At 44.9% G+C, this 115,343-nt stretch carries 106 protein-coding genes, 6 tRNA genes and 3 rRNA genes (2 of these 115 only partly in view); 92 read left to right on the top strand and 23 right to left on the bottom strand.

The window, feature by feature from the left end; genetic code table 11:
* The 28 genes from OV592_RS18885 to oxyR all read left to right on the top strand — a co-directional run.
* Positions 1-1,813, top strand: the 3' portion of a protein-coding gene (locus OV592_RS18885) for a polysaccharide biosynthesis tyrosine autokinase (RefSeq protein WP_016403504.1). 392 nt of this gene lie to the left of the window's left edge; 1,813 of the gene's 2,205 nt are visible here — the last part of the coding sequence; its start codon lies beyond the left edge, outside the window; its stop codon occupies positions 1,811-1,813.
* Between the two features lie 69 nt (positions 1,814-1,882).
* Positions 1,883-2,836 carry a type I pantothenate kinase gene (coaA, locus tag OV592_RS18880; protein ID WP_406609648.1) on the top strand — a complete coding sequence of 318 codons (954 nt, stop codon included), beginning with the start codon at positions 1,883-1,885 and terminating at the stop codon, positions 2,834-2,836.
* Entirely contained in the window at positions 2,833-3,900 is a 1,068-nt protein-coding gene (gene murB, locus OV592_RS18875) for a UDP-N-acetylmuramate dehydrogenase (protein WP_406609647.1), read from the top strand. The genes coaA and murB overlap by 4 nt, the downstream gene beginning before the upstream one ends.
* Positions 3,887-4,849 carry a bifunctional biotin--[acetyl-CoA-carboxylase] ligase/biotin operon repressor BirA gene (gene birA, locus OV592_RS18870; protein ID WP_406609646.1) on the top strand — a complete coding sequence of 321 codons (963 nt, stop codon included), beginning with the start codon at positions 3,887-3,889 and terminating at the stop codon, positions 4,847-4,849. The genes murB and birA overlap by 14 nt, the downstream gene beginning before the upstream one ends.
* A 111-nt stretch (positions 4,850-4,960) precedes the next feature.
* Positions 4,961-5,036: transfer RNA gene (locus OV592_RS18865), tRNA-Thr, on the top strand.
* A gap of 43 nt (positions 5,037-5,079) precedes the next feature.
* Positions 5,080-5,163, top strand: a tRNA-Tyr gene (locus tag OV592_RS18860).
* Between the two features lie 37 nt (positions 5,164-5,200).
* Positions 5,201-5,275, top strand: a tRNA-Gly gene (locus OV592_RS18855).
* A gap of 4 nt (positions 5,276-5,279) precedes the next feature.
* Positions 5,280-5,355, top strand: a tRNA-Thr gene (locus OV592_RS18850).
* A 94-nt stretch (positions 5,356-5,449) separates the two neighbouring features.
* Positions 5,450-6,634, top strand: a complete 1,185-nt coding sequence (gene tuf / locus OV592_RS18845; protein ID WP_152783434.1) for an elongation factor Tu — start codon at positions 5,450-5,452, stop codon at positions 6,632-6,634.
* A 186-nt stretch (positions 6,635-6,820) separates the two neighbouring features.
* A tRNA-Trp gene (locus OV592_RS18840) sits at positions 6,821-6,896 on the top strand.
* Positions 6,897-6,950: 54 nt separating this feature from the next.
* Entirely contained in the window at positions 6,951-7,328 is a 378-nt protein-coding gene (gene secE / locus OV592_RS18835; RefSeq protein WP_016404044.1) for a preprotein translocase subunit SecE, read from the top strand.
* Positions 7,328-7,873, top strand: a complete 546-nt coding sequence (nusG, locus tag OV592_RS18830; protein ID WP_016404043.1) for a transcription termination/antitermination protein NusG — start codon at positions 7,328-7,330, stop codon at positions 7,871-7,873. The genes secE and nusG overlap by 1 nt, the downstream gene beginning before the upstream one ends.
* Positions 7,874-7,997: 124 nt before the next feature.
* A complete protein-coding gene (gene rplK / locus OV592_RS18825) occupies positions 7,998-8,426 on the top strand; it encodes a 50S ribosomal protein L11 (RefSeq protein ID WP_016404042.1) in 429 nt (142 codons plus the stop codon).
* A gap of 4 nt (positions 8,427-8,430) precedes the next feature.
* Positions 8,431-9,132, top strand: coding sequence for a 50S ribosomal protein L1 (gene rplA / locus OV592_RS18820; protein WP_016404041.1), 702 nt, complete (start codon positions 8,431-8,433; stop codon positions 9,130-9,132).
* 242 nt (positions 9,133-9,374) lie between these two features.
* The gene (gene rplJ / locus OV592_RS18815) at positions 9,375-9,869 is read left to right on the top strand and encodes a 50S ribosomal protein L10 (RefSeq protein WP_016404040.1); all 495 of its coding nucleotides are present in this window, start codon (positions 9,375-9,377) and stop codon (positions 9,867-9,869) included.
* Between the two features lie 54 nt (positions 9,870-9,923).
* Entirely contained in the window at positions 9,924-10,289 is a 366-nt protein-coding gene (gene rplL / locus OV592_RS18810) for a 50S ribosomal protein L7/L12 (protein ID WP_016404039.1), read from the top strand.
* A 225-nt stretch (positions 10,290-10,514) separates the two neighbouring features.
* Entirely contained in the window at positions 10,515-14,549 is a 4,035-nt protein-coding gene (gene rpoB, locus OV592_RS18805) for a DNA-directed RNA polymerase subunit beta (protein WP_016404038.1), read from the top strand.
* An 82-nt stretch (positions 14,550-14,631) separates the two neighbouring features.
* Positions 14,632-18,837 carry a DNA-directed RNA polymerase subunit beta' gene (gene rpoC / locus OV592_RS18800; protein WP_221077416.1) on the top strand — a complete coding sequence of 1,402 codons (4,206 nt, stop codon included), beginning with the start codon at positions 14,632-14,634 and terminating at the stop codon, positions 18,835-18,837.
* 145 nt (positions 18,838-18,982) lie between these two features.
* Positions 18,983-19,366: a RidA family protein gene (locus tag OV592_RS18795; RefSeq protein WP_016404069.1), complete on the top strand. Its 384-nt coding sequence runs from the start codon at positions 18,983-18,985 to the stop codon at positions 19,364-19,366.
* Positions 19,367-19,369: 3 nt separating this feature from the next.
* Entirely contained in the window at positions 19,370-19,759 is a 390-nt protein-coding gene (gene tusD, locus OV592_RS18790) for a sulfurtransferase complex subunit TusD (protein WP_406609645.1), read from the top strand.
* Positions 19,756-20,115, top strand: a complete 360-nt coding sequence (gene tusC, locus OV592_RS18785; RefSeq protein ID WP_406609644.1) for a sulfurtransferase complex subunit TusC — start codon at positions 19,756-19,758, stop codon at positions 20,113-20,115. The genes tusD and tusC overlap by 4 nt, the downstream gene beginning before the upstream one ends.
* Position 20,116: 1 nt before the next feature.
* Positions 20,117-20,392: a sulfurtransferase complex subunit TusB gene (gene tusB / locus OV592_RS18780; protein ID WP_406609643.1), complete on the top strand. Its 276-nt coding sequence runs from the start codon at positions 20,117-20,119 to the stop codon at positions 20,390-20,392.
* 143 nt (positions 20,393-20,535) lie between these two features.
* Positions 20,536-20,910, top strand: coding sequence for a 30S ribosomal protein S12 (rpsL, locus tag OV592_RS18775; protein ID WP_016404065.1), 375 nt, complete (start codon positions 20,536-20,538; stop codon positions 20,908-20,910).
* A gap of 94 nt (positions 20,911-21,004) precedes the next feature.
* Positions 21,005-21,475 carry a 30S ribosomal protein S7 gene (gene rpsG / locus OV592_RS18770; protein WP_016404064.1) on the top strand — a complete coding sequence of 157 codons (471 nt, stop codon included), beginning with the start codon at positions 21,005-21,007 and terminating at the stop codon, positions 21,473-21,475.
* Between the two features lie 76 nt (positions 21,476-21,551).
* Positions 21,552-23,645, top strand: a complete 2,094-nt coding sequence (gene fusA, locus OV592_RS18765; protein ID WP_016404063.1) for an elongation factor G — start codon at positions 21,552-21,554, stop codon at positions 23,643-23,645.
* 66 nt (positions 23,646-23,711) lie between these two features.
* Positions 23,712-24,896: an elongation factor Tu gene (gene tuf, locus OV592_RS18760; RefSeq protein ID WP_152783434.1), complete on the top strand. Its 1,185-nt coding sequence runs from the start codon at positions 23,712-23,714 to the stop codon at positions 24,894-24,896.
* A gap of 245 nt (positions 24,897-25,141) precedes the next feature.
* Positions 25,142-25,990 (top strand): hypothetical protein, encoded by an 849-nt coding sequence (locus tag OV592_RS18755; RefSeq protein ID WP_406609642.1) that lies wholly within the window; start codon positions 25,142-25,144, stop codon positions 25,988-25,990.
* Between the two features lie 184 nt (positions 25,991-26,174).
* The gene (gene oxyR / locus OV592_RS18750) at positions 26,175-27,065 is read left to right on the top strand and encodes a DNA-binding transcriptional regulator OxyR (protein ID WP_406609641.1); all 891 of its coding nucleotides are present in this window, start codon (positions 26,175-26,177) and stop codon (positions 27,063-27,065) included.
* On the opposite strand, the gene OV592_RS18745 is transcribed toward oxyR, so the two are convergent.
* Positions 27,062-29,638 (bottom strand): penicillin-binding protein 1A, encoded by a 2,577-nt coding sequence (locus tag OV592_RS18745; protein ID WP_406609640.1) that lies wholly within the window; start codon positions 29,636-29,638, stop codon positions 27,062-27,064. The genes oxyR and OV592_RS18745 overlap by 4 nt on opposite strands.
* Positions 29,639-29,797: 159 nt before the next feature.
* Between OV592_RS18745 and pilM the strand changes: the two genes are divergently transcribed.
* From pilM to OV592_RS18700, 9 genes are all read left to right on the top strand, one after another.
* Positions 29,798-30,874 carry a type IV pilus assembly protein PilM gene (gene pilM, locus OV592_RS18740; RefSeq protein ID WP_406609639.1) on the top strand — a complete coding sequence of 359 codons (1,077 nt, stop codon included), beginning with the start codon at positions 29,798-29,800 and terminating at the stop codon, positions 30,872-30,874.
* Positions 30,867-31,442, top strand: a complete 576-nt coding sequence (locus tag OV592_RS18735) for a PilN domain-containing protein (protein ID WP_338622328.1) — start codon at positions 30,867-30,869, stop codon at positions 31,440-31,442. Before pilM ends, OV592_RS18735 begins: the two co-directional genes overlap by 8 nt.
* Positions 31,442-32,038 (top strand): type 4a pilus biogenesis protein PilO, encoded by a 597-nt coding sequence (locus tag OV592_RS18730; protein ID WP_016403787.1) that lies wholly within the window; start codon positions 31,442-31,444, stop codon positions 32,036-32,038. Before OV592_RS18735 ends, OV592_RS18730 begins: the two co-directional genes overlap by 1 nt.
* Positions 32,035-32,562, top strand: a complete 528-nt coding sequence (locus OV592_RS18725) for a pilus assembly protein PilP (RefSeq protein ID WP_406609638.1) — start codon at positions 32,035-32,037, stop codon at positions 32,560-32,562. Before OV592_RS18730 ends, OV592_RS18725 begins: the two co-directional genes overlap by 4 nt.
* Positions 32,563-32,572: 10 nt before the next feature.
* Positions 32,573-34,645, top strand: a complete 2,073-nt coding sequence (gene pilQ / locus OV592_RS18720) for a type IV pilus secretin PilQ (RefSeq protein ID WP_406609637.1) — start codon at positions 32,573-32,575, stop codon at positions 34,643-34,645.
* Between the two features lie 170 nt (positions 34,646-34,815).
* The gene (gene aroK, locus OV592_RS18715) at positions 34,816-35,331 is read left to right on the top strand and encodes a shikimate kinase AroK (protein WP_040307650.1); all 516 of its coding nucleotides are present in this window, start codon (positions 34,816-34,818) and stop codon (positions 35,329-35,331) included.
* A gap of 7 nt (positions 35,332-35,338) precedes the next feature.
* Positions 35,339-36,415 carry a 3-dehydroquinate synthase gene (gene aroB, locus OV592_RS18710; RefSeq protein WP_406609636.1) on the top strand — a complete coding sequence of 359 codons (1,077 nt, stop codon included), beginning with the start codon at positions 35,339-35,341 and terminating at the stop codon, positions 36,413-36,415.
* 11 nt (positions 36,416-36,426) lie between these two features.
* Complete coding sequence (locus OV592_RS18705) at positions 36,427-37,905, top strand: AAA family ATPase (RefSeq protein WP_406609635.1); 1,479 nt, start codon at positions 36,427-36,429, stop codon at positions 37,903-37,905.
* 2 nt (positions 37,906-37,907) lie between these two features.
* Positions 37,908-38,723, top strand: coding sequence for a Dam family site-specific DNA-(adenine-N6)-methyltransferase (locus OV592_RS18700; protein WP_016403781.1), 816 nt, complete (start codon positions 37,908-37,910; stop codon positions 38,721-38,723).
* 6 nt (positions 38,724-38,729) lie between these two features.
* On the opposite strand, the gene OV592_RS18695 is transcribed toward OV592_RS18700, so the two are convergent.
* Positions 38,730-38,897 (bottom strand): DUF2970 domain-containing protein, encoded by a 168-nt coding sequence (locus OV592_RS18695; RefSeq protein ID WP_221074942.1) that lies wholly within the window; start codon positions 38,895-38,897, stop codon positions 38,730-38,732.
* 132 nt (positions 38,898-39,029) lie between these two features.
* Between OV592_RS18695 and rpe the strand changes: the two genes are divergently transcribed.
* From rpe to OV592_RS18650, 9 genes are all read left to right on the top strand, one after another.
* Entirely contained in the window at positions 39,030-39,707 is a 678-nt protein-coding gene (gene rpe, locus OV592_RS18690) for a ribulose-phosphate 3-epimerase (protein WP_406609634.1), read from the top strand.
* 10 nt (positions 39,708-39,717) lie between these two features.
* Positions 39,718-40,413 (top strand): phosphoglycolate phosphatase, encoded by a 696-nt coding sequence (locus OV592_RS18685; RefSeq protein WP_406609633.1) that lies wholly within the window; start codon positions 39,718-39,720, stop codon positions 40,411-40,413.
* Between the two features lie 30 nt (positions 40,414-40,443).
* A complete protein-coding gene (trpS, locus tag OV592_RS18680) occupies positions 40,444-41,448 on the top strand; it encodes a tryptophan--tRNA ligase (RefSeq protein WP_152783472.1) in 1,005 nt (334 codons plus the stop codon).
* Between the two features lie 135 nt (positions 41,449-41,583).
* Entirely contained in the window at positions 41,584-42,492 is a 909-nt protein-coding gene (locus OV592_RS18675) for a cation transporter (protein WP_406609632.1), read from the top strand.
* A gap of 101 nt (positions 42,493-42,593) precedes the next feature.
* Entirely contained in the window at positions 42,594-43,178 is a 585-nt protein-coding gene (locus OV592_RS18670; protein WP_406611445.1) for an anthranilate synthase component II, read from the top strand.
* Between the two features lie 290 nt (positions 43,179-43,468).
* Positions 43,469-44,680 (top strand): aspartate aminotransferase family protein, encoded by a 1,212-nt coding sequence (locus OV592_RS18665; RefSeq protein ID WP_040307652.1) that lies wholly within the window; start codon positions 43,469-43,471, stop codon positions 44,678-44,680.
* Between the two features lie 115 nt (positions 44,681-44,795).
* Entirely contained in the window at positions 44,796-45,827 is a 1,032-nt protein-coding gene (gene astA, locus OV592_RS18660; protein WP_406609631.1) for an arginine N-succinyltransferase, read from the top strand.
* Between the two features lie 39 nt (positions 45,828-45,866).
* Positions 45,867-47,336: a succinylglutamate-semialdehyde dehydrogenase gene (gene astD / locus OV592_RS18655; protein WP_406609630.1), complete on the top strand. Its 1,470-nt coding sequence runs from the start codon at positions 45,867-45,869 to the stop codon at positions 47,334-47,336.
* 10 nt (positions 47,337-47,346) lie between these two features.
* On the top strand, positions 47,347-48,141 hold the full coding sequence (locus tag OV592_RS18650; RefSeq protein ID WP_406609629.1) for a DUF1338 domain-containing protein: 795 nt from the start codon (positions 47,347-47,349) through the stop codon (positions 48,139-48,141).
* A 52-nt stretch (positions 48,142-48,193) separates the two neighbouring features.
* Here the strand turns inward: OV592_RS18650 and crp are convergent, their stop codons facing one another.
* A complete protein-coding gene (gene crp / locus OV592_RS18645) occupies positions 48,194-48,832 on the bottom strand; it encodes a cAMP-activated global transcriptional regulator CRP (protein WP_016403770.1) in 639 nt (212 codons plus the stop codon).
* Between the two features lie 211 nt (positions 48,833-49,043).
* Here crp and OV592_RS18640 point away from each other — a divergent pair, with 211 nt between their 5' ends.
* Complete coding sequence (locus tag OV592_RS18640) at positions 49,044-49,448, top strand: OsmC family protein (RefSeq protein WP_016403769.1); 405 nt, start codon at positions 49,044-49,046, stop codon at positions 49,446-49,448.
* Position 49,449: 1 nt separating this feature from the next.
* Here OV592_RS18640 and OV592_RS18635 read toward each other — a convergent pair whose 3' ends face one another.
* Genes OV592_RS18635 through OV592_RS18625 form a run of 3 tightly spaced genes read right to left on the bottom strand, consistent with a single transcriptional unit; the run spans position 49,450 to position 51,585 of the window.
* Complete coding sequence (locus OV592_RS18635; protein ID WP_016403768.1) at positions 49,450-50,319, bottom strand: phosphoribulokinase; 870 nt, start codon at positions 50,317-50,319, stop codon at positions 49,450-49,452.
* A gap of 37 nt (positions 50,320-50,356) precedes the next feature.
* On the bottom strand, positions 50,357-50,605 hold the full coding sequence (locus OV592_RS18630) for a YheU family protein (protein WP_016403767.1): 249 nt from the start codon (positions 50,603-50,605) through the stop codon (positions 50,357-50,359).
* Positions 50,602-51,585 carry a hydrolase gene (locus OV592_RS18625; RefSeq protein WP_406611444.1) on the bottom strand — a complete coding sequence of 328 codons (984 nt, stop codon included), beginning with the start codon at positions 51,583-51,585 and terminating at the stop codon, positions 50,602-50,604. The genes OV592_RS18630 and OV592_RS18625 overlap by 4 nt, the downstream gene beginning before the upstream one ends.
* 137 nt (positions 51,586-51,722) lie before the next feature.
* On the opposite strand from OV592_RS18625, the gene OV592_RS18620 reads away from it, so the two are divergent.
* Both OV592_RS18620 and OV592_RS18615 read left to right on the top strand, forming a co-directional pair.
* Positions 51,723-53,117 (top strand): coniferyl aldehyde dehydrogenase, encoded by a 1,395-nt coding sequence (locus tag OV592_RS18620; RefSeq protein ID WP_406609628.1) that lies wholly within the window; start codon positions 51,723-51,725, stop codon positions 53,115-53,117.
* A gap of 32 nt (positions 53,118-53,149) precedes the next feature.
* On the top strand, positions 53,150-53,395 hold the full coding sequence (locus OV592_RS18615; protein WP_406609627.1) for a DUF3624 family protein: 246 nt from the start codon (positions 53,150-53,152) through the stop codon (positions 53,393-53,395).
* 5 nt (positions 53,396-53,400) lie between these two features.
* Here OV592_RS18615 and miaA read toward each other — a convergent pair whose 3' ends face one another.
* Together miaA and OV592_RS18605 are read right to left on the bottom strand one after the other, a co-directional pair.
* Positions 53,401-54,339, bottom strand: a complete 939-nt coding sequence (miaA, locus tag OV592_RS18610; protein ID WP_406609626.1) for a tRNA (adenosine(37)-N6)-dimethylallyltransferase MiaA — start codon at positions 54,337-54,339, stop codon at positions 53,401-53,403.
* Between the two features lie 125 nt (positions 54,340-54,464).
* Entirely contained in the window at positions 54,465-54,674 is a 210-nt protein-coding gene (locus OV592_RS18605) for a DUF1127 domain-containing protein (RefSeq protein ID WP_016403762.1), read from the bottom strand.
* Positions 54,675-55,437: 763 nt separating this feature from the next.
* Here OV592_RS18605 and OV592_RS18600 point away from each other — a divergent pair.
* From OV592_RS18600 to OV592_RS18560, 9 genes are all read left to right on the top strand, one after another.
* Positions 55,438-56,562, top strand: a complete 1,125-nt coding sequence (locus tag OV592_RS18600) for a pyridoxal-phosphate-dependent aminotransferase family protein (RefSeq protein ID WP_406609625.1) — start codon at positions 55,438-55,440, stop codon at positions 56,560-56,562.
* 87 nt (positions 56,563-56,649) lie between these two features.
* A complete protein-coding gene (locus OV592_RS18595) occupies positions 56,650-57,264 on the top strand; it encodes a flavin reductase family protein (RefSeq protein WP_406609624.1) in 615 nt (204 codons plus the stop codon).
* Between the two features lie 14 nt (positions 57,265-57,278).
* Positions 57,279-57,764 (top strand): C40 family peptidase, encoded by a 486-nt coding sequence (locus OV592_RS18590; RefSeq protein ID WP_406609623.1) that lies wholly within the window; start codon positions 57,279-57,281, stop codon positions 57,762-57,764.
* A 429-nt stretch (positions 57,765-58,193) separates the two neighbouring features.
* Positions 58,194-59,736: ribosomal RNA gene (locus OV592_RS18585) — 16S ribosomal RNA — on the top strand.
* A 105-nt stretch (positions 59,737-59,841) separates the two neighbouring features.
* A tRNA-Glu gene (locus OV592_RS18580) sits at positions 59,842-59,917 on the top strand.
* Positions 59,918-60,158: 241 nt separating this feature from the next.
* A 23S ribosomal RNA gene (locus OV592_RS18575) occupies positions 60,159-63,046 on the top strand.
* Between the two features lie 111 nt (positions 63,047-63,157).
* Positions 63,158-63,273, top strand: a 5S ribosomal RNA gene (gene rrf / locus OV592_RS18570).
* Together the 16S, 23S and 5S rRNA genes with 1 tRNA gene alongside form the textbook arrangement of a ribosomal RNA operon.
* Before the next feature lie 259 nt (positions 63,274-63,532).
* The gene (locus OV592_RS18565; RefSeq protein ID WP_338622310.1) at positions 63,533-64,918 is read left to right on the top strand and encodes a PhoH family protein; all 1,386 of its coding nucleotides are present in this window, start codon (positions 63,533-63,535) and stop codon (positions 64,916-64,918) included.
* Between the two features lie 10 nt (positions 64,919-64,928).
* On the top strand, positions 64,929-65,207 hold the full coding sequence (locus tag OV592_RS18560) for a PilZ domain-containing protein (RefSeq protein WP_152780694.1): 279 nt from the start codon (positions 64,929-64,931) through the stop codon (positions 65,205-65,207).
* Here the strand turns inward: OV592_RS18560 and OV592_RS18555 are convergent.
* Positions 65,191-66,153: a hypothetical protein gene (locus OV592_RS18555; RefSeq protein ID WP_406609622.1), complete on the bottom strand. Its 963-nt coding sequence runs from the start codon at positions 66,151-66,153 to the stop codon at positions 65,191-65,193. The two genes, OV592_RS18560 and OV592_RS18555, sit on opposite strands and share 17 nt — an antisense overlap.
* Before the next feature lie 22 nt (positions 66,154-66,175).
* On the bottom strand, positions 66,176-67,750 hold the full coding sequence (gene leuA / locus OV592_RS18550; protein WP_152780690.1) for a 2-isopropylmalate synthase: 1,575 nt from the start codon (positions 67,748-67,750) through the stop codon (positions 66,176-66,178).
* A 177-nt stretch (positions 67,751-67,927) separates the two neighbouring features.
* On the opposite strand from leuA, the gene OV592_RS18545 reads away from it, so the two are divergent.
* The 32 genes from OV592_RS18545 to tldD all read left to right on the top strand — a co-directional run bounded on the left by OV592_RS18545 (position 67,928) and on the right by tldD (position 103,233).
* Positions 67,928-68,584, top strand: a complete 657-nt coding sequence (locus OV592_RS18545; protein WP_406609621.1) for an NAD(P)H-binding protein — start codon at positions 67,928-67,930, stop codon at positions 68,582-68,584.
* A 188-nt stretch (positions 68,585-68,772) separates the two neighbouring features.
* The gene (locus OV592_RS18540) at positions 68,773-69,261 is read left to right on the top strand and encodes a phosphatase PAP2 family protein (RefSeq protein WP_016400705.1); all 489 of its coding nucleotides are present in this window, start codon (positions 68,773-68,775) and stop codon (positions 69,259-69,261) included.
* A 12-nt stretch (positions 69,262-69,273) separates the two neighbouring features.
* Entirely contained in the window at positions 69,274-70,380 is a 1,107-nt protein-coding gene (locus OV592_RS18535) for an MJ1255/VC2487 family glycosyltransferase (protein WP_406609620.1), read from the top strand.
* A 16-nt stretch (positions 70,381-70,396) separates the two neighbouring features.
* Complete coding sequence (locus OV592_RS18530; RefSeq protein WP_194164074.1) at positions 70,397-70,552, top strand: hypothetical protein; 156 nt, start codon at positions 70,397-70,399, stop codon at positions 70,550-70,552.
* A 283-nt stretch (positions 70,553-70,835) separates the two neighbouring features.
* Positions 70,836-72,554, top strand: a complete 1,719-nt coding sequence (locus OV592_RS18525) for an acetolactate synthase 3 large subunit (RefSeq protein ID WP_152780684.1) — start codon at positions 70,836-70,838, stop codon at positions 72,552-72,554.
* Positions 72,554-73,048: an acetolactate synthase small subunit gene (ilvN, locus tag OV592_RS18520; protein ID WP_016400709.1), complete on the top strand. Its 495-nt coding sequence runs from the start codon at positions 72,554-72,556 to the stop codon at positions 73,046-73,048. Before OV592_RS18525 ends, ilvN begins: the two co-directional genes overlap by 1 nt.
* A 147-nt stretch (positions 73,049-73,195) precedes the next feature.
* The gene (locus tag OV592_RS18515) at positions 73,196-75,088 is read left to right on the top strand and encodes an EAL domain-containing protein (protein WP_040306923.1); all 1,893 of its coding nucleotides are present in this window, start codon (positions 73,196-73,198) and stop codon (positions 75,086-75,088) included.
* Positions 75,089-75,279: 191 nt separating this feature from the next.
* Complete coding sequence (locus OV592_RS18510) at positions 75,280-76,161, top strand: MSHA biogenesis protein MshI (protein ID WP_152780680.1); 882 nt, start codon at positions 75,280-75,282, stop codon at positions 76,159-76,161.
* Positions 76,158-76,769 carry a PilN domain-containing protein gene (locus tag OV592_RS18505; protein ID WP_040306924.1) on the top strand — a complete coding sequence of 204 codons (612 nt, stop codon included), beginning with the start codon at positions 76,158-76,160 and terminating at the stop codon, positions 76,767-76,769. The genes OV592_RS18510 and OV592_RS18505 overlap by 4 nt, the downstream gene beginning before the upstream one ends.
* A complete protein-coding gene (gene gspM, locus OV592_RS18500; RefSeq protein WP_406609619.1) occupies positions 76,762-77,415 on the top strand; it encodes a type II secretion system protein GspM in 654 nt (217 codons plus the stop codon). Before OV592_RS18505 ends, gspM begins: the two co-directional genes overlap by 8 nt.
* Positions 77,408-77,746 carry a hypothetical protein gene (locus OV592_RS18495; RefSeq protein WP_406609618.1) on the top strand — a complete coding sequence of 113 codons (339 nt, stop codon included), beginning with the start codon at positions 77,408-77,410 and terminating at the stop codon, positions 77,744-77,746. Before gspM ends, OV592_RS18495 begins: the two co-directional genes overlap by 8 nt.
* 3 nt (positions 77,747-77,749) lie before the next feature.
* A complete protein-coding gene (mshL, locus tag OV592_RS18490; protein WP_040306926.1) occupies positions 77,750-79,465 on the top strand; it encodes a pilus (MSHA type) biogenesis protein MshL in 1,716 nt (571 codons plus the stop codon).
* 10 nt (positions 79,466-79,475) lie between these two features.
* Positions 79,476-80,381 carry an ExeA family protein gene (locus OV592_RS18485; RefSeq protein ID WP_406609617.1) on the top strand — a complete coding sequence of 302 codons (906 nt, stop codon included), beginning with the start codon at positions 79,476-79,478 and terminating at the stop codon, positions 80,379-80,381.
* Positions 80,378-81,622: a tetratricopeptide repeat protein gene (locus tag OV592_RS18480; RefSeq protein WP_406609616.1), complete on the top strand. Its 1,245-nt coding sequence runs from the start codon at positions 80,378-80,380 to the stop codon at positions 81,620-81,622. Before OV592_RS18485 ends, OV592_RS18480 begins: the two co-directional genes overlap by 4 nt.
* Before the next feature lie 3 nt (positions 81,623-81,625).
* Entirely contained in the window at positions 81,626-83,374 is a 1,749-nt protein-coding gene (locus OV592_RS18475) for a GspE/PulE family protein (RefSeq protein ID WP_406609615.1), read from the top strand.
* Positions 83,374-84,603: a type II secretion system F family protein gene (locus OV592_RS18470; RefSeq protein WP_406609614.1), complete on the top strand. Its 1,230-nt coding sequence runs from the start codon at positions 83,374-83,376 to the stop codon at positions 84,601-84,603. Before OV592_RS18475 ends, OV592_RS18470 begins: the two co-directional genes overlap by 1 nt.
* Positions 84,604-85,095 carry a hypothetical protein gene (locus OV592_RS18465; protein WP_406609613.1) on the top strand — a complete coding sequence of 164 codons (492 nt, stop codon included), beginning with the start codon at positions 84,604-84,606 and terminating at the stop codon, positions 85,093-85,095.
* A 58-nt stretch (positions 85,096-85,153) separates the two neighbouring features.
* Positions 85,154-85,771 (top strand): Tfp pilus assembly protein FimT/FimU, encoded by a 618-nt coding sequence (locus OV592_RS18460; protein ID WP_016400721.1) that lies wholly within the window; start codon positions 85,154-85,156, stop codon positions 85,769-85,771.
* Between the two features lie 36 nt (positions 85,772-85,807).
* A complete protein-coding gene (locus OV592_RS18455; protein WP_406609612.1) occupies positions 85,808-86,275 on the top strand; it encodes a prepilin-type N-terminal cleavage/methylation domain-containing protein in 468 nt (155 codons plus the stop codon).
* Positions 86,276-86,324: 49 nt separating this feature from the next.
* On the top strand, positions 86,325-86,801 hold the full coding sequence (locus tag OV592_RS18450; protein ID WP_406609611.1) for a type II secretion system protein: 477 nt from the start codon (positions 86,325-86,327) through the stop codon (positions 86,799-86,801).
* Positions 86,788-87,315, top strand: coding sequence for a prepilin-type N-terminal cleavage/methylation domain-containing protein (locus OV592_RS18445; RefSeq protein ID WP_406609610.1), 528 nt, complete (start codon positions 86,788-86,790; stop codon positions 87,313-87,315). The genes OV592_RS18450 and OV592_RS18445 overlap by 14 nt, the downstream gene beginning before the upstream one ends.
* On the top strand, positions 87,315-88,127 hold the full coding sequence (locus OV592_RS18440; protein WP_406609609.1) for a PilW family protein: 813 nt from the start codon (positions 87,315-87,317) through the stop codon (positions 88,125-88,127). The genes OV592_RS18445 and OV592_RS18440 overlap by 1 nt, the downstream gene beginning before the upstream one ends.
* Positions 88,099-88,563, top strand: a complete 465-nt coding sequence (locus tag OV592_RS18435) for a hypothetical protein (protein WP_406609608.1) — start codon at positions 88,099-88,101, stop codon at positions 88,561-88,563. The genes OV592_RS18440 and OV592_RS18435 overlap by 29 nt, the downstream gene beginning before the upstream one ends.
* Positions 88,560-92,423: a DUF6701 domain-containing protein gene (locus tag OV592_RS18430; RefSeq protein ID WP_406609607.1), complete on the top strand. Its 3,864-nt coding sequence runs from the start codon at positions 88,560-88,562 to the stop codon at positions 92,421-92,423. The genes OV592_RS18435 and OV592_RS18430 overlap by 4 nt, the downstream gene beginning before the upstream one ends.
* A gap of 178 nt (positions 92,424-92,601) precedes the next feature.
* Positions 92,602-93,645 carry a rod shape-determining protein gene (locus OV592_RS18425; protein ID WP_016400728.1) on the top strand — a complete coding sequence of 348 codons (1,044 nt, stop codon included), beginning with the start codon at positions 92,602-92,604 and terminating at the stop codon, positions 93,643-93,645.
* 83 nt (positions 93,646-93,728) lie between these two features.
* Positions 93,729-94,544, top strand: a complete 816-nt coding sequence (gene mreC / locus OV592_RS18420) for a rod shape-determining protein MreC (protein ID WP_163134705.1) — start codon at positions 93,729-93,731, stop codon at positions 94,542-94,544.
* Positions 94,545-94,568: 24 nt separating this feature from the next.
* A complete protein-coding gene (gene mreD / locus OV592_RS18415; RefSeq protein WP_016400730.1) occupies positions 94,569-95,054 on the top strand; it encodes a rod shape-determining protein MreD in 486 nt (161 codons plus the stop codon).
* The gene (locus OV592_RS18410; RefSeq protein WP_406609604.1) at positions 95,051-95,629 is read left to right on the top strand and encodes a Maf family protein; all 579 of its coding nucleotides are present in this window, start codon (positions 95,051-95,053) and stop codon (positions 95,627-95,629) included. Before mreD ends, OV592_RS18410 begins: the two co-directional genes overlap by 4 nt.
* Positions 95,630-95,635: 6 nt before the next feature.
* The gene (rng, locus tag OV592_RS18405) at positions 95,636-97,105 is read left to right on the top strand and encodes a ribonuclease G (RefSeq protein ID WP_016400732.1); all 1,470 of its coding nucleotides are present in this window, start codon (positions 95,636-95,638) and stop codon (positions 97,103-97,105) included.
* A gap of 4 nt (positions 97,106-97,109) precedes the next feature.
* Complete coding sequence (locus OV592_RS18400) at positions 97,110-100,961, top strand: YhdP family protein (RefSeq protein WP_406609602.1); 3,852 nt, start codon at positions 97,110-97,112, stop codon at positions 100,959-100,961.
* The gene (locus OV592_RS18395) at positions 100,958-101,782 is read left to right on the top strand and encodes a carbon-nitrogen hydrolase family protein (RefSeq protein ID WP_406609600.1); all 825 of its coding nucleotides are present in this window, start codon (positions 100,958-100,960) and stop codon (positions 101,780-101,782) included. The genes OV592_RS18400 and OV592_RS18395 overlap by 4 nt, the downstream gene beginning before the upstream one ends.
* Positions 101,783-101,787: 5 nt before the next feature.
* Positions 101,788-103,233 carry a metalloprotease TldD gene (gene tldD / locus OV592_RS18390; RefSeq protein WP_406609598.1) on the top strand — a complete coding sequence of 482 codons (1,446 nt, stop codon included), beginning with the start codon at positions 101,788-101,790 and terminating at the stop codon, positions 103,231-103,233.
* A 50-nt stretch (positions 103,234-103,283) separates the two neighbouring features.
* Here tldD and yjgA read toward each other — a convergent pair whose 3' ends face one another.
* A complete protein-coding gene (gene yjgA / locus OV592_RS18385; RefSeq protein ID WP_016400736.1) occupies positions 103,284-103,790 on the bottom strand; it encodes a ribosome biogenesis factor YjgA in 507 nt (168 codons plus the stop codon).
* Between the two features lie 104 nt (positions 103,791-103,894).
* Here yjgA and pmbA point away from each other — a divergent pair, with 104 nt between their 5' ends.
* Entirely contained in the window at positions 103,895-105,232 is a 1,338-nt protein-coding gene (gene pmbA / locus OV592_RS18380) for a metalloprotease PmbA (protein WP_406609596.1), read from the top strand.
* 70 nt (positions 105,233-105,302) lie between these two features.
* Here pmbA and mgtE read toward each other — a convergent pair whose 3' ends face one another.
* The 12 genes from mgtE to OV592_RS18320 all read right to left on the bottom strand — a co-directional run bounded on the left by mgtE (position 105,303) and on the right by OV592_RS18320 (position 114,501).
* On the bottom strand, positions 105,303-106,664 hold the full coding sequence (gene mgtE, locus OV592_RS18375) for a magnesium transporter (RefSeq protein WP_338622286.1): 1,362 nt from the start codon (positions 106,662-106,664) through the stop codon (positions 105,303-105,305).
* A 69-nt stretch (positions 106,665-106,733) separates the two neighbouring features.
* Positions 106,734-107,003: an HPr family phosphocarrier protein gene (locus tag OV592_RS18370; protein WP_016400739.1), complete on the bottom strand. Its 270-nt coding sequence runs from the start codon at positions 107,001-107,003 to the stop codon at positions 106,734-106,736.
* Positions 106,990-107,847, bottom strand: coding sequence for an RNase adapter RapZ (gene rapZ / locus OV592_RS18365; protein ID WP_406609593.1), 858 nt, complete (start codon positions 107,845-107,847; stop codon positions 106,990-106,992). Before rapZ ends, OV592_RS18370 begins: the two co-directional genes overlap by 14 nt.
* A 26-nt stretch (positions 107,848-107,873) precedes the next feature.
* Entirely contained in the window at positions 107,874-108,317 is a 444-nt protein-coding gene (ptsN, locus tag OV592_RS18360; RefSeq protein WP_016400741.1) for a PTS IIA-like nitrogen regulatory protein PtsN, read from the bottom strand.
* A gap of 8 nt (positions 108,318-108,325) precedes the next feature.
* Positions 108,326-108,613, bottom strand: coding sequence for a ribosome hibernation promoting factor (gene hpf, locus OV592_RS18355; protein WP_016400742.1), 288 nt, complete (start codon positions 108,611-108,613; stop codon positions 108,326-108,328).
* A gap of 24 nt (positions 108,614-108,637) precedes the next feature.
* Complete coding sequence (locus tag OV592_RS18350; protein ID WP_016400743.1) at positions 108,638-110,140, bottom strand: RNA polymerase factor sigma-54; 1,503 nt, start codon at positions 110,138-110,140, stop codon at positions 108,638-108,640.
* Between the two features lie 52 nt (positions 110,141-110,192).
* Positions 110,193-110,918, bottom strand: a complete 726-nt coding sequence (gene lptB, locus OV592_RS18345) for an LPS export ABC transporter ATP-binding protein (RefSeq protein ID WP_016400744.1) — start codon at positions 110,916-110,918, stop codon at positions 110,193-110,195.
* Positions 110,918-111,397, bottom strand: coding sequence for a lipopolysaccharide transport periplasmic protein LptA (lptA, locus tag OV592_RS18340; RefSeq protein WP_016400745.1), 480 nt, complete (start codon positions 111,395-111,397; stop codon positions 110,918-110,920). The genes lptB and lptA overlap by 1 nt, the downstream gene beginning before the upstream one ends.
* 25 nt (positions 111,398-111,422) lie before the next feature.
* Positions 111,423-111,980, bottom strand: coding sequence for an LPS export ABC transporter periplasmic protein LptC (gene lptC, locus OV592_RS18335; RefSeq protein ID WP_152780635.1), 558 nt, complete (start codon positions 111,978-111,980; stop codon positions 111,423-111,425).
* Positions 111,977-112,528 (bottom strand): 3-deoxy-manno-octulosonate-8-phosphatase KdsC, encoded by a 552-nt coding sequence (gene kdsC / locus OV592_RS18330; protein ID WP_406609590.1) that lies wholly within the window; start codon positions 112,526-112,528, stop codon positions 111,977-111,979. Before kdsC ends, lptC begins: the two co-directional genes overlap by 4 nt.
* Complete coding sequence (locus OV592_RS18325; RefSeq protein ID WP_249483538.1) at positions 112,528-113,493, bottom strand: KpsF/GutQ family sugar-phosphate isomerase; 966 nt, start codon at positions 113,491-113,493, stop codon at positions 112,528-112,530. Before OV592_RS18325 ends, kdsC begins: the two co-directional genes overlap by 1 nt.
* 39 nt (positions 113,494-113,532) lie before the next feature.
* The gene (locus OV592_RS18320; RefSeq protein ID WP_406609588.1) at positions 113,533-114,501 is read right to left on the bottom strand and encodes a calcium/sodium antiporter; all 969 of its coding nucleotides are present in this window, start codon (positions 114,499-114,501) and stop codon (positions 113,533-113,535) included.
* A gap of 147 nt (positions 114,502-114,648) precedes the next feature.
* Here OV592_RS18320 and OV592_RS18315 point away from each other — a divergent pair, with 147 nt between their 5' ends.
* Positions 114,649-115,343 carry the 5' portion of an ATP-binding cassette domain-containing protein gene (locus OV592_RS18315; RefSeq protein WP_040306929.1) on the top strand. Its footprint extends 106 nt past the window's final position, so 695 of the gene's 801 nt are visible here — the first part of the coding sequence; its start codon is at positions 114,649-114,651; the stop codon falls past the right edge of the window.

The following is a 115,343-nucleotide window of genomic DNA, read 5'->3' as shown; positions in this document are numbered from 1 at the left end:
GTGGCAGGTCATTACCCTTGGCTATAGTTCTCAATTTAGTAGCACTAACTCACCAAGTGAAGCTCAGATATTAAGGGTATTTAAAAGTCGATTATCGGTAACGCCGTTACCTAAAAGTCGTTTAGTCGAAATCAAATTTAGAAGCTGGGACAAGTTACTGGCTCAGCAAGTCTCTATTGCAGTAGCAGAAGCTTATATTGAGTATCACAGAAGCTCTAGCGAAGCGGCCACTGATCAAACTATTGGCTGGTTATTGCAAGAGCTGAATCGCTTAAAGTCAGCCCTGCAGAGCTCAGAAGTTGAACTGCAGCTGTATCGCGAGCAAGAAAACCTGGTTGATCAGGAAGGTATCTTAGGGCTTATCGGTAAAGAGCTGCAGCAACTGACAACTCAGCAACTAGAAGCTCAGCGGATTAAAAGTGAGGCCAGTGCGCTATGGAATCTTGTAAGACGCACCGCCACTGGCGATTTAAATAAACTCACCTCCCTAAGTGAGATTCAACGTGATCCTATGGTGCAAAATATTAAGCGCCGACGGATTGAGTTGGAATTAGAACAAGCCGACTTAGCTAAGCGTTATGGACCTAAACACCCTAAGCGTGTGTCCTTGACGGGAGAGATCTCAAGGGTTGAATTAGAGCTACGCAGCCAAACCGATTTTATTATCTCAGGTATCGAGAAAAGCTATCAGTCTGCTGTTGCGCGCGAAGCCGCTTTATCAGAATCTTTACGATTAGCTAAGGTGAGATATCAAGACCTTAGCCGCAAGACAACGCGTTTTAACCAACTGACTCGCGAGATAGAAAGTAATACCCGACTTTACAACACTTTCCTTGAGAAGTTTAAGGAAGCCGAAGCAGCAGAAGGATTCAACCGGGGTTATGCTCAGTTGGTTGATAGCGCACGGATCCCAGAGTCTCCAATTAAACCAAAGAAAGCAATCATCGTGATACTAGCCGGCATGCTTGCCGGTATTTTGAGTGTGGTGTTTGTATTACTTAGACAGGCTATGTCACGTACGTTCTCAACGGTTGATGAGCTGGAAAACGCTTTAAGTGTTGAAGTGATAGCTGAAGTTCCAAAAGTGAAGGTGCGCAGTAATAAATGGCTCAGACAAGGTGTTCACCCTTGGTTGGGAGAGCCACTGCGCTCGTTGCGAGCCCGTCTACAAATGCGACCAAACCGTGGCCAAGTTGTGTTGTTTACCTCTGCTTTAGAAGGTGAGGGCAAAACCAGCTTAACCATTCAAACTGCGTCGGCCTGTAGTGACGTAGAAAAGGTATTATTGATTGACGCTGATTTACGTCGCGCTTCGGTTTCTACCTACTTAAACTACTCATTGTCACAACCGGGTTTAACCCACTTACTGGCGCGCACTCATTCTGTATCGCAATGTATTCACCGTGATAACCAGTTAGGTTTTGATGTACTAACCGCAGGTTTGATTGACCGACACTCTACCTCTTTATTAGCCTCTAAAAAGTTCAAGCTGTTGCTCAAGGGCTTGCGTCAGCACTACGATCGCATTGTTATTGAAACCGGCCCATTAATGCAGGTTAGTGATGCGGTTATGGTTGCACCTTCGGTTGACGCCACGTTGTTGGTTGTACAGGCGGAACGAACCGATGGTAAATCAATCGAAAATGCATTGAATAAGTTGGCGCGGATGGATTTAGAAATATCCGGTGTTGTATTTAATAAAGTCGCCCGCAACAAACGTGCTTACGATTACGACCTACCTTCTGTTCATTTGGTTGAGCGCAGTCCTAAAGTGGTTCCTTTACGCGAAGACAAATTCCGCAAACAGGGTTAAATCCTGCCTTAAGCTGGAGAGTTATTTAGTTTTGGTATATGGTTGTGCCGCACTATATAGGAAGGGCCCATGCCAGCAACTTACACCACCGCGCCGCATGCGTTTAGTTATTTAGATTTTGAACGCGAAGCTTGGTCAACACTCCGTCAATCAGTACCTCTTACTCTTACCGAAGATGATCTTGAAAGCATTCGTGGTATTAACGAAGCGCTGTCCCTGCCTCAGGTTGTAGATATTTACCTGCCGTTATCTCGCTTGCTCAACTTATACGTTAAAGCGCGCCAAGACCGCCGAGAAGTATTAGCTAATTTTTTAGGTAGTGGAAAACATGTCCCGTATATCATAGGTGTTTCTGGTAGTGTAGCCGGCGGTAAAAGTACCACGTCACGGATCTTGGAGGCGCTGCTGCAACGTTGGCCGGAGCATCCTAAGGTTGATATTGTAACCACCGACGGTTTCTTATTGCCTAACGAAGAGCTTGAAGCGCGTGGCTTGATGCAGCGTAAAGGTTTCCCAGAAAGTTATGATCAAAAAGCCTTGGTCGATTTTGTGGCAGCGCTTAAATCTGGAGAGGAAAGTGTCTCGGCGCCAGTATACTCCCACCTTTCTTATAACATCGTAAAAGATAAGCAGATTAAAGTAGAGCAGCCGGATATTGTTATTCTTGAAGGCTTAAACGTGCTGCAATCGGCCCGCGATTATCCCAATCAACCTCGGCAGGTATTTGTTTCCGATTATTTGGACTTTTCGATATTTGTTGATGCCGAACCAGAGCTTCTTGAAACTTGGTATATCGAACGCTTTCAAAAGTTACGGGCTAGCGCTTTCACTCATCCTAATAACTACTTCCATCATTACGCTCGACTTGATGAAAAAGAAGCCGCGAAGATTGCTAAGCAAATCTGGTCTTCAATTAATCACGTAAATTTAATTGAGAATATTCTTCCCACCCGAGAGCGCGCTGATTTGATCTTAGAAAAAAGTGCTAACCATGAAGTAAGTCGGGTTCGTTTAAGAAAATGAGTGTAGTTTCCTCGATACAAAGTGATGTTGATTTAAGCACCTACAATACCTTTGCTTTAGCGGCCAAAGCTAAGCATTTTGTTGAATTAAAACATGCTGAAGACATCAACGAGCTCATTGCGTGGGCTGGCTCCAAGCAACTACCGTGGATTGTGATTGGTGGAGGCTCTAACTTACTGCTGCTAGAAGACTTTCGCGGGCTGGTTATAGTAAATAAGTTACGCGGCATTGATGTTAGTGATGACGCAGACTGCTACACCATTGAAGCAGCAGCGGGAGAAGATTGGCACCAGTTTGTGCAGTGGACTGTTAAACAAGGAATGCCGGGCTTAGAGAATTTAGCCCTGATCCCCGGAACAGTGGGTGCGTCTCCAGTACAAAACATTGGCGCTTATGGCATTGAGCTAGCCGATGTATGCAGTGAGGTTGAATTTTACTCCTTGCTGACAAACAGCATGCAAACTCTCAGCAGTAAACAGTGCAAATTTGCTTATCGAGACAGCATTTTCAAAGCTCAGCTAAAAGACCAAGTTATTATCAGCAAGGTTACCTTTAAGCTTAGTAAGTCATGGTTAGCAAAGCGTGACTATGGTGGATTGCAGAAGCTAGCTGAAGATGTGTCTGCGCAGACAGTGTTTGAAGAGGTGTGCAGAATGCGCATCAGCAAACTTCCTGATCCTAAGGTACTAGGCAATGCTGGCAGCTTTTTTAAAAACCCTCTGATTAGCCAAGAGCATCTTTCAAGCTTGCTATCTCGTTACCCTGAGATGCCAAATTATCCAGCAAGCAAGGGACAAGCTAAGCTAGCCGCGGGCTGGCTAATAGATAAACTTGGCCTAAAAGGTTATTCAATAGGTGGTGCAGCAGTGCATCAAGATCAAGCTTTGGTATTGGTTAACAAAGCCAATGCAAAAGCTAGCGACTTACTCGCACTATGTTGCCACATTCGCCAGCAAGTATGGCAATCCTTTAATGTGTTACTGCAACCAGAAGTTCGTTTTATTACCCACTCTGGTGAGATTGAGCCAAGCACAGTATTAGGCAGGCCCGATGCAACAGAGTAAACCTTATCAGCTGATAAGCGCTCTCTCATTAGGTGAATTTTGCTCTGGCGAAAGCTTAGCTAAGCAACTTGATGTTTCTCGAACCACAATTGCTAGTTATATCAAGCAGTACTCGGTTTTGGGTTTGGATATCTACAGTGTGAAAGGCAAAGGTTACCGCTTGGCCCAGCCGCTCTCTCTGCTAGATTCTAAAGTTTTAGAACAGGCTCTACCCAATAATATGCCCTTGGTATTCGACCAGGTTGATTCAACCAATGCTTGGTTGATGAGCAATATAGACAGCGTGGAACATGGCCAAGTGGTTCTCGCCGAATACCAAAGTGCTGGTCGTGGCAGGAGAGGGCGAGCATGGCAAACGCCTTATGCGGGTCAACTTTGTATGTCTTTGTTGTGGCGCCTGCAAGATGGCATTGAGGCCGCCATGGGCTTAAGCTTAGCTGTTGGGCTAGCGATTGTAGAAGCATTAGAAAAGGCCGGTTTTAAGGATTTAGGCTTAAAGTGGCCAAATGATATTTATCTTGGTGGTAAAAAGCTTGGTGGAGTACTAATTGAGCTTCAAGGTCACGCTAATAGCGAAGTTAGTTTGGTGGTTGGCTTAGGAGTGAATGTTAGAGTGGCTAGCCTTCAGGCAGAGCAAATTGACCAAGCTTTCGCTCAGTTAGAAACGAATGCTAAGTCCCCTTTAAACAGAACCGACCTCGCTATAGCTATAGTTGAGTCTTTGAATCAGATGTTCGAGGTATTTCGGTTGCAGGGCTTCGCTGCTCTACAGCAGCGTTGGAATCGCTACGATATTTTTGCAGAACAAGCGGTAAGCTTGCGCTTCTCCGAGGAGCGACAGTTAAAAGGCACGGCAAAAGGCGTAGATAAGCAAGGCCAATTACTGCTTGAAATAAACGGTCAACAACAAGCCTTTATGGCCGGTGAAGTATCGCTACGCGGCCAATAATTGAGCCTGCTGGCTGATTTTTGCGCGTTCACATCAATCCTTAGTTTTTTTTTCCATTTGGTTGTTGCATTTAATAAATGCATTACATAGAATGCGCAGCACTTAAGCGATGCCGATTTAGCTCAGTTGGTAGAGCAACTGACTTGTAATCAGTAGGTCGCCAGTTCGACTCCGGCAATCGGCACCATCTCTTAAGTGTAAGGCTTCACCTTGTTACAAGGTGACAGTGTGGGGGGGTTCCCGAGTGGCCAAAGGGAGCAGATTGTAAATCTGCCGCGAAAGCTTCGATGGTTCGAATCCGTCCCCCCCCACCATTTATTTTGGTAGTAGGTCGTCTTCCAAAGGTTTGATGCGGGCATCGTATAATGGCTATTACCTCAGCCTTCCAAGCTGATGATGCGGGTTCGATTCCCGCTGCCCGCTCCACAGTGCTGATATAGCTCAGTTGGTAGAGCGCACCCTTGGTAAGGGTGAGGTCGGCAGTTCGAATCTGCCTATCAGCACCACATTCCTTTTTTAGTCTCCCTATTACTTTTTACCGGTCGGTAAGCGTAAACCAATGGTGCTTTGTACCAATGACCTTTATCCAGAGGGACTATTATGTCTAAAGAAAAATTTGAACGTTCAAAACCGCACGTAAACGTTGGTACAATTGGCCACGTTGACCACGGTAAAACAACTCTAACAGCAGCTATTACTAACGTACTTGCAAAAGTATACGGTGGTGAAGCTAAAGATTTCGCAGCAATCGATAACGCTCCAGAAGAGCGCGAGCGCGGTATCACCATTTCTACTTCACACGTAGAGTACGACACTCCAACTCGTCACTACGCACACGTAGACTGTCCTGGACACGCCGATTACGTTAAAAACATGATCACCGGTGCAGCACAGATGGACGGCGCTATCCTAGTAGTAGCTTCTACAGATGGTCCAATGCCACAAACACGTGAGCACATCCTACTTTCTCGTCAGGTTGGTGTACCTTACATCATCGTATTCATGAACAAATGTGACATGGTAGACGACGAAGAGCTTCTAGAATTAGTAGAAATGGAAGTACGTGAACTTCTATCTGAATATGAATTCCCAGGTGATGACATTCCAGTAATTCAAGGTTCAGCGCTTAAAGCCCTAGAAGGCGAAGAGCAATGGGAAGCTAAAATTGTAGAACTAGCAGAAGCGCTAGATACTTACATCCCAGAGCCAGAGCGTGACATCGACAAGCCATTCCTACTACCAATTGAAGATGTATTCTCAATTTCAGGTCGTGGTACGGTAGTAACAGGTCGTGTAGAGCGCGGTATCATCAAGGTTTCAGAAGAAATTGAAATCGTAGGTGTTAAAGAGACTACTAAGACAACTTGTACTGGTGTAGAAATGTTCCGCAAGCTTCTAGACGAAGGTCGTGCTGGTGAGAACTGTGGTATTCTTCTACGTGGTACTAAGCGTGACGAAGTACAGCGTGGTCAAGTATTGGCAGCACCTGGTTCAATCACTCCACACACCAAGTTCGAAGCTGAAGTATACGTACTAAGCAAAGATGAAGGTGGCCGTCACACGCCATTCTTCAAAGGCTACCGTCCACAGTTCTACTTCCGTACAACTGACGTAACTGGTTCTGTAGAGTTACCAGAAGGCGTAGAAATGGTAATGCCAGGCGACAACTTGAAATTTGTTGTAGAGCTAATTTGCCCAATCGCGATGGACGAAGGTTTACGCTTCGCAATCCGTGAAGGTGGCCGTACAGTAGGTGCGGGTGTTGTAGCTAAAATCTTCGAATAAGAAGAGCAGCACAGCAAGAAAAAGGTCGCGTAAGCGGCCTTTTTTGTTTTTAAAGGCAAGATCTTTAAGTTCTGCTCTGGTGTTATAAATACCCGGGCAATTTATTGTTTGCCCAGTCGCGTTTTTTCGACATTCAAGGGTTACAATCTTGAAACAAAGTGCCTATAATGTCGGGCTTCGTGCTATAGGGGTGTAGTTCCAATGGCAGAACGTCGGATTCCAAATCCGAATGTTGGGAGTTCGAATCTCTCCACCCCTGCCACTATCCCTATATGAAGGGATTTATGATTTTGTGGGATTATTTGTAGGTTGTTTGATGAGTACCAGTACTGAAAACCAAAGTGGGTCGTTAGATGGCCTAAAATGGGCATTAGCTGCTCTAATTTTAATCGCCGCTGTTGTAGGTAACTACCTATATACAGATATGTCGATCTTGGTGCGTGTAATCGGTGTTGTGATTGCCGTTATTGCTGCTTTAGGCATTGCATCGCAAACCAATAAAGGCAAGCAAGCCTTCGAATTTGCTAAAGAGTCGCGTATGGAAGTGCGTAAGGTTATCTGGCCTACTCGTCAAGAAGCCATTCAAACTACCATGATTGTATTAGCTGCTACTGCATTCATGTCACTAATTTTGTGGGGCCTAGATGCGATATTGGTTCGCCTAGTTGCCTTTGTAACAGGGGTAGGTATCTAATGACTGAAGAGCGCAAATTGCGTTGGTACGTGGTTCAGGCTTTTTCTGGCTATGAAGCTCGCGTATCTAAATCATTAAAAGAGTACATCCAAATCCATTCTATGGAAGATTCTTTTGGTGAGATTCTAGTACCGACTGAAGAAGTAGTTGAAATGCGCGCTGGTCAAAAGCGTAAGAGTGAGCGCAAGTTCTTCCCTGGTTACGTTTTGGTTCAAATGGATCTAAACGATGAAAGCTGGCACTTAGTGAAAAGTGTACCGCGGGTACTAGGCTTTATTGGTGGAACGGCAGAGCGCCCAGCGCCAATTTCTGACAAAGAAGCGAAAGCTATCTTGGATCGCTTGGATGAAACCAGTGACAAGCCAAGACCAAAAACTCTATTCGAACCAGGCGAAGTGGTTCGTGTTACCGATGGCCCATTCGCCGACTTCAACGGTACTATCGAAGAAGTGGATTACGAAAAGAGCCGCGTAAAAGTATCAGTATTGATTTTCGGCCGAGCTACTCCAGTAGAGCTAGAATTCGGACAAATCGAGAAAGGCTGATAAAAAATAAACAATCAGTTGTTTTTAGGGCAGGGGATCGACTATAATCCGCTGCCCTTTGTTCTATCGGGAAGCTAATCGCATGTGCGAAAGGCGTTTGAACCCAAAATAAGGTAAATTTAAAATGGCTAAAAAAGTCCAAGCTTATATTAAGCTTCAAGTTGCTGCGGGTGCCGCAAACCCGTCACCACCAGTTGGTCCTGCTCTAGGTCAACATGGTGTAAACATCATGGAATTCTGTAAAGCATTCAACGCGAAAACAGATTCAATTGAAAAAGGCGCGCCAGTACCAGTAGTAATTACTGTTTATTCTGACCGTTCTTTCACTTTTGAAACCAAAACTCCACCTGCTTCTTACTTATTGAAGAAAGCGGCTGGCATCAAGTCTGGTTCTGGTGTTCCAAACAAAGAAAAAGTTGGCAAAGTAACACGCGCTCAACTAGAAGAGATTGTTAATACTAAAGCAGTAGATATGACTGGTGCTGATGTAGACGCAATGGTTCGTTCAATTGAAGGTTCTGCCCGTTCTATGGGCTTGGTTGTAGAGGGCTAATACGATGGCAAAACTTTCTAAGCGCATGCGTGCGATCAACGAAAAAGTTGATTCAACAAAAGAATACTCAGTAAACGAAGCTGTTGCTCTTCTTAAAGAATTAGCGTCAGCTAAGTTCCTAGAAAGCGTAGATGCAGCGGTTAACCTTGGTGTTGACCCACGTAAATCTGACCAAAACGTTCGTGGTGCTACTGTACTACCACACGGTACTGGTCGTAACGTTCGTGTTGCTGTATTTACTCAAGGTGCTAACGCCGAAGCCGCTACTGAAGCTGGTGCTGACGTAGTTGGTATGGACGACTTGGCTGCTCAAGTTAAAGCAGGTGAGATGGACTTTGACGTAGTAATTGCTTCTCCAGATGCAATGCGCGTTGTTGGTCAACTAGGTCAAATCCTAGGTCCACGTGGTTTAATGCCTAACCCTAAAGTGGGTACAGTTACTCCTAACGTAGCTGATGCAGTTAAACTAGCTAAAGCGGGTCAGATTCGTTACCGCAACGACAAAAACGGTATTATCCATACTACTATTGGTAAAGCCGATTTTGATGCTGACAAGCTTAAAGAGAACCTTGAAGCATTGGTTGTTGCTCTTAAAAAAGCAAAACCTGCTCAATCTAAAGGTCAGTTCATCAAGAAAGTTAGCCTATCAACCACTATGGGTGCTGGTCTAACTGTTGATGTAGCTACTTTAGATACTCAAGCTTAATCATTTACAAAGCGCAAAATTTATACTATCATTTTGCGCTTTGTATTTATGGGTCAGGGCTTATGCCCTCATCCAAGACCGTAGGTGCTAGTTTCTAGCTTAATCTCCTACGTAGATGGTGAGGAAACCCAAGAATAAATTTTTTATTCTGGACAACCAAACCGTAAAGGCCTCTAAATCTAATGACTTAGAGGGAAGTAAACACCAGATTTATCTGGTATTGGAATCCAGGAGTAAAGCCAATGGCCTTAAGACTCGAAGACAAGAAGCAAATTGTTGCTGGCGTCAACGAAGCTGCCAAAGGTGCACTTTCTGCAGTAGTTGCTGATTCACGTGGCGTAACTGTAGATGCGATGACTTCACTTCGTGCTAAAGCACGTGAAGCTGGCGTATCTATGCAAGTGGTACGTAATACCCTTGCTCGCCGTGCAGTAGCTGGCACAGACCTAGAATGTCTTACTGAGTCATTCACTGGTCCTACTTTGATTGCCTTCTCTAATGAGCACCCAGGTGCTGCAGCGCGTCTATTTACAGACTTCGCTAAAGAGCAAGACAACTTTGAAGTACGTGCAGCAGCATTTGAAGGTGCATTAGCAGACGTAAACGTTCTTGCAAAACTACCAACTTACGAAGAAGCAATTGCCAAGTTAATGGCAACTATGAAAGAAGCTTCTGCAGGCAAGCTGGTTCGCACTCTGGCCGCACTACGCGACCAAAAAGAGTCAGAAGCAGCATAATTTGCTTGTTGCTACATTATTTTATAAATTTAATTGAATTTAGGAATTTGAGTCATGTCTATCACTAAAGACCAAATTATCGAAGCTGTTGCTGAAATGTCAGTAATGGACGTTGTTGAACTAATCGAAGCTATGGAAGAGAAGTTCGGCGTATCTGCTGCTGCAGCTGTTGCTGTTGCTGGTGACGCTGGTGCTGCTGCTGAAGAGCAATCAGAATTCGACGTAATTCTTACTGCTGCTGGCGCTAACAAAGTTGCTGCTATTAAAGCGGTACGTGGCGCTACAGGTCTAGGCCTGAAAGAAGCTAAAGGTCTTGTTGATTCAGCTCCTGCTGCAATCAAAGAAGGCGTTGAGAAAGAAGAAGCTGAAGCTCTTAAAGCTGCTCTTGAAGAAGCTGGTGCTTCTGTTGAGCTTAAGTAATCTACCTATAAGTAGATTGCAGCCTTTATAGGCTATGGCTGGTGGTTATTTAACCACCGGCCTTTTTGCGCTGTAGGACGCCGTCTTTTTTATCACCGTTTTAGATGGTGCGTCTAGCAAAAAACTTAGAGAAGGAATTCTCTTCGACAATGACAAACGGTATGTAAGAACTGTCCCAGATTTTGCGGACAGAGTGGGTCACTTATCAGCGAGCTGAGGAACCATATGGTTTACTCTTATACAGAGAAAAAACGCATTCGTAAGGACTTTGGAAAACGTCCTCAAGTAGTGGACACGCCTTACCTGCTTTCAATACAGCTTGACTCTTTTGAGAAATTCATAGAGATCGATCCTGAAGGCGAGTATGGGCTGGAAGCTGCATTCCGCAGTGTATTCCCGATTGCCAGTTATTCAGGATATTCAGAGCTACAATATGTTAGCTATCGTCTTGGCGAGCCGGTTTTTGACGTTAAAGAATGTCAAATTCGTGGAGTCACCTACTCTGCTCCCTTGCGCGTTAAATTGCGTTTAGTGTTGTTTGATCGTGAGGCTCCGGCTGGCACGGTTAAAGACATCAAAGAGCAAGAAGTATACATGGGTGAAATCCCATTGATGACAGGTAATGGTACCTTTGTGATTAATGGTACAGAGCGTGTTATCGTATCTCAGTTGCACCGTAGTCCTGGTGTATTCTACGATCATGACCGTGGTAAAACACACTCATCAGGTAAAGTGTTATATAACGCGCGCGTTATTCCTTACCGTGGTTCATGGTTAGACTTCGAATTCGATCCTAAAGACAACTTGTTTGTTCGTATCGACCGTCGTCGTAAGCTTCCAGCATCTATTATTTTGCGCGCGTTAGAAATGACCACGCAAGAGATTCTAGAAACCTTCTTTGACTCTACTGCTTTCGAATTGAAAGACGGTAAAGTGATGATGGAGCTAGTACCAGCTCGTTTACGTGGTGACACTGTTTCTTTCGACGTTATGCTAAACGGCGAAGTATTGATTGAAGCAGGCCGTCGTGTAACAGCGCGCCATATTCGTCAACTGGAAAAATCAGGCGTTGAGCAAATCGAAGTGCCGGTTGAGTACCTTGCTGATAAAGTATTGGCTGAAGAGTACGTTGACGAAAGCACTGGTGAAGTTATTGCCGAGGCTAACAGCGAATTAAACCTAGAGTTAATTGCTGCGCTTTCGCAAGCTGGTCACTCGGTGATAAAAACGATTTATACCAACGACCTAGATCATGGTTCATTTATCTCTGATACTTTGCGTGTTGATTCTTCAACAAACCGCCTAGAAGCGTTAGTTGAAATTTACCGTATGATGCGTCCTGGTGAGCCACCAACAAAAGACGCAGCAGAAGCATTGTTCGAGAACTTGTTCTTTAACGGCGACCGTTACGACTTATCAACAGTTGGCCGTATGAAGTTCAACAGCCGTGTTGGCCGTGAAGACGGTTCAGTGGCTGGTGTGCTTGATAAAGAAGACATCGTTAAGGTTATGCAAACGCTAATCGAAATTCGTAACGGCCGTGGTGAAGTTGATGATATCGACCACCTTGGTAACCGTCGTATTCGTAGCGTAGGCGAAATGGCTGAAAACCAATTCCGCGTTGGTTTAGTACGTGTAGAGCGTGCTGTTAAAGAGCGCCTAAGCTTAGGTGACCTTGATGCATTGATGCCACAAGACTTAATTAACGCTAAGCCAATCTCGGCTGCGGTTAAAGAGTTCTTTGGTTCAAGCCAATTGTCTCAGTTCATGGATCAAAACAACCCGCTTTCTGAAGTAACACACAAACGTCGTGTTTCTGCATTAGGCCCAGGTGGTTTAACTCGTGAACGTGCTGGCTTTGAAGTGCGAGATGTACACCCAACGCACTACGGTCGTCTATGTCCGATTGAAACGCCGGAAGGTCCAAACATTGGTTTGATTAACTCGTTGGCGGTTTATTCTCGCACTAATGAGTTTGGTTTCTTAGAAACCCCTTACCGCAAAGTAATTGAAGGCCAAATCACTGATGAAGTAGATTACTTATCAGCGATTGATGAAGGCACTTATGTGATCGCTCAGGCAAACGCTGAAGCTGACGCAAACGGTAAATTACTTGAAACAGATTTAGTACCTTGTCGCCACAAGGGTGAATCAACCTACATGCCTACTGACCAAATTCAGTACATGGACGTAAGTCCTCAGCAGATTATTTCTGTAGCGGCATCGTTGATTCCGTTCCTAGAACACGATGATGCAAACCGTGCATTGATGGGTTCTAACATGCAACGTCAAGCTGTACCAACTCTACGCGCTGACAAGCCGTTAGTAGGTACTGGTATTGAGCGTGCAGTAGCGGTTGACTCTGGTGTAACTGTTGTATCGAAACGTGGTGGTACGGTTGACTACGCAGATGCAAGCCGCATCGTAGTTAAAGTAAATGAAGACGAGATGCTTCCAGGTGAAGCAGGTATCGACATTTACACGCTAACTAAGTACACCCGTTCTAACCAAAACACCTGTATCAACCAACGTCCGGTAGTTAAATCAGGCGAATTGGTAGCTAAAGGCGACGTACTAGCAGATGGTCCTTCAACTGACCTAGGTGAGTTGGCATTGGGTCAAAACATGCGCGTAGCGTTCATGCCTTGGAATGGTTACAACTTTGAGGATTCGATCGGTATTTCTGAGAACGTAGTTAAAGAAGATCGCTTTACTACTATTCACATTCAAGAGTTAAGCTGTATCGCTCGTGATACTAAGCTTGGCAGTGAAGAAATCTCAGCCGATATTCCAAACGTTGGTGAATCAGCGCTAAGCAAACTTGACGAGTCAGGTATTGTATACGTAGGTGCTGAAGTTAAGCCCGGTGACATCTTAGTGGGTAAAGTAACCCCTAAAGGTGAAACACAATTAACACCTGAAGAGAAGCTATTGCGTGCCATCTTCGGTGAGAAAGCGTCTGATGTTAAAGATACATCACTACGTGTACCTAACTCTGTATTTGGTACCGTAATCGACGTTCAAGTCTTTACTCGCGATGGCGTAGAAAAAGACAAGCGTGCTCAAGAAATTGAGTCTATGCAGCTTAAAGAAGCGAAAAAAGATTTAACCGAAGAATTCAAGATCCTTGAAGACGGTATCTTTGCTCGTGCTAAATCTGTATTGATTGCAGCCGGCAAGTCAGAAGCTGACTTAGACCGCCAGCAACCTGCAGAGTGGCTAGAAGCGGCATTAAGCGATGAAGACGCGCAAACGCAGCTAGAGCAAATTGCTGCGCAATATGACGAAATCAAAGCTGAATTCGACAAACAGTTCGACATTAAGCGCCGCAAGATCACCCAAGGTGATGACTTAGCGCCTGGCGTACTGAAGATTGTTAAAGTTTACTTAGCAGTTAAACGTCGTATTCAACCTGGTGACAAGATGGCGGGTCGTCACGGTAACAAAGGTGTAATTTCCACCATTGTTCCTCGTGAAGATATGCCTTATGACGAAACTGGTCGCCCAGTAGACATCTGCTTGAACCCACTAGGTGTACCATCGCGGATGAACATCGGTCAGATCCTTGAAACCCACTTAGGCCTAGCAGCTAAAGGTGTTGGTGAAAAAATTGATGAAATGCTGAAAGTTCAGCGTGAAATCGAAATGGATAAACTGCGTGACTTCATCCAGAAAGTGTACAACGTAGGTGATGATGCGCTTAAAGTTGACGTTGCTAGCTTCACTGATGAAGAAGTAATGACTTTGGCCAAGAACTTACGTGGCGGTGTGCCAATGGCTACCCCTGCATTTGATGGTGCTAAAGAAGCTGAAATTAAAGAGCTATTACGTTTAGCCGACTTACCTGATTCAGGTCAAATCGTGTTACGTGACGGCCGTACCGGTCAAGAATTTGAGCGCCCTGTAACTGTTGGTTACATGTACATGTTGAAACTTAACCACTTGGTTGATGACAAGATGCACGCTCGTTCTACTGGTTCTTACAGCTTGGTTACTCAGCAACCTCTAGGTGGTAAAGCACAGTTTGGTGGTCAGCGCTTCGGTGAGATGGAAGTATGGGCACTGGAAGCATATGGTGCTGCTTACACTCTACAGGAAATGCTAACGGTTAAATCTGATGACGTTAACGGTCGTACTAAGATGTACAAGAACATCGTTGATGGTAATCACCAGATGGAGCCAGGCATGCCTGAGTCGTTCAACGTGTTGCTCAAAGAGATTCGCTCTCTTGGTATCAACATTGAGTTGGATGAGCTGTAAGCACAGGACTTCACCTGAATTAAAAGCAAGGCGGGCGTTTCATTAGAAACGCCCCAGGTTTAACTCCAACCTGGAGAGAAACGTGAAAGATTTACTTAAGTTTCTTAAGCAACAAAGCAAGACCGAAGAGTTTGAAGGCATTAAAATTGGCCTAGCTTCACCAGACCAGATCCGCAGTTGGTCGTTTGGTGAGGTGAAGAAACCAGAGACGATTAACTATCGTACTTTTAAGCCTGAGCGTGACGGTTTATTCTGTGCCCGTATTTTTGGCCCAGTTAAAGATTACGAATGTTTGTGTGGTAAATACAAACGTTTGAAGCACCGTGGTGTTATTTGTGAGAAGTGTGGCGTAGAAGTTACCCAATCTAAAGTTCGTCGTGATCGTATGGGTCACATCGAATTAGCTTCTCCTGTAGCGCACATCTGGTTCTTAAAATCACTACCATCGCGTATTGGTTTATTACTAGATATGACTTTACGTGATATTGAACGAGTTCTTTACTTCGAATCATTTGTTGTGACTGAGCCTGGCATGACCAGCTTAGAGCGCGGTCAAATGCTTACCGAAGAAACTTACTTGGATTCACTTGAAGAGTACGGTGACGAGTTTGAAGCTAAAATGGGCGCTGAAGCTGTATTAGCTTTATTGCGTCATTTAGAGCTTGACCAAGAAATCGAAGTAATGCGCGAAGAGTTACAAACTACTAACTCTGAAACTAAGCGTAAGAAGACCACTAAGCGTCTTAAGCTTATGGAAGCGTTCCGCGATTCAGGTAACAAACCTGAGTGGATGATTATGACCGTATTACCGGTTCTTCCACCAGATTTACGTCCACTAGTACCACTAGATGGCGGCCGTTTTGCTACGTCTGATTTGAACGATTTATACCGTCGTGTAATCAACCGTAACAACCGTTTGAAGCGTCTATTAGACCTAGCTGCTCCAGACATCATTGTGCGTAACGAAAAGCGTATGCTGCAAGAAGCAGTGGATGCCTTGTTAGACAATGGTCGTCGTGGTCGTGCTATTACTGGTTCTAACAAGCGTCCGCTTAAATCTTTGGCTGATATGATCAAAGGTAAGCAAGGTCGTTTCCGTCAGAACTTGCTAGGTAAGCGTGTAGATTACTCAGGTCGTTCGGTAATTACCGTTGGTCCAACACTGCGTCTACACCAGTGTGGTCTTCCTAAGAAAATGGCACTTGAGCTATTCAAACCATTCATCTATGGCAAGCTAGAGCTGCGTGGTCTTGCGACTACAATTAAAGCTGCTAAGAAAATGGTTGAGCGCGAAGGCGGTGAAGTGTGGGATATTCTTGAAGAAGTTATCCGCGAACACCCTGTATTACTTAACCGTGCACCAACCTTGCACCGTTTGGGTATTCAAGCCTTTGAGCCTGTGCTAATTGAAGGTAAAGCAATTCAATTACACCCGCTAGTGTGTGCGGCTTATAACGCCGACTTCGATGGTGACCAAATGGCGGTACACGTACCGTTGACCCTAGAAGCACAGTTAGAAGCACGTTCGTTGATGATGTCGACCAACAACGTACTATCACCAGCTAACGGTGAGCCTATTATTGTTCCTTCGCAAGACGTTGTATTGGGTCTGTACTACATGACTCGTGAACGTGTTAACGCTGAAGGTGAAGGTATGTACCTTTCTGGCCCTAAAGAGGCAGAAAAGTTATACCGTGCTAAACAAGCCAGTATTCACGCACGTGTAAACGTACGTATTACTGAGGTTGTTGTAGCTGAAGACGGCTCTAAAATCGAAAAAACTGAGATTAAGCAAACTACCATTGGTCGTGCCATTTTATGGTTAATTGTACCTAAAGGTTTGCCATTTGATTTAGTTAACCAGTCAATGGGTAAGAAGCAAATCTCAGGATTGCTAAACACCTGTTACCGTAAACTAGGTCTTAAGCACTCAGTTATTTTTGCTGACCAATTAATGTACACCGGTTTCCATTACGCAACTTTGTCTGGTGCCTCTGTAGGTATTAACGACATGGTTATCCCTGATGCTAAGAAAGACATCGTGGAAGAAGCCAGTGATGAAGTAAGCGAAATTCAAGAGCAGTTCCTAGCTGGTTTGGTAACCGCAGGCGAGCGTTACAACAAAGTAATCGATATTTGGGCTTCGGCTAACGAAAAAGTATCGAAAGCGATGATGGACAACTTGTCTACTGAAACAGTTATCAACAAAGATGGCGAAGAAGAGAGTCAAGACTCGTTCAACAGCATCTTTATGATGGCCGACTCTGGCGCACGTGGTAGTGCTGCGCAGATTCGTCAGCTAGCTGGTATGCGTGGCTTGATGGCTAAACCGGATGGTTCGATTATCGAAACGCCGATTGTGGCTAACTTCCGTGAAGGTTTGAACGTACTTCAGTACTTCATCTCAACCCACGGTGCGCGTAAAGGTTTGGCCGATACCGCATTGAAGACTGCTAACTCTGGTTACTTAACACGTCGTCTAGTAGATGTTGCACAGGATTTGGTTGTTACCGAAACTGACTGTGGTACAGAAGACGGTATTATCATGACGCCTCATATCGAGGGTGGTGATGTTGTTGAGCCATTACGTGAGCGTGTTCTTGGTCGTGTTCTAGTAGGCGATGTAATTAAGCCTGGTACTGAGAACGAAGTACTGCTTAAAGACAAAACACTACTTGACGAGAAACTGTGTGACCTTCTTGAAGAGAACTCAGTAGATACCGTTAAAGTACGCTCAGTAATTAGCTGTGCTAACGACTTTGGTGTTTGTGCTCTTTGTTATGGTCGTGACCTAGCTCGTGGCCACTTGGTTGGTCGCGGTGAAGCGGTTGGTGTAGTTGCTGCTCAATCAATTGGTGAGCCTGGTACGCAGCTTACCATGCGTACCTTCCACATTGGTGGTGCGGCATCCCGTGCGGCTGCAGAAAACAGCATTCAAGTTAAGAACGCAGGTACTATTAAGCTGCACAACGCTAAAGTAGTAACTAACAGCGAAGGCAAGTTAGTTGTAACCTCTCGTTCTACTGAATTGACCATTATTGATGAAATGGGTCAAACCAAAGAAAGCCACAAGCTTCAATACGGTGCAATACTTGAAGTAGTAGACGGTGGTGCGGTTACCTCTGGTGACACAGTTGCTAACTGGGACCCACATACACACCCAATTATTACTGAAGTACCGGGGCGCGTTAAGTTTATCGACATGGTTGAAGGCGTAACTGTTAGCCGTCAAACTGATGAACTAACTGGTCTTTCTAGTATTCACGTTATGGATCCTAACGAGCGCCCCGGCGCTGGTAAAGAAATGCGTCCAATGGTGAAATTGGTAGACGGTTCTGGTAACGACGTACTTATTGCCGGTACTGATATTCCAGCTCAGTACTTCTTGTCTGCAAAAGCGATTGTAAACTTAGAAGATAATGCTGAAGTGGGTGTTGGTGATGCAATTGCTCGTATCCCACAAGAATCAAGCGGTACTAAAGATATTACCGGTGGTCTACCTCGCGTAGCCGACTTGTTCGAAGCTCGTCAGCCTAAAGAGCCAGCTATTTTGGCAGAAATTACCGGTACTATTAGTTTCGGTAAAGAAACCAAAGGTAAGCGCCGCTTGGTGATTACCCCTGCTGAAGGCGATGCTTACGAAGAAATGATTCCTAAGTGGCGTAACCTAAACGTGTTTGAAGGTGAGAAAGTGGCTAAAGGTGAAGTAATTGCCGATGGTCCAGAATCACCACATGACATTTTACGTTTACGTGGCATTAGCCCTGTTTCTAACTACATCGTAAACGAAGTTCAAGACGTATACCGTTTACAAGGTGTGAAGATTAACGATAAACACATTGAAACTATCGTGCGTCAAATGCTTCGTAAGTGTTTGATTCTAGATGCTGGTGATTCTAGCTTCTTGCTAGGTGAGCAAGCTGAAGTTGCCCGTGTGAATATTGAGAATCGTCAATTAGAAGCTGAAGGCAAACGCCCTGCTGTATACCGTCGTGAGTTACTAGGTATTACTAAAGCGTCACTATCTACAGAGTCGTTTATTTCTGCGGCTTCGTTCCAAGAAACTACTCGCGTGCTTACCGAAGCAGCAGTGGGTGGTAAACAGGACGAACTACGCGGTCTTAAAGAGAACGTTATTGTTGGTCGTTTGATTCCTGCTGGTACTGGTTATGCCTACCACGAGAATCGTCGCAACCAAACTGAAGCGCCAGCTCCAATAACTGCAGATGAAGCAGCTGATAACTTAGCAGCTCTACTAAATGCAGCCCCTGGCGGCGAAACAGAGTAGTAACTGACTATACTAAGATAAAAAGGCAGCCATTGGCTGCCTTTTTTAATGTCTGCGGTTTAATTATCTCTCTGCAAAATATTTGACAAGTGCTGGCGTTCGTCACAGACTCCATTTTTAAAAACAACAAAATCCAGAGCATTTTATGAGCAAACAAATTGTATCTACAGAGGCGGCTCCAGCTGCAATCGGCCCATATTCTCAAGCAACTAAAATTGACGAATTGGTCTTTACTTCAGGCCAAATCCCATTAGACCCAGAGTCGATGGAGATCGTGGAAGGCGGAATAAGCGAGCAAACAAAACAAGTAATGGAAAATCTAATGGCGGTATTAGCTGCTGCTGGTGCAGATGCTTCAACAGTGTTTAAAACTACCTGCTTTCTAAGTGATATGGCTAATTTTGTTGCCTTTAATGATGTTTACGCGAGTTACTTCCCAGAAAGTGCACCTGCGCGCTCATGTGTAGAAGTAGCGCGTTTACCTAAAGATGTGTTGGTAGAAGTAGAAGCTATTGCGCATATTAAATAGTTTATGAGCCTTACTTATACCTTAGTTGTTACTAGCCCCTTGTATGGCAAACAAGGAAGTGCTTCGGCGCTTAACTTTGCCAATGCTTTGATTGAAGCTGGCCATCAGATAAAAACGGTATTCTTTTATCTAGATGGGGTGAGTAATGGCCTGTCTACTTCGCTACCAGCAAGTGATGAAGTAAATATTCATCAGCACTGGCTCGATATAAAAAAAGCATCTGAGTGTTCGCTTCTTGTATGCAGTGCAGCAGCCTATCGCAGAGGAATTATTGGTCAGGAAGAAGCTGCAGCACATCAATTGCCAGCGAATATGCACAAAGAGTTTAATATGTCTGGATTAGCCGAAATGGCTACTGCGATGTTAAGTAGCGATAGAGTGGTGCATCTATGAGCAAATCATTAGTGTTTGTATTTAGTCGTGCACCACACGGCAACTCTTTAGCACGAGAAGCTCTGGATGCTGCACTTGCTGCCTCTGCCGTATCGGAAGATATTGTCGCCTATTTTGAGGGCGATGGGGTTTATCAGTTATTGAGGGGGCAAAACCCCACTAACATTAAGCAACGAGACGTGCTTCCTACCTATGGTTTGTTGGATCTTTACGATGTTGAAGAGATCTACGTTGATCAACAATCATTAAAAGAATGTGGCCTTTCTTTAGAACAACTTGCTATTAGCGTTAGAGTTAAACAAGCAAAACAGTTCTATTCAGAATGCTGTCATGCTCATGCAATATTGAGATTTTAGCATGCTACATATTATGCGACATCCTTATGCAAGTGACCCCTACGAACGCTGCCTTGCTCAGCTCGAAACCGGTGGACATCTAGTACTTATCGAAGATGCCGTGTACTCATGGCTGCGTAATGACACGCGTTTAAAGGTACTTGCACAAAGCGCTAGAGTCTCGGTGTTAAGTGCCGATGTGAGTGCTCGGGGTATCGAAGTCTGCGATAGCGTACTGATCGATTACCAAGGTTTGGTAACATTAACGGAACAACACACGCCCTCTATGACTTGGTAACTCAGCTCCCATTCATCAAAAATATCAAGCTTGTGATCATCGCAAGCCTTGACTCTTTACCTGCAAGCGCATAAAATTTCGCCTCCCCAAAATTGGGGTAGATTTTTTCACATGTTTAAATGTAATTTCAGGAGCTATTTCGAATGGCAACGATTAACCAGTTGGTTCGCAAGCCACGTGCAAGTAAGGTTGCTAAAAGCAACGTACCAGCACTAGCTGCGTGTCCACAACGTCGTGGTGTATGTACTCGTGTATATACCACCACACCAAAGAAACCAAACTCAGCACTACGTAAAGTAGCTCGTGTTCGTTTAACTAACGGATTCGAAGTGACTTCTTACATCGGTGGTGAAGGTCACAACCTACAAGAGCACAGCGTAATTTTGATTCGCGGTGGTCGTGTTAAAGATTTACCAGGTGTGCGTTATCACACCGTACGCGGCGCGTTAGACTGTGCTGGCGTAAGTGATCGTCGTCAAGGACGTTCAAAGTACGGCGCTAAACGTCCTAAGTCATAACGGCTCTCCGTTAAGTAAGGCCAAACATTTAGTTATAGCGAAATTTTTTTAAAATTCGTTTTGGGGAAACCTGAAGCAAACCGGAGATATTAAAATGCCAAGACGTCGAGTGATCGGTCAACGCAAAATCTTGCCAGATCCTAAGTTCGGATCAGAACTACTGGCTAAGTTCATCAACGTAGTAATGGTTGATGGTAAAAAATCAATTTCAGAAAAGATTGTATATGGTGCATTAGACGCTGCTGCTGATAAATCAGGCAAGTCTCACCAAGAAATTTTTGAAGTTGCTCTTGAAAACGTGCGCCCATCGGTAGAGGTTAAATCTCGCCGTGTAGGTGGTTCTACTTACCAAGTACCTGTTGAAGTACGTCCAGTACGTCGTAACACTCTAGGTATGCGTTGGATGGTAGATGCAGCACGTAAACGTGGTGAAAAATCTATGGCTTTACGTCTAGCGGGTGAAATCCTAGACGCAGCTGAAAACAAAGGTTCTGCGGTTAAGAAACGTGAAGACGTTCACCGTATGGCCGACGCAAACAAAGCGTTTGCACATTACCGCTGGTAATTGGTTGCGCAGCTGCTTAGCAGCTGCGCTACTTTCTATGTGAGACTAAGGATTACTCCTTAGCAAGAGGATAACAATGGCTCGTACAACTCCAATTGAGCGCTACCGTAACATTGGTATTGTTGCTCATGTTGACGCTGGCAAAACAACAACTACAGAACGTGTCCTTTTCTACACCGGTCTATCTCACAAAATAGGTGAGGTGCATGATGGCGCAGCCACCATGGACTGGATGGAGCAAGAACAAGAACGCGGTATTACCATCACCTCTGCGGCTACTACCACCTTTTGGCGTGGTATGAACGCCCAGTACGACGAACACCGTATTAATATCATCGATACCCCTGGACACGTTGACTTTACTATTGAAGTTGAACGTTCATTGCGTGTATTAGATGGTGCAGTTGTTGTATTTTGTGGTTCATCTGGTGTTGAACCTCAATCAGAAACAGTGTGGCGCCAAGCTGACAAATATTCTGTTCCGCGAATGGTATTCGTGAACAAAATGGATAGAGCTGGTGCAGACTTTGAACGAGTAATTGATCAAATCCGTGATCGTTTAGGTGCCAACTGTGTACCTATTCAGTTGAACATAGGCGCTGAGGACGAATTTGTTGGTGTTATTGACCTGATCAAAATGAAGGCCATTAACTGGAACGAAGCAGACCAAGGTACCACCTTCAATTACGAAGATATTCCTGCTCATTTGGTAGAGCGTGCAGAGGCTTTACACGAAGAACTCGTTGAAGCTGCTGCAGAAGCTACCGATGAATTAATGGATAAATATCTTGAAGAAGGCGAGTTGACTGAAGCCGAGATTAAGTTTGGTTTGCGTAAGCGCACCCTAAACAATGAGATCGTGCTAGCGACTTGTGGTAGTGCATTTAAAAACAAAGGTGTTCAAGCAGTGCTTGACGCGGTTGTAGAATACTTGCCTGCTCCAAACCACGTTGAAGCAATTAAAGGTACAGACGAAAAGGACAATGAAGTTGCTTGTCCGGCAGATGACGACGCGCCGTTTGCGGCACTTGCGTTTAAAATTGCCACCGACCCATTTGTGGGTACACTTACCTTTATGCGTGTTTATTCGGGGACGGTTGAAACCGGCACTGCGGTGTATAACTCGGTTAAACAAAAACGTGAACGTTTAGGTCGTATGGTGCAAATGCACTCAAATGACCGTAAAGAGATCAAAGAAGTTCGTGCTGGTGATATCGCCGCGGCGATTGGTCTCAAAGACGTAACCACGGGTGACACTTTATGTGATATGAACCGTAAAGTGATTCTTGAGCGTATGGAATTCCCTGAGCCGGTAATTCAGATTGCCGTAGAGCCTCGAACCAAAGCTGACCAAGAAAAAATGGGCGTAGCTTTAGGTAAGTTGGCTGCTGAGGACCCATCGTTCCGCGTAGAAACTAACGAAGAATCTGGACAAACCCTTATCTCTGGTATGGGTGAGTTACACTTAGATATCATCGTAGATCGCATGAAGCGCGAATTTAGCGTTGATTGTAATGTAGGTAAACCTCAAGTTGCTTATCGCGAAGCAATTCGCAAGCAAGTTGAAGTGGAAGGAAAGTTTGTACGTCAATCGGGTGGTCGTGGTCAATACGGTCATGTTTGGTTGCGTATGGAACCTCTAGAGCCAGGTGCTGGTTACGAATTTGTCAACGAAATCGTTGGTGGTGTTGTTCCAAAAGAATACATCCCAGCTGTTGATAAAGGCTGTAAAGAGCAGATGGATCAGGGTGTATTGGCTGGCTATCCGCTACTTGATGTTAAGGTCACCTTATTCGATGGATCATTCCACGATGTTGACTCTAACGAAATGGCGTTTAAAATTGCCGGTGCAATGGGCTTTAAGAAAGGTGCATTGGACGCTGATCCAGTACTGCTCGAGCCGATGATGAAAGTAGAAGTTACAACCCCTGAAGATTGGATGGGTGATGTAGTGGGTGACTTGAATCGTCGTCGTGGCATAATTGAAGGCATGGACGATGGGGCTGCGGGCTTAAAGATTGTTAAGTCTAAAGTGCCGCTGTCTGCAATGTTCGGCTATGCTACAGATCTACGTTCGGCAACTCAGGGGCGAGCCTCTTACTCTATGGAATTCCTAGAGTACAACGAAGCGCCGAAAAATGTTGCTGATGCTATTGTTGAAGCAAAGTAAACTAATTCAACTATGATTGGTCTGTCTCGGGTGAGGCAGATTGGAATGGAAAAGAAGGTACATATCGTGTCTAAAGAAAAATTTGAACGTTCAAAACCGCACGTAAACGTTGGTACAATTGGCCACGTTGACCACGGTAAAACAACTCTAACAGCAGCTATTACCAACGTACTTGCAAAAGTATACGGTGGTGAAGCTAAAGATTTCGCAGCAATCGATAACGCTCCAGAAGAGCGCGAGCGCGGTATCACCATTTCTACTTCACACGTAGAGTACGACACTCCAACTCGTCACTACGCACACGTAGACTGTCCTGGACACGCCGATTACGTTAAAAACATGATCACCGGTGCAGCACAGATGGACGGCGCTATCCTAGTAGTAGCTTCTACAGATGGTCCAATGCCACAAACACGTGAGCACATCCTACTTTCTCGTCAGGTTGGTGTACCTTACATCATCGTATTCATGAACAAATGTGACATGGTAGACGACGAAGAGCTTCTAGAATTAGTAGAAATGGAAGTACGTGAACTTCTATCTGAATATGAATTCCCAGGTGATGACATTCCAGTAATTCAAGGTTCAGCGCTTAAAGCCCTAGAAGGCGAAGAGCAATGGGAAGCTAAAATTGTAGAACTAGCAGAAGCGCTAGATACTTACATCCCAGAGCCAGAGCGTGACATCGACAAGCCATTCCTACTACCAATTGAAGATGTATTCTCAATTTCAGGTCGTGGTACGGTAGTAACAGGTCGTGTAGAGCGCGGTATCATCAAGGTTTCAGAAGAAATTGAAATCGTAGGTGTTAAAGAGACTACTAAGACAACTTGTACTGGTGTAGAAATGTTCCGCAAGCTTCTAGACGAAGGTCGTGCTGGTGAGAACTGTGGTATTCTTCTACGTGGTACTAAGCGTGACGAAGTACAGCGTGGTCAAGTATTGGCAGCACCTGGTTCAATCACTCCACACACCAAGTTCGAAGCTGAAGTATACGTACTAAGCAAAGATGAAGGTGGCCGTCACACGCCATTCTTCAAAGGCTACCGTCCACAGTTCTACTTCCGTACAACTGACGTAACTGGTTCTGTAGAGTTACCAGAAGGCGTAGAAATGGTAATGCCAGGCGACAACTTGAAATTTGTTGTAGAGCTAATTTGCCCAATCGCGATGGACGAAGGTTTACGCTTCGCAATCCGTGAAGGTGGCCGTACAGTAGGTGCGGGTGTTGTAGCTAAAATCTTCGAATAAGAAGAGCAGCACAGCAAGAAAAAGGTCGCGTAAGCGGCCTTTTTTGTTTTAGTGCACCAAGCCTTACCGTTGACTCCGCGTATATTAGCGATTCAAGCTAGAAAAATTGACCACCTTCAACATTAACAAAAATAATCTCTCTATAACTAATGACTTTCTACTTAAAAGTATTAAGGTCACTTAATTAAATGATATTATTGGCGAATATGTCATTTTTATTGAATTTTTGCTGACAAGGAAGCGGTATGTTTAAAGGACGTAAGATAAAACTTGCTATGGCATTTTTAGTGTCATTTAGTTTATTTGGGTGTGGAGGTGATGGTAGCGTTGCTTTAGATGGAAGTAATTCAACAGCTGATGAAAACAATACATCGACGATACCTACAAGTGCGGCATTTCTGAATCTATACATTAACCCTTATGATGCAGAGTACTCTCTTCCTCTTGACCTTTATTATAGTTACGTTAACACCCCCAGTAGTTTAATTGGTGAAGGCGTTGCCTACGCAAATCATAATGGTGAGTTTGTTAATTTTGATAGCTGGGAAGAAGATATATCCTCTAAAAGTGTTGTGTTTACCGCTTATGACTCAAACGCCGGAACGATTGTTGGTCAAGCTGGTTCAACTTTTACGATTAGCTCAAATAGTCGAAACTGGATATACGCATACGGTTATATAGGTAGTAATAAAGGTCTCCGTTTAGCGAAGGTACCTTTTCAAGACTCTAGACCTTCTAACGTGAGCGTTAATGTACGTCTACTTAACGTTTATAGTTATGCTGATTATGAAGGCCCTCTCGACTTCTATATGACCAAAGAAGATGGTGGGGAACTGGTTTTGGTAGCTAGCAGTGTGGCTGTTGGGGAGTATAGTAGTGCTATCAATGTACCTGCTCACCCTTATAGCAACCAATTTGCTGTAGTGCCAGCAGGAGACAGCTTACCAGCAGACCCAGAAACAGCTTTATTTTATACAGACTTTAATGATGGTGTTGGCTTAAATGGTGGCAATAACTACATAATGCTGCCAGTGTTGCAGCCAACAGGTAAGCAACTGCTTCCTCAATTAGAGTTTGTTATCGAAAAAACCTAAGTTTTATTTCTCTAAAGCTCTAAAGCTCTAAAGCTCTCGGGCATTAGAGCTTTCTATTTTTCTCCTGAAGCTGTCCTCGACATTTCCACGTTTAATTAATCTCTTTTCAATAATTGTTACACTAGTGAAGTTATTGATTTAGGATCTATAAATAGAGAGTTTAATAAAACCCTGGGGATATCTTTTGAATTTAAGAGATTTGGAGTATTTAGTCGCTTTGCAAGAGCAGAAGCATTTTCGCAAAGCGGCTGAAAAGTGTTTTGTTAGTCAACCTACCTTGAGTGGGCAAATAGCTAAGTTAGAAGAAGAGCTTGGTTTATTGCTTATTGAGCGTACCTCGCGCAAAGTGATATTCACTCATGCTGGTGATGAGCTTGCAGCGAAAGCTAGAGTCATCTTGCTCGAAGTAAAGGGCCTTAAAGACATGGCTAAGAGCTTCCAGGCTCCGATGGCTGGGCCACTTCATGTTGGCCTAATTCCTACCGTAGCTCCTTATCTGTTACCCAAGATTGTTCCGTATATTCGTTCAGAGTTTAGCGAAATGGAACTTTTTCTTTATGAAGAACAGACCAATGTATTGTTGCAGAGGTTAGAAGAAGGAGAGCTAGACTGCCTGCTGCTTGCTTATCTTCCAGAAATGGATCGCTTTGGAGCCATCGATCTGTTTGATGAGCCGCTAATGCTTGCTATGCCCTCAAACCATAAGTGGCAGCAGCAAAAAGAGGTGGAGCTTTCAGAGCTCAGTGGTGAGCAGGTACTAATGCTAGAGGATGGTCACTGTTTACGCGACCAAGCAATGGGCTACTGTTTTGCTGCTGGCGCAAAAGAAGATACTAGCTTTAAGGCGACGAGTTTGGAGACTTTGCGTCATATGGTGGCTGCGGGTATGGGAATTACCTTGCTACCGCAGTTAGCTATTCCTGATACTGAAGAACAAAGTGGTATCTGCTATCGAAGATTTAGTTCGCCTGAACCGAGCCGCCGAATAAGTTTGCTATATCGCAATAACTCTGTTCGGCGTCCCTGCTTTAACCAGTTGGCTAAATTGATTCAACAGCATTCTGCGCTGTCTTAAAATAGCTCTTCTTCACTATCGAACACTGAGTTAACAGATTGTTTTACATATTCAGTTGGCTCGGTGCCTTCCTCAAAAAATTCAAAGCGGGTGGTATGGTCACTAGATTTAGTGAGTAAGCCCGTTGTGCGATCAATACGAACTGTTGATACATTTCGGGGGGCTTGCCAAGTTTGTTCTGGCACCCCTGCTAAACCTACTTCCATAAAATCTATCCAAGCAGGTAGAGCTGTTCGTGCGCCAAATTCCTTTCCAGTAACTTGGTTTTTGTCTAAATTGGCATTATAAGCTGCTTCACCAAGCTCACGGTTAAAGTCATCAAAGCCTATCCAAGACGTAACCACCAAGTCGGGACCAAAGCCAGAGAACCAAGCATCCTTAGCATCGTTGGTGGTACCGGTTTTGCCGGCAATATCTCGGCGTTTTAAAGCTCTAGCAGCACGCCAACCGGTGCCGTTCCAACCGGTTTTATGTGCCCAGCTCCCGCCACCCCAAACAGCGCTGTTCATCGCTTGAGAAACTAAGAAGGCGTTTTCGGCACTGATGATTCTTGGTGCTAAGTCGCTTTCATCGGCAAAAGAGATATCACATTGCTTCAACGGATCGCCAGATTGGTTTAACAGGTCTTCAAGTTTTGGCGCTTTATCAATGATCTCAAAACAGCTATCACAGGCTACCTTAGGTACCTGTTGAAATATTATGTTGCCTTCACCGTCTTCGATTCGGTCAATAAAGTAAGGGCTTACTAGGTAGCCCCCATTAGCAAATGAACCATAAGCGCTAGCCACTTGCATCGGAGTTAGCGATGCTGAACCTAGCGACAGAGATTCGTTTCGTGGTAATTCGCTTTTAGGAAACCCAAACTTTGCCAAGTGATCAATAATAGTATCTACGCCTAGGTCTCGCATTAAACGCACCGATACCACGTTTTTAGATTGGGCCAATGCAACTCGTAGACGAATCGGTCCATCGTATACAGGCGGCGAGTTTTTGGGTCTCCACGCTACCCCCATTGCCTTATCCCAGCGGTTAATTGGTGCATCATTCTCTAAGCTTGCTAAGGTCATGCCTTGCTCAAATGCTGCAGAATAAAGAAAAGGCTTTATATTTGAGCCTACTTGGCGGCTAGCTTGAGTTACCCGGTTAAACTTACTTTGGTTAAAGCTAAAGCCACCCACTAATGCTTCAATCGCACCATCTAATGGCGATATGGCAACTAATGCTGCGCCAGCGTCGGGCAATTGAGAGAGTGAGTAGTTACTAACGCTTTGTTGTTCTGCGTCGTCACTCAAGGCTACATCGCTTACTTCAACAGTACTATTTACTTGAGTTGCTAGTGGCTCAACCCAAATCACATCACCTACATTAAGAATATCTTGAGCAGACTTTGGTGCTGGACCTTGGCGAGTATCAGTTATAAAACGCCGAGCCCATTTCATATCATCCCAAGCAATTACGCCAAAAGAACCACCTTTTACAATCACCTTTGCCTGTTTATCTTCAATGCTGGTCACGGCCGCAGCCCGTAGCTCTCCATAGTTAGGTAGAGAGCTAAGTTGCTTAACTATCTCGTCAGCGCTTAATTGGGCTTGTTCAGCCGTCCATAACTGTTTAACCGCTCCACGAAACCCGTGGCGTTGGTCATAACTTTTTAAGTTAGTTCTTAGTGCTAGAGTCGCTGCATTTTGGCGTTTGGCACTGATTGTGGTGTAAACATCCATTCCGGTGGTATAAGCGTCTTCGCCAAACTGCTGCAATATTTGCTGACGCACCATTTCCGCCAGGTATGGCGCCGCTAAAGTAATCTCAGCCCCATGGTAAGTCGCTGTCATTGGCGCTTGGCTGGCTTCATCAAACGTTGCCTGATCAATATAGCCTGTCTCTAACATGCGCCCTAACACCACGCGGCGGCGGTCTTTGGCCCTTTCTGGCGAGCGAATAGGATTTAATGCTGAAGGGGCTTTAGGTAAGCCTGCAATTACCGCAATTTGTGGCAGGGTAAGCTGGTCTACGGTTTTTCCATAGTAAACCTGTGCTGCTGCGCCAACACCAAAAGAGCGATAACCCAAGGGGATCTTGTTCAGATATAGCGCCAAGATTTCATCTTTAGATAGCTCTTGTTCGATTTTTATTGCTAGAAAGATCTCTTTGATCTTTCGGATGTAGGTTTTTTCTCGGGTTAAAAAGAAATTTCGCGCGACCTGTTGAGTAATGGTACTGGCGCCTTGGCTTTTTTCTCCCGTAGCAATTAAGTTAACCGCTGCGCGAGTAATACCGATCGGGTCGATACCTGGATGAGAATAGAATCGAGCATCTTCGGTAGCGAGGAATGCTTGTAACATTTGTTCAGGCACTTCTTCAATTTGTAGAGGGATCCGTCTTTTTTCACCAAATTGGGAAATCAATTCTCCGTCTGCGCTAAACACTCGCATTGGAGTTTGCAATTGCACATCGCGTAAGGTTGAGACGTCTGGTAGTTGTGGCGCAAAATAAAAATATAGTGCGGTGATGGCTGCTAAGCCTAAGCTTGTTCCCAGGAAAACTAAAAATAACAGTCTTTTAAGCCATTTCATTCCGAATTTTGCACTCTGTATCTAAAGAATCGCCGATTATATCGTCAAATTGTGACCTGTTTCGACAACTTTCTTAATAACTATTAGCACCTAAATCAATAACCCGTTATTCTGCAACAACAGGTAACTGTTTAAATTTAAAAAGATAGTTGGCGAGTCATGGTACTAGGGATAGGTAAAAAAACATCGACTGCTCTACTAGGGATCGACTTTGGTTCTTCCACCATTAAAGGACTTTTACTTTCTAAATCCTCAAAAGGTTTAAAAGTTGAGTCTGTGGCCGAAGTCGAAACACCGGTAGGCGCATTAGTTGATAACCAAGTTGTTTCTCCGGAAGAGATTACTGAATCTTTGCGTGAATTAAGGCGAAAGCTCCCTTCACGCAACCGTCAGGTTGCGACCGCAGTCGCAGGTAGTCATGTAATTACTAAAGTAATTTACATGGACAGTAGTTTGTCTGAATTAGAGTTAGAGACTCAAGTTGAACTTGAAGCTGAAAACTCAATTCCATTTCCTATTGATGAAATTAGTCTTGATTTTGAAGTGTTAGGTATTAACGAAAGTGAGCCTAACCGTAATAATGTATTGCTTAGTGCTGCGCGCACTGAGGCGGTAAGCATTCGTGCCGAAGTATTGGCAAATGCAGATTTTGACGCAAAAATTGTCGACGTAGAGTCGCATGCTCTAGGGCGAGCTTGGAATTTTGTATTAAACCAACAAGACGAAGAACTCGAAGAAAACAAAATCATTGGTCTGGTTGACATTGGTGAAACCACACTAAACTTCGCTATTTTAGATAAGGGTGAGGTGGTATATAACCGAGCGCAAAACTTTGGTGGGGCGCAATATACCCAACAAATTGCTAGCTTCTATAGTTTGAGTATAGAAGAAGCCAAAGAAATGAAGGTGAGTGGCCGTTTACCTGAAAACTATGAGATAGATGTTTTCGCTCAGTTTGTTAGCGGTGTCATTCAGAATGTACGCCGTCAGGTGTCATTGTTTTTAAGTTCAAGTGGTTATAAGTCGCTGGATGCGATTGCGGTTAGTGGCGGTAGTGCCTTATCGGATGAGCTAGTGTTTCAAATGCAGACTGACTTAGAAATGCCGGTCATAAAGGCGCAGCCATTTAACGATTGCTTATTTGATCGTTCTGTTGATCGAGAACGGCTTCGCCAGGAAGGCGGAAAGTATATGGTCGCTCTAGGCTTAGCGTTAAGGAGTTTTGATAATGTCTAACATTAACTTACTGCCTTGGCGTGAAGAGGTTAAAAGCAAACAAAAACGCGATTTTTGGGTAGCTCTAGCTTCATCTGCTGGTATCACTGTGTTAGCACTGTTGTTGGTGCAAAACTATTACACAGGCTTACAAGATAAACAAAGTGCTCGAAATCAGTTCTTAGAAAAAGAAATCGCCATTCTGGATCATCAGATTGGCGAAATTCGTAAAATTAAAGAACAGAAAAAGAGCCTTAAAGAACGTATCGCTCTTATTCAAACGCTTCAAGAAAGTCGAAATATTCCAACTAAGATTTTCAATAACCTGCCCTTGATTGCACCCACTGGCGTATATCTAGATAGTTTAGCCTTTAAGGACTCTGCAATTAATTTAGATGGTAAAAGTGAAGCGAATTACCGCGTAGCAAGCCTAATGCGTAATATTGAACAGCGTGTGTGGTTAGGAACGCCAAGTATTCGTTCTATTGTTGCTTTACCGGGTAAACAAGCGGATATGGAACTCAGTAAGTTCCAACTAAACTTTGCGGTTAATCTCGGCCTTCCTAATGATAAAAAGGAGGCTAAGTAATGGATTTACAAGAGCTTAACGAACTCGACTTAGAAAGCATTGGCACTTGGCCTAAGCTCGCTAAAATCGTTTTTGTTGTCGTAGTCTGTGGTTTAATCACCGCTGGGTACTATTACTATCAAATCGCCGATGAAAAAACCAAACTGGTTCAGCTTGAGGCGAAAGAGCAAGAGTTGCGACAAAAATTTGAAGTTAAAGCAGCTTTAGCGGGTAACCTACCTGAGTACCAGAAGCAAGTAGAGGAAATGAAAAAGGCTTTTGCTTCTTTGCTTAAACAGCTTCCAGAAAAGCACGAAATCCCAGGTTTGTTAGACGAGCTTAGCTTTATTGGCATCGATAATGGTCTAGAGTTCCGCCGGATTAACTGGGAGCCAGAAGTTGAGCATGAGTTTTCCACAGAACTACCAATCAAATTGGAAGTGAGTGGTAGCTATCACCAGCTTGGCGCCTTTGTTAGCGCAGTTGCAGCATTACCACGGATCGTGATTTTGGATAACATCACCATGAAAAAACAAGGTGATGGCGGGACATTAAGTATGGCCATGTTAGCCAAAACCTACCGCTATAAAGAAAAACCGGCGGCGAAGGGGAAATGATGAGAGCACTAGCAATTGGATTAACCATGCTTGCATTGTTTGGCTGTGAAGGTTCGAAAGACGATCTACAGCAATACGTAATGGAAGTGAAGGCGCGTAAAGTTCCGGTCAAAGAAGATGTACCTGAAATTAAACCTTTTGAGCATCTTGCTTATCAGGCGAGTGAACGGAGAAATCCATTTACTAGCCCTGCTCCTGAAGCGGCTAATACCGCTTTAAGCACTGAGAAAGAATGTTCCTTAGCGCCAAACGCCGAGCGCACTAAGCAAGCTTTAGAACAGTTTTCGCTGTCTAGTTTGACCATGCGAGGCATATTAGGTGATGGGCCCAGTCTTTGGGCGCTTGTTGAAGCGCCAGGTGGCGAGCTGTATCGCGTGAAGGAAGGCTACTACTTAGGGTTACATCATGGCGTAATCACTAAAGTAAGTGACTTAGGTTTAGATATTCAAGAAGTTGTTTCAGATGGCGAAGGCTGCTGGAACGAAAGAACTACTCAGCTTTCGCTCTCGAAAGCTGATCAATAGGGAAATAGGCATGAAGGGAAAGATGCTGCAAGGAGTATACAAAAGCGGCTTGGTGTTGGCTGGTGTGTTTTGTTGCATAACGCAGGCTTGGGCAAATGCTCAACTTATTCAATTAAATACCAACCCGATGGTTAAGGGGGCGGTGGAAATCGAACTGTTGTTTGATGGACCCGTGGAAAATGTCAGTGACCATCTCGAGTACTCTCCAAATCAACTTGTGATAGATGTCGCCAACGCAAGCTCGGCACTAAAAATTAACCCGTTACCAATTGATGGCGGCGGCGTTAAGCAAGTTCAGAGTTTACAAACTGAATCTGGCTTACAATTGGTATTGGCACTAGAGCGCTTGGTTCCGTACCAAGTAAGCAAAGAGTCACAGCGCATTTTAGTTAAGCTTGGTGCTTTGCCTGTGGCCGCGGCTGCAGCACAAAGCACAGTTGATGATGCTTTCGAAAATGCTAGTCGTGTAGAGCATGCGACTATCAATACCGTGCAAGGCATAGACTTTAGACGCGGTAAAGGCGGCTCTGGTCAGATTATGGTGGATCTCAACAACAGCTCTATAGCGGCTGATATTAAACGCCGGGATAATAGCTTAATTGTTGATTTTTATAATACTGATATCGCAGAAGAAAACGTTTATGTCATGGACGTAAATGACTTTGCTACTCCAGTAGAGAGTGTTGAAGTATTTAAGCATGATGCGAAGGTTCAGCTTAAAATTGCTATCGACGGCGAATTTGATTATCGCTATGACCAATCGGGCGAATTGTTCCTAGTTGAAGTTAAAAAGCTTGAAGCAGAAGAAGGCAGCATAGTTGAGTATCAAGGAAAACCTATTTCCCTGAACTTCCAAGATATTCCAGTGCGTACGGTATTGCAGTTAATCGCCGACTTTAACCAACTGAACTTGGTTACTACCGATTCTGTGCGCGGCAACATTACCCTACGTATGGATGATGTGCCTTGGGAGCAAGCGCTTGATATTATCCTTAAAGTCAAAGGCCTAGATAAACGCTTAGATAACAACGTATTGCTAATTGCCCCTGCTGCGGAGCTAGCAGAGCAAGAGCGACAGCAACTAGAAAGTGCCCAGCAAGTGGCTGACTTAGCGCCACTCTACTCTGAATACATTGAGGTAAATTATGCTAAAGCATCAGACTTGTCTGCACTGCTTAAGAGTGAGCAAACCTCTATGTTGTCTGAGAGAGGCTCTGTAGCGGTTGATGAGCGTACCAATACCTTGCTTATTAAAGACACTGAAGAGTCACTGGCCAACATTAAAACCATGGTTAAGAAACTCGATATTGCGGTTAAGCAAGTTGTTATCGAAGCGCGTATGGTTACCGTAACCGATGATGTAAGTGAAGAACTAGGTATTCGTTGGGGTGTAACCAACTCAGGTTCAGTGGGCAGTAGCACTGGTATTACTTCGGGTACACTTGAGGGCGCTGATGATGTGCTAGCAGGCAATATCCCAGATTTAGATGACCGCTTAAACGTTAACTTACCAGTGGCTGACCCAGCCGGTTCGATCGCGTTCCAAGTTGCTAAACTAGCCAATGGTCAGATTCTGGACTTAGAGCTTTCAGCACTAGAGCAAGAGAACAAAGGTGAAGTGATCGCCAGTCCGCGTATCACAACGGCCAACCAAAAAGCAGCATACATTGAGCAAGGTCGTGAGATCCCTTATGTAGAAAACGCTTCAAGTGGTGCTACGTCGGTTACCTTTAAGAAAGCGGTGCTAAGTTTAAGGGTGACACCGCAAATTACCCCCGACGGGAATGTGATTCTTGATTTAGTTATTACCCAAGATTCTGAAGGTGAAGCGGTACTTACACCAACAGGCCCTGCGGTTGCGATTAACAAGCAAGAAATTGGTACTCAGGTATTAGTTAAGAACGGTGAAACCATTGTGCTTGGTGGTATTTACCAACAGCAAAATGTTGACCGTGTGAAGAAAGTGCCAATTTTAGGTGACGTACCTGGCTTGGGTTACTTCTTTAGAACAACCTCAGAAAGCGTTAAAAAGAACGAGTTGTTAATCTTTGTAACGCCTCGAATCTTACTCGACGCACTATAAACACCCACCTCTTATCACTCCTATACCGAGTCATTCGGTATAGGAGTGATTTTGCTGTTGCCAAACTCCCGCTCAAACGAGATAATCGCGCCCTGATCTTTTTACTAAGGTTGGTACATCAGGTGCCCGCATTGCGGGGAGAAAATAGACAAAGACAAATTTGAAGAAGCATGGCTGAGAAACGAAATATCTTCCTTGTAGGACCAATGGGTGCTGGGAAAAGCACAATTGGTCGTCATTTAGCACAGCAATTACATTTGCAATTTTACGATACCGATCAAGAGATTGAACGCCGCACTGGTGCCGATATCGCTTGGGTATTTGACGTAGAAGGTGAAGCCGGATTTAGGGTTCGTGAAGAAGGTGTTATTGATGACCTTTCACAACTTCAGGGCATTGTATTAGCAACAGGTGGTGGCTCTGTAATTAGTAAAGAGAACCGCAATCATCTTTCTGCTCGTGGTATTGTTGTGTACCTTGAAACCACAATCGACAAACAGTTTGCTCGCACGCAACGTGATAAGCGTCGCCCACTGCTACAAACCGATGAGCCTCGCGAAGTATTAGAGAACTTGGCAGAAGAACGTAATCCAATGTACTCAGATGTCGCTGACTACACAGTGAAAACTGATGACCAAAGCGCAAAAGCAGTGGCAAACCAAATCATCGAATTATTAGGATTCTAAAATAACAATGGAATGTTTGACCGTTGCTCTAGGCGAGCGCAGCTACCCAATTAGTATTGGCCAAGGGTTACTAAACCAAGTTGACTTATTTAGTTCTGCGATTACCAGTAAAAAGGTAATGGTGGTTACAAATACTAAGGTTGCGCCGTTATATTTGGAGCAATTGTTGGCATGTTTAAGTCAGTATCAAGTGGATGTAGTAACCTTACCTGATGGTGAGCAATACAAAAACTTAGATACCTTAAACCAAATATTTTCTGAGTTATTAGCCCAGCAACATAGCCGTGATACCACCATTGTTGCGTTGGGCGGTGGCGTTATTGGTGACATGGCTGGCTTTGCAGCTGCTTGTTATCAACGCGCAGTGCCGTTTGTGCAAGTGCCTACTACTTTGTTATCGCAGGTTGATTCATCCGTGGGCGGTAAAACAGCAGTTAATCATCCTTTAGGTAAAAACATGATAGGCGCGTTCTATCAGCCTAAAGCAGTGGTGATAGACATAAATTGTTTAGCTACATTGGACAAGCGAGAACTTGCTGCAGGCATGGCAGAAGTGATCAAGTATGGCATTATCTACGATGCAGATTTTTTTGCATGGTTAGAGACTCATCTTGATCAACTTATGGCGCTCGACCCAGAGTTAATGACCCGCGCAATTGCGCGCTGTTGTGAAATTAAGGCTGAAGTGGTAGCGAAAGACGAAACCGAGCAAGGTATTCGTGCTTTACTAAACCTTGGTCATACTTTTGGCCACGCTATTGAAGCTGAGCAAGGTTATGGCGTTTGGTTACATGGTGAAGCCGTTGGCGCGGGTATGGTTATGGCCGCCGAAACAGCTGAGCTAGCGGGTATGATTGGTCAAAGTGAAGTAACGCGTATGCGGACGTTGATTGAACGTGCTGGGCTACCCATTGTTCCACCAAAAGGTATGGGCTTAGCTGAGTTCATTCCGCATATGATGCGTGATAAGAAAGTATTGGATGGAAAACTCCGTTTAGTTCTACCTAGCTCTATTGGTACAGCAGAAGTAGTTGATACAATTACTGAAAGTGATATAAAAACAGTTATCAATCGATTTCAATAAGGCAAATTTGAATGGTGGGAGTGCGGCGTGATGCCGAGTTTGCACAATTGCAAAGTCAATTGCGCTTACGCGATAGGCTGATCACTCAAATTCGCTTTAGCGCAAAGCTCATTTGCGTTAACGGAGAGGCGGGGTCTGGCAAGTCTTCAATGGCCAACTCCGTACTTGAAAGCGCTGCTTTTGCTAATCATGCCTTGGTAAGCGCTGCCAATGAGCAAGACGGTCGCTTACGCCGAGATTTATTGCAACAATTATTGAAAGACCCGCTGTTTAATCAAGACGATCCATTATTCGACAGTTTTCAACGCAATGTAAAAGAAACTTCAGCGCCGCTCATTATCATCATAGATGCAGCGCATAATGTGAGTGTAGAGCTACTAAAGGAGTTGGTGGAGTTCTACCAACATTACAATCAGTTGTATCAGCATGATTTATCATTAATACTGTTTGCCGAATCTAGCAGTAGTTTTAATGCGCAACTGGATGCGCTAAGCAACCAGGTTCTCTATTTTGATGTCCCGCCTTTAAATAATACTGAATCTTTCGAATTGGCTTCACTACTATTTAACCGTGCTGAGTACGTGGCGGAATTTGAGAACCAACAAGCAATTGAGCAACATATCGCCTCGGCGAAAGGAAATCCTCGTTTAATTCATCAGTTTGTCGATCAAATCGTTACCGGAGATATCCCCATGGCGGAAGCAAGTGCCCCAAATAGAAGTAAGTTATATATCGTTATTGCGGTGGTGTTATGTGCAGCGGTAGCCGGTTTACTGGTGCAAGTTATCAACGACTGGGGCGGTAATGAACAAAGCGATGACAGTCGTATTGCCTTAGCCTTAATGGAAGAACCTACTTTAGCCAATGGTAGCTCTCCAAGCCAAAGTGCTGCTAATGAATCACAACAAAATAGTTCAGAGTTCGCAGGTTCAAATAGCGAAGCAGACACGGCAGAGCTGCCGTCTCAAGATCTACCTAAAGAGTTAGATTTAACCAGCCAAAGCTCAGAGTCAGAGTTGCGGGTAGTGGTTGAAGATGACGTGGTTAATAAGCTCCTGGCTGAACAAAGCCAGCCTAATGAAGACGCAGAGTTAGTCGCTCAAATTCAAGATAGTGGTAATCTGTTGGCAGAGTCTGCAGAGGAGGTAGCTGTTGAGCAAGAGCCTAGCGAAGTGACTCAAGAAGAAGTACCTATCAAGGTTACTAACGTAAAAGCGCTGTTGGATGCTAAACCAAGCAAGCGTTATACCCTGCAGTTAATGGCGCTAAATAATCGCGAAAAAGCGCAGCAGTTTGTGTCGGCTCGACAGTGGGCGCATGAGGTGTGGGTATACCGTTCAAGCGCCAATCCAAATGTTCCTTATAAAATTATTTATGGTGACTTTGCCACACGCGAAGAAGCCCAAGCCGCTCGTAATAGTTTAAAACAGCAAAATCTTGATTCTTTGATTAAGCAATTTAAACAGGTTCAGTTTGAATTGACTCAATAGTAATGAAGAAAACACGTGCTTTTTTAAAATGGGCTGGCGGAAAATACGGCTTAATTGAAGACATCCAGCAACAATTGCCCGAAGGTGATTTGCTGGTAGAACCTTTTGTGGGAGCCGCTTCGGTGTTTTTAAACACCGATTATCCGCGCTACTTATTGAGTGACATCAATCCCGATTTGATCAACATGTATCAAATATTGCAGCAACGCCCGCAGCAGTTCATTGATGATGCCAAGCACTACTTCACGCAAGAGTGTAATCAAAGCGAGTACTACTATCAGGTGCGCAAACGTTTTAATGCCACCAAAGACAGCTACCAACGTTCTTTAATGTTTTTGTATATGAATCGTCACGGTTATAACGGCTTATGCCGCTACAACCGCGGTGGTGGCTTTAATGTGCCCTTCGGTTCTTATAAGCGCCCTTACTTTCCTGAACAAGAGCTGGAGTTTTTTGCCGAGAAGTCACAAAAGGCCGAATTTCGTTGCTGCTCTTACGTGGAAACCTTTGCCGAGGTAAAGGCTGGCGATATAGTTTATTGCGATCCGCCTTATGCTCCGCTTAGCCCAACAGCCAGTTTTACCAATTACGCAAGTAAAGGCTTTAATCGAAGTGACCAAGAACGTTTAGGCGATTTAGCCATAGAGGCCCAGCAGCGGGGCGCTTCTGTATTGATTAGCAATCATGATTTACCGCTCACTCGCAGCATTTATCAGCATAGTGAATTGAGCCAACTAAGTGTTCGCCGAACCATTAGTCGTAAAGGGCAGCAACGAATGAAAGTTGCTGAGCTACTGGCTTATTATCAGGCCAATTAATTACCCTTAGGTAATTACCGACACTAGCGCTGCTATCGCTAATACAAACAGCGTAACCATAATGATGCCAACTAGGATGAATTTCCACGCTTTGCCTTGGCTAAAGTCATGTTGGCGTTGTTTATCCGATTGAACACCAAACAATGCACCGAGAACACTTTTCAACACAGACATGATATTTCTGCCATTTGTTGCCCCTTTTGCTGAATAACTTCAGCATGACATAAAAACAATCTTTGTACAGAGATTGGATCACAGCACAAGCTGCGCTAAAATTGCGCACTTTCAAATCCAATGGTTAACCCAATGAGCAAACCTTTTTTAATTGCCCCTTCAATTTTAGCCGCAGATTTTGCCCGTTTGGGTGAAGAAGTGGATAACGTACTAGCTGCTGGTGCAGATGTAGTCCACTTTGATGTAATGGACAATCACTACGTACCTAATCTAACCGTTGGTCCAATGGTGTGTAAGGCACTGCGAGACTACGGTATAACTGCACCAATTGATGTGCATTTAATGGTTAAGCCGGTAGATGCCATCATTCCTGAGTTTGCTAAAGCCGGGGCCAGCATGATTACTTTCCATGCTGAAGCCTCAGAGCACATCGACCGCAGTTTACAGCTGATTAAAGAACATGGCTGTAAAGCAGGTTTAGTATTAAACCCTGCTACACCTCTGCACTGTCTTGATTACGTAATGGATAAGCTAGACATGATATTGTTAATGTCGGTAAACCCAGGTTTTGGCGGTCAAAAGTTCATTCCAAATACCCTAGACAAACTGCGTGCTGTACGTAAAAAGATTGACGATAGCGGCTACGACATTCGTTTAGAAATTGATGGCGGTGTAACGCCAGACAATATTGCTGAAGTAGCACAAGCGGGTGCCGATATGTTTGTGGCGGGTTCTGCCATCTTCAATCAACCTGATTACAAAGCGGTAATCGATAAAATGCGTGCCGAACTGGCGAAAGTTGCAAATTAAGGTTAAACAAATGAGCCAATTACAAGCGGTAAAGTTAATTGCTTTTGATTTAGACGGTACCCTAGTAGACAGCGCGCCTGATTTAGCTTTGGCTATTAATGTGATGCTGCTGGACTTGGGGCGCGAGCAATTTCCAGAACAAACCGTTCGCCACTGGGTAGGCAATGGTGCTGAAGTGTTAATAAAACGCGCTTTGTCTGGTTCATCTGCTATTTCTAGCGATATTGAAGAGAGCCTCTACCTACAAGCGAAAGATTTGTTCGTTCAACATTATTCAGAAAAATTGTGTGTCGCCAGCAAGCTCTATGAAGGCGTTGCAGAAAGTTTAGAACAGCTTTCTAAGTTAAATGTGCCAATGGCTATTGTTACTAATAAACCTGGCGTATTCACTCAGCCATTATTAGAAGCTTTAAATTTGGCACAATACTTCGACGTAGTATTATCGGGTGATTCTCTGCCACGTAAAAAGCCCGATCCACTGCCGCTGCAGCACTTAGTTGAACGCTGCCAGGTTGAGATGGCAGATTTATTGATGGTGGGTGATTCAAAAAATGATATTCAAGCTGCAAAAGCAGCGGGTTGTCGCTCGCTAGGCTTGACCTATGGTTATAACTACGGTGAAGATATCGCACTTAGTGGCCCCGATTTTGTGGCTGACAGCCTAGTAACATTGATTGAGTTAATCAAAGGCTCGGTAACGGCTTAAGCCCATAGTATTAGTTTTTATAGGAAGAACATGAGTAAACCGATTGTATTAAGTGGCATTCAGCCTTCTGGTTCATTAACCATTGGTAACTATGTTGGGGCGATAAATCAGTGGATTGACATGCAAAATGACTATGACTGTTATTTTATGTTGGTTGATCTTCACGCCATTACAGTACGTCAAAAGCCCGAAGAACTTAAAGCGCGAGTATTAGACGGTTTAGCCACTTACTTAGCGTGTGGCTTAGATCCAGATAAAAGTACTATTTTTGTTCAGTCGCAAGTACCAGAGCATGCTCAGCTAGCCTGGGTATTAAACTGTTACACGCAAATGGGCGAGCTGAGCCGTATGACTCAGTTTAAGGATAAATCAGCCTCGCATGCCAATAACATCAATGCTGGCTTATTTACTTACCCAGCTTTAATGGCTGCAGATATATTGTTGTATCAGGCTAATGCTGTTCCTGTAGGCGATGACCAAAAGCAGCATCTGGAATTAACGCGAGATGTGGCTAATCGATTTAACGCGCTATATGGCGACATATTCAAAGTGCCTGAGCCGTATATTCCTGAGTTTGGCGCGCGGGTAATGTCTCTTCAAGAGCCAACCAAAAAAATGTCGAAGTCAGATGCTAACCCTAAGGCTTTCATTTTACTAAACGATACGCCTAAGCAAATTGCCAAAAAGATTAAAGCTTCGGTGACTGATTCTGATGAGCAAGCGCGTATCTACTTTGATCGTAATGAAAAGCCAGGTGTATCTAACCTACTAACTTTGCAGTCGGTGGCAACTGGTAAGTCAATTGATGACTTAGTAGCAAGCTATGAAGGTAAAATGTACGGACACCTGAAAGTAGACACCGCTGACGCTGTGGTAGCAATGATGGAGCCTATTCAAGCGCGCTATCAAGCGCTACGAGAAGATGAGGCCGCTCTGCAGGCTATTATGGCTAAAGGCGCAGAACGTGCCAGTGAGCAAGCCAGTAAAACCCTACGTGCAGTTTATGATGTACTAGGTTTTATTAGTTTGAAGTAACAGCGACTTAATTAATGACAAGCCCAGCCAATAGCTGGGCTTTTTTATGTCTAGTTAATACTAGTGGCATAGCTTAGTGCTTGCTAGTATCTATTTGTATATCAAAGTGTTGATAACTGGCTCTGTGAGGAATAGATGGATCTTGAACGTAAAACCTTAGTTGTGTCAGCAATAATTGCTTTGCTGCTTGCTATGTGGGGCATAGCCATGGGAGTTTACACCGAATCTGGCGCTATTATGCTAGATGGCGTATTCAATCTGTTATCCTCAGTTATGGCATTCATAGGTATCCGTATCGCCTACTTAACCAGCCAAAACTACAATGAACGTTTTCCCATGGGCTATTTTGCCTTCGAGCCCTTAATGGTCATGGTGAAAGGCATCTCGATTTTGGTATTGGTAGCATTTGCCTTATCAGCCAATTTGCAAACCATGCTAGCTGGTGGGCGAGAACCACAAATAGGCATGATGTTAGTGTATGTGGTGCCAGCCGTAGGGGGATGTTTACTTGCGTGGTATGTATGTTTGCGTAGCAATCAAAAACAAGCATCTAATTTACTCCTAGCGGAGCAGCAGGGTTGGTTAATCAACTCTGTGATCTCTGGTGCTATTGGCGTCGCACTTATCATTGTGTTGTTGATCCAAGATAGCAGCATCGGCTGGATAGCCCGCTACGTAGACCAAATATTGGTAATTGTGTTCTCCTTGGTGTTTTTAAAAGATCCGTATTTATTGGTTAAAAACGGTTTTAAAGAGTTACTGCTTAGTGCCCCTGATGATGCCCACACTAAGCCATTTTTAGCGGCACTTAATGAGCAACCTTTAGTTGATGGTTTTAGTATTGCTGATGCCATGGTAATGAAAACCGGTCGCAGATTTTGGGTAACTCTAGAGTTAGAATGCCAACAATCTCAACTTGCCCTTAGCGATTTGGTACAGCAGCGTAAACAGCTGCGAGCATTAGCCAATCAGTTTTATGAGAATAACTACACCGAGATAGTATTTGTTGAGCCTAAAGCTTCGAGCGAAGACGCTGCAAGTTGAATTAAACTAAACTGCACTGAATAGTCGCTGTGTCGCCGTTTAAAATCGGCTACTATAGCGACTTTCTTGGTTTTGACTTATACACGGTTTGCTCAAGCTACATGTTACTTATCATCGACAATTACGACTCATTTACCTACAACCTATATCAATACTTTTCGCAGTTAGGTATTCAGGTTGAAGTGCGTCGTAACGATCAAATTACTCTAGAGCAAATTGAACACTTAGCCCCTAGCCATTTGGTAATATCGCCAGGGCCCTGCTCGCCTAATGAGGCTGGTATATCTCTAGATGTGATTGCCAGGTTTGCTCAGCGCTTGCCTATTTTGGGGGTGTGTTTGGGTCATCAATGTATTGCGCAGCATTTTGGCGCTCAGGTGGTGCGTGCAGCAGAAGCTATGCACGGCAAAGTGCGGCCCATTTATCATCAGCAGCAATCAGTGTTTAAGGGCTTGGCTAATCCACAAATGGTAACGCGTTACCATTCTTTAGTGGTGGCGAAAGACAGCTTGCCAGAGTGCTTAGAAGTAACGGCATGGAGCCAAGATGGTGAGGGCGAAGCGCATGAAATTATGGGGCTAAAACACCGGGATTTACCGATCCATGCAGTGCAGTTTCATCCAGAAAGTATACTTACACAACAAGGTTTACAGTTATTAGCTAACTTTGTTGATTCTACAAAGTAGAACGTTTTAGATTCTATAGATGCTTATCTAGTGATTATATAGAATGAATAGATTGTGCATATTTATGCTGTAGTGGCTAAGTCTTTGGCTGTTTTCTGTCAGCTTAGCAATAATTGATTTAGAACTATGCACTGAATATGCGTAAAAATGGCCATATTTTGTATGGCTCAAAGGCACTATGCTCAGACAAGGCTCTTGAGATTTGCCATAATCGCCAAACTGTTTACAAACTATTAACCTTTCTGGCCCTGTATAACGGAATAGCCAGAAAGCTAAAAGGAGAACACTACATGTCACACGCTGTTACTCGCGCGCTATTCGATGAAGTTATGGTTCCAAACTATGCACCAGCGGCCATTATTCCGGTGAAGGGTGAAGGTTCGCGTTTATGGGATCAAGACGGTCGTGAGTATATCGACTTTGCTGGTGGTATTGCTGTTAACTGCTTAGGCCATTGTCATCCCGCGTTGGTGAAGAGCTTAACCGACCAAGGCAACTCGCTGTGGCACTTAAGTAATGTACTTACTAATGAGCCAGCATTGCGTTTAGCTAAAAAATTGGTAGACAGTACCTTTTCTGAGAAAGTGTTCTTTTGTAATTCTGGTGCAGAAGCCAACGAAGCCGCACTAAAACTAGCGCGCCGTTATGCTATTGAGCATGGCTCTGCCGATAAAACCAAAATCATCGCTTTTGAACAAGGCTTCCATGGTCGTACTTTCTTTACCGTAACCGTGGGTGGTCAAGCAACTTATTCAGACGGTTTTGGACCAAAACCCGGCGATGTAGAACACATTCCTTACAATGATCTTGCAGCTTTAGAAGCCATTATTGATGACCAAACCTGCGCGGTGATGATGGAACCCTTACAAGGTGAGGGCGGCATTATTAGTCCTGACTTAGAGTTTGCCCAAAAAGTTCGTGAGCTATGTGATAAACACCAAGCTTTGCTTATTTTTGATGAAGTACAAACCGGTGTCGGCCGTACTGGCGAACTATACGCATACATGGGCTTAGGTGTAACGCCAGATATTTTAACCTCGGCTAAAGCCTTAGGCGGCGGTTTCCCAATTGGCGCGATGTTAACCACTACTGCTATTGCAGCTTCAATGAAAGTCGGCACCCACGGTAGCACCTATGGTGGTAACCCATTGGCTTGTGCCGTAGCTGAAACGACTTTTGATATTGTTAACTCTGAAGAAGTACTAAGTGGCGTTAAGCAACGTGAACAATGGTTTAGAGAAGCACTTAATCGCATCAACGAGAAGTATCAGGTATTTGCAGAAGTACGTGGTAAAGGTTTGCTGTTAGGTGCGGTATTAAATGAGCAATACCAGGGCCGAGCTAGAGACTTCTTAGTAGCTGCAGCAGCAGAAGGCTTAATGGTTCTGGTTGCTGGTGCTAATGTTGTGCGTTTTACTCCTTCTCTTATTGTTCCTCAGGCAGACGTTGAATCAGGCATGCAGCGTTTTGAGCAAGCTGTTGCCAACGTGGTAAACGGCTAAATCAGTTGGGCTGAGGCCGTTAAAGGTTTCAGCCCAAGCAATACTTTTAATAAACACAAATAGTGGCTAATACTTAGCTACGGCTTCATGCTATTTAATAAAGGGAGAAATAGCCATGTTAGTTATCCGTCCTATTAAGGAAACGGATTACCCTGCCTTGTTACAAATGGCAGTGGGTTCGGGGATAGGCTTTACTTCTTTACCGGTAGACGAACCTTTATTGCGTGAAAAGCTCGCGCATTCTATTCGATCGTTTGCCAGTGATATCGACCACCCTGGCGACCTGCATTATTTAATGGTGGCCGAAGATACCGAAACTGGCGAAGTAGTGGGAACCAGCGCCATAGATGCCGCAGTAGGCATGGCCAGCCCATTTTATACTTATCATCTCGGCAAAGTTGTACATGCTTCACGTAGCCTAAATGTATACAACGTGGTGGAAACGCTCACCTTAACCAATGATTACACCGGCGTGACCGAGCTATGCACCTTGTTTTTGCAAGAGTCTCACCGACAAGGTCAAAATGGTCGTTTATTGTCGAAGTGTCGCTTTTTGTTGATGGCCGAGCACCCGCAACGCTTTAACGACTCGGTTATTGCCGAAATGCGCGGTGTATCCGACGAGCAAGGCCGTTCACCGTTCTGGCAATGGCTGCAAGATAACTTCTTTAGTGTTGATTTCCCTACCGCCGATTACCTAACGGGTGTAGGTAAGAAAGAGTTTATTGCTGAACTCATGCCCAAGTATCCCATTTACGTCAATTTGCTTAGCAAAGAAGCGCAAGCCGTAATTGGTGAAGTACATGAAAAAACTCGACCGGCGCTGCGATTATTGGAGGCCGAGGGTTTCTGCAAACACGGTTATGTAGACATCTTTGATGCTGGCCCTACCGTTGAGTGTCCACTCAAGCTGATTGAGAGTGTTAAGCATTCTTTCAAAGTAATCGTACATGTTGGGCAACCTAGCAATGCAGCCGAAGAAATGCTGCTTACCAATGCGCGTTTACAAGAGTTTAGAGCATGTGTTTCTCAGATAGAGTTAGATAGCAAAAAATGCCACGCAGTGATTTCTAAAGAAGCTGCCAAGGCCTTAGAAGTGACCGATGGTGATCAAATTCGCATTGGCGCACTGCGTTTCGAACAATAATTTTGCCCACGGGCAGCAATAAAGGATTTGAGGTTGTAGATGGAACATTTAAATCAGTTTATTAATGGTCAATGGTTGGCTGGTGAGGGCGAGGCTTTTAACTCGATTGATCCGGCTAAAAATGTGTCGGTGTGGCAGGGTAAGTCAGCGCTTGCGAGCCAAGTAGATAACGCAGTAACAGCAGCGCGAGACAGCCAATTTGCTTGGTACATGAGCGGTGTTGAGGCGCGCCTTGCAATCATCAAAAAATTTGCTGGCTTGCTTGAAGAAAACAAAGAAGCCTTAGCCTTGGTAATAGCTCAAGAAACGGGGAAACCTTTATGGGAAACTCGTACTGAAATTGCAGCAATGATCGGCAAGGCAGGCATTTCAGAGAAAGCCTATTTTGAGCGTACTGGCGAGTCAAGCTCTGAGCTGCCCATTGCAACTGCAGTATTGCGTCATAAACCCCATGGAGTGGTTGCGGTTTTTGGTCCATACAACTTCCCGGGTCATTTACCTAATGGCCATATCATCCCAGCGTTGATCGCAGGCAATACAGTGGTGCTTAAACCTTCTGAGCTAACACCTAAGACATCTGAGCAAGTTGTAAAGTTGTGGCAACAAGCAGGTGTTCCCAATGGCGTAATTAATTTGGTGCAGGGTGAAGTGCTCACAGGTAAAGCTTTAGCGTCGCATTCAGGCATTGATGGCTTGTTCTTTACGGGCAGTTCTACTACTGGCCACGTTCTGCATCAGCAGTTTGCTAGCCAGCCGGATAAAATTTTGGCCTTAGAGATGGGGGGAAATAATCCCTTGGTTGTGGCTGAGGTTGATGATGTAGATGCCGCGGTTCACGATATTGTACAATCAGCCTTTATCTCTGCAGGCCAGCGCTGCACCTGTGCACGCCGTTTGTATTTGCCAAAAACCGAGCAAGCCGAGCAAATCCTAGAGCGTTTAGTATCTGTGACTAAGGCGATTGAAGTCGGTAACTACGATGCCGAGCAACAACCATTCATTGGAGCCATGATCAGTGCAAAAGCCGCTGCAGGAATGGTTAGCGCTCAAGAAAAGTTAACAGCATTGGGTGGTGAGTCTTTAGTAGAGCTAGAGCAAGCAGATGCAGATAAGGGCTTTGTTAGCCCGGGCATTATTGAGGTGAGTGAAATAGCCGACTTACCCGACGAAGAATACTTTGGCCCCTTGCTGCAGGTTGTTCGTTATGACGATTGGGACAGTGCAATTGCTCAAGCCAATAACACCCGATACGGCTTATCTGCGGGTTTGTTAAGTAACGATGCAGCTCTTTGGGAGAACTTCCGCCACCGCATTCGAGCAGGCATTGTTAATTGGAATCGCTCCATTACTGGCGCTTCTAGCGCAGCGCCTTTTGGCGGAGTTGGCGCTTCGGGTAACCATCGCGCTAGTGCGAAGTATGCTGCCGATTATTGTGCTTACCCAGTGGCGTCGATGGAAGGTAAAGCCAGTGTAATGCCAGCTACCTTAAGTCCAGGCTTACACTTCTAAGGAGTTAGCGATGACTATCGATTTATTCTTTGAGCGTTTATGGCAACAGTATTTGGCGGTAACACCAAGCGTAGAGTCTATTCATGCCTTACTGGGTGGCGGCGCTCCAATCGTTAATGATCACATTGCGGTGCGCACTTTTAATCTGCCTAATACCGGTGTAGAGGCTTTTGCCAAGCACTTGCTAGCAATGGGCTACGTTCAAGGTGGTACTTATCACTTTGCTAACAAGCACCTTGATGCGGCTCACTTTGAACATAGTGACCCAACCGTACCCAAGGTGTTTATTAGTGAGCTACAAGTCGAAAGCCTTTCTCCTCAAGCGCAAGATATTGTTCAGCGTTTGGCCAGCCAAGTGAATGACGAGTTATATCAACGCCCAGAAGTATTCTTTTCTGGTCGACCTTGGCAGTTAAGCTACAGCGATTACCAAGCATTACTCGCTGAAAGCGAATATGCTGCATGGTTAGCAGCCTATGGCTACCGCGCTAATCATTTTACCGTGTCGGTAAACCAGCTGGCGGGCTACCAAAGCCTACAAGCGGTTAATCAAAAATTGTCGGAAGCTGGCTTCAACTTAAATACGGTGGGTGGCGAGATTAAAGGTTCACCAGAAGTATTGCTTGAGCAATCTTCAACAATGGCCGATCAAACTGAGGTGGTGTTTAGTGACAGTAAACACAGCATACCCAGTTGTTTTTATGAGTTTGCGCTGCGTTATGCAAAGGCTGATGGCGAGTTGTACTCAGGCTTTGTAGAAGCGTCGGCAGATAAAATATTTAGTAGTACCGACAACCGTTCTTAAAAAACAAAAAAGCCGCATTAAGCGGCTTTTTATTTGAGCAATGGTGATTTTATTAGCGTGTGCCGTAAACCACTATAGTTTTACCGTGTGCGGTAATTAACTCTTGCTCTTCTAGCATCTTAAGAATACGACCTACCGTTTCGCGAGAACAACCTACAATTTGGCCGATCTCTTGGCGAGTGATCTTAATCTGCATGCCATCTGGATGCGTCATAGCATCTGGCTGCTTAGCTAGGTTTAATAGCGTTTGAGCGATTCGACCAGTAACGTCTAAGAATGCTAAGTCACCTACTTTTTGGCTGGTGATTTGCAAACGGTTAGCCATTTGGCCCGAAAGGCGCATTAAGATTTCAGGGTTAACTTGAATTAGCTGACGGAATTTCTTGTAAGAAATCTCCGCTACCTCACAAGGACTTTTTGCGCGGATCCAAGCAGTACGAATTGGATTTTCAGTGTCTTCGAAAAGACCCAATTCACCCATGAAATCACCTTGATTCAAGTAAGACAAGATCATTTCCTTGCCTTCTTCATCTTTAATCAATACTGCCACTGAACCTTTTACAATGTAGTAAAGTGTTTCAGCTTTTTCGCCAGCATGAATCAAAGTACTTTTTGATGGGTACTTATGAATGTGACAGTGAGAAAGAAACCACTCCATCACCGGATCAGCTTGAGGTTTGCCAATTACCATATTAAAGAAATCCTCTGTCTTTATAATTGTTTGCTAGCTTTATAACACGCAAACTGTATTTATTTTAATAGTCGTCCATTCCGCCTCTAGCATAAAAGGCTTCGGGCTTTGCTGCAAGGCATTTATACGCCTTTAGTATGAGTCAAACGCTGGCCTTGAACCTTGACCTAGATTAAGCTGGTCGACGAAATATTCCCTAGGAGAATCTAACATGAAAGCGACCGTTTCGTGGTCTAAAGAACTGCAATTTATTGGAAAAAGTAGCTCAGGTCACCAAATTGAGATGGATGGTGATGGTGCAAAGGCTGCGGCAAGCCCTATGGAGTACGTTTTAATGGCGGCTGGTGGCTGTAGTTCGGTAGATATTATTTCTATTTTGAGTAAGGCTAGACAGCAAGTTACTGATTGTACAGTTAATCTCGATTCTGAGCGGGCAGAAGGCACGCCGCGAGTATTTACCAAAATTCACCTCGAATTTGTGGTTACCGGGGTTGATTTAAGTGAAAAGCATGTGGCACGCGCAGTGCAATTAAGCATGGAGAAGTACTGTTCTGTGTCGCTAATGTTGAGTAAAAGCTGTGAAGTAAGCCACAGCTATCGTATTGAATCTGCTTAACTTAGCGGATTTTTCCTGTCTCTAATAGTTGTTGAATCATTGGCGACAGGATTAACTCCATGGCAAAACCCATTTTCCCGCCAGGTACCACAATGGTGTTTTGCCGTGACATATAAGCACCATCGATCATTTGCAATAAAAATGGAAAATCGACATTTTTTAAACCGCGAAAACGAATAACCAACATGCTTTCATCTAAGGTTGGAATGCTTTTAGCGCTAAATGGGTTAGAGGTATCTACCGTGGGGACTCGCTGAAAGTTGATATGAGTGCGAGAGAATTGAGGGGTGATGTAGTTAATGTAATCATCCATCGAACGTACGATAGATTCTTGCACTGCTTCGCGAGAATGGCCTCGCTCGGTGGTATCTCTCACCAGCTTTTGAATCCACTCTAAGTTTACAATCGGCACCATACCGATGAGCAAGTCAACTTTAGAGGCTACGTTTTTATCATCGTAAGCCACTCCGCCGTGTAAGCCTTCATAAAACAATACATCGGTGTCTTCGGGTAAATCTTGCCAAGGCGTAAAGGTACCCGGCATTTGGTTGTAAGGTACTGCTTCATCGAAGGTATGCAGATAACGACGATATTGGCCAGTGCCAGTTTCGCCATATTGTTTGAAGAAGTCGTACAGCAAATTAAAGTCATTAGCTTCAGGGCCAAAATAGCTAATGTGTTTACCATGTTCGCGAGCTTTACGAATAGCCACATCCATTTCTGGGCGAGTGTAACGGTGAAAGCTGTCCCCTTCGATAAAGGCTGCGTTTAGCTTGTGCTGCCTAAACAGGTGAGCAAATACTTCGCTGGTGGTTGATGTTCCAGCGCCTGATGAACCGGTAACCGCAATAACGGGATGCTTAGCTGACATAGTGGCCTTATTTGTTGGTGATGATTATAAACAGGGTTTACCCATCATCCTGCTGCCCTTCCATGGCAGAGGCATCAAATTGCTCTTTGGCAATTAAGTTTACTGTTTCATGAAGTTCAGAGTATACGATTAAAACCGAGCCGTTAATAACTTGTTGTTTAATTTGTTCTAGTTTGTCACTAAGGCTCAACTCTTGATCACCATAGTCGGTGCCTTCGCGCAGTACATAGCTTTCTAGCAATGCATCTAAGGTGGCGGGTTCTAATTGTTGCCAAGGAATGATCATTTTGATGTTTGCTCAAGTTGTTGTTTAAACCAAGCTGGAATAGTTGATTCAAGCCAAAATTGCGGGCGCAGCAGGCTACCACCAACAAATCCTACATGTCCACCGGTATTGCTAAGGCGATATTCTACAGCTTGGCTTAATTGATCTGCTTTGGGAATAACCCGTTGGTCCATGAAAGGATCATCAGCCGCATGGATTAATAAGGTTGGCTGCGTAATTTCTTTTAATAAAGGCAAGCCGCTACAACGGTGGTAATAGTCGGCGGCGCCCTTAAAACCATGTGCTTTTGCAGTGTAGTGTTCGTCAAACTGCACGAAGTTACGCCAAGTTTGGACTTCCTTAGTATTAAGAGGAGCCTGCTGGGTGCGCTCAATTTTTTTACATAGATTACGTTTCATTCGTGACAACAGGTGATGTTGATAAACTTTGGAGAAGCCACGCTGCAAACGCTCTGAACAAGCTCCCAAGTTTAAAGGAGGCGATACCACAGCGGCAGCAACCACTGGAGAGCTGGGTGTTTTGGCTAAATAGTTGACTAACATATTTCCACCTAAGGAATAACCTAATGCCAGTAATGGAGCCTCGGGGTATTGCTGGTGTAAGTAATTGATACAGCTTGTAGCATCTTTAATTTCGCCACTGTGGTAACCACGCCACAAATTATTCGGTTTGCCGCTGCAGCCGCGAAAGTGCATAACTACTGCGCGCCAACCTTGTTGCTGGCAAGCCTGTAGTATCCCTTTCGCGTAAGGTGATTCAACACTGCCTTCTAAGCCATGAAACACCACCACAATGGGCTGGTTTGATGAACGAGCTTCAACACTCTCTATCCAAGCCAGGTCTACAAAGTCTCCATCAGCTAAATCCAGTTTTTGCCAAGCTAGCTTTAAGCGCTTATTCCGCCGTAAAAAAGTAGGTAATAAGGTTTGAATATGCTTGTTTCTGGCCCACCAAGGAGCGGTAAATTGGTTTGGATTAATGATTGCTCTCCCTTTGTTCGATGCGACTAAACTATGCTACCTGTCATAATTTTGTTCAAGTATCATCATTTATATTTTACAAGTTACCGTGGGTAACATAATCTATTTATGATTATAGAGTGTTTATGGTGACAGATGTGAATCAACAGCAATTTTCTAGTGACTTAACCAGCCTAAAGCAAGCCTTTGTTCAGCAAAGCTACCCAAGTTTGCAGCAACGCAAATACAACCTACAGCAGTTGCTAAAGTTGTTGATGGAAAATCAAAGCGCCATTATTGAGGCGATTAGCCAAGATTTTGGTCACCGTAGCTCACATGAAACCCAGTTGATCGAGTTATTTCCTTCTATTGAGGGAATACGCTATGCCTTAAAGCACCTTAAAAAATGGCTAAAGCCACAGCGGCGAGGTATTAGCATTTGGCACTTGGGCGCGAGCAATCAAGTGATTGCAAAACCATTAGGAGTGATAGGGGTAATCGTGCCCTGGAATTACCCATTATATTTAGCCATAGGGCCGCTTACTGATGCTCTAGCCGCTGGCAATAAAGTGATGATTAAGATGTCGGAACTTAGCCCAGCATTAACCCAACTGCTTATCGAGCTAATGCCTCAGTATCTTCCTGAGGACTTGGTAAGGCTATATGCCGATGAGGATGGCAGTCGCGGCGCCCTATTCTCAAGCCTCGCCTTTGATCATCTGGTGTTTACAGGCTCAACCAATACTGGCCGCAAAGTGATGCAAGCTGCAGCCGCTAACCTTACTCCAGTTACCCTAGAGCTTGGCGGTAAATCTCCGGTCATTATTGCAAAAGACTATCCAGTTGAACTGGCCGCTGAGCGCATCATGATGGGTAAGCTGTTTAATGCAGGGCAAACCTGCGTAGCACCCGACTACGTTTTACTGCATCACTCACAGCGCCAAGCGTTTGTTGATGCTTGTGTGGCTTATTGTAAGAAGCATTATCAAGCGCTGAGCGATCAGGCATTTTCCAGCATCATTTCTGAAACCTTTTTTGATAGGCTAAATAAGCTAAGCCAGCAGGCAATAGAGCAGGGTGCAGAGAGCATTACTTTACTTCCAGGGGAGAGTAAGCAAAAGCTAGCGCCGAGTTTATTGTTAAATGTGGCCGAAGACGCCGATGTTATGCAGCAAGAGATCTTTGGCCCAATATTGCCGGTAGTTGAATATCAGCAGTTAGACGAAGCCATTGCTTATGTGCGGCAACATGCTCATCCGCTCGCTTTATATGTGTTTTCTAATCAGGCCGCTACCCAGCAACAAGTTATTCAGCAAACTCAAGCTGGTGGCCTATGTATCAATGATGTGCTTTTGCACGTAGCCCAACATGAATTGCCTTTTGGTGGTGTTGGACCGAGTGGAATGGGGCACTATCACGGTTATGACGGTTTTGTGCAGTTTTCTAAAATGCTGCCCGTGTTTAAGCAAGGGCGTTTTCCGGCAATAAAACTGATGCGTCCACCTTATACAAAATTCAGTGAGTTATTGATCAAACTGATGACACGTGGATAATTTGCTTAGATTGTTTCTAACAGGGTTTAGCCGTGAGTTGTCAGTTTTGCCAAAAGGCATGGTTTTTAGAAAAGCTAGGCCGTTGCCAACAGTGTATGTGGCAAGCCAACCTAGGCAGTTTGCTGCTATTGGTGTGCTGTTTGGGCTACAGCGGTGAAGTGGCTGTTTATTCTGTTGCGCTATGGCTAGCTTTTGCAGCATTTGCCAGCTTAAGTTTGGCCCATTGGCTAATGTTTTTCTTTTACCGGTGGTTGACTAAGCAACCACCAAGTAAGTAGTTGGTTTAAGACAGCTCTGCACTTAAGCTTTCTAGTTGTGGCTCTACTAACTTTGCTGCTTGTTCTACCAGGCTTTGCTGAGGATCCAGCCAATGAATGGTATCACCACGGCGCTCCATCTTTCTAAACCAAGTATCTTGGCGCTTAGCAAACTGATGGATTTGAGAATTAAGCTTTTGAAACATATCGTTGTAGCTGAGCTGCTCTTGTAAATACTGAGCGACCAAGCGGTACTCCAAACCATAAAACTCTAGTTTGCTGTAACTCACGCCATCTCTATGAAGATTTTGTACCTCTTCAATTAAGCCCTCTTCTAAACGCTGCTTTAAGCGCAGGGTAATGCGTTTTCTTAGTACTGAGCGTTCCCACCGAATGCCCATATAAAGTGGATTGATCCTTGGGTGCTTGGGCTGGCTTTGTGGTTCAACTGTTTTATCCGATTCGGCTATCTCTATCGCTCTTACTAAACGAGGCCGCACAGTTAAATCAGTACTATTGTGCTGTTCTGGCTTGAGTGCCAATAAACGTTGCTGCAGCTGTTCTAGGCTTAGTGCAGCCAGCTCATCCCTAAGGGCTTTATTTACTGGTGCTTCGTGTAGCTGATAGTTTTGGGTTACTGCGTCGATGTATAAGCCGGTACCGCCTACCATAATCGGTAGTTTGTTAGCTTGTTTTATTTGCTGATAAGCCGCGAAGAAGTCTCGCTGAAAGTGAAATACACTGTACTCGGTGTCGGGCTCTACAATATCAATAAGATGGTAGGGGATCTCTTGGTACTCATCTAAGTCTTTTCCCGAGCCTATATCCAAACCCTTATATACTTGGCGTGAATCTGCCGATAGCACTTCACCCTTATAACGGCGTGCTAGTTCTACACCTAGATGGGTTTTACCTGAAGCAGTAGGGCCTAATACAACAATAAGGTTAGCGGCTTGAGTTTGCATAGTGGTTTTAATTGCGTGGAAATTGAAAAGCGAATGGTAGCAAGAAAAAACAAAAACGGCATGTGCAAAGCAGCATGCCGTTTGTAATGAGCCTGAGGTCCTTGGCGAAAAGCGTTAAAGGAGCTTTAGTTTTCCCAGAAGTGTTTGCGTGATTCTTGGTAGCGGTCTGCTTCGCTTAAACCAATGTCACGTAGTAAGTAAGCTGGTAGTTGGGCTAACTGACGGCGTGTTTTTTGACGCAAAATCCATGTATTGCAAAGGTGGTAAACCTCAACAAGTTGTTGGAAGAAAGAAGTATTTTTGTTGTTGCCAATTGAATTTACGTTAGTGCTCATAATGTAAGACCTCATCTCAGTTGATGGGGCAATAATAGATCTGAAAATTCGCCTTCTCAAACAAGTAAAACTGCAACTTAATCATTAGAAAAACTAATGTTTATTCTGGTTTTTGAGAGCGGAATTTTAGCGTGAATAAATCATGAATAATTATTCTTTTTTTACGATTTGTTAATATGGGGAACTTTAAGTATTTAACCTTTTTTGTGTGTTTATTAAGCTGCTAAGCCAGAATCGGCGCGATTCTGCAGTTTGGTTTTTTTGTAGCTCTAATAGCATTGCCTTTGAGTAATTATTCTATAACGAATTTTGTAGTGGATAGGTGGCTTAATGCCTTTTACTTAAAAGCTATTAGGGTGGTTTTTGATTTCGGTGTGTTTGTTGTTTTAGATCAATTTGTCGATGGTGGTTTTTGATCTTTTATGAAGATTCTAATGTTGCTTTTATGTGAATTTTGTTGTGTTTGAGTGTTGTTTAGGTAGCGTTAAAGATCTTATTCATATTTTGCTTGGATTATAGAATGGTTAGTTTAATAAATACTCGTTTTTATTAGCTTCTTTCTATTAGTTGTATTTGTCTTTTTAGGTTTTTTACAAATACCAAATGAGATGTGTATGGGGTTTATGGGCTTAGTGAAAAGATCACTCAAAGGCTTATGCTTCTGGCTGTTTTGTGTTCAATTGTTGCTACCTGAATGTTAGAGTAATTACGCAACACTCATAATTACAATAAATAATTAGATTAAATATAAGGACATGCTTTCATGGATATTAGCTCTTTTAACCCTCCTCGTAGAATTTTGATGGGACCAGGGCCTTCAGATATTTCTCCACAAGTATTGCAGGCACAAAGCCGCCCTATCATTGGCCATTTAGATCCTTTGTTCGTGAACATGATGGACGAAATTAAAGCTTTGTTGCAGTACGCATTTCAAACCCAAAATGCTCACACCTTTGCCGTATCCGCGCCTGGCTCTGCAGGCATGGAAACCTGTTTTGTTAACTTGGTTGAGCCAGGTGATAAAGTTGTTGTGTGTATTAATGGCGTATTTGGTCAACGCATGCTGGAAAATGTAGAACGTTGTGGTGGTGTTCCAGTGGTGGTAGAAGACAGCTGGGGAGAAGCCGTTTCTATAGAGAAAGTGAGTCAAACACTTGAACAGCATCCCGACGCTAAAATTCTGGCCTTTGTTCACGCAGAAACATCTACTGGCGTAGCTTCTGATGCTCAAGCCTTATGTGCCTTAGCGAAACAACACAACTGTCTAACCATTGTTGATGCCGTTACCTCTCTTGCGGGTATCCCCGTGAAAGTGGACGAATGGGGCATAGATGCTATCTACTCTGGTAGTCAAAAATGTCTATCTTGTGTACCCGGTTTATCACCGGTAAGTTTTAGCCAAGCGGCAGTTAGTAAGTTAACTAGCCGAAACAGCAAAGTACAAAGTTGGTTTTTAGATCAAAGCTTAGTCATGGGCTACTGGTCTGGGGAGCAAAAGCGTTCTTACCATCATACTGCGCCAGTTACTGCATTGTATGCATTACATGAGTCATTGCTGGCCCTATATAAAGAAGGCTTAGAACAATCTTGGCGGCGACACGCCGATATGCACAGTCAGTTGGCCGATGGTCTAGCTGAGTTAGGCCTAGATTTGATGGTGGATCAAAGCTGTCGTTTACCCCAGCTAAATTTAGTGGCAATTCCCAACGGGGTAGACGAAGCTGCAATTCGCGCTAAGTTGCTTAATAACTATAACTTAGAGATTGGTGCGGGTTTAGGTCAGTTTGCTGGTAAAGCATGGCGAATAGGTTTAATGGGTTATGCTGCCCGCAAAGAGAACGTGAGTTTATGTTTAGCGGCATTGGCTGAAGTTCTTGGCGAAAGCTGATATTTTCTTTCTATACTAGTGCTTGAAGCCCGCAGTTGCGGGTTTCTTTTTATTCAAACCTATTATCGGCATATAGGAAGAGCTTAGATGTACATCGATTTTTCAAGTTTAAGTGCTAATCAGATATACCACTGCATGACTCAAACAGTAGTGCCTCGCCCTATAGCTTGGGTGCTTAGCGACAACGGAGAGCCTAGCTCTTATAACTTAGCGCCTTTTTCATATTTTACAGCCGTTAGTTCTAATCCACCTCTGATGATGCTTTCGGTGGGTAAAAAACCAGATGGCAGTGACAAAGATACCAAAGTTAATATTGAACAACGTAAACATTGTGTAGTACATATCGCAAGCGCAACCCAGGCCGAGCAAGTCACCGAGTCGGCAAAAACGTTGCCGCATGGCGAGTCAGAAATAGAGCTCCAACAACTTGGCTTAACCCAGTTTGATAGCTTTTCTCTACCAAGGCTTACTAACGCCCCAATTGCCATGGCTTGCGAGCTATATGAAATGCATAAAGTGGGGTATACACCTCAAGCAATGATACTGCTTAAAGTATTGCACCTATATATAGAAGAGCAGTTTGTGACTGAAGTGCAAGGGCGTATCACTTTAGATACCAATAAACTTAATCCCTTAGGGCGATTGGGTGGTGGCGAGTATTGGGCAAATGGCAATAGCTTTTCTATTCAACGCCCTAAGTAAAGGTAGCGAGTTTAATGCTTAGAATCGCAGCTACTTCTAATTGCTTAGCAGTTTTACTCGTTTGTTATTTGCTCATGGCCTGTAGTGCTAAGCAAGGGAGCGAGTCTTCACATGTTGGCCTAGCTAAAAATGCTACGGCAACACAACAACTAATGTTGCAAGTTCATAAGCAATGGCAAGGAACACCCTATCAACTTGGGGGAACAACCAATGCAGGTATAGATTGTTCCGCTTTTGTTCAGCACCTATATATAGACGTTTATAATCAAGTTTTGCCGCGAACAACAGAAGTACAACTAAAACAAGGAAAGGCTGTATCACTAAACAACATTCAAACTGGCGACCTCATTTTCTTTAAAACCAGTTATAAAGTGCGGCATGTGGGTGTGGTATACGATGAAAATCACTTTCTCCATGCCTCCACATCTAAAGGTGTGATCTTTTCGCGCATCGATAATGTTTATTGGGCGCCAAAGATCATTGCAATAAAACGCCTATAAACGTAGATAAAATCGCCAATAAATACAGCGCCTGCCTACTATCTGAACACTTAAACGTGTTTCTGTGATTTTCTTCAAAAAACGCTTGCGCCGCGAGAATCGATCCCTATAATGCACCTCCACTGACACGGCACGCAGCGCGCTAAAGCGAAGCAAGGCTACGTCAGGGTTAGCAAGGCCTAGGGCTGAGTTAGCCGGTTGAAAAACTTCTTCTTAATTAATATTAAAAAGCGGTTGACAGCCACAGAGGAAAGCGTAGAATGCGCACCTCGCTTCGGCAACGAAGCAACGCTCTTTAACAATTTATCAAGCAATCTGTGTGAGCACTCACAGGACCTTAAGCGAAAAAATTAAGCTTAAGTGAACTGGAGTCTTGCACTGTAAAACACAGTAATAATTTCAGTTTTTAACTTTGAGCGAAAAAACTTTTGATTGAAGAGTTTGATCATGGCTCAGATTGAACGCTGGCGGCAGGCTTAACACATGCAAGTCGAGCGGTAACATTTCTAGCTTGCTAGAAGATGACGAGCGGCGGACGGGTGAGTAATGCTTGGGAATATGCCTTTACGTGGGGGACAACAGTTGGAAACGACTGCTAATACCGCATAATGTCTTCGGACCAAAGGAGGGGATGCTTCGGCACCTTTCGCGTAAAGATTAGCCCAAGTGGGATTAGCTAGTTGGTAAGGTAATGGCTTACCAAGGCGACGATCCCTAGCTGGTTTGAGAGGATGATCAGCCACACTGGGACTGAGACACGGCCCAGACTCCTACGGGAGGCAGCAGTGGGGAATATTGCACAATGGGCGAAAGCCTGATGCAGCCATGCCGCGTGTGTGAAGAAGGCCTTCGGGTTGTAAAGCACTTTCAGTCGTGAGGAAGGGGTAGTAATTAATACTTGCTATCTTTGACGTTAGCGACAGAAGAAGGACCGGCTAACTCCGTGCCAGCAGCCGCGGTAATACGGAGGGTCCGAGCGTTAATCGGAATTACTGGGCGTAAAGCGTACGCAGGCGGCTTGTTAAGCCAGATGTGAAATCCCCGGGCTCAACCTGGGAATGGCATTTGGAACTGGCAAGCTAGAGTTTTGTAGAGGGTGGTAGAATTTCAGGTGTAGCGGTGAAATGCGTAGAGATCTGAAGGAATACCAGTGGCGAAGGCGGCCACCTGGACAAAAACTGACGCTCATGTACGAAAGCGTGGGGAGCAAACAGGATTAGATACCCTGGTAGTCCACGCCGTAAACGATGTCTACTAGTTGTCTGTGAGTTTAACTCGTGGGTAACGCAGCTAACGCATTAAGTAGACCGCCTGGGGAGTACGGCCGCAAGGTTAAAACTCAAATGAATTGACGGGGGCCCGCACAAGCGGTGGAGCATGTGGTTTAATTCGATGCAACGCGAAGAACCTTACCTGCCCTTGACATACTGAGAACTTACCAGAGATGGTTTGGTGCCTTCGGGAACTCAGATACAGGTGCTGCATGGCTGTCGTCAGCTCGTGTCGTGAGATGTTGGGTTAAGTCCCGCAACGAGCGCAACCCCTATCCTTATTTGCCAGCACGTAATGGTGGGAACTCTAGGGAGACTGCCGGTGATAAACCGGAGGAAGGTGGGGACGACGTCAAGTCATCATGGCCCTTACGGGCAGGGCTACACACGTGCTACAATGGCATGTACAGAGGGATGCGAACTCGCGAGAGCAAGCGGACCCCAAAAAGCATGTCGTAGTCCGGATCGGAGTCTGCAACTCGACTCCGTGAAGTCGGAATCGCTAGTAATCGTAGATCAGAATGCTACGGTGAATACGTTCCCGGGCCTTGTACACACCGCCCGTCACACCATGGGAGTGGGCTGCAAAAGAAGTGGGTAGTTTAACCTTCGGGAGGACGCTCACCACTTTGTGGTTCATGACTGGGGTGAAGTCGTAACAAGGTAGCCCTAGGGGAACCTGGGGCTGGATCACCTCCTTATTATGATGCTTAGGTTTTGTGACGTGTTCACACAGATTGCTTGATGAAAAAGAAAAGAGAGAAGTTCTAGTGTGGTGTAGAACCAACGAGAACAGCTACTGCAGTGTCCCGTTCGTCTAGAGGCCTAGGACACCGCCCTTTCACGGCGGTAACAGGGGTTCAAATCCCCTACGGGATACCATTTTCTCTCACTGGTTTGAGAATACAAAGCTAAGCATTTGTTTATATAGTGCTTAGCTTTGGTTTCTAAGGAACCAATTGCTCTTTAACAATTTGGAAAAGCTGATAAAAAATATCTCAAGAATATGAGTTTAATAACAAGTGTTCTTGGTATTCAAAAATAAGGTGATCGTACTCGAATGGCAGGATTTATACAGCCTGACCATTCAAGTGATTTAAGCGACAACATTTAGGTGTTGTATGGTTAAGTGACTAAGCGTATACGGTGGATGCCTTGGCAGTCAGAGGCGATGAAGGACGTGTTAATCTGCGATAAGCCATGTTAAGTCGATAAAAGACGTTATAGACATGGATTTCCGAATGGGGAAACCCACTGCATTTTATGCAGTATCGTAACGTGAATACATAGCGTTGCGAGGCGAACCCGGGGAACTGAAACATCTAAGTACCCGGAGGAAAAGAAATCAACCGAGATTCTGGTAGTAGCGGCGAGCGAACCCGGATTAGCCCTTAAGCTTTTAGGTGATTAGTGGAACATTCTGGAAAGGATGGCGATACAGGGTGATAGCCCCGTACATGAAAATCTACTTTAAGTGAAATCGAGTAGGACGGCACACGTGATATGTTGTCTGAATATGGGGGGACCATCCTCCAAGGCTAAATACTCCTGACTGACCGATAGTGAACCAGTACCGTGAGGGAAAGGCGAAAAGAACCCCTGTGAGGGGAGTGAAATAGAACCTGAAACCGTATACGTACAAGCAGTGGGAGCCCCTTCGTGGGGTGACTGCGTACCTTTTGTATAATGGGTCAACGACTTAATTTCAGTAGCAAGGTTAAGCGAATAGCGGAGCCGTAGGGAAACCGAGTGTTAACTGCGCGCATAGTTGCTGGGATTAGACCCGAAACCCGGTGATCTAGCCATGGGCAGGTTGAAGATTGGGTAACACCAATTGGAGGACCGAACCGACTAATGTTGAAAAATTAGCGGATGACTTGTGGCTGGGGGTGAAAGGCCAATCAAACCGGGAGATAGCTGGTTCTCCTCGAAAGCTATTTAGGTAGCGCCTCGAGCGAATACTGATGGGGGTAGAGCACTGTTAAGGCTAGGGGGTCATCCCGACTTACCAACCCTTTGCAAACTCCGAATACCATCAAGTACTACTCGGGAGACACACGGCGGGTGCTAACGTCCGTCGTGGAAAGGGAAACAACCCAGACCGTCAGCTAAGGTCCCAAAGTGTATGTTAAGTGGGAAACGATGTGGGAAGGCTTAGACAGCCAGGATGTTGGCTTAGAAGCAGCCATCATTTAAAGAAAGCGTAATAGCTCACTGGTCGAGTCGGCCTGCGCGGAAGATGTAACGGGGCTAAACATACCACCGAAGCTACGGGAGCATGCTTGCATGCTCGGTAGAGGAGCGTTCTGTAAGCCGTTGAAGGTGATTCGTAAGGATTGCTGGAGGTATCAGAAGTGCGAATGTTGACATGAGTAACGATAAAGGGGGTGAAAAGCCCCCTCGCCGAAAGACCAAGGTTTCCTGTCCAATGTTAATCAGGGCAGGGTGAGTCGGCCCCTAAGGCGAGACTGAAAAGTGTAGTCGATGGGAAACAGGTTAATATTCCTGTACTTCGTATAATTGCGATGGGAGGACGGAGAAGGCTAGGCCAGCGTGGCGATGGTTGTCCACGTGAAAGGCAGTAGGCGGTAAACTTAGGCAAATCCGGGTTTACATTACGCTGAGAGTTGATGACGAGTGTCTACGGACACGAAGTGGTTGATGCCCTGCTTCCAGGAAAAGTCTCTAAGCTTCAGATTATACGAAACCGTACCCCAAACCGACACAGGTGGTTGGGTAGAGAATACCAAGGCGCTTGAGAGAACTCGGGTGAAGGAACTAGGCAAAATGGTACCGTAACTTCGGGAGAAGGTACGCTCTTGATGGTGATGGGACTTGCTCCCTAAGCTGCTGAGAGTCGCAGATACCAGTTGGCTGCAACTGTTTATTAAAAACACAGCACTGTGCTAAATCGAAAGATGACGTATACGGTGTGACGCCTGCCCGGTGCCGGAAGGTTAATTGATGTGGTTAGCGCAAGCGAAGCTATTGATCGAAGCCCCGGTAAACGGCGGCCGTAACTATAACGGTCCTAAGGTAGCGAAATTCCTTGTCGGGTAAGTTCCGACCTGCACGAATGGCGTAATGATGGCCAAGCTGTCTCCACCCGAGACTCAGTGAAATTGAAATTGCCGTGAAGATGCGGTGTACCCGCGGCTAGACGGAAAGACCCCGTGAACCTTTACTACAGCTTGACACTGAACATTGACCCTACATGTGTAGGATAGGTGGGAGGCTTTGAAGCGTTGTCGCCAGATGACGTGGAGCCGACCTTGAAATACCACCCTTGTAGTGTTGATGTTCTAACGTTGGTCCCTTATCGGGATTGCGGACAGTGTCTGGTGGGTAGTTTGACTGGGGCGGTCTCCTCCCAAAGAGTAACGGAGGAGCACGAAGGTTGGCTAAGTATGGTCGGACATCATACGGTTAGTGCAATGGCATAAGCCAGCTTAACTGCGAGACAGACACGTCGAGCAGGTACGAAAGTAGGTCATAGTGATCCGGTGGTTCTGTATGGAAGGGCCATCGCTCAACGGATAAAAGGTACTCCGGGGATAACAGGCTGATACCGCCCAAGAGTTCATATCGACGGCGGTGTTTGGCACCTCGATGTCGGCTCATCACATCCTGGGGCTGAAGTCGGTCCCAAGGGTATGGCTGTTCGCCATTTAAAGTGGTACGCGAGCTGGGTTTAGAACGTCGTGAGACAGTTCGGTCCCTATCTGCCGTGGGCGTTTGAGAATTGAGGGGAGCTGCTCCTAGTACGAGAGGACCGGAGTGGACGAACCGCTGGTGTTTGGGTTGTTATGCCAATAGCATTGCCCAGTAGCTACGTTCGGAACTGATAACCGCTGAAAGCATCTAAGCGGGAAGCAGGCCTCGAGATTAATTCTCACTAGGACTTTAAGTCCTCTGAAGGGCCGTTGGAGACTACAACGTTGATAGGCAAGGTGTGTAAGTGCTGTGAGGCATTGAGCTAACTTGTACTAATTACCCGTGAGGCTTAACCATACAACACCTAAAGGGTGTTGCTTATAGATACTTTATTTTAGAAACCATGAATACTTGTTAGTGCTCATGAGATGTTTCAGCTTTTTCGAATGTTAAAGACAACAGTTTTTGCCTGGTGGCAATAGCGTTGTGGACCCACCTGACTCCATGCCGAACTCAGAAGTGAAACGCAACTGCGCCGATGATAGTGTGGGGCTTCCCCATGTGAAAGTAGGTCACCGCCAGGCTCTCATACTAAGCCCTCGTCTGACGACGAGGGCTTTTTTATTGCCTGTGATTTATTTCTAAACTCAATACTCATATAGCTCTCCTTTCAGGTAAATCTTTTCATTAAGCCGATTTCCTTAATTCTATATTTGATTAATAAATCAGCACTCGGTGGGTTAAAGGTGTGGAAAAGTTTGTAAAGCCGATCTGGATGAATTAGCCTGAGATTGAACGTTTGCAATACTTCTCACATCGCCTGTTGGCCTATGGAGGGCAAATATGGAAAATAACGCTCCAAGTAAACTGTTCATTCTCGACACTAACGTGCTGCTGCACGAACCCCTCGCAATATACTCTTTCCAAGAACATGACGTCGTTATTCCAATGACTGTCCTAGAAGAATTAGATCGAATTAAAGATAGGCAAAAAGACGTTAGCAGAGATGCGCGAGTGGCTATTCGTTCATTAGAAGACGTATTTGCATCAGCCTCACCAGAGCAAATTGTAAATGGTGTAGAGCTGAAGAATGATGCTGATAACCAAGTGAGTGGTAAGTTGTCGATTTTTGCAGATCATACACTTGAAAAGAACCAACAAAACTTTACTGCCGATGAGCCGGATAATCGTATCATCAACGCAGCTATTTACTTGCAAGACAAACATGCTCCTCGTCAGGTGGTGTTGGTAACTAAAGACATTAATATGCGCCTGAAAGCAAAAGGTGCTGGCTTAGAGCGTGTAGAAGACTATCGAACCGACCAGCTAATCGACGATATTCGTTTGCTAGCAAAAGGCTTCACTGAGTTAGAAGGTAGCTTTTGGGGGCGAGTTAAAGATTGTGAAAGTAGTTCAGAAGGGCGAGATACCCACCATGTGATTGACGCCGAAATTCTTGGCCCTTGTTATGTAAACCAATACATCATCGATGACACCGAAAGCTTTGCGGCGCGAGTGGTTAAAAAAGACGAGCAAAATGTCGAATTGCTCGACTTGGGTTATGAGCGCTTGATGGCCAAACATGCTTGGGGAGTTCATCCCAAAAACATCTATCAAGGTATGGCGTTTGATGCCTTGCTCGATCCTAATATTGACTTGGTGATTCTTACTGGCCCAGCGGGCTGTGGTAAAACCTTATTAGCGATGGCTGCTGCGCTTGAAATGGTGGTGGAAAAAGGTATCTACGACAAAATTATTGTTACCCGAAATACCCCGGAAATTGCTGAATCTATAGGGTTTTTGCCGGGTACTGAAGAGGAAAAAATGGCTCCGTGGTTGGCAGCGATTACCGATACTCTAGAGGTGTTGCATAAACACGATGAGTCTATGTCTGGCTCTATGAATTACATTATGGAGAAGGCTAACATTCAATTCAAATCGGTAAACTTTATGCGTGGACGCAGTATTCAAAACGCATTTGTGTTTTTAGATGAATGTCAAAATTTAACAGCTTCCCAGCTTAAAACTATTATTACCCGCTGCGGCGAAGGAACCAAATTGGTATGCTGTGGTAACTTAGCGCAAATCGACAGCAACTATTTGTCGGCCGTTACTTCAGGGTTAACCTACATTGTAGAGCGTTTTAAAGATTTTGATGGTAGTGCAAATGTGTATTTAAATGGGGTGGTAAGGAGCCGTTTAGCCTCGTTTGCAGAAGAAAAACTATAGAAGGTAGAACATGATTGGAGAAGCAAACAAGCGTGCATTTCACCGTATGCTAATTAACGCAGAGTTGCGAATTGTGGTTGGTCAACAGCGTTATGCTGGTTTATGTAAAGACCTAAGTGCAACTGGTATGGGCATTAGTGTTAAAGACGTAAAGCTCGCTATTGGCGACGAAGTTGAAGTGGCTTTGAGCGGTGAGGGTGTTGCGCCTTTTAGCGCCAAAGGTAAAGTGGTTCGTTGCGCCGGAGATGGTGATATTGACTACGCAGTAGAGTTTACTTCTCTCTCTTAAATTCTGGTGGAACCCAGTCCATTTGTTGATAGGTATACAAACCTGAATGAATGTACTGGGCACTTTCTTTTGCCACCTTTCCTAGCTCGAACAAGGCCGGCCCGGTTGGTTCTAGTAATACATACTGCTTCCCTTCTATTCTTACAGTTTCATCACCAGCTTGTGGTGCCATATTTAATGCAAGCAGAGCATGATTAGGCACATAGATAATGGCAACATCTAAGCGTGGATAGAGGGTCTTCAAGGCGCTGGCTAGCAAGGTTGTTTTGCTGTCACAGTCGCCCACATTATTTCTAATTACCTGAATAGGTGTGAGAAAACCTGCTCCGCGTAAACGATCCTTTGAACGCAGTTCGCTATAAGGAATGGACTGAACAAAACTTAGTAGGTAATTGCTCACTTCCCGTTGCTTGGCTTGGTCTTCGAGTTGATTCAAACTGTTATTGAGCCAGCTAAATAAATACTCTGCACTTTCTTGGGCAAGCCTATTATGGTCGGGCATTATTCCCATCGCGCCATCGGCAGTTTGTTTTTCTACAAAATAGTGCTTAGTTAAGTAGTCTTGATAATGCTGCTGCACTTCTTTACCGAGTTTTTCTGATAGCTCTTGAATAAACTCCTGGTCATTTCCTTGTAGTTGATAACTCAGCTGACCGTGTTGAGTATTAAAGCTCACTTTGGCTTGTTTGGGATCTATTTTACGCAGACTAGGCTTGAGCTTGCTTAGTACATATTGCTGAGCTTGCTCGGGACGATATTGGGTAAATTTGGTGAGTTTATGTGGATAGTTTAATAGGCTAAAACTAAGCGTTTGAGTATTGTTTTGGTAGTCCTTCCAAAGGTAGTTGTAGTGTCCGGCATTCCTTTCAAAGCGAAGCTGTTCTGCTTGAGCGGACAACGAAAGGCAACCGGAGATCATGATAAAGCACAGTAATAATCTTTTCATGATGACTCCGGTTGTTTAGATGCTAGCCCAATTTAGACTGCTTTTGTTTTGCCACTTGCTCGGCGCGATGAATATGATTAAGCACGTGAACAAAAGCTTTGGCCGATGCTTCTACAATGTCAGTAGCTAAACCCATACCATGGTATTTTCGTCCTTGGTAATTGGCTACGATATCCGCTTTACCTAAGGCGTCTTTAATATCGGTTTTCTCGGCGGTTGCCGTTCCGCCGCCAGCGGCTTCGATGGTGTAATCGTCTATCTTAATGTCGTAACCAGTGATTTTACGTAAACAGCGGTAAGCCGCATCGATAGGACCATTACCTGTAGACGCTTCTAGTATGGTTTCTTCACCAGCTATCAGCTTAACTGTGGCTGTGGAAACAACGTCCGAGCCACTTTGTGCGCTTAAATACTCTAAACGGTAGTGTTCTGATTCATCTTGTAGATTATTGAAGAAGACTAAGGCTTCAAGGTCGTAGTCGAATACTTGTCCTTTACGATCAGCCAGTTCTAGAAAGCTGTCGTACAACTCATCTAGCTTGTAGTCTTCTTCGCTGTAACCTAGTTCTTGCATACGATGTTTAATTACGTGGCGACCAGAGCGAGAGGTAAGGTTTAAGCTATTTTTATTTAAGCCTATGCTCTCTGGCGTCATAATCTCGTAAGTATTTTCGTTCTTCAGCATGCCATCTTGGTGAATGCCAGAAGAGTGAGAAAAGGCGTTACTGCCCACAATGGCTTTGTTGGCTTGCACCGGCATGTTACACAAATGGCTTACCAATTGACTGGCACGGTAAATTTCTTGAGATTTGATGTTAGTACCTAGACCGCCTAACTGATCTTTACGGGTATTGATGATCATAGCCACTTCTTCTAGCGAACAATTACCCGCACGCTCGCCAATACCGTTTAAGGTACATTCAATTTGGCGTGCGCCCTGTTGTACCGCTGAAATAGAGTTTGCTACCGATAAACCTAGGTCATCGTGACAGTGAACGGATATTACCGCTTGGTCGATATTAGGCACTCGGTTAAATAAGGTAGAAATAATACCGCCAAATTCGCTAGGTACGGTATAACCCACGGTATCAGGAATGTTTACCGTAGTTGCGCCTGCTTTAATGGCCGCTTCTACCATGCGGCATAGGTTGTCGATAGGAGTTCGTCCTGCGTCTTCACAAGAAAACTCAACATCATTGGTATAGTTACGCGCGTGTTTTACTGCGTTTACCGCCATCTCAAGCACATCATCAAAACTGCGTTTTAGTTTGCTTTCAACGTGTACAGTTGAGGTTGAGATAAAGGTATGAATTCGAAAAGCATCTGCCACTTTCAAGGCTTCGGCAGCTACATCAATATCTTTGGGTAAGGCGCGCGATAGTGCACAAACCGTTGAGTCTTTGATTTCACGCGCAATGGTTTGCACTGAGTCAAAATCACCAGGTGACGAAATAGGAAAACCTACTTCCATAATGTCTACACCTAAGCGCTCTAAGGCAAAGGCAATTTGCAGCTTTTCTTTTACTGTTAAGCTGGCAGCCAGCGCTTGCTCACCGTCTCGTAGGGTGGTATCAAAAATTTTGACTAGGTCAGACATTCATTAATCCTTGTCTATTGTTATTTGTGTTTGCTTCACTGCACAAGTTTACGATTAGGCTTATTATTGTTTTAGGCCTTTCTGTGCACAAGTTTTCGGCTAGTTTAACAAGCTCTCGGCAAACTGGCTAACAGCAAATGTAGTGGCATGAATTTAGCGTGAATCAGGAGAGATAAATTGACTAAAACTGCAATTGTAATTGGTGCTACAGGCCTAGTTGGAAGTGCCTTACTAGAGCAACTATTAGCGGATGAAAGTTGGGATAAAGTGCGGGTATTTGGCCGCAAAAGCACGGGTGTGAATGCGGATAAACTGGAGGAGCATGTTGTAGATTTTGCCAAGATAGACAGTTGGCAGCAGCTTATTCAAGGCCACACCCTGTTTATTTGCATTGGCACTACGCTTAGCCAAGCCGGCAGCAAAGCCGCAATGCGAGCCATTGATTTAGAACTTCCTTTAGCTTTTGCCACAGCGGCAAAGCGCAATCATGTTGAAGGCTGTTTGCTTATCTCGTCTTTGTTCGCAAACGCCAAGTCTCCTTCTCATTACTTACGCATAAAAGGAGAATTAGAGAATCAGCTAGCTTGCCTTGGTTTTAAACACTTAATGCTGTTTCGCCCTGGGCCATTGCTAGGCGAGCGCACACAGGTGCGTTTTCCTGAGCAAGTAGTGGCAGCGCTGCAACCGGTATTCTCCGCTAACTTGTCACCTTTGCGGCGCTGGCGTGGTATCGAAGCAGCTCAATTAGCCACAACCATGCTTAGCTACGCGAACAAGCCGCCAGCTGAAGCGAGGCTGGTTATTCAAGGAGAGGCGCTTTTTACCCCACGCTGAGTCAATTAATCTCACACTCTAGCTCTATTACTGGGCTCCGTTCTATTTTAATTCTGCAGTAAAAGCACCTAGCTCTACTTGTGTAATTTGTCACCAAGTGGGTCTTTGTCATGGATTTGTAAAATTAGTTTCATTTCTCGGTAAAGCATTTTATCCAGTCTGTGGAAAAGCACGAGAAGGAGCTTGGTATGTTACAACGATTGAGCCAGTGGGATTATGCAATCTCAGCAACCTGTTTGGGGCACCGCTTTAATGCACAGGTGGCCCGCCTAGCCAGAGTAGTATCGCATTCCGGTGATGGTTACTACTATGCCTTGTTTGGTGGCATTATAGCCTTCACTTCATATGCCGGCGCCTTTTGGAGTCTCGCCTTACCTGCATTTGTTATTGAACTAATGTGCTATCTGCTGCTTAAGCAAATTTTCCGACGAGACCGACCACAAGCTTTACCGGTGTTTATTCGCCCTTCCGATCGATTTAGCTTTCCCTCTGGCCATAGTGCCGGGGCCTTTGTGATGGCTGGCAGCGTGGCTCAGATATTTCCGTCTTGGGCAGGTGTTGCTTTTACCTGGGCGAGTTTGGTCGCCTGCTCTCGAGTATTGCTTGGGGTGCACTTTATTAGCGACGTTATCGCGGGTGCCAGTTTAGGTTTGTTAATTGTTTACGGTATTAATTAGGTAAGCCAAATAATGCGAATTCTTTATGGTGTACAAGGAACAGGAAACGGCCACATTACGCGAGCTCGTTTGCTATGTAGCGCTTTAAAAAAGCAAGGCATCGAGGTAGATGTATTGATGTCAGGGAGGGTTGGCAAAGCGCCCGAAGTGGCAGAATTTGGTGAATACAAAAGCCTTAAGGGAATTAGTTTTCATCATCAGGGCGGCAAAATAGATAAATGGGCTACTTTCAAGGATCTTTCTTTAAAACAATTTCGCAAAGACCTTGCCGAACTTGATTTGTCTGGTTACGACTTACTGATTAATGACTTTGAACCGGTGAGTGCTTGGGCGGCCAAAAAGCAAGGTTTAACCAGCATATCTATCTCTCACCAAGCAGCCTTTTTACATGACATTCCCACTAAAGAGATGGGCTTATGGAATCGATTATTAGTCCGTAATTTTGCACCATGTGAATATAACCTCGGTGTTCACTGGTGCGACTTTAAGCAAACTATTGCGCCGCCCTTAGTGGAGAAGCTGGATGCACTAAGCAACAATGGCAAAATTCTGGTGTATTTGCCGTTTGAGTCGCTTGAGCAAATCCGTCCCTTGTTAACCCGCTTTACCGGCTATCAGTTTGTCTGTTTTCACCCGGAAATTAAGCAAGCAGAAAATGATGGGAACTTAGAGTTGCAACCCATTCACCGGGAGAACTTTCTTGAGAATTTGCGCAGCTGTGCCGGAGTTTTTTGTAATGCTGGTTTTGAACTACCGTCAGAAGCCATGGCGGCAGGTAAAAAATTGTTGGTTAAGCCATTATTTGGCCAGTTTGAACAAGTTACCAATGCCTATACTTTGCAAAGCTTGGGCCTGGCACATATAGCCGAAAGCCTAGAACCTTACATACTAGATTCATGGCTTCAGCTAGATCAAAGTGAGCCGGTATATTATCCCGATGTGGCCAACATTCTGGCAGAGCACATTAGAAACAATACTTGGCAAGATTTAGATGCTATGGCGCGTGAAATGTGGCAGCAAGTGAGTTATCCGGCGGCGAGTCAATTATTGATGGCCAATATCATGAGCGACAGCACGGTAAGTGCAGAATCCTTGACTAAAATAAAAGTGTCTGGGTAAACGATTTGGAGGGAATATGCGTTTTACTAATGAAGACGGTGAGGTCATGGAGCTAGCTAACAATATGACCATCCAAGAGCTGTACGACATGGGGGTGAGTATCTCCCTGAGTGAAGATTCTGATCCTGAGCAGCAAATTTGGCTAACAGAAGAGCATGATACTATTAAGTAGTTAAGTGCTTTAAGGTAGTGCTGAATCACCGGGTGTTAACTTGCTTATCATCCGGTTTTTTGTGCCTTGCTTAGAAGATAACTCTTAAGTGGCTACGAGAAGCTTGAGCTGTTTTATATGATTAGCTGCTTAAAAGAATAGAAAGAGCAGACAAAAGCGTAGACGCTGGGGGTAAAGAAACGTTAAAGTGCTAGCCTTGGAAGACAGGATATTAAGTCCCATTTCCCGCAACACAATAGAGTTATCCCCACAATTACAATAAATAAAGCCTGGAGGCTTGAACATGGAGAAGTTATCCGGCGCCGAAATGGTCGTCCGCTGTTTGCAAGATCAGGGTGTTAAACACATTTTTGGCTACCCTGGTGGCTCAGTATTAGATGTATATGATGCACTGTTTGATAGTAGCGATATTGAACATGTATTGGTAAGGCACGAGCAAGCTGCTGTGCACATGGCCGATGGCTATGCACGAGCAACTGGTGAAGTAGGTACGGTATTGGTTACCTCTGGACCTGGCGCTACAAATACCATTACCGGTATTGCTACGGCTTATATGGATTCGGTTCCAATGGTGGTGTTATCTGGTCAGGTACCAACAGGCTTGATTGGCCAAGATGCCTTCCAAGAAACCGACATGATCGGCGTTTCGCGCCCCGTAGTAAAACACAGCTTTTTAGTTAAAAAGGCCGAGGAAATCCCAGCGGCTATCAAAAAAGCTTATTACATCGCATCTACTGGTCGTCCTGGTCCGGTTGTTATCGACTTGCCTAAAGATGTTCAAAACCCTCTACTTAAGTTCCCTTATGAATATCCTAAGTCAGTTAGTATGCGTTCTTACAACCCAACGCTAACTGGTCACAAAGGGCAGATTAAGAAAGCGGTTAAAGCCTTAGCCGAAGCCGAAAAACCAGTGTTATACATTGGTGGTGGCGCAATTATGGCTGAAGCGGGCGAGCAAATTAGCAAGCTAGTTGAAATATTCAACATGCCGGTTACCTCAACCTTAATGGGTTTAGGTGCCTTCCCTTCTACAGACTCACGTTTTGTGGGCATGTTGGGTATGCATGGTACTTACGAAGCCAACATGTCGATGCATAATGCAGACGTTATTTTTGCCGTAGGTGCACGCTTTGATGACCGTGTAACTAACAACGTGAAGAAGTTCTGCCCTAATGCCACTATTTTGCATATTGATATAGACCCAACGTCTATCTCGAAAACGATCCGTGCAGACATTCCCATTGTTGGCTCGGTTGATTCGGTTATCGATCAAATGCTTGAGTGCATTAAAGAAACTGACGCTAAAAACGATGCTGACAGTCTTAAAGATTGGTGGGCACAAGTTGAAGAATGGCGCAGCCGTAAGTGCTTAAACTACGCCAAAAGCGATACGTTAATTAAGCCGCAACAAGTGATCGAATCAATGTATCGCGCTACTAAGGGCGATGCTTACGTAACCTCTGATGTGGGCCAGCACCAAATGTTTGCTGCCTTGTATTATCCCTTTGATAAGCCGCGTCGTTGGATTAACTCTGGTGGTTTAGGCACCATGGGCTTTGGTTTCCCGGCTGCTATGGGGGTTAAGTTTGCTTTCCCTGATGCAACTGTTGCTTGTGTAACCGGTGATGGCTCGATTCAAATGAATATTCAAGAGCTTTCAACCTGTTTGCAATACAACGTACCGGTAGTAATTGTTTCACTAAACAACCGTTCGCTGGGCATGGTTAAGCAGTGGCAAAAAATGTTCTACGATGGTCGTCAATCGCACTCTTACATGGATTCGGTGCCTGACTTTGTGAAACTAGCAGAGGCCTATGGCCATGTTGGTATGCAAGTTAATCATCCCGATGAGTTAGATGAAGCCATGGAGAAAGCCTTCTCGATGAAAGATCGTGTGGTATTTATGGATATCATGGTTGATCCTGAAGAGCATGTTTACCCAATGCAGATTAAAACCGAATCAATGAAAGATATGTGGTTAAGCAAAACGGAGAGAACATAATGCGCCGAATTATTTCAGTATTATTAGAAAACGAAGCCGGCGCTTTGTCTCGCGTAACCGGATTGTTTTCACAGCGTGGTTTCAACATTGATTCACTAACTGTATCAACCACGGAAGACCCAACCTTGTCACGTATGACTATTTGTACCTTTGGTGATGAAAACACCATCGAGCAAATTACTAAGCAGCTGAACAAGCTAGTCGACGTGCTAAAAGTATCTGAACTCACCGAAGCTGAGCATGTAGAACGTGAGATCATGTTGGTTAAAGTGCGTGCAGCGGGTTCAACCCGTGAAGAAGTGATGCGAACTTGTGACATTTTCCGCGGTCAAATCGTCGACGTTACACCAAGCATGTATGTGATGCAGTTAAGTGGTGACAGCGCGAAGTTAGATGCCTGCTTAAAGACACTATCTCAATCTACTGAAATTTTAGAAGTTGTACGTAGTGGTGTATGTGGCATGAGCCGTGGCGAGAGAATGCTACGCCCCTAATATCTGGTCACTTTTGAGCTAAAGACCAGCCTCGGCTGGTCTTTTTGTTTGTGATTACCAAGCTATTTGCAATTTACTGATATACTCAAGCAATGGTCATACCAAAGGATGGTGCGACTAAGAGCTTGAAGGTGAGGAACACCCTTAATGAAATTTTCCAGTCGGATCATAGTATTTACCATTAGCTGCGTAGTGGTGGCAGTGCTATTGGTATTGCTTGGGGGTGCGCTTACCTTCCGTCAGTTGGCATTTAATCAGCAACAGCATCAGCTGCGCTCTGTCGTTGAAGTGATCGATGGACAGCTGAGTGTTCAACCAGAAACGCCAGAATTTGCCCAATGGTTACCAAATTGGCTGCGTGCTCATAATATTCAAGTGCTTGAGGTAGCTAATCGCGGCGGGGTTATTTATACCTTTCGTGAGCTTAATTACACTGGCAATAGCAATAACTTAATTCCTTATCGTTACCCCTTAGCGGCTCATCCTGATTTTTTTATTCAAATTTGGGTAGAACAACCCTTTAAACAGCTCACCTATGAACCTGAAGCAATGTTAGGTATTGGTGGTGGTGTGCTGATTGTTGCCTTGGGATTAATCGCTGTATTTCGCTGGCTAAAAAGCATTATGTACGGTGCTGAATTGCTGCAAACTCGCGGCAATCAAATTCTCGCAGGTCGCCTGCGCGATGTGCAGCAAGGCAGTGGCAAAGAGTGGCCCAATGCTGCAAGTAAGGCGATTGAGCAGTTGATCACCCAACTTATTGAAGCTCGCCAAGAACGCAGTCGCTTTGATTGTATCATTCGCAATAATGCCTTTGTTGATGAACTTACTCAGTTATCTAATCGCACTCACTTTTTAAATCAGCTGGAAGCGGAGATTGGCGATGCCGATGCGCACACCGGCGCGGTGTTGTTAGTGTATCTGCGTGGCATGGACGATGTTAACTACCAATATGCACGTAACGAAGGCGATGCAATTTTGCAGCAAAGCTCTGAGGCTTTAAAGCAGTACACTCGCCGTAATATTGATGTGAACCTAGCACGCTATAGCGGCGATGCCTTTGCCTTGTTAATGCCGCTATCTACCTTGGATGAAGCGGAAGACACTGCCGCAGGTATCTTAAAATTACTCGAGCGTATTCCCTTGCCTGAAGTGGCCGAGGCCGATGACTTCTTCTACATCGGTATTGCGGGTTATGAATATGGTGATAACGCGCAGTTGGTTATTGAGCAAGCTGAGGATGCCTTAAGAGTGGCGCAGATGCAGCGACATAATGGTTGGTATGCCATCCCTCGCGAGTTGAGTTCTACCCAAACCGGCAAGGGCTCGGTGCGCTGGCGTACCTTACTGCAGCATGTGCTAAGTAATGAGGCGCTACACTATTATCAACAAGAAGTTTTTGATGAGGATGGACGCGTTTGTTACAAAGAGCTGCTAGCGCGTATAACCGACTACCAAGGTGAAGTGATTAACGCGGGTGTATTTTTACCTTGGGCTGAAAAAAGTGGTTTGCAGGCTGATTTTGATCAGCATGCCTTAAAATTTGCGATGCAACAGGTTAAATACTCTCGCCAGCCCATTAGTATTAACTTAAACATAGCGACTGTGATTAAGCAGTCGGTAATGCGTGATTTACTACAATGGGTATTTTCTGTTCCATTTAAAGAATGCCAAAAGCTGGTGCTGGAGTTTCCTGAAACCCAGCTATCGCAACTCAACGATACTGAAATGCTACGCTTAAAAGCCTTAAATAAAAAAGGTATTAAGCTGGCTGTTGAGCGCGCAGGTCAGCGTGTTGTTAGCACTCAATACATTAGCGAGCTTAAGTTGGAATACTTAAAACTGCACACTAGTTTGGTTCGAGATATTCAAGTGCGGCAAGTTAATCAGTTAGCAGTGAGCTCATTGGTAGCCAGTTGTGCAGGTCGGGTGCAAGTGATGGCAGTAGGAGTTGAACGTAATGAAGAGTGGCGAGTTTTGCAGCGTTTAGGCGTTCATCATGCTCAAGGCTTTTTGTTTAGTAAACCCGAGCCTATTTAACTCACACTTAGCTTAGATTTATTTGATGAATAAGTGTGGTATTTGTATAGCTAATCTACAGTTACTAGATATACCGCTTTTAATCTTGAGAATTAGCACATATTTGTCGGCCAATGCTTTAAAAAATAAAAGAAAAGTTTAGACTAGATGACTAGTGTTTGACATGGATATCATCAAAGGACAATGACTCGATGGGCTTAGCGTTTTGGCGAAGAAACACCGCAAAAACTCGTTGTAGTGCTTATTTGCGCCCTGACTTTTTGGTTCTGGCTAACCAAAATGAACAAACCTTTGAGCAAGCTATTGATTCTATTGAGCAATGGCCCGCAGCCTTTGCGAGCTTATGTAAGGAAGCTCAGTTATCTAGTGACCATCAAATTGTGTTTGTATTGGGTAGCCAGCACTACCAACAGTTTCAGGTTGAAAAGCCTAGCGTTCCCGATGAAGAGTTGGCTGGCGCAGTGCCTTGGACCATCAAAGATATGGTTGCCGAACAAATCCCCGATTTAGCTATCGATTACTATCAAGCTCCTACCACTCCCATGGCTAGCGAAAAGCTGAATGTTGTTTGTGTGCGTAAACAGATTATCCAGCAGCTAGTGCAAATAGCTCAGCAGCAAGATATTCAGCTTGAAGGTATTACAATTGAAACGTTGGCTGCAGTTAACTTGTTGGAAAACAACGACCGTTGCCAAATGCTGCTGTGGCAACCAAAAGCCGGAGATTTAGAGCTGATAGTAGTGCGCCAAGGGCAAGTGTGTTTTTCTCGGCAACTGCGGGCATTTTCTGGTTTAGGAAAAATGCAGGAGATTGAATTTACTCAAACTTTCTTCGACAGTTTAAGTTTAGAGCTACAACGTTCTATCGACTACATTAGTGCCACTTTGAAACTGCCCGATGTAAGCCATATTCAATTAGCCATTCCTAGCCGCTTTTGCGATGAAATAGCCCAACAGCTACAGCAGAATCTGACCCCCAACGTCGCCTTGTTGGATATCTCGGCGATAGAGTCTAGTGACCAATACTATAAAATCCCTGCTCTTGCCGGCTTACAAGAAGGGGTGCTGTCGTGAAAACAAGGATTAACCTCTATACCGAAGAGTTCAGACCCAAACCAGAGCGTGGTTCCTTAAGGCAAGCCGTAGGACTATGGTTATTGGTTGGTATAATTGCTTTAGCGTGGGGTTTTTGGCAACAGCAACAAACAGGTTCCGCCGTTGTTAAGGCTGCCGCTCAACGTAAACTAGTTAACTCGCAAGAGCAGCAGCTTGCTCAGCTAAAAGCAGCGATAGAACAACGAGCTGTGGACCCGAAATTGCAACAGCAATTGAGCTTAGCTGAGCAAGAGTTGAAACTAAAACGGCTGCTTGAGCAACGCTTGCAAGGCCAAAGTTATGCAAACAACGGCTTCTCTTCTTCTTTATCGGCCTTGGCATCTATTCAAGACCAGCAGATTTGGCTAACCCAAATTAGCATCCAGCGAGGCAAAATGGCTTTGGCTGGTCAATCAACTAGTAGCGATGCGGTGCCCAAATGGCTGAAGCAATTTAAACACTATCCTGATTTGTCACAGCAGCAGTTTGCCGGTTTAAAAATTTATCGCGATGAGCAACAACAATTGCACTTCAGTTTAAGCGGCTCTAACCATGACGAGCGTATGCTAGGAGGTGCCAGTGAGTGAGCAATGGCAACAATGGCAGCTACGTTTTGCCGCCTTAAGCCTTCGAGAACGGGTACTTATTTTCATCACCGGTTTGGTTATTGTAGTGCTTCCCAGTTATTACCTGTGGATAGAGCCTGCGAGTTTAAAGCAGGCGCGAGCTGAAAAAGAGCTGGTACAAGCAAATGCAAAGTATAACGAAAATATAAATCTCATTGAGTTTAGTAAAAATAAATTACGTGAAGATCCTAATCAGGATATTAGCCGGCAGCTAAAACAGTTAAAAATACAATTGGCGCAAATCGATCAGTCACTAGAGCAGCAGCAAGCTGGCTTGATTCCTGTTGAGCAAATGGCGGAAGTACTCGAGCAGTTATTGCAAAAAAGCCCAGGCTTAGTATTAGTGGCTATGGACTCTTTAGCACCAAAGCCAGTATTAAGTAGTGAAGAAAGCAATCCCGATAGTTTGAATTTCTATCGTCATGGGATCCGCTTAAAACTCAGTGGCGGGTATTTTCCATTACTTAAGTATTTACAGATTGTTGAAGAGCTTCCGCAGCGATTTTTGTGGCAACTAATTGATTATCAAGTAGACGAGTATCCCAAGGCAGATATCACTATCGACATATATACCTTAAGCACCAATAAGGACTTTATCAGTGGTTAAATCTCTTTGCTTGATATTGTTCGGGTGTTCGTTAATAGCTAGCAATGGCTACGCTAGCTCTTTGAGCGATCCTACCGCGCCACCAAACAGCAGCAAGCATACTAGCACCACCAAGCGAGCAGCTTTACCGAGTTTACAGGCAATTATTGTCGGTGGTGAGCAACCAGGCGCTATTCTTAATCAGCGCTTTGTGGCAATAAATCAGAATATTTCCGGCTTTACTTTAAGCCGACTTCACCAAGATTATGTGGTGTTAGCCCGAGCGGGTAAGCAATATAAAATCAAATTGGACAAGGTGTCGGTAAAACGCGTCACTGTGCAGGGGCAGTAATACATGTATATCAAACGGATTTTTATAGGTTGTATGGTGGTATTGGTGGGTGCTTGTCAAAGTACCAATCGCCCCGATCCTGTAGAAGCTAAGCAAGCAATTTCCGAGGCCCAAGTGCCAACGGATAACGCCATCAGTGCTCCTGAGCTTCCAGCGGAAGTTGAAGCTGAGCTAATGCCAGAGCTAGCCTTGCAGCCCGGTAATTTATTGCAAGTTGAACACCGCTTCGATGTGAATGCCCGTAATGTAGATGCTAAAGCGTTTTTCCCCGCACTGATTAAAGGCTCGCCGCTCAGTGTGGCTTTACATCCAGGTGTAGAAGGTCAAATTACCTTAAAACTTAAAGAGGTAACGCTTAAAGAAGCGATTGATGTAGTGGCTGATATGTATGGTTACGACATTAAGCGTCGCGGCAAAATTTTGCATGTATATCCGGCCGGCATGCGCATCGAAACTATTCCATTAAACTACTTGATGCTAGAGCGTTATGGTTATACTCGTACGCGTATTAACTCCGGCGGTATAACCGGCAGTGACAGCGACAATAACAATAGTTCGGGTAACAACTATTCGAATAACTCATCAAGTAATAATTCGTCTAACAACTATTCGAATAACAACAATAACAACAGCAGCTCTAATCGCAGTGATAGCTTCAACGGTACCAAGATTGAGTCGGCTACTGAAACGCGTTTTTGGTATGAATTAGAAGAAACCTTACGCGGCATGATAGGCATAAACATGCGCCGTGATCGTGGAAACGATACTTCTTACGCCAACGACGGACGAATGGTTGTGGTTAGCCCGCAAGCCGGTTTAGTGACGGTTCGCGCTTTTCCTGACGAAATTCGTACCATTAAAACCTTCTTAAGTCACTCAGAGAAAAACCTGCAACGCCAAGTGGTGTTAGAGGCCAAGATTATTGAAGTGACCTTGAGCGACGGTTACCAGCAAGGCATTGATTGGACCAATGCTGGTGATGTATTTGGTTCTACCGAAGTATTATTCAACAGCGTATCGCAAATCCCTGGTGATGCCATCAGTAGCGTGCTGGGCGGCGGCGGTGCCTTAACGGTTACCGACGGCAACTTCCAAGCTGTGGTAAAACTTTTGCAAACTCAAGGTGATGTAAACGTGCTGTCTAGCCCACGCATTACAGCCTCCAACAACCAAAAAGCGGTGATTAAAGTCGGTACCGATGAGTACTTTGTAACCGACGTATCCAATACCACTATTACCGGTACTAACCCTGTTACTAATCCAAGTGTGGAGCTAACGCCGTTCTTCTCTGGCGTTGCCTTAGATGTTACCCCACAAATTAATGACCAAGGCGAAGTGTTGTTGCATGTTCACCCTTCGGTTACCGATGTAAAAGAGCAACGTAAAGTAATTAGCTTTGGTAGCGATGCGGATAGCTTGGATTTACCACTAGCACAAAGCGATATTCGAGAAACAGATACGGTAATTAAAGCTAGCTCTGGTGATGTGGTGGTTATTGGTGGCTTGATGAGCTCTAAGCAGGAAGAAATAGTCTCTAAAGTGCCGTTCATTGGTTCTATTCCTGGTTTAGGTGAGTTGTTTACCAACCGTGCGGTATCAAACCAAAAAACCGAGCTAGTGATTTTGATTCAGCCAACAGTGGTTACCCAAGATACTTGGCAAAACGAACTGCAAAAATCACAAGAGTTGTTAAACACTTGGTACCCAGAAGATAACTAGGCGGACATTGGTGGCGGTATATCTCGAACATTTTGGCCTCTCACAAGCCCCTTTTGGTTTAACACCAAATACCGGTTTGTACCAAGCCTTGTTGCCTCATGACGAAGCTATTCAAGTGTTGCAAACGGCGCTTAAATCGGGTGAAGGTTTTATAAAAGTAAGTGGTGAAGTAGGCACAGGCAAAACCCTGTTATGTCGAAAACTGCTTAATGAAATGAGCGATGATTACCAGTTTGCTTATTTGCCAAATCCTTGCTTATCTGCAGAGCAAATTCATTCTGCACTAGCCAGTGAGCTAGGTTTGCAAGTGGATGCGGCAGCGTCATCTCATAGTGTATTAGAAAGCATTCATCATCACCTAATTGATTTAGCCAGCAAGCAGCGTCCGGTTGTATTGCTTATTGATGAAGCGCAAGCCTTAAGTGATGAAGCCTTAGAGGTGATTCGCTTACTAGGTAACTTAGAAACAGAGCAGCGCAAGTTGTTGCACGTGGTGTTATTTGGCCAGCCAGAACTTGATGAGCGCTTGGCTAGCCAACAGTTACGTCAATTACGCCAACGCATAACCTTTTCTTATCGCCTACGGGCTTTAGAAAAGGATGAAGTGGCCAGCTATATTCAGCATCGCTTGCACTTAAGCGGCTATAGAGGTGGCCCTTTGTTTACTGCTGCTTCCTTAAAGATGCTTACACGAGCTAGCCGCGGGGTCCCTCGATTAATCAATATATTGGCCCATAAAGTATTAATGCTTTGTTATGGTCAGGGTGCTCAACAGGTTAGTGTGAAAATGGTTAAACAAGCAGTGGCTGATACAGAAGATGCGGTAAGGCCACAAAGCCAAACAACCTGGTTAGTTCTTGCTGCAAGCGCCTGTGTCGCTATTGCGGCTGCAGCATGGTGGAGTTTGTCACTATGAGCGTAATTAACCAAATGCTAAAAGATCTGGATAAGCGGCAAAATAGCAATCCGCAAAGCATGTCTCCCTTGGTTGAAGACAGCGGAAAAAGTGCCAGAGCTTATATACTAATGGCTTTAGTATTAATTGCCTTGGCTATTTCGGCTTGGTTAGCACTGCGTTATTTTAAGAATATTGAAGTGGGCAGTGACGTTGAAGTAGTGGCTGAAGCAGCTCAAAAAGCTAATCCATTGGCCGTTTCATCCGAAACTGAACAGTTACAAGCGGTGGCCGAAGCCATTGATGTAGAACTGGCTGAGCCAATAAACCAGGCTGCTACACCGCAGGCTTTAGTTAGCGTAGATGCTAATTCAGCCGAACAATCTGGCCTTGAATCCGACTCAAATAAACAGGTGGCTGAGCCTACAGCTGCAATAGTTGTAACAGCGCCTAAAGTTGAGCCAACAGTGGCAGTGGAAACAACTTCTCAAGTGCTTGCCGAGCCTGAAACAAAACAAGCGCCAAACAATAAGCCGGTGGAAGCTAAAGCAAAAGAACCTGTAAAGCACAAAGCAAAAGAGCCGAAAAACACTGAGCTCGCTAAAGCTAAGCAGCCCTCGGCTGAAGCTAAAGACAAGTCGCAAGCCGGGCAAGAATCAACGCTAGAGATTAAACCTTTAAAGCTTACCCGTGAGCAGCAAGTGGCCTTATACACTCGCCGCGGTTTTCAGGCTTTAGATAAAAATCTACCGGACGAAGCCCGCAAAGAGTTCCAAAAAGCCTTGCAGCTTGACCACCAAGCGCATGAAGTACGAGAGCAGCTTGCAGCCCTTATGTTTGGTCGTGGAGAATTGCGCTCTGCCGTTAGCTTGCTTGAAGAAGGTTTACAACTAAGCCCAATGCGAGGCTCGTTTAGAGTGATGCTAGCGCGAATTTTTGTACAACAAGACAATCTAGCGCAGGCTATTTTTTATTTAGAAAGTGCTGAACCTAGCATAATCGGTAATGTAGATTATTACGCGATGTTAGCGGGTTTAGCGCAACGCTTAGATAAACAGGAATTGGCTTTAACTAGCTATCAAAAACTCGTTAAGCACGAACCTTCACGAGCTCGCTGGTGGCTGGGGTACGCCATTGCCAACGATAAGCTTGGCAGTTATCAAGAAGCCTTAGCCGCGTATCAGCAAGCCGAACTTATGGGACAGCTTTCCAGTAATTCTCGCGATTTTGTGGTTAATCGCATTCGACAGTTGGAGCAGTAAACGATGGCACAACCAAAATTACGAATGCGCTTAGGTGACTTGCTGGTTAGCGAGCAGGTGATCAGTGAAGCCGATTTAATGAGCGCCTTGGCGCAGCAAAAACAGTCGGGTCGAAAACTAGGTGCAACCTTAATTGAGCTTGGAGTAATTGCCGAGGTGCAATTGCTGGAGTTTTTGGCGCGTCAGCTAGGTATCCCGTTTGTTGATTTAGCGCAGATTTCGGTAGATGCCAACGCTGTTGTGTTGTTGGGCGAAGTGCATGCTCGCCGCTTGCGCGCATTGGTGATTCACAAAGATGGCGACGTGTTAACCGTCGCTATTTCCGATCCCGCCGATCTCTCGGCAATTGACACCTTAGCATCGCTGTTAGCTCCTCATCAGCTTAAATATGTGGTGGCAAGGGAGTCTCAGGTTGTCGAAGCCTTTGACCGTTTCTATCGAAGAACCCGTGAAATTGAAGGCTTTGCTCAAGAGTTAAAAGAAGAGTATGCCAGTAGCGATGAGTTTGATATTGGCCTCGCTACCGCAGATGATGAGAGTAACGAAACCACCGTTGTTAAGCTGCTTCAGTCCTTGTTTGAAGATGCTGTTCAAGTAGGTGCTTCAGATATTCATATTGAGCCAGACGAAAAAGTACTGCGAATACGTCAACGGGTAGACGGCGTATTGCAAGAAAGTGTGCTTAATGAGGTGCAAATTGCCTCGGCCATGGTGTTGCGCTTAAAGTTGATGTCGGGCTTGGATATTTCCGAAAAACGTTTACCACAAGATGGCCGTTTTAATATTAAAGTACGTGGTCATTCCATCGATGTACGTTTATCCACAATGCCTATTCAGGCCGGCGAATCAGTAGTGATGCGTTTGTTAGATCAATCGGCAGGCATATTGTCGCTTGAGCAAACCGGTATGCCAGCCGACATTATGGAGCGTTATCGTCGTCAGCTTCATCGCCCTCACGGCATGATTGTGGTAACTGGCCCAACAGGTAGTGGTAAAACAACCACTTTGTATGGTTCTTTGAGTGAGTTGAATCAGCCTGAGTCGAAAATTATTACCGTAGAAGATCCGGTTGAGTACCGACTGCCGCGGATTAACCAAGTACAAGTAAACAGCAAGATTGGCCTCGATTTCTCCAATATTTTGCGTACAACTTTGCGTCAAGACCCCGATATTTTGCTGGTGGGGGAGATGCGTGACCAAGAAACCGTGGAAATTGGCTTGCGAGGCGCATTAACCGGTCACCTTGTATTAACAACGCTGCACACCAATGATGCGATAACCAGCGCCTTACGTTTAATCGATATGGGCGCAGCGGGTTACTTGGTGGCAAGTTCTTTAAGAGCGGTTATCGCCCAGCGATTGGTTCGCCGACTATGTGAAAACTGTAAGCAGGAACATACGAGTTCACTAGAAGAAAAAGTTTGGCTCGAGCACATTAGTAATGAAGATTTGAGTCAACAAGTTTTCTACAAAGGGCACGGCTGCCAAAGTTGCAACTACACGGGTTACAAAGGCCGTATTGGTGTGTTTGAGATGCTTGAGCTCAATGACGCAATGATGGAAGGTTTGCGTAGAGATGATCCCGATGAGTTTTCTAAGGCTGCAAAAGCCTCGAAAAATTACCGCCCCTTGTCATTAGCTGCTTTAGATTACGCTAAAGAAGGGGTTACTGCGGTTGAAGAGGTGCTGCGATTGGTAGAAGAGATTGATGTTTATGGCAGTGTTACTAATGCCCAGGAAGATGTTCAATAATGGCTTTGTTTCGCTATCAAGTTCGCGATAGCACTGGTCGCCTGATTAATGGTGACATTGAAGCTGCCAATCAAAATGCTGCGGCAGAGAGCTTGCTGCGCCGAGGGCTTACCCCAATTAAAATCGCAGAGGGTAAAGGCAAGGGCGAAGGCTTAGGCTCTTTAGATGTTAGTACTTTGTGGGAAGGGCGAATAAAGCTTGATGAGTTAGTGGTATTTACTCGCCAAATGTATTCGTTAACTAAGGCTGGCATTCCAATAATGCGCGCCATTAATGGCTTAGCCGAAACAGCTCATAGTAAGCTGTTACGTCGCTCGTTGGCTGGCGTATCTGATGCGTTGAGTAGCGGGCGAACCTTGTCTACCGCCATGGCGGAGTACCCTAAAGTATTTTCTCAATTGTTTGTGAGTATTGTTCATGTTGGCGAAAATACCGGTCAGTTAGAAAAAGCATTTTTGCAGCTTTCTCAGTATCTTGAGCTTGAAATGGATACTCGTAAGCGAATCAAAACGGCGATGCGTTATCCCACGTTTGTGATTTTAGCGATTGTTATCGCCATGGTGATTCTAAATATTTTTGTGATCCCCCAGTTTGCTGAAATATTTGGCCGTTTTAACGTGGAACTGCCTTTAGCCACGAAGATCTTGATTGGCACCTCCAACTTTTTTGTTAACTATTGGCCCTTGTTACTGGTGCTAACTATCGGCTCGGTATTTTTGGTGCGTTGGTATGTCAGTACTCCCAAAGGCCGTATGTTATGGGACAAAACGCGATTGCGCTTACCAGTTGTTGGCTCGGTGATAGAGCGCTCGTTGCTGGCTCGTTTTTCGCGCAGTTTTGCGATGATGGTGGGAGCGGGGGTTCCGCTTAACCAAGCCTTATCCTTAGTGGCTAGCGCCGTTGATAATGCGTTTATGGCTGAGCGAATTGTTGAAATGCGCCGCGGAATTGAGCGCGGCGAAAGTTTGCTGCGTAACGCGATTGCCAGTGAGTTATTTACACCTTTGGTATTGCAGATGATCTCGGTGGGCGAAGAAACCGGGCAAGTTGATGAATTACTTACCGAAGCGGCCGAGTTTTATGAGCGCGAAGTAGACTATGATTTAAAGAGTTTAACCGCGCGTATTGAACCAATACTGATTACAGTGGTCGCAGGTATGGTATTGATTCTTGCACTTGGCATCTTTACCCCAATGTGGGACATGATGCGCGCTGTAAGAGGTGGTTAATTGAATCAGCATGAGTTATTGGATAACAATCGCTCGCGCTTTAGTTGGCTTGTGACCTTCTGCATAGTTTTATTAGTTGTATTGTTGCTTTTAATTAGTTTTATTAGGACAATTAATCAAGCAGAACGGCAAGTCGTAGAAGAATATGCTCAAACTTGGGTGAGACAACTGGCGCAAGTTCATGGTTTGTGGATTGCTAGATTCCGCCCTGAGCAGCTGGAGATAAATTTATACCAGCGCGATGCACTTAGCGGTGAGCAAAAGCCATTAGAAGTAATACGCTTAGCGATGAGTAAAGCGGGGTGGCCTAAGGTGACATCAAACCAGCAGTGCCAAGATTTGTGGCGTGATATGGTTGGCGCTGAGCTTAGTGGGCAAGGCAACGCCGTGACAGCGGCCTATAAAAACCAGCAATGCCATTATGAGTTTTTAGGTGTGGCCATACTGATATATGACCCGCAACAAGGTTTGATGACAAAGGAATGGCTGTAAAGCCGATTTAAGAGGTAGTCTAACAGTGACAACAATTTCTACGGTATCAAGATCTACAATGAGACAAGCAGGCTTCTCGCTGATTGAGTTGGTGATTGTAATTGTTATTCTGGGCATTTTAGCTGCTACCGCTTTGCCGCGATTTTTAGATGTTACAGAAGAAGCCAAGGTAGCGAGCTTAGAGGGCGTAGCAGGCGGCTTTGCCACTGGCGTCTCGTTAGCACGCGCCCAATGGGAGGCTGAAGGTCGCCCTAGTGAAAATGGCAAAAATGCCGTTATTTATGATACGCAAAAAGTGTATTTAACCACGCCTACTGCAGCGCAAATAAGCAATGGCAGTGTTGCTCCTGGTTACCCGATGACCAGCGACGATGAAGACGTGGATCCCGGAACCTTATCCGGAGACAAGTGCTTGAAAGTGTGGGACGCAATTTTACAAAATCCAGCCCGCGCTACGGCTACCTTCTCTGAGGTAGCTAACCAAGGTGATTATTTCAAGTATTACACCACGGTAACGGGAGCCGCAGAGGAAACACGATGTATTTTCTATCAAGTAAACTCTTTGGCTAAAAATAGTGACGGTTCCTACGTGGATCCTGGTAACGATGAAGGTTCATATAACAATTTCACGTATCAACCAGCCGCAGGGCGGGTTTTTACTAACATTCCTAACTAACGATTTATAAATCAATAATTTTCTAAGGATATAGAAATGAAGGCAATTAAACAGCAAGGCTTTACGCTAATTGAATTGGTGATTGTGATTATCATCTTAGGTATTTTGGCAGTAACAGCTGCACCTAAGTTTTTGAACTTACAAACGGATGCTCGTGCTTCAACCATTAAAGGTCTAGAAGCAGCTGTAAAGGGTGGGGCAAACTTAATTTATAGTAAAGCAGCAATTGCTGGTATAGAAAGTACTTCTGGCGATGTGTCTGGTGCAAATAGCACTAATGTTACAACTTTATTCGGGTACCCTGATACGGCAGCGTTTGGTACGGCTCAAATTGATGGGTGGCTAGACATTGTTGATACTGAATGGACTGTGGATAGCTCAGGTACTCCAATTACGATCACTCCTGCTGGTTTCACTGCTGCATCAGGCGCTTGCCAGGTTCAATATACAGTGGCTTCGGCAGCTAGCTCTGCACAGACTACTTCGGTCGTTACAGGCTGTTAATAGTTTATAAGGCTAGCTTCGGCTAGCCTTTTACTTGTTAATGTAGAAATTGGAACTTCCGCGAGTACCTCATCCTAAACCCTCCGGCTTTACCATTATTGAGCTGGTGATTACGCTCATCTTAATTGGTATTCTTGCCATCACAGTTTTACCCAAGTTCTTTCGCGGTGGCTTTGCTGAAATAAGCCTGCGCGAACAATTGTTAAGCCGTTTGCATTTAGTGCAAACCCAAGCCATGAACCATTATCAAGACTGCTTCTTTCTGCAAGTAAATACTGATAACTATTTCTCTGGCGAGTTGTCTACCGATGGTAGCTGCGCCAATACATCTCCTCCTTTGGAAGCTGTTTCTTATTCTAGCGATTTGTTGGTGAGCCAAGGAACGATTCGTTTTGATGGCATGGGGCGAGTAAGGCTTGCCGATTCATCATTGTGCAGTCAGTTCCCTTGTGTAATTAATGTAGAAGGCGATGATACTCACACTATTATCATAGAATCAGAGGGCTATATTCATGCGCCCTTATAAGCAGCCTTTTGCAGGTGGTTTTACCCTTATCGAATTAATTGTAGGCATTGTTGTGTTGGCCATATCGTTAGTGGTGATTACCTCTTTTCTAGCACCACAAGCGCTTAAAAGTGTTGACCCAGTTTACGAGGTGCGCTCGGCCGAGCTTGGTTCAAGTTTAATGAATGAAATCCTTGGTAAATCATTTGATGAAAACTCTGATCACACTGGGGGAGGGTTGTGGCGCTGTGGTGAAACCGGGCAGTTAAGCTGCACGGCAGTCAGCGACTATGGTCCAGAGGGAGAAGACCGTGGACAGTACAATGATGTAGATGACTATCACACCAACGGCAACTTCATTACTATTGATGATAGTTTAGGTGTTGATTTATCGGATATTTATCGTAATTTTTCTTACCGAGTTAACGTTGATAGCAGTGATCATGGCATCAATGCTGCCAAACGTATCGATGTAACAATAAGAGCTCCTAATGGTATTGATTATGCCTTTAGTGCCTATCGGTGGAACTACTAATGCGTCGCTTGTATGGGTTCACGCTAATTGAATTGGTCATCACCATAGTGTTGTTGGCGATTTTAGCGATTGCTACTAGTGATTTCCTGCGAACTGGTAGTTTGATATACCGCCAAGGCGCAGACCGCCAAGTATTGTTGGGTGAAGCGCGTTTTGCCATCGAGCGCTTAAATCGCGAGCTACACAATAGCTTGCCAAACAGCGCAATGCTTAGCCAAAATAGTGCTGGCGAAGCTAATCACTGTTTAACCTTTGTGCCTACCTTTTCTAGTCATACCTATATTAACTTACCGATTACACCTAGCAGTGCAGCTTCTGGCGCGGTGGTCACTTCACTTAATCAACCGGCTGTTGCCGCGGCTGGCAATGCTTGGTTGGGAGTTTATGTATTAAACAGTGATGAAGTGCTGAATGCCAATGGTGCCTTGTTAGATGCCAATTGCACCGCAGCCACAGGCAAGGTGTTTTGTTTAAGTGATATAACTGCCGACGCTAGTTCTGGTGTTAGCACGATTAGTTTTGCTGGCTCGGTTAGTGTAAGTACCGATTCTCCGTCACAGCGCGCATTTATATTAGATGAACCGATCCGTTATTGTGTGGAAGGCAGTAACTTGCAGCGCTTTCAGCCGGCTGATAGTGGTGTTGGCGTATTAATGGCCAGTAAGCTTGAAGCAAATAGTGCTGTTCAGCCATTTCAAGTGTCGCCTGCTAGCTTGACGCGAAATGGTTTGGTGAACCTTCGCTTGCGCTTTGTTGAGAATAGAGAAGTAGTGGAATTTAATCATGACATCGTCGTTCTTAATCAGCCCTAACATAAAGGCTTACCAAGCACTTCCTACCCGCCAAAGTGGTAGCGCTTTAGTGGTGGCTATTTTTGTTATCGTGGTCATGGCACTAATCAGCGTGGGATTAACGGCGATGATTCAAGACACCTCCCGCAATGCCGCATGGGATGTTCTAGGAACGCGTGCTGAGTTAGCGGCTTATTCTGGTTTAGAGCAAGCACTGTCAGAACTATTTCCTCTCAACGTACCGGCAGCAACTTTGGGCCAATGTAGTAATGTGACCTCAGCACCAATTCTTAATGGTCAAGGGCTGTCGTCATGCGGCGTTACCGTGACTTGCCAGCAAAAAGACATCACAGAGTTAAGTGCGCGTTTCTTTGATCTTCAAGCTACTGGCCAATGCGGCTCTGGAGAGGTATTGGTCCAGCGTAGCCAAAGTATTCAAGCAAGGAGTGCCTTATGAAGTTGTGGTCCTTATTTGCTAGCTGTTTAGGCATAAGCCTTTTGCTAGGAGCTCAGCCTGTTCAAGCGGTTGAGTGTCGAGAGGTGTTTTCTAGCCCTATCGCATCGTCACAAAACAATGCTCGCTTAGAAATTAATTGGCTGTCTAGAATTTATGGTTCTAATCAAGGGCGCTTAGATATCGACCAAGTGGATAATCAAGATACCTCTGGGGATACCTGCCCAGATGCTAATACCGATTGTATCCCCAGTGGAGATCGAGCCAGCTCCGGTAATAATGTTTCCATCGAGAAAATAAACAATGGCCAATCAGTTAATGCCGGTTATCAACAAAGCGTGGTATTAGGCAGCGGCAGCTACGATACGAATAACTTTGCCGATGTTGAAGGTGAAACTCAAAGTACCATCACTTTTTCAGCTAACCAAGATGAATATTTTATTGAAAATATAAACCTTGGCTATCAAAGCACTTTAAATCTTTATCCTGGGACTTACTGGGTTGATGGAAGCTTTTCAATAGGCTCTGAAGCGACCCTCCAAGTATTAGGAGGTAGCGGCACAGTAAAGATTTTTGTGAAGGGGGATGTCAGTGTTTTCTACCAAACTGAAATTAATCAGGGAGGTGACCCTCTGCGCTTAGCTATTTACTCTCGTGAAGATATTAACCTGGCAAATGAGACTAAATCTGCCTTTATTGCTTATGCTAGACGAAATGTCTCACTTGGCTATCAGGCTCAGGTAGACGGCGCATTATTCACTCAACAGCGGGATGTGATTTTAGCCAACGAAGTGCAAGTTCGTGGGATTAGCAATGCCGGAGAAGTCGACTTTGCTCCTGTATGTGATGGCTCATTGGTTGAGCCTCTGCTATTACAGTTTGGTAATTCAGGTGCAGGCCAAAACGGTGGAACAGTTATCTTTGATCAAGCCTATCAGTCTAAACCTTTAGTTTTTTTGATGACGCCAATGGATGCCAGTGACCCAAATAACGATGGTCCTGTGGCGGCGATTTTAACCAGCGTAATTCAAAGCAACGGAGAGTGGACGGGTTTTACTTGGGCTCGGCAAGAGCCACCAGGCAATACAACTGCCTCAAAAAATATTCAAGCGGTTGATTGGATTGCTGTGAATGAAGGTGAACATTTTCTGGAAGATGGTACTGAGTTAAGAGCGGGCACCATTGATACTAATGAAGCCTTCCCCTTCCCAGATAGAAACTACTTCAATGTTGATATGCCGAACTATCTCACAGTAGTTTTGCATCAAATGCAATCACGTAATAACAACTGTTGGTTAACCTCAAACTCAGAGTACAACAATAACGGCATTCGCCTAGCGATAGATAGCAGTGAAGCCTATGACTTTCGATTTTTCTCGCGCTATTGTGTGTCGGACAATGCTTCAATCTATTACGAAGATTTACAGGATGAAACAGTCGCCTACCTTGCTACAGAGCCAACGGTAGGCGCTATAACTGTAGACAATCAGGTGGTCAATTATCAGTTTGGCAACTCTGTTACTCATGGCAGTGGCAGCAGCACTATCAACCCTGCAGCCACTTGTAACTACACCACCAGTTATCAAACGAATCTGTTTTCTACTCCACCTATCTTGGTGGGTAGCAAAAATGAGCGAAGAGGCAACAACGGCGGTTGGTTAAGGCGATGTCAGCACAATGCTGCCGACTTTTCGATGATCACTGAAGAAGATCAATACCTAGATAACGAACGAAGTCACTTAGCGGAGGAATATAGCTATATGGCATTCGCCTCTAATTCTTCGGTGCAGGTGCCTGGCCTTAATATCTTTGCTGATAGCGCAGGGCTTACCTGTGATATCCATGAGGTGACTATCCAAGCGACTTTAGATGGGCAAATTGACCAGAACTTTCAAGGAACCGTTGGACTGAGTACTTCAACTAATCGTGGTACGTGGTCGCAAGGTGATGGTCAAGGCAGCTTGCAAGCTGGAGCCGACAACGGCCAAGCCAGCTATAGTTTTGTACCTAATGATTTAGGTGAAGTGACTTTGGGCTTACTACATCCCTTAGAAGGCGCAGTAACGCTTACTGTAGCCGATGGCGGAATTAGTGCCACTACTGTTGTGACCTTTAATGCCTATGGGTTTAAAGACGAGCTAATTGGAACCTGGGGAGAGAATCCCCATAAAGCCAATACTGAGTTTATCCTCAAGCTTACCGCAGTGGGGAAAGACCCCGATGGCGGTGCTGGCTGTAGCCAAATCGCTAACTATGAAGGTACCAAAGATTTGAGTTTTTGGACTGATTATACCCAGCCTGCATCAGGAACACGGCAACTCGCGGTGCAAGACCAAGCTAGCAATGAATTTGTAGATGTAAGCACTAGTCAAAGTGCCAATACCAAAATCAAAACAGTATTTGTTGATGGTGAGGCACAGCTTAACTTGCGTTATCCCGATGTTGGCCGTTTGGGTATTAACTTTTGGGATGAAGTAGGCTCAACTGTTGACGGTTCAACTACCACCTTACTCGGAAGCACGACTGCAGAGCTAATTCCAGCGGGCTTTGTTTGGCAGGATATAAAAAATCAAGCTGATGAAAGCAGAGTCAACCCTGCAACTTACTTCACTAAAGCAGGTGACCCTTTCATTTCATCCTTGATTGCGGTTATAGACAACTGCGATATCAGTACTCAAGGGCAAGACTGTCATGCACCTAACTTTGTTGCAGACCCCGATTACTTAGAGCAGGAAGCTAGCTTAGAAAGCCCCTCAAATGGAGAGCTAGGAACACTTAGCGATGGAACGATTGATAGCCAATCAGCAGGTGTGGCGCTAATTATCGACACCAACTATTCAGAAGTGGGCGGTATTAATTATACAGGTTGGGTGTCTGAGTACTTAGGTTATGTCTTGGAAGATTATGCTGTAGGAAAAGCCAGTGATGTGGTTGGCAGTTTTTATCCACATCATTTTGAATTGACTTCAGCGAGCATTCAAGCTGCCTGTTTACTTGGTGACTTCACCTATATAGGCCAACAGGAGCAGTTAGTTTCTTGGACTCTTGTAGCTGAAAATGCATTTGGTGCTACAACTCAAAACTATTCCGAGGGTAAATTCCAGGTAACGAATGTAGGCCGAAACCCCAATGATGATTGGAGTTTTGTTAGTAGCTCTGCGGTGGCGGGTTTTGATGATGGCTTTATGATAGAAGAATCTACCAGTACATGGGCTGATGGCGTATTTACCCAAACTGATTTACTTTCTGGAGTTGAAAAGCCGGTCACGGCGCAAGCTCCGGTAGTAGACGGTGCTATTAGCTTATTTTATCAACATAGCGATGCTGGTATTCAGTCTACCGACGGCACTTATGTGTGTGTGGGAGATGATGATACTGCTTATAGCTGTGTGTTGGGTACTGCTCCAGAATTGCGCCATGGTCGCATTAAGCTTAATAACGGCTTTGGCTCAGAGCTTCAAGCTATAGCAGTTAATGGCGAATTGCAGTATTACGAAGGCAATCAGTACGTCCGAAATATTGATGATGTTTGCAGTAATTTCAATCTGCCTAGCTTAGAGTTTTTACCTAAAGTTGATTCCGACACAGCCCAAGTTGGCGGAGGCAGTTCTGATGTTTCACTTCGTTCACCTGGCATCGCAGAGCAAGGCGTAATTTGGGTCGATTTTACTGCTCCGGGTGACAGCAATACTGGGCAAGTGGATTATTGGTTTAATTTAGACAGTAACCTTAATTGGTTACGTGAAGATTGGAATGGCAATGGTAGCTTTGAAAGTGCAGATGATGCTATCGGAAGTGGTCAAGTAACCTTTGGCATATTTCGTCAAAGCGATCGGGTTATTGATCGCAGGATGCGCTATTAGATGTTGATTGGTTGAAAAATATGCAATCTAAACCGAGGATTTAACGAAAGGCAGGTGATAGCCTTCACTATCCTTGGCATCTCTCTAGAGTATGCTTGCTAGTCGCGGTTTGCATTGGTAAAGTGAGCCAAGTTTTAATCGCTTATCATCGACACTATTTCTCAGGATTCGCCCAGCTATGTTTAAAAAGCTCCGAGGCTTGTTTTCTAACGATTTGTCTATCGACTTAGGAACAGCCAATACACTTATTTATGTAAAAGATCAGGGGATCGTTCTTAACGAGCCTTCAGTAGTGGCGATTCGCCAAGAGCGCGCTGGTAGCCCCAAAAGTGTCGCTGCGGTAGGTCATGCCGCTAAGCAAATGCTAGGCCGTACTCCTGGTAACATTTTGGCGATTCGTCCAATGAAAGACGGCGTAATTGCCGACTTTTATGTTACTGAAAAAATGCTGCAGCACTTTATTAAGCAAGTTCACGATAATAACTTCTTGCGCCCAAGCCCTCGTGTTTTGGTTTGTGTTCCTTGTGGTTCTACCCAAGTTGAGCGCCGTGCAATTCGTGAATCGGCTATGGGAGCTGGAGCACGAGAGGTTTACCTCATTGACGAACCAATGGCTGCAGCGATTGGTGCCGGCTTGCCAGTATCAGAAGCTACCGGTTCTATGGTGGTAGATATTGGTGGTGGTACTACCGAAGTAGCGATTATCTCGCTAAACGGGGTTGTTTACTCTTCTTCAGTTCGTATTGGTGGTGATAAGTTTGACGACGCCATTATCAACTACGTGCGTCGTAACTACGGTAGCTTAATTGGTGAAGCAACTGCCGAGCGCATTAAGCATGTTATTGGTTCTGCCTACCCAGGTGACGAGGTTCGTGAAATTGAAGTGCGTGGCCGCAACCTTGCTGAAGGTGTGCCAAGAAGCTTTACTCTGAACAGCAACGAGATCCTAGAAGCTTTGCAAGAGCCTCTTTCAGGTATTGTAAGTGCAGTAATGGTAGCGCTTGAGCAAAGTCCTCCAGAGCTAGCATCTGATATTTCAGAGCGCGGCATGGTGTTAACTGGCGGTGGTGCTTTGGTTCGCGATTTAGATCGCTTATTGATGGAAGAGACCGGTATACCTGTAGTGGTTGCTGATGATCCTCTAACGTGTGTGGCACGAGGTGGCGGTAAGGCTATTGAAATGATCGACATGCACGGCGGTGACTTGTTCCATTACGAATAAGTAACACCTAACGAAGAACACACCTTGTGTTCTTCGTTTTATTTAACTTTGTTCCAAACAGACAACTACTTAGGTAACGACCGATGAAACCTATCTTCGGCCCAGGTCCATCTTTAGAGCTTCGCCTTGTGCTCGCTATTTTGTTGTCCATTTCTTTGATTTTCATCGACAGTAAACTGATTGCCTTTAAGCAAGTGCGAGTATATTTGCATTCCGCTGTGAGTCCCTTGCAATACATTGCCAATATGCCGGGTCAAGTTATGGACTCGATGTCCAATCAAGTGATTACCCGTGAACAGCTGAAAAAACAAAATAGTAGCCTGCGAGAGCAGCTACTGCTTAACCGCGCAGATCAATTGTTAATGGAAAGTCTAGCCAAAGAAAATACCCGTTTACGGGCTTTATTGGGCTCTCCTGTGCGCAATGATAGCCGCAAGCTGGTGGCCGAAATTATGGCCGTGGACTCCGATCCATTTTCGCATCAGGTGGTTATTGATAAAGGTAAACTTGATGGGGTGTTTGAAGGGCAACCTGTTATCAACGATATTGGTGTTATTGGCCAAGTATTGCATGTAGGCACTACTACCAGTCGAGTATTGCTTATCACCGATGCGAGTCATGGCATCCCGGTGCGTATTGCGCGAAATGACATTCGCGCAGTGGCTACCGGTACTGGCGAGTTAAATCGTTTGCAGTTGCCGCATATTCCGCGAAGTACCGACATAGGTGAAGGTGATGTGTTGGTTACTTCTGGTTTAGGTGGTGTATTTCCTGAAGGCTACCCGGTGGCGGTCGTTAATCGCTTTGACTATCAGGAAGGCAAACCCTATGCCGACGTAATGGCTACACCAGTAGTTGAGTTAGATCGCTTACGTTACTTGTTATTAATTTGGCCCTAAACATTCGCTTGGTAAAGGCATAGCATGATTGAAAAAATTAATGGCCGTGGTGCCATTATCGGCAGTTTATTCATCGCATTGATATTGGCAATCATACCTTTGCCTTTGATTGCTGACGCCTTTCGCCCGGATTGGGTATTGGTGTGTGTGTTCTACTGGACAATCGCTTTACCCCATCGCAGTAACGTGGGCATTGCCTTCGTTGTAGGCTTTATTCTAGACCTTTTGCTCGGCTCAACCTTAGGTGTTCGGGCCTTGGCAATGTCGATTGTGGCTTATATTGCCGCCACTAACTTTACCCGTTTGCGTAATTTTTCGGTTTGGCAACAAGCACTGGTGGTAGGCGGTTTAACAGGTTTAGCTAAAATAGTGGTTTTTTGGGCGGAATACCTCGTTCAAGATATTCAGTTGCCTTATGGTTACTTTTATCCGGTTATTACCACTACTGTTGCTTGGCCTTGGATATTTTTACTGCTGCGTAAATTGCGCCGCCAGTGGAAGATTTCATGATACCACAGTGCCCACTTATTTTAGCCTCGGCTTCGCCAAGAAGACGTGAACTACTAGGCCAATTAGGCTGGGTGTTTACATCCCAAGCCGCGGATATTGACGAATCACCAAAAGAGAATGAAGCGGCTGCAGATTTAGTGTGCCGCTTAGCCGAAGAGAAAGCTGCAGCTGTAGCTAGTTTGCATCAAGCGGATTCGGCAGCGGTGCTTGGCTCAGATACGATTGTGGTTTGTGGTGACCAAGTGCTGGGTAAACCAAAAGACGCCAATCATAGCAAAACGATGTTACGTTTGCTAAGTGCTAAGCAGCATCAAGTAATGACCGCAATTTGCTTGTATTATCAAGGTCGGGCGCATACTCAGCTAGTGACCACAGAGGTGTTCTTCTGCGAGGTTTCAGATAGCCAAATCGCTGAGTATTGGGCCAGTGGTGAACCGGCAGATAAGGCCGGAAGTTATGCCATTCAAGGGCTTGGCGGTAGGTTTGTCGAACGTATTGAAGGTAGTTATAGTTCGGTGGTTGGTCTGCCATTGGTAGAGACCGACCGCTTACTCCATTTACATTTAACTCGCTAGGTTACTATGTCAGCAGAATTATTGATTAACGTTACCCCAACCGAGACTCGTGTAGCTTTAGTGGATAGCGGGATCTTGCAAGAAACCCACGTAGAGCGTGATGCACGGCGCGGTATTGTTGGTAACATGTACAAGGGCCGAGTGAGTCGGGTATTACCCGGTATGCAGGCGGCTTTTGTTGATATTGGTTTGGAAAAAGCGGCATTTTTACATGCCTCTGACATTGTTCCTCATACCGAATGTGTCGACATTACCGAGCAGGAGCATTTCCAAGCGGGAAATATTGCCGAGCTAGTTAGGCAGGGCCAAGACATTATGGTGCAAGTGGTTAAAGACCCACTGGGTACCAAAGGTGCCCGCTTAACCACCGATATTACTTTGCCTTCTCGTTACTTGGTATTTATGCCTGGCAGTAGCCATGTTGGGGTATCACAGCGGATTGAAAGTGAAGAAGAGCGCGAGCGCTTAAAAGAGATTTGTGGCGACTTTGTTGATGAGCTGGGCGGTTTTATTATTCGCACAGCCGCAGAAGGCATTGGCGCCGATGAGCTTGAACAAGATGCGGCTTTTTTAAAACGAGTATGGCGCAAGGTTCTGCAGCGTAAAGAGAGCTCGCCAAGTAAAAGTAAGTTGTATGCAGAGCTAAATTTAGCGCTGCGGATCATTCGTGATTTTGTGGGGACTCATTTAGATCGAATTCGGGTGGATTCACGGGAAACTTACGAACAACTGGTTTCTTTTAGTGCTGAGTTTGTGCCCGAGTTTACCGAAATTCTCGAGTACTATGCTGGCGACAGACCGATCTTTGATTTGTTTGACGTAGAGAATGAGATTCAACGCGCCCTAAAACGACGGGTGGATCTTAAGTCTGGCGGCTACCTGATTATCGACCAGACCGAAGCGATGACCACCATCGATATCAATACTGGCGCTTTTGTAGGTCACCGAAACCTCGAAGAAACGATTTTCAATACTAATATTGAAGCAACTCAATCAATTGCTCGCCAGCTGCGTTTACGCAACTTGGGTGGCATTGTGATTATCGATTTCATCGATATGGCTGATTCCGAACATCAGCGCCGTGTGCTGCATAGTTTGGAACTGGCTTTAGCTAAAGATAGGGCTAAAACTAACATTAGCGGCTTCTCTCAGTTAGGTTTAGTAGAGATGACGCGTAAACGTACTCGCGAAAGTATTGAACATATTCTGTGTGGTGAGTGTCCAACTTGTCGTGGTCGCGGTACGGTAAAAACAGTTGAGACAGTATGTTACGAAGTGCTGCGTGAAATCATTCGGGTTAATCGCGCTTATGACGCCGATAACTTCATCGTTTATGCGTCGACCAAAGTGGCAGAGATGTTGATGGGAGAAGAGTCTCACAGCCTAGCAGAATTAGAGGTGTTTATTGGAAAGCAAGTTAGAGTTCAAACTGAACCAATGTACAGTCAAGAGCAATTTGACGTGGTATTAATGTAGGTTTATGGCAACTCCTTTACGCCGTGGCGCCAGAAGATGCTGGTACGGCCTTGCAATAGTATTAGTGATTATTGCCGTGTGCTTAAGTATTGCACGCGGCATTTTATCATTTGCCAGTAACTATAAAGACGACCTTGCACAGTGGTTAGTGGCCGATCAAGACGCCGAGTTGCGTATTGGTCAGTTGAGTGCTCGGTTACGCAACTTTAGACCAATGCTGGTGTTTGAAGATTCCGAGGTAGCGATTGGCGAAGACCGCAATACCCGCTTCAGTGTTGGGGCGCTAATGCTAGAACTAGATCTTTGGGAAACACTTGAGCAACGCCAAGTGGTATTCAAAGATTTGGTGCTTGATGAATTCCATTTAAAACTTAGTGTTGACCCCAACAACAGTAGGTCTTCCCGCGATTTTAGCCAAAGCTATCAAGCCATTAGTAATGTGTTTTTGGGGCAGTTAGCGCAATTTAGTTTAACCAATAGCCTCATTGAGCTGAGCTTCCCAGAACATAGCATGAATTTTGATATTGCTAGTTTAGATTGGGTGAACAAGGGGGATTTACACCAAGGTAATGGTGAAATTCTGATTGGCCAAGATTTGCAAAATGGTCAAGTAAGTTTTCGCATTGACCTAATCGGCGACGCTGCCGATGTAAGTGGCCTAACGGGGAAGTTATTCGCTAAGGTTGAGCATCTTAATTTAAAAGCCATGCGCAGATTGCTGGGTGCTTCGGCACAGCATTTCGAGAGTGATGTGAACCTTTCGCTATGGGCAGAATTTGGCGCAGAGCAGCAACAACGTTGGCTAAGCCAGTGGCAACCCAGCCATTTATCGTGGGGCAAACAGAACCAACAAGTACTGCGTATTGACAACGGCCTTGTTCAGGGCCTGAAGGTGGCTGATAAGTGGCGAATTGATAAGCTACCTTGGCAGCTAAATGTTAATGATCAAAGCACCGATTTCTCGTTACAAGGTTTGGTGAGCAAACAGCAACAGGCATGGCGCTTGGCCGAGCTTGATTTAGCGACTTGGTCACCGGTGTTAGCAGTGCTAGAAGATAGCGAGTCGAGCATAACGTGGTCTCAGTTACTAAAGGGAGGGCAACTTAGCCAGCTGGAGCTTGAATATCAGCAAGCCACTAAGCAACTCACTTATCAAGCTGAGCTACTTGATGTGAGTACCCAAGGCCAAGCGTTTATTCCTAGTCTTAGCGGCTTAAATGCTAAGGTGCAAGGCGATAAATATCAGGCCAATGTCAGGTTGCAACAACAAGGCGACTTTCACTTGGGAGTACAATTTGAAGAAACCTGGAAAATTGAAAAGCTCGATTCTGATATAGCGATTCGTTTTGCCGATCCCGGATTGAGTTTACGCAGCCGACATACTCACTTAATCACTCCTGAATTAGATTTTGCTGGCATGTGGTCGCTAACTTGGCCAAAAGATGGCGCTTGGCCAGTATTGAGCTTAATGGCGAACGCCGAAATTAGAGATGCAGGTAAAGCTTATTGGTATTATCCAGAAGTCATGCCAGATAAGGTGTTTTCTTACTTAAAAGATGCCTTGGTGGAAGGGCAGGCAAAGCATAGCCAAGTGCTGTGGTATGGCCAACTTAATAACTACCCCTATGATGCGAAGAACGGCATCTTCCAAGCCTTTGTTCCACTAGAGAATGCCACTTTCAAATTTGACCCAGATTGGCCGGCACTGGAAGAGTTGCAGCTAGATTTGCTGTTTCAAAATGATGGCTTATTCATGGAAAGCAACCGCGCACGTTTAGGCGAAGTCCCCGCCCAACGTATTAGCGCTAGTATTCCTCAATTTCAAAGTCGTTCGGAGCTTTTCATTACCGGTGAAATTGCTGGCCCGGCGGAAGGCGTGCAAGACTATCTATTGCAGTCCCCCATCGAAGCGCTTAGCGATAGCTTAGCGCAATTGCCTTTAGGTGGCGGAGACGTAGCTGGTGAGATTTACTTGAACATCCCGCTTTATGATGGCGAGGTTGAGGTAAACGGTCATGTTGATTTTAATGGTAACAGCATTGATGTTAAGCCGGCCGGCATGAGCTTGAGCCAGGTGAATGGCCGCTTATATTTTCAAAATGAAAAGTTACGTACCAATAACTTAAGTGCACTGTGGCGCGGCATGCCGCTGGACATTAAATTTAGTACTCAAGCCTCGGCAGATAACTACTTACTTAACTTCGATCTCGTAGGCCGTTGGCCGCTGCGTGATGCGCAGCGAGCCTTTGGTATTCCGCTTAGCGATTATACTTCTGGTAGCCTTAATTGGCAGGGCGATTTAGATATTCGCTTAAAACCCGAAGGCCAATTCGATTATAAGGGCGATTTTCGAAGTGACTTGCTAGGGCTCGCCCTAACGCTTCCTGAACCTATTCAAAAACGACCAGCAGAAACTTGGCCTACCGCACTGAGCATTAGTGGCGATGGTTTAAGTGGAAAACTGCAGCTGGAATCTAACCAGTTGATCTCTGCTGCTGCTCAAGTTGATTTTGTCGATGAGCAGAAACAGCTTAAATATGCCTTGCTTAATTTAGGTAAAGATAACGATTTACTGTGGCAGGGCGAAGGCTTAGCGATGTCTTTTGATTTCGCTAAGCTAGATTTAGAGCCATGGTTAAAGTGGTCAAAGCAACAAATTAAGTTCACCCCAGAAAAACCAGAATCAAGCTACACCAACGTGAGTCTCACTGTGCCTCCTTTGATGTTTATCCGCGGATCAGTTGATGAAGCGCAGTTACTCGGCCAAAAACTAAACAACCTCAATATTGCTTATTTGCCGCGCAGTAAAACCCAGCTGCAAATTGAATCTGAACAGTTGATAGCTAGTGTTGCGGTGCCTGATGCGCCAAGCATAGAAGACGCCGTGAAAGTAAACATTGAGAAAGCACAGCTGAATGAGCTAGATTTTTCCCAACTGGATAGTGAAGCTGAGCAAACCCAAGCAGTGGCTGAACAGCAAGGCAGTTCTTTACTTGAAGTATTGCCACCAATAGCGATTAGCTGTAACGACTGTCAGTTTGGTGACTATCGTATCGGTAACGTTAAACTAGACCTGCCAATAGAAAACCAAGCGATGGAGAATGGCCGTTTATGGGTTGATTGGGGTCATAGCCAACTTACCGCAGCGATGTTTTGGAACGTAGTCGACGAGCAAGAGCAAGCCGGGTTTGCTGGTAGCTTCGACAGCTCTAGCATGGAACAAGTGATTGAAGATTTAGGCCGAGATAGCCCCTTAAAAGGCACACCTGCACGCTTTACCTTTGATGTAAGTTGGCAAGACAGCTTACTCAAACCACAAATGAACAGTTTGGATGGCTCTATATCGGTGAAGACCGATAAGGGTGTTGTTACTGAGATGAGCGACAAGGGTACGCGCTTACTCACTCTCGCTAGTCTAGACACTATCCGACGCCGCTTACAGCTCGATTTTAGTGATGTATTTGAAAAAGGGCTGCACTTTGATTCAATGAGCGGCAGCATTAATTTTGATAATGGCGTGGGTAATAATCAAGACTTTTACCTGGATGGCGTAGCTGGTGCAATGCGTGGTAAAGGTGAAGTTGACTTCCGCGATGGCCAAATTGATTATCGAGTGAGTTACTCACCTAAAGTGACATCCAGTCTACCGGTACTTGCCGCCTTTTTGGTAACACCGGCTACTGGGGTTGCGGTGTTGGCATTGTCTAAACTGCTAGAGCCGGTGGTGGAAGTGGTGACGCAAATTGATTTCGCCCTTACCGGTAATCTTGCTGAGCCAGAGCTTATCGAGCTTGAGCGGGTGAAACAAGAAATTAAAGTTCCCGATGAATTTAGAGCCAAAGAGTCTCGCCAATGAAACTGATCGCTCTACAAATGACCTCAAACGGTGTGGTCGAAAACAATCTCAAGCAGGCTGAAGGTATACTGCACCAGGCTAAGCCTAAGGCCGGTGACTTAGTGCTATTGCCCGAAAACTTTGCTTGTTATGGTGGTGGCGATAAGGCCTATATGTCTATCGCTGAGCATTTAGGCAAAGGGCCGATTCAAACTTGGCTTAGCCAACAAGCCAAGTTATATGGCATTTATTTGGTGGCTGGTAGCGTGCCTACAAAAGCTGAAGAACAGCACCGTTGTTACACCACCAGTTTGGCTTTCTCTCCTGCTGGAGAGTTGTTACAGCATTATCACAAACTCCATTTGTTTGATGTGGATGTGGCTGACAACGTGGGGAGTTATCGAGAATCAGACAGTTTTGTTGCTGGTGAGCAGCTCGCTTGGTTTGATATGGGCGCAATTCGAGTAGGAATGGCGATTTGTTTTGATTTACGTTTTCCTTACTTATTTCAGCTGCTGCGCCAACAGGGCTGTGATATTGTATTAGTTCCTGCTGCATTTACTGCATTAACTGGGGAAGCCCACTGGCAAGCGTTACTGCAAGCCAGAGCCATAGAAAACCAACTCTATTTAGTGGCCGCCAATCAAACAGGAACACATAAAAATCAACGCCAAACTTGGGGGCACTCAATGATTGTTGACCCATGGGGGCGTTGTTTAGATCTACAGCCAAGCGGAACGGGGCCAGCAAGAGCCGATTTTAATCCGCAGCTATTACAGCAAGTTAGGGACCGGATGCCCGTGCCGTTGCATGGTCAATTACAACTAGGGTGGAGAGAATAAACACTATGTCGTTTGAAAAAGTCAGTCAGTCATTACTGGTGCCGGGAGGCATTGGCGAACAAGAGCTAAGTATGGCGCTGACCGAAGTGGCAAAACACCAAATTGATTATGCTGATCTGTTCTTCCAACATAGCCGCCACGAATCGTGGGTGTTGGAAGACGGTATTGTAAAGGAAGGAAGCTATAACATTGAGCAAGGCGTAGGAGTTCGCGCGATAAGTGGCGAGCAAACCGGTTTTGCCTATTCCGATGTGATTAATAACAGCGCGTTATTACAAACGTGCCAAGCAGCACGAGGCATCAGCTCAAAAGGTGTAAACGCCAAGATTAAACCTTTTAGTAAGGTTTCTGCTGAACAGTTTTATCAAGCTGATAATCCATTAGTGAGTCTGTCTAATCAGCAAAAGATTGCCCTATTAGAGCGAGCAGACAAATATGCGCGCAGCTTAGATCCTGCTGTTACTCAAGTAATTGTTAGCTTGAGTGGTGTTTATGAAGAGGTATTGGTTGCTGCCAGTGATGGTACCTTAGCGGCCGATATTCGGCCCTTGATTCGCTTTAATTGTAGTGTGTTGGTGGAACGTAATCAGCGCCGGGAGCGAGGCTCTGCTGGTGGCGGTGGACGTCGAAATTACAGTTACTTTTTAGAAGATGTTAATGGGCGCGAGCGGGCCATGGGCTTTGTTGATGAAGCAGTGCGCCAAGCCTTAGTAAACTTAGAGGCTGTAGATGCCCCAGCTGGCTTAATGCCGGTGGTATTAGGTGCTGGTTGGCCTGGTGTATTGCTGCACGAAGCTGTCGGTCATGGTCTAGAAGGCGATTTTAACCGTAAGGGCTCTTCGGCTTTTAGTGGTTGTATGGGTGAGCAAGTGGCCTCAAGCCTATGTACTATTGTTGACGATGGTACCTTAGGGCAGCGCAGAGGCTCTGTAAATATTGATGATGAAGGCACACCAGGACAATACAATGTATTGATAGAAAATGGTGTACTGAAAGGCTATATGCAAGACAAGCATAATGCTCAGTTAATGAATACACGCTCTACTGGTAATGGTCGTCGTGAATCTTACGCGCATTTACCTTTACCACGTATGACCAATACTTATATGTTACCTGGCGAAAGTGAACCAGAAGAACTGATAGCCTCGGTGAAAAAAGGGATCTTTGCGCCTAATTTTGGTGGCGGACAGGTGGACATTACTTCGGGTAAATTTGTATTTTCCGCTTCAGAAGCTTATTTAATCGAAGAAGGAAAGATTACCGCGCCAATTAAAGGTGCAACACTGATTGGTTGTGGTCCAGAAGCAATGCAACAGGTGTCTATGGTAGGCAATGACCTCGCTCTTGATCAGGGGGTTGGGGTATGTGGCAAGGAAGGCCAAAGTGTACCTGTCGGAGTTGGTCAACCCAGTGTTAAACTCGATGAGTTAACGGTTGGCGGTACGGCGTAAACTAATTGCATAAAAAAGGGGCTTAGGCCCCTTTTTTTGTTCTTAGCTTATTAAGCGTTTTCTTTTAAATACTTAGCTAAATCTTGGTGAGCCTTTGCTGGTTTTTCTTGCTCGGCTTCTTTTTTGGCTTGGCGCACTAATTGGCGTAGTTTTTGGCGTTCTAAACTTGGGTTTTGCTCAAGCAACTGATTAATTGCAGCATCGCCTTCGGCAACCAATAAATCTCGCTGTTTTTCCAATGCTAGCTGCGCTTGAGCTTGATAAATGTGCTTGTTGCGAATTTTATCTAAGCCTGCACTGATTGCTTCTTCATCTTCGGTACGCATTACCTTGCCAATGTAATTCATATGGCGACGCGCCGCTTCCCGTTTGTCTTTTAGGCGTTTAGCTAAGGCAATGGCTTCGCGCAGTGTTGGGCTCATTTCAATAGTGGCGAGCTGCGGGTTGGTAAGGGCAACTAACTCGGCACCAATTTTTTTCAGCCGATCTGCTTCACGTTTGATTTCAGACTTGCTGATCCAATCGTCTTCATCATCATAGGGCTGTTGATTCTTCATTTTTAACTCTCGTGGTACTTTTTTTCATATCTTACCAGTTCTTGCATATGGTCGCTCGATGAGTTTTGTTATGCTAGTGCCATGCATGGAGATGAAGAATAACAATGAGCCCTGAAAAACAAGTTAGCCAAGAGTTAAGTCAATTGAAGCAGGCGGTGGAATTCGCCTTAGAGCAAGCCAAACAGTTGGGTGCCGATGAGTCTGAAGTATCGATTTCGAAGCAAACCGGGATTTGTGTAGCAACCCGTGATCAACAGGTTGAGACTTTGGAGTTTAATCACGATGGCGCCTTAGGTATTGCCGTATACTCAGCTAATTGTAAGGGCAGTGCTTCAACCTCAGACTTAAGCCCAGAAGCGATTAAAAATGCAGTGAAAGCTGCCTATGATATTTCGCAATACACCTCTAAAGACTCAGCCGCTGGAATCGCCGATAAACAACTTCTAGCTAGCGATATACCTGATCTAGAGTTATTTCATCCTCATCCCTTAGAACCTGATTATTTTATTGATGTGGCTAAGCAGTGCGAAGATATTGCTTTGCGTAACCCACAAATTAAGGCGAGTGATGGTGCTAACATCAATAGCCATTATGGTGTGAAGGTATATGGTAATAGCCACGGCTTTTTAGCCGGTTATCCAACTAGTCGTCATAGCATTAGTTGCATGCTAATTGCTGGCGAAAAAGAGATGCAACGTGACTATGCCTATAGTGTGGCGCGTGATTTTACAGATCTTGATAGTATTGAAACTATCGCAGCTAAGGCCCAGCAGAAAACCTTAGGGCGCTTAAATAGCCAAAAAATCTCTACCTGCGAAGTACCCGTAGTATTTGACCAAGATGTAGCAAGTGGGCTATTTGGTCATTTAGTTGGGGCCATTAGTGGTGGCAACTTGTACCGTCGTTCGTCGTTCTTGTTAGATAGTTTAGGCAAGCAATTATTCCCTAGTTGGTTGTCGATTTATGAAGACCCATTTATTAAAAAAGGCTTGTCGAGCACGCCATTTGATAGTGAAGGCGTTGCACCAACCGCGAAACACATTATTGCTGACGGTAAGTTAGAAACTTACTTACTTACCAGTTATTCGGCGCGTAAGCTGGGAATGCAAAGTACCGGCCATGCTGGTGGTATTCATAACTGGAAGGTTAAGCACAGTGGCATAAGTCGCGCAGAGTTACTTAAGCAAATGGGCACTGGCTTGCTAGTTACAGAGATGATGGGCCAAGGGGTAAATACCGTAACCGGTGATTATTCACGTGGCGCAGCAGGTTACTGGGTCGAAAACGGTGAGATTGCTTTCCCCGTGCATGAAATTACTGTGGCCAGCACCCTACAAGAGATGTTTGCTAATATTGTAGCGATCGCTGACGACTTTGATAAAGAAAGCGCAATACAGTCGGGCTCTGTGCTGATTTCATCGATGAAAGTAGCAGGTAGCTAGGCGTTAATTCTCAGCTCTTAACCTTGTTGTTTGAACAGGTTAAGAGCCCTTGACCAGATAACTCTGTCGTTTAGGCCAGCACTAAGGTGGCCATCCCTAAGAAAGAAAATAGCCCCATTACATCTGTCACGGTGGTTAATGCCATACCGCCTGCTAGTGCTGGGTCAATTTTAAATTTCTTCATTAACAGCGGAATAGTTACGCCGGCCAAACCGGCCAGTGACATGTTAATAAACATCGCGCCAGCAATAATAATCCCTAAGGTCCAATCGCCTTTCCATAGAGTAACGACCAAGGCAATGACAGTTGCCCAGATAATCCCATTTAGCATGCCAATCGCAGCTTCTTTGCCTATTAACCAACGTGAATTACCTTCACCAATATGACCTACGGCTAAACCACGAATAACCAAAGCAAGGGTCTGATTGCCTGCGATTCCTCCCATGCTGGGTACAATAGTCATTAAAATGGCCAAGGTGGCTAACTGCTCTAGGGTAGATTCAAACATATTGCTGATGGAGGCCGCGACTAAGGCAGCGCACAGGTTTACTGCTAACCAAAAGGTGCGGCGTTGGGTACTTTTAACTACTGGGGCAAAGGTATCTTCATCATCGTCCATGCCCGCCATACCCATCATGCTGTGTTCAGCATTTTCGCGAATAATATCGACCACATCATCAATGGTGATCCGACCTAGCAGTTTGCCTTGTTCATCAACTACCGGAGCCGAAATCCAGTCATGGCGTTCAAATAATGCTGCTACGTCGTTTTCATCCATAGATACATGGATGGTCTCTGCGTTCCCATCCATTACTTCTCGAACATTAACGTTGGGGCTTACTGTAAGCAGAGTAGATAAAGGAATATCGCCCAGTAGCAAGTCATCTTCGTCAACTACGTACAGGGCGTCGGTAGCCTCTGGCAGTTCGCCACGTAAACGTAAGTAGCGCAATACCACATCGATACTTACGTCGGCTCGCAAGGTAATGGTATCGGTATTCATGATACTGCCAGCAGTATCTTCAGGGTAAGCTAGAGCCGCTTCTACACGGTGCCTGTCTTGACCATCCATTTGCTCAAGAACTTCTTGGTACACGCTGTCGGGCAGACTTCTTAGTACATAAGCGATGTCGTCGGTGTCCATGCCTTCAGTTGCGGCGGCCAGTGTTTCTGGTGCCATTAACTGAAGTACCCCTTCCATTACATCTTCGTTTAGCTCTTCGAGAATTTCACCATGTTGCTCGGGGTCGGTAAGTTGCCATAATACTTTACGCCCTGCTGGTGGGCTAGATTCTAGTAATAGTGCTACGTCACAGGGAGGCATTTGATGAAGCATGCGCCTAACATGCACGAACATACCACTGTCGAGGGCTTGATTTAGCTCCTGTAAGCGTTTGTGCTGATTAGGGTTTAACTCCATCTCTTCTGGCATAAGCGATCCCTATTGTTATTTTGTTATGTGCTGCTTGCTAATAGTAGCTTGGCTTTATTGCGTATAGATTTATTCTTCGTTGAAGTTAGCTTCTACTAGGGCTTGAACCGCATCTAGAGCGGCTTCTGCGTCTGCACCTTCAGATACTATGGTTAGCGTACTTCCTTGCGCGCTGGCTAGCACCAGTAAACCCATAACGCTGGCAGCAGAAGCCGTTTTCTCACCATCTATAATACTCAGCTCAGCGTCAAATTGCTGTGCCAGCTCAACCAACTTGGTGGCAGGACGTGCGTGCAGGCCTAATTTGTTTTTTACTACTACTTGTCTAGTGAGCTTCAAGGCGATGTTCCAAAGTTCGGTGGCGTCGTTGTACTTTTCGATGAGCGCTAAAGAGGCTAGCAAGTTGCTCGGCCACATACACCGAGCGGTGTTGTCCGCCAGTACAGCCAATCGCAATGGTTAAATAGGCACGGTTGTTAGCTTCTAAATGCGGTAACCAAGATTGCAATAACTGGCTAATTTGTTCGATATATTGGCTAACTAAAGGCTGCGCAGCCAAGTATTCTTGCACGGCTTTATCTAAGCCGGTAAGTGGGCGCAGCTCCTCTTGCCAATGTGGGTTAGGTAAAAAACGCGCATCAAACATGTAGTCGGCATCGTTAGGCACGCCATTTTTAAATCCAAAGGATTCGAACACCAAAATTAGCTGTTGTTGTTGGTCACCAGTAACGCGTGAGCGAATCAAGCCGCTTAGCTCGTGTACCGATAAACGGGAAGTATCGATACGCAAATCGGCATTTCTAGAAATGGGAGCTAATAGCTCGGTTTCTGATTCAATCGCTTCTGCTAAAGATAAATTACTTTGGCTAAGCGGGTGTACCCTGCGTGTTTCGCTGTAGCGACGGATCAGCGCTTCATCTTTAGCATCTAAAAAAATGCTTAATAGATTAATGTCTGGTCCTGCATCTCGTATTAGCTGTCCTACCGGTGATAGCTCATCGGGAAGATTTCGAATATCAATGCTAATGGCTACTTTAGAATAGGTTTTTTTTAAGTTGTCGATAAGTGATTGCCAAAGCACAACCGGCAAGTTGTCGACGCAATAGTAGCCGAGATCTTCCAATACTCTTAAGGCGACGGTTTTACCTGAACCCGAGCGCCCACTAACGATGATCAGTTCCATGATAATCCCTAAGGCTGATTAGAGTATTAGGCTACCATGATGTCGTACAATTCGTCATCACTTTGTGCACAACGAAGTTGTTTACATATTTGCTTATCGTTAAGTTTTTCAGCTACTTGAGCTAGAGTATTAAGATGTTGCTTACATTGATCTTCGGGTACTAGTAATGCAAATACCAAGTCTACCGGCTTGTTATCTATAGCATCGAAGGAAATAGGGGGATCGCAACGCAAGAAAACCGCTGTGGCTTGATGCTGATTGTCGATACGGCCATGAGGAATAGCGATGCCTTGGCCAATACCTGTACTGCCCATTTTTTCTCGATTTAACAAGCTTTCAAAAATGCATTGAGTAGTGGTATCAAGCTGCTTGGCGGCCAGTTCGCTTACTATTTCTAGGGCGCGTTTTTTTGAAGAGCATTGAACTGCACTTTGGGTGCAGTCCAAGCTAAGTACTTTATTTAGTTGCATGGGGGTGGCTAACGTTTGTTAAGTTTTTCTTTATGTTTGATGACTTGGCGATCAAGTTTATCAATCAGACTGTCGATGGCGGCATACATGTCAGAATGCTCAGAGGTTGCAAATACTTCGCCGCCGTTTAAATGTAATGTGGCTTCAGCAATTTGGTTCAGTTTTTCTACGTTGAGGATGACGTGAACGTTATTGATCTGATCGAATCGTCGGGTGAGTTTGGCAAACTTGGTGTGGACATATTCTTTCAAAGATTCAGTTATTTCTACGTGGTGTCCAGTAAGGTTAATTTGCATAGATATCTTCCCCTTTTAGTGGCCTTAGATAAGGCTCTTACGTTGGTTAGAAGGTGGAATTGCTAAAGACTCACGATATTTAGCAATCGTACGTCTTGCCACCTTGATCCCCTGATCTGCCAAAATATCAGCAATTTTGCTGTCGCTGAGTGGTTTACTGGTATTTTCGGCAGCTACCAGTTTCTTGATTAATGCACGAATAGCGGTTGATGAGCACTCACCCCCGCCATCGGTAGCCACATGGCTAGAAAAGAAATACTTAAGCTCGAAGATGCCGCGAGGTGTATGCATGAATTTTTGGGTGGTTACCCGGGAAATGGTGGATTCATGCATTTCTACAGCTTCTGCAACATCGTTCAGTACCATTGGCTTCATGGCTTCTTCGCCATACTCAAAAAACGCCTGTTGATGATGAACAATGCAGTTGGATACTTTTAATAGGGTTTCGTTGCGGCTCTCGATACTTTTAATAAACCACTTGGCTTCTTGTAAGTGGCTACGAATAAACTGGGTATCGTTAGCGTTGGTAGAGGTTTTACTTAAAGATGCATAGTGGGAGTTAACACGCAACTTAGGCATTGCATCTGGATTGAGTTCTACAACCCAGCGACCTTGGCGTTTTACAACCGATACATCCGGGATAACATACTGGGCTTGATTAGGCTCAACCGCGTTACCAGGCCGAGGTTCAAGCGTATGAATCAAACGCATGACTTCGCGTAGCTGGTCTTCTTTAAGTTTGGTTTTGCGGGCTAATAGACGAAAATCGCGATTAGCTAATACATCTATGTGATTTGAAACTACATCTTTGGCTTCATTTAGCCAAGGTGTGTCTTCGGCAAAACGGCTTAATTGGATTAGTAAACACTCTTGCAGCGAGCGCGCTGCTATACCAACGGGGTCGAAATGTTGGATGCGTTTAAGTACTGCTTCTACTTCATCTAGCTCTACATCTAAGTCATTGTTATCGCTTGAACGTAAGCCTTCTAGTAGCTGCTCACAGTCTTGGGTGAGGTAGCCCGATTCATCTACCGCATCAATAATGGCTAAAGCAATGGCTTGGTCTACTTCACTAAATGGAGTGAGTTGCATTTGCCACAATAAGTGGTCTTGTAAAGAGTCGACAGTTTCGCCCTGAAACAACATATCGTTGTCATCGCTCACGGCGCTGCCAGATGAGCTGGCTGGGGCAGAGCTGGCGCTGTAGATATCGTCCCAAGTAGAGTCAACAGGAAGGTCGTCAGAAACAGTTTCTTGGTTAATGGCATCGCCTGCTTCAATTTGACTGTTGTCTATGTCCGCAGTGGATTCGGCCTCGGTAGACTTCTCGTTGGCAGATTTAGCGTCGGTTGCGTCACTATCACTGGCGTGAGACTCATCCGCCTCAAGCAGAGGGTTACTTTCCAGAGCCTCTTGAATCTCTTGCTGTAAATCCAGTGTTGAAAGCTGGAGTAAGCGAATGGCCTGTTGTAACTGGGGGGTCATGGTTAACTGCTGACCAAGACGCAACTGCAAAGATGCTTTCATTAACTACCGCTGTTCCTTCTTCTTATTGTCTTTTTTTAAACTTGCACTTTAACTATAGCTTGAATTGTTCTCCGAGATAAACTCGTTTCACATGTTCGTTTTCGAGAATTTCTTCTGGCTTTCCTGAGGCTATCAATTCGCCTTGGCTAACGATATAGGCATGCTCACAAACATCGAGAGTTTCTCGAACATTGTGGTCGGTAATTAGTACACCTAGACCGCGATCACGTAGGTGTTCAATGATCTTTTTAATATCGATAACAGAAATAGGATCTACCCCTGCGAAGGGTTCGTCAAGCAAAATAAACTTAGGTGCGGCGGCTAGAGCTCTAGCAATCTCAACTCTCCGGCGTTCACCACCTGACAAGCTCATGCCTAGGTTTTTGCGAATATGGCCAATGTGAAACTCTTCAAGAAGGTCGTCTAACGCACCAATTTGTTGCTCTTTATCGAGGTCTTTTCGGGTCTCTAATACGGCAAGAATGTTCTTCTCCACAGATAAGCGGCGAAAGATAGACGCTTCTTGCGGAAGGTAGCCAATGCCTTTACGTGCACGAGTGTGCATCGCTGTACTAGAGATATCGTCATCATCGATGAGGATTCGGCCTTGGTCACGAGGCACCAAACCCACCACCATGTAAAAAGTGGTTGTTTTGCCAGCGCCATTGGGACCTAACAAGCCAACAATTTTACCGGTTTCTACATTTAGACTAACGTTTTTAACGACCTTACGGCCCTTATAGGCTTTAGCTAGGTTTTCAGCAATTAGGGTACTCATTATTGCTGGTCTTCCTTGGGCGTTAGTTCGTCAAGCTGCTGCGGTAGGAAAATAGTAGTTACACGGCTGTTTTCGTCGCCTTGTGCCACCATTTCTTGTTTGTTGATGCTGTATTTGATCATTTTACCTTTTACCAAGCTCTCTTCTTGTTTGAGTTGAGCATTGGTAGTGAGTGTTAGCGTTTGGGTTTTTAGGTCGTAACGCACTTCGTTAGCCTCAGCTTCAATTGGCTTGCCGCTATCAAGTAATTGATAAAACGTTGCTGGTTCGCCTTTAGCGATCATTACTTCGCTGCCTTTTTCCTCGCTACCAATAACACTGAGTTCTTCGGCGTGCATTTTAATCGAGCCTTGAGTCACCACAACATTATTGTAAAAGGTAACTCGGTTTTCTTTGATATTGACCTGCTGGCGGTCAGCATCAACAATAATTTGTTTGTTGAAGTCGTCTTCTAGTGCTTGTGAACCCCAAGAAAGCATAAACAAGCTAGCTGCAAGTGCTAACTTACTCTTGTGGGTTGTGGTAAACCGCTTCGATATCATCTAATAAAGTCACTATTTCGTTGGCTAAATCACCGTCCATGCCAACGCCATACAGTTCGTATGAAGGGCCATAAACGGTAACAGGTTGATCGCTGCTCATGGTTTCTGTTTGCAGGTCGATCTCCAATTTTTCGGTTATTAAGTCGCGAACATACTCGCCACGGCTTAAATTTTTAATTACTACATTGTCATTTAAAATGACGTTTTGCTGCTGCTGTACTGTAGCGTGATCGGCCACAATTTGCCATACAGGTTGGCTTGGATCTGGGTACACTAAGATCTTTGGTTGAGCAAAAGTTGTGTGCTTAAGTTGTTCAAAAAACTCCATTTCCTCAGCGTAGATCCGATAGCGCGGGCTGCCGTCTTCGCCAAAACTCACGCTGTAGAGCTTTTCGGCAACAAAGTTTGGTTTGCTGGCTTCGCGTTTAGCACTTAGCTGCTGAGTTTCCGAAGGACTCAGCTGCCACAGCACCAAGGCTAAGATGAATAAGCTCGCAAAGAACCAGGTTGGGCGATTCATACACTCATACCTTGAGCATTATCAAGCTCGCCTTTTGCTTGCAGTATTAGATCGCAAAGCTCTCGAACCGCACCAAAACCGCCACGGGTTTGGGTGATAAAGTTGGCACTTTGTTTACACAAGGGATGAGCATCTTGCACGGCTACACCTAAACCACAGGCGCGCATTACGGAGGTGTCGACCACATCATCGCCAATATAGGCTACGTTTTCAGAAGCTAATGACAATTGTTCAAGCATTTGCTGGTAGGCGACGAGTTTGTCTTGTTGGCCTTGGTAGATACGAGTAATTCCTAAAGCCTGCATACGCTGTTGCACAATATTAGATTGGCGGCCGGTGATGATAGCGACTTCGACGCCGATATTCAGTAGCGCTTTAATGCCAAATCCGTCGTGGGTATGAAAGGCTTTAAGTTCTTCTCCGTCATTGCCCATATAAATGCGACCGTCTGAGAAAACCCCGTCTACATCGCAAACTAAAAGTTTAATTTTTGCTGCCGCGTCAAAATTGCTTTGGCTTACCGCGCCATAGGGCGTGTTAATTGTCACTAGTAAACTCCAGCTTGTAATAAGGTATGCATATTAAATGCACCCACAACGGCTTTATTGTTCAGCACAAACAAACCGTTAATAGACTTGGTTTTCATCAATTTTAAGGCATCAAAAGCTAGCCAATTGTTGTCAATTACTTTGGGGTTTTGCGTCATCACTTGGCCAATTTGGGTATCGTGAATGTCGATGCGCTGATCAAGGATACGTCGCAAGTCGCCATCGGTAAAAATGCCGGCCAGCTGCTGCTTGGAATCAAGTACTCCCACCATGCCTAAACCTTTGGCGGTGATTTCGAATAGCGCTTCGCGAATAGTTTGTTCGACTGTTACTAGCGGAATTTGTTCCCCAGTTAGCATTAAGTCGCTCACACTGAGTAGCAGTTTTTTGCCTAAGGTTCCGCCTGGGTGGGACAGGGCAAAGTCGTCGGCTGTAAAGCCACGAGCTTCTAATAAAGCAACTGCTAGAGCATCGCCCATTACCAAGGTGGCAGTAGAGCTTGCTGTTGGTGCTAGCCCTAAGGGGCACGCTTCACGTGGCACTGAGATGCATAAGTGATAGTTGGCCTGCTTTGCCATGGATGAGTTGGGGTTACTAGTCATGGCAATAGAGCGCACACCAATGCGGTTAAACACCGGGTAAAGAGACAATATTTCCTCAGATTCGCCTGAGTTAGACAAAGCTAATACGATATCGTCGGCGGCGATCATGCCTAAGTCACCATGGCAGGCTTCGCCAGGGTGGACAAAAAAAGCGGGTGTGCCAGTAGATGCTAAGGTGGCAGCAATTTTGTTGGCAATATGACCTGATTTACCCATGCCTGTGAGGATAACTTTGCCCTTACAGGCCAGTATCATTTCGCAGGCAGCCGCAAATTCTTGGTCTATATATTGGTGAAGGTTATCAATACCTAAGCTTTCAATTTCTAGTACTCGCTTAGCAACAGCGATGTAATCAAATGACACTCACTTCCCCTTAGTTTTAAAATTAGTGACAACAGCGGCTTATGCTAAGAATAATAGCATTTGGTAGCCTATGAAGCCGCTTAACAATAAGCCGCCTTCCCATCGAGATATCTTACGGCTTTTACCAAAACCCATGGCCATTACAAACAGCACCACGGTTACACCCATCATCACATAAAAATCGCGGCCCGCAGCGTTGGCGTCGATAGGACCTGGCGCCAACATGGCTGGTACCGCCAATACAGCCAAAATATTGAAAAGGTTAGAACCAATAATGTTGCCTAAAACTAAATCGTCTTCTTTTTTTATCACGCCTGCGATACAAGCAGCTAGCTCTGGCAAACTGGTGCCGATGGCAATAATGGTTAAGCCGATAACGAGGTCACTCATACCGAAGTAGCGGGCAATTTCGGAGGCCGAGCCCACTAATAAATCAGCGCTAAGAGGTAGCACCACCATACCTACCGCTAACCAAAACAATGCTTTACCAGTTGGCACGTCATTAGGGACTTCCGACTCAGCTTCCTCAACCATTGGGTCTACGGTGTTGCTATTACGTTGGCGTAGGGAGTTAACGATTAAGTAGGCCATAAGCGCTATAAATAAGATAAGTAGAACAACCCCTTCAAGGTAACCCAGTTGTTGGTCGTGTAATACCCAGCCCGCTACTGCAGTAGCACCTAACACCATCGGTAGTTCTCTAAACAGAGTAGAAGAAGATACCAGCAAGGGTTTGAGCAGCGCAGTTAAACCTAGTACTAAGGTAATGTTGGTAATATTAGAGCCAATGACATTACCCACCGCGGTATTCATTTTGCCTTCTAAAGATGCGGTGGCAGAAACCATAATTTCGGGGGCCGACGAACCTAAGGCCACAATGGTTAAGCCAATAATCATTGGTGATAAACCAAAATTATTGGCGATAGCAGCCGCACCAAAAACAAAACGGTCGGCACTCCATACCAATAATGCTAAGCCAACAATTAACAATAAACATTCAACTAGCATGCAAGTCCTTAAATTAAAAAATATCCGCGATGTAAAAAAATCGAGGCATTGTCGGCATTTTCCCGGTAAAAGGGAAGAGTTTAGCCTTGAGTGTAAGCAATTATCTCAATAATATGTCTGCCTTGGCCAATCAAGATTGCTCACGGAGTGGCGGATAGTTTGATTGAAGTAAAACAACTGGCGTTTCAACGCGGTGATAAAGTCATTTTTGATGGCTTAGACCTACATATCCCAACCGGCAAAGTGACAGCCATTATGGGGCCTAGTGGAATTGGCAAAACAACACTACTTAAATTAATTGGTGGTCAGTTAAAGCCGACTGCTGGCCAAGTGCTGATTGATGGCCAAGATGTTCATCAACTAAAGCGCAGTGATTTGTTCAAATTGCGTAAACGTATTGGCATGTTGTTTCAAAGTGGCGCTTTATTTAGCGACCTGAACGTTTTTGAAAATGTTGCTTTTCCATTGCGTGAACATACCAAGCTACCCGAGCCGGTGCTGCGTAACTTAGTGTTGATGAAATTGCAGGCAGTAGGCCTACGCGGAACAGCCGAGTTAATGCCTGGCGATTTATCTGGTGGTATGGCGCGTCGTGTGGCGCTAGCTCGTGCGATTGCTTTAGAGCCAGAAATTATTCTTTATGATGAACCTTTTGTTGGTCAAGATCCTATCTCGATGGGGGTACTGATTAAGCTTATTCAAGGTTTGAATCAAAGCCTGCAACTCACTTCAGTCATCGTTTCTCACGACGTGAATGAGGTGCTAAGCATTGCTGATTATGTCTTTGTTATTGATGGCCACAGTGTTCTAGCACAAGGGACGGTTGAAGAAATTGCCAATAA

It is taken from the genome of Agarivorans sp. JK6 (assembly GCF_045277145.1).
Classification (GTDB): domain Bacteria; phylum Pseudomonadota; class Gammaproteobacteria; order Enterobacterales; family Celerinatantimonadaceae; genus Agarivorans; species Agarivorans albus.
The sequence above is the reverse complement of the archived record's forward strand: the minus strand, read 5'-3'. Positions and strand labels throughout refer to the sequence as shown.

Excerpts from the sequence above, each read along its gene's own strand:
- OV592_RS18555 (WP_406609622.1), bottom strand. The coding sequence starts at position 66,153 with ATGAAAAGATTATTACTGTGCTTTATCATGATCTCCGGTTGCCTTTCG.
- murB (WP_406609647.1), top strand. The coding sequence starts at position 2,833 with ATGAGTGTAGTTTCCTCGATACAAAGTGATGTTGATTTAAGCACCTAC.
- ilvN (WP_016400709.1), top strand. The coding sequence starts at position 72,554 with ATGCGCCGAATTATTTCAGTATTATTAGAAAACGAAGCCGGCGCTTTG.
- ptsN (WP_016400741.1), bottom strand. The coding sequence starts at position 108,317 with ATGCAACTAAATAAAGTACTTAGCTTGGACTGCACCCAAAGTGCAGTT.
- lptA (WP_016400745.1), bottom strand. The coding sequence starts at position 111,397 with ATGCTTTCTTGGGGTTCACAAGCACTAGAAGACGACTTCAACAAACAA.
- pilM (WP_406609639.1), top strand. The coding sequence starts at position 29,798 with ATGGTACTAGGGATAGGTAAAAAAACATCGACTGCTCTACTAGGGATC.
- OV592_RS18795 (WP_016404069.1), top strand. The coding sequence starts at position 18,983 with ATGAGCAAACAAATTGTATCTACAGAGGCGGCTCCAGCTGCAATCGGC.
- astA (WP_406609631.1), top strand. The coding sequence starts at position 44,796 with ATGTTAGTTATCCGTCCTATTAAGGAAACGGATTACCCTGCCTTGTTA.
- OV592_RS18730 (WP_016403787.1), top strand. The coding sequence starts at position 31,442 with ATGGATTTACAAGAGCTTAACGAACTCGACTTAGAAAGCATTGGCACT.
- rplL (WP_016404039.1), top strand. The coding sequence starts at position 9,924 with ATGTCTATCACTAAAGACCAAATTATCGAAGCTGTTGCTGAAATGTCA.
- OV592_RS18510 (WP_152780680.1), top strand. The coding sequence starts at position 75,280 with ATGGGCTTAGCGTTTTGGCGAAGAAACACCGCAAAAACTCGTTGTAGT.
- OV592_RS18525 (WP_152780684.1), top strand. The coding sequence starts at position 70,836 with ATGGAGAAGTTATCCGGCGCCGAAATGGTCGTCCGCTGTTTGCAAGAT.
- mshL (WP_040306926.1), top strand. The coding sequence starts at position 77,750 with ATGTATATCAAACGGATTTTTATAGGTTGTATGGTGGTATTGGTGGGT.
- OV592_RS18440 (WP_406609609.1), top strand. The coding sequence starts at position 87,315 with ATGCGTCGCTTGTATGGGTTCACGCTAATTGAATTGGTCATCACCATA.
- OV592_RS18675 (WP_406609632.1), top strand. The coding sequence starts at position 41,584 with ATGGATCTTGAACGTAAAACCTTAGTTGTGTCAGCAATAATTGCTTTG.
- OV592_RS18410 (WP_406609604.1), top strand. The coding sequence starts at position 95,051 with ATGATACCACAGTGCCCACTTATTTTAGCCTCGGCTTCGCCAAGAAGA.
- OV592_RS18695 (WP_221074942.1), bottom strand. The coding sequence starts at position 38,897 with ATGTCTGTGTTGAAAAGTGTTCTCGGTGCATTGTTTGGTGTTCAATCG.
- birA (WP_406609646.1), top strand. The coding sequence starts at position 3,887 with ATGCAACAGAGTAAACCTTATCAGCTGATAAGCGCTCTCTCATTAGGT.
- OV592_RS18425 (WP_016400728.1), top strand. The coding sequence starts at position 92,602 with ATGTTTAAAAAGCTCCGAGGCTTGTTTTCTAACGATTTGTCTATCGAC.
- nusG (WP_016404043.1), top strand. The coding sequence starts at position 7,328 with ATGACTGAAGAGCGCAAATTGCGTTGGTACGTGGTTCAGGCTTTTTCT.
- OV592_RS18475 (WP_406609615.1), top strand. The coding sequence starts at position 81,626 with ATGGCACAACCAAAATTACGAATGCGCTTAGGTGACTTGCTGGTTAGC.
- OV592_RS18700 (WP_016403781.1), top strand. The coding sequence starts at position 37,908 with ATGAAGAAAACACGTGCTTTTTTAAAATGGGCTGGCGGAAAATACGGC.
- OV592_RS18435 (WP_406609608.1), top strand. The coding sequence starts at position 88,099 with ATGACATCGTCGTTCTTAATCAGCCCTAACATAAAGGCTTACCAAGCA.
- rplA (WP_016404041.1), top strand. The coding sequence starts at position 8,431 with ATGGCAAAACTTTCTAAGCGCATGCGTGCGATCAACGAAAAAGTTGAT.
- OV592_RS18635 (WP_016403768.1), bottom strand. The coding sequence starts at position 50,319 with ATGTCAGCTAAGCATCCCGTTATTGCGGTTACCGGTTCATCAGGCGCT.
- secE (WP_016404044.1), top strand. The coding sequence starts at position 6,951 with ATGAGTACCAGTACTGAAAACCAAAGTGGGTCGTTAGATGGCCTAAAA.
- OV592_RS18735 (WP_338622328.1), top strand. The coding sequence starts at position 30,867 with ATGTCTAACATTAACTTACTGCCTTGGCGTGAAGAGGTTAAAAGCAAA.
- tusC (WP_406609644.1), top strand. The coding sequence starts at position 19,756 with ATGAGCAAATCATTAGTGTTTGTATTTAGTCGTGCACCACACGGCAAC.
- astD (WP_406609630.1), top strand. The coding sequence starts at position 45,867 with ATGGAACATTTAAATCAGTTTATTAATGGTCAATGGTTGGCTGGTGAG.
- OV592_RS18480 (WP_406609616.1), top strand. The coding sequence starts at position 80,378 with ATGAGCGTAATTAACCAAATGCTAAAAGATCTGGATAAGCGGCAAAAT.
- OV592_RS18600 (WP_406609625.1), top strand. The coding sequence starts at position 55,438 with ATGGATATTAGCTCTTTTAACCCTCCTCGTAGAATTTTGATGGGACCA.
- rng (WP_016400732.1), top strand. The coding sequence starts at position 95,636 with ATGTCAGCAGAATTATTGATTAACGTTACCCCAACCGAGACTCGTGTA.
- lptC (WP_152780635.1), bottom strand. The coding sequence starts at position 111,980 with ATGAATCGCCCAACCTGGTTCTTTGCGAGCTTATTCATCTTAGCCTTG.
- mreC (WP_163134705.1), top strand. The coding sequence starts at position 93,729 with ATGAAACCTATCTTCGGCCCAGGTCCATCTTTAGAGCTTCGCCTTGTG.
- OV592_RS18455 (WP_406609612.1), top strand. The coding sequence starts at position 85,808 with ATGAAGGCAATTAAACAGCAAGGCTTTACGCTAATTGAATTGGTGATT.
- OV592_RS18560 (WP_152780694.1), top strand. The coding sequence starts at position 64,929 with ATGATTGGAGAAGCAAACAAGCGTGCATTTCACCGTATGCTAATTAAC.
- leuA (WP_152780690.1), bottom strand. The coding sequence starts at position 67,750 with ATGTCTGACCTAGTCAAAATTTTTGATACCACCCTACGAGACGGTGAG.
- OV592_RS18725 (WP_406609638.1), top strand. The coding sequence starts at position 32,035 with ATGATGAGAGCACTAGCAATTGGATTAACCATGCTTGCATTGTTTGGC.
- OV592_RS18665 (WP_040307652.1), top strand. The coding sequence starts at position 43,469 with ATGTCACACGCTGTTACTCGCGCGCTATTCGATGAAGTTATGGTTCCA.
- OV592_RS18320 (WP_406609588.1), bottom strand. The coding sequence starts at position 114,501 with ATGCTAGTTGAATGTTTATTGTTAATTGTTGGCTTAGCATTATTGGTA.
- mreD (WP_016400730.1), top strand. The coding sequence starts at position 94,569 with ATGATTGAAAAAATTAATGGCCGTGGTGCCATTATCGGCAGTTTATTC.
- OV592_RS18400 (WP_406609602.1), top strand. The coding sequence starts at position 97,110 with ATGGCAACTCCTTTACGCCGTGGCGCCAGAAGATGCTGGTACGGCCTT.
- OV592_RS18630 (WP_016403767.1), bottom strand. The coding sequence starts at position 50,605 with ATGATCATTCCTTGGCAACAATTAGAACCCGCCACCTTAGATGCATTG.
- lptB (WP_016400744.1), bottom strand. The coding sequence starts at position 110,918 with ATGAGTACCCTAATTGCTGAAAACCTAGCTAAAGCCTATAAGGGCCGT.
- OV592_RS18530 (WP_194164074.1), top strand. The coding sequence starts at position 70,397 with ATGCGTTTTACTAATGAAGACGGTGAGGTCATGGAGCTAGCTAACAAT.
- OV592_RS18705 (WP_406609635.1), top strand. The coding sequence starts at position 36,427 with ATGGTGGGAGTGCGGCGTGATGCCGAGTTTGCACAATTGCAAAGTCAA.
- OV592_RS18640 (WP_016403769.1), top strand. The coding sequence starts at position 49,044 with ATGAAAGCGACCGTTTCGTGGTCTAAAGAACTGCAATTTATTGGAAAA.
- rpsL (WP_016404065.1), top strand. The coding sequence starts at position 20,536 with ATGGCAACGATTAACCAGTTGGTTCGCAAGCCACGTGCAAGTAAGGTT.
- OV592_RS18745 (WP_406609640.1), bottom strand. The coding sequence starts at position 29,638 with ATGAAATGGCTTAAAAGACTGTTATTTTTAGTTTTCCTGGGAACAAGC.
- OV592_RS18460 (WP_016400721.1), top strand. The coding sequence starts at position 85,154 with ATGAGACAAGCAGGCTTCTCGCTGATTGAGTTGGTGATTGTAATTGTT.
- tldD (WP_406609598.1), top strand. The coding sequence starts at position 101,788 with ATGTCGTTTGAAAAAGTCAGTCAGTCATTACTGGTGCCGGGAGGCATT.
- OV592_RS18590 (WP_406609623.1), top strand. The coding sequence starts at position 57,279 with ATGCTTAGAATCGCAGCTACTTCTAATTGCTTAGCAGTTTTACTCGTT.
- OV592_RS18515 (WP_040306923.1), top strand. The coding sequence starts at position 73,196 with ATGAAATTTTCCAGTCGGATCATAGTATTTACCATTAGCTGCGTAGTG.
- aroK (WP_040307650.1), top strand. The coding sequence starts at position 34,816 with ATGGCTGAGAAACGAAATATCTTCCTTGTAGGACCAATGGGTGCTGGG.
- hpf (WP_016400742.1), bottom strand. The coding sequence starts at position 108,613 with ATGCAAATTAACCTTACTGGACACCACGTAGAAATAACTGAATCTTTG.
- OV592_RS18535 (WP_406609620.1), top strand. The coding sequence starts at position 69,274 with ATGCGAATTCTTTATGGTGTACAAGGAACAGGAAACGGCCACATTACG.
- OV592_RS18605 (WP_016403762.1), bottom strand. The coding sequence starts at position 54,674 with ATGAGCACTAACGTAAATTCAATTGGCAACAACAAAAATACTTCTTTC.
- rpoB (WP_016404038.1), top strand. The coding sequence starts at position 10,515 with ATGGTTTACTCTTATACAGAGAAAAAACGCATTCGTAAGGACTTTGGA.
- OV592_RS18650 (WP_406609629.1), top strand. The coding sequence starts at position 47,347 with ATGACTATCGATTTATTCTTTGAGCGTTTATGGCAACAGTATTTGGCG.
- pilQ (WP_406609637.1), top strand. The coding sequence starts at position 32,573 with ATGAAGGGAAAGATGCTGCAAGGAGTATACAAAAGCGGCTTGGTGTTG.
- aroB (WP_406609636.1), top strand. The coding sequence starts at position 35,339 with ATGGAATGTTTGACCGTTGCTCTAGGCGAGCGCAGCTACCCAATTAGT.
- rplK (WP_016404042.1), top strand. The coding sequence starts at position 7,998 with ATGGCTAAAAAAGTCCAAGCTTATATTAAGCTTCAAGTTGCTGCGGGT.
- miaA (WP_406609626.1), bottom strand. The coding sequence starts at position 54,339 with ATGCAAACTCAAGCCGCTAACCTTATTGTTGTATTAGGCCCTACTGCT.
- tusD (WP_406609645.1), top strand. The coding sequence starts at position 19,370 with ATGAGCCTTACTTATACCTTAGTTGTTACTAGCCCCTTGTATGGCAAA.
- OV592_RS18470 (WP_406609614.1), top strand. The coding sequence starts at position 83,374 with ATGGCTTTGTTTCGCTATCAAGTTCGCGATAGCACTGGTCGCCTGATT.
- rpe (WP_406609634.1), top strand. The coding sequence starts at position 39,030 with ATGAGCAAACCTTTTTTAATTGCCCCTTCAATTTTAGCCGCAGATTTT.
- rplJ (WP_016404040.1), top strand. The coding sequence starts at position 9,375 with ATGGCCTTAAGACTCGAAGACAAGAAGCAAATTGTTGCTGGCGTCAAC.
- mgtE (WP_338622286.1), bottom strand. The coding sequence starts at position 106,664 with ATGCCAGAAGAGATGGAGTTAAACCCTAATCAGCACAAACGCTTACAG.
- pmbA (WP_406609596.1), top strand. The coding sequence starts at position 103,895 with ATGAGCCCTGAAAAACAAGTTAGCCAAGAGTTAAGTCAATTGAAGCAG.
- rapZ (WP_406609593.1), bottom strand. The coding sequence starts at position 107,847 with ATGGAACTGATCATCGTTAGTGGGCGCTCGGGTTCAGGTAAAACCGTC.
- OV592_RS18685 (WP_406609633.1), top strand. The coding sequence starts at position 39,718 with ATGAGCCAATTACAAGCGGTAAAGTTAATTGCTTTTGATTTAGACGGT.
- OV592_RS18565 (WP_338622310.1), top strand. The coding sequence starts at position 63,533 with ATGGAAAATAACGCTCCAAGTAAACTGTTCATTCTCGACACTAACGTG.
- OV592_RS18670 (WP_406611445.1), top strand. The coding sequence starts at position 42,594 with ATGTTACTTATCATCGACAATTACGACTCATTTACCTACAACCTATAT.
- fusA (WP_016404063.1), top strand. The coding sequence starts at position 21,552 with ATGGCTCGTACAACTCCAATTGAGCGCTACCGTAACATTGGTATTGTT.
- tuf (WP_152783434.1), top strand. The coding sequence starts at position 5,450 with ATGTCTAAAGAAAAATTTGAACGTTCAAAACCGCACGTAAACGTTGGT.
- trpS (WP_152783472.1), top strand. The coding sequence starts at position 40,444 with ATGAGTAAACCGATTGTATTAAGTGGCATTCAGCCTTCTGGTTCATTA.
- OV592_RS18445 (WP_406609610.1), top strand. The coding sequence starts at position 86,788 with ATGCGCCCTTATAAGCAGCCTTTTGCAGGTGGTTTTACCCTTATCGAA.
- yjgA (WP_016400736.1), bottom strand. The coding sequence starts at position 103,790 with ATGAAGAATCAACAGCCCTATGATGATGAAGACGATTGGATCAGCAAG.
- OV592_RS18755 (WP_406609642.1), top strand. The coding sequence starts at position 25,142 with ATGTTTAAAGGACGTAAGATAAAACTTGCTATGGCATTTTTAGTGTCA.
- OV592_RS18430 (WP_406609607.1), top strand. The coding sequence starts at position 88,560 with ATGAAGTTGTGGTCCTTATTTGCTAGCTGTTTAGGCATAAGCCTTTTG.
- tusB (WP_406609643.1), top strand. The coding sequence starts at position 20,117 with ATGCTACATATTATGCGACATCCTTATGCAAGTGACCCCTACGAACGC.
- OV592_RS18350 (WP_016400743.1), bottom strand. The coding sequence starts at position 110,140 with ATGAAAGCATCTTTGCAGTTGCGTCTTGGTCAGCAGTTAACCATGACC.
- rpsG (WP_016404064.1), top strand. The coding sequence starts at position 21,005 with ATGCCAAGACGTCGAGTGATCGGTCAACGCAAAATCTTGCCAGATCCT.
- OV592_RS18595 (WP_406609624.1), top strand. The coding sequence starts at position 56,650 with ATGTACATCGATTTTTCAAGTTTAAGTGCTAATCAGATATACCACTGC.
- OV592_RS18540 (WP_016400705.1), top strand. The coding sequence starts at position 68,773 with ATGTTACAACGATTGAGCCAGTGGGATTATGCAATCTCAGCAACCTGT.
- crp (WP_016403770.1), bottom strand. The coding sequence starts at position 48,832 with ATGGTAATTGGCAAACCTCAAGCTGATCCGGTGATGGAGTGGTTTCTT.
- coaA (WP_406609648.1), top strand. The coding sequence starts at position 1,883 with ATGCCAGCAACTTACACCACCGCGCCGCATGCGTTTAGTTATTTAGAT.
- OV592_RS18395 (WP_406609600.1), top strand. The coding sequence starts at position 100,958 with ATGAAACTGATCGCTCTACAAATGACCTCAAACGGTGTGGTCGAAAAC.